This is a genomic window from Pantoea sp. EKM101V (genome assembly GCF_011800325.1).
GTDB lineage: Bacteria > Pseudomonadota > Gammaproteobacteria > Enterobacterales > Enterobacteriaceae > Pantoea > Pantoea anthophila.
The window spans coordinates 171,150-284,585 of sequence record NZ_JAALFP010000005.1 but is presented as its reverse complement, the minus strand read 5'-3'; the positions used below and the strand labels follow the sequence as shown (position 1 = coordinate 284,585).

103 protein-coding genes, 1 tRNA gene and 2 pseudogenes (2 of these 106 running past the window's edge) are annotated in these 113,436 nt (G+C 57.8%); 62 read left to right on the top strand and 44 right to left on the bottom strand.

What is annotated here, in order from left to right:
* A protein-coding gene (uvrA, locus tag HFD92_RS10790) for an excinuclease ABC subunit UvrA (protein WP_046101018.1) crosses the window boundary here: on the bottom strand, positions 1-40 show its start. It extends 2,789 nt beyond the left edge of the window; the window shows 40 of its 2,829 coding nt (coding positions 1-40); it begins with the start codon at positions 38-40; its stop codon lies beyond the left edge, outside the window.
* A gap of 224 nt (positions 41-264) precedes the next feature.
* On the opposite strand from uvrA, the gene ssb1 reads away from it, so the two are divergent.
* Positions 265-807 (top strand): single-stranded DNA-binding protein SSB1, encoded by a 543-nt coding sequence (gene ssb1 / locus HFD92_RS10785; RefSeq protein WP_009092599.1) that lies wholly within the window; start codon positions 265-267, stop codon positions 805-807.
* Positions 808-879: 72 nt separating this feature from the next.
* Here ssb1 and HFD92_RS10780 read toward each other — a convergent pair whose 3' ends face one another.
* On the bottom strand, positions 880-1,401 hold the full coding sequence (locus HFD92_RS10780; RefSeq protein ID WP_154928661.1) for an isochorismatase family protein: 522 nt from the start codon (positions 1,399-1,401) through the stop codon (positions 880-882).
* Positions 1,402-1,523: 122 nt separating this feature from the next.
* On the opposite strand from HFD92_RS10780, the gene HFD92_RS10775 reads away from it, so the two are divergent.
* Both HFD92_RS10775 and HFD92_RS10770 read left to right on the top strand, forming a co-directional pair.
* Positions 1,524-2,351, top strand: a complete 828-nt coding sequence (locus HFD92_RS10775; RefSeq protein ID WP_167428912.1) for an AraC family transcriptional regulator — start codon at positions 1,524-1,526, stop codon at positions 2,349-2,351.
* A 76-nt stretch (positions 2,352-2,427) separates the two neighbouring features.
* A complete protein-coding gene (locus tag HFD92_RS10770; protein WP_154928659.1) occupies positions 2,428-3,387 on the top strand; it encodes a DMT family transporter in 960 nt (319 codons plus the stop codon).
* A 924-nt stretch (positions 3,388-4,311) separates the two neighbouring features.
* Here the strand turns inward: HFD92_RS10770 and HFD92_RS10765 are convergent.
* Positions 4,312-4,707, bottom strand: coding sequence for a transposase (locus HFD92_RS10765; protein WP_009092595.1), 396 nt, complete (start codon positions 4,705-4,707; stop codon positions 4,312-4,314).
* Between the two features lie 525 nt (positions 4,708-5,232).
* On the opposite strand from HFD92_RS10765, the gene HFD92_RS10760 reads away from it, so the two are divergent.
* Together HFD92_RS10760 and HFD92_RS10755 are read left to right on the top strand one after the other, a co-directional pair.
* Positions 5,233-6,489, top strand: a complete 1,257-nt coding sequence (locus HFD92_RS10760; protein WP_033736443.1) for an oligosaccharide flippase family protein — start codon at positions 5,233-5,235, stop codon at positions 6,487-6,489.
* Between the two features lie 8 nt (positions 6,490-6,497).
* Positions 6,498-7,448, top strand: coding sequence for an ATP-grasp fold amidoligase family protein (locus HFD92_RS10755; RefSeq protein WP_033736441.1), 951 nt, complete (start codon positions 6,498-6,500; stop codon positions 7,446-7,448).
* A 72-nt stretch (positions 7,449-7,520) separates the two neighbouring features.
* Here the strand turns inward: HFD92_RS10755 and HFD92_RS10750 are convergent, their stop codons facing one another.
* Together HFD92_RS10750 and soxS are read right to left on the bottom strand one after the other, a co-directional pair.
* Positions 7,521-7,802, bottom strand: coding sequence for a YjcB family protein (locus HFD92_RS10750; protein ID WP_009092592.1), 282 nt, complete (start codon positions 7,800-7,802; stop codon positions 7,521-7,523).
* A 254-nt stretch (positions 7,803-8,056) separates the two neighbouring features.
* On the bottom strand, positions 8,057-8,482 hold the full coding sequence (soxS, locus tag HFD92_RS10745) for a superoxide response transcriptional regulator SoxS (protein ID WP_009092591.1): 426 nt from the start codon (positions 8,480-8,482) through the stop codon (positions 8,057-8,059).
* 100 nt (positions 8,483-8,582) lie between these two features.
* On the opposite strand from soxS, the gene soxR reads away from it, so the two are divergent.
* From soxR to HFD92_RS10725, 4 genes are all read left to right on the top strand, one after another.
* Complete coding sequence (gene soxR / locus HFD92_RS10740; protein ID WP_009092590.1) at positions 8,583-9,068, top strand: redox-sensitive transcriptional activator SoxR; 486 nt, start codon at positions 8,583-8,585, stop codon at positions 9,066-9,068.
* A 39-nt stretch (positions 9,069-9,107) separates the two neighbouring features.
* A complete protein-coding gene (locus tag HFD92_RS10735; RefSeq protein WP_167428935.1) occupies positions 9,108-9,773 on the top strand; it encodes a glutathione S-transferase family protein in 666 nt (221 codons plus the stop codon).
* A 358-nt stretch (positions 9,774-10,131) separates the two neighbouring features.
* Positions 10,132-11,481 carry an NCS2 family permease gene (locus HFD92_RS10730; RefSeq protein WP_058957003.1) on the top strand — a complete coding sequence of 450 codons (1,350 nt, stop codon included), beginning with the start codon at positions 10,132-10,134 and terminating at the stop codon, positions 11,479-11,481.
* 145 nt (positions 11,482-11,626) lie between these two features.
* A complete protein-coding gene (locus tag HFD92_RS10725) occupies positions 11,627-13,276 on the top strand; it encodes a Na+/H+ antiporter (RefSeq protein ID WP_009092586.1) in 1,650 nt (549 codons plus the stop codon).
* Positions 13,277-13,318: 42 nt separating this feature from the next.
* Here the strand turns inward: HFD92_RS10725 and HFD92_RS10720 are convergent, their stop codons facing one another.
* Entirely contained in the window at positions 13,319-14,221 is a 903-nt protein-coding gene (locus tag HFD92_RS10720; RefSeq protein WP_009092585.1) for a LysR family transcriptional regulator, read from the bottom strand.
* 102 nt (positions 14,222-14,323) lie between these two features.
* On the opposite strand from HFD92_RS10720, the gene HFD92_RS10715 reads away from it, so the two are divergent.
* The 3 genes from HFD92_RS10715 to HFD92_RS10705 all read left to right on the top strand — a co-directional run bounded on the left by HFD92_RS10715 (position 14,324) and on the right by HFD92_RS10705 (position 16,119).
* Entirely contained in the window at positions 14,324-14,749 is a 426-nt protein-coding gene (locus HFD92_RS10715; protein WP_046101023.1) for a CidA/LrgA family protein, read from the top strand.
* Positions 14,742-15,437: an LrgB family protein gene (locus HFD92_RS10710; RefSeq protein ID WP_046101024.1), complete on the top strand. Its 696-nt coding sequence runs from the start codon at positions 14,742-14,744 to the stop codon at positions 15,435-15,437. The genes HFD92_RS10715 and HFD92_RS10710 overlap by 8 nt, the downstream gene beginning before the upstream one ends.
* Before the next feature lie 136 nt (positions 15,438-15,573).
* Positions 15,574-16,119 (top strand): YfaZ family outer membrane protein, encoded by a 546-nt coding sequence (locus HFD92_RS10705; protein WP_009092582.1) that lies wholly within the window; start codon positions 15,574-15,576, stop codon positions 16,117-16,119.
* A gap of 78 nt (positions 16,120-16,197) precedes the next feature.
* Here HFD92_RS10705 and HFD92_RS10700 read toward each other — a convergent pair whose 3' ends face one another.
* The 3 genes from HFD92_RS10700 to acs form a co-directional block, all read right to left on the bottom strand.
* Positions 16,198-17,853: a cation acetate symporter gene (locus HFD92_RS10700; protein WP_009092581.1), complete on the bottom strand. Its 1,656-nt coding sequence runs from the start codon at positions 17,851-17,853 to the stop codon at positions 16,198-16,200.
* Positions 17,850-18,179, bottom strand: coding sequence for a DUF485 domain-containing protein (locus tag HFD92_RS10695; RefSeq protein WP_009092580.1), 330 nt, complete (start codon positions 18,177-18,179; stop codon positions 17,850-17,852). Before HFD92_RS10695 ends, HFD92_RS10700 begins: the two co-directional genes overlap by 4 nt.
* Positions 18,180-18,319: 140 nt before the next feature.
* Complete coding sequence (acs, locus tag HFD92_RS10690) at positions 18,320-20,275, bottom strand: acetate--CoA ligase (protein ID WP_167428911.1); 1,956 nt, start codon at positions 20,273-20,275, stop codon at positions 18,320-18,322.
* Between the two features lie 585 nt (positions 20,276-20,860).
* On the opposite strand from acs, the gene gltP reads away from it, so the two are divergent.
* The 4 genes from gltP to HFD92_RS10670 all read left to right on the top strand — a co-directional run bounded on the left by gltP (position 20,861) and on the right by HFD92_RS10670 (position 26,659).
* Positions 20,861-22,162: a glutamate/aspartate:proton symporter GltP gene (gene gltP / locus HFD92_RS10685; protein WP_009092578.1), complete on the top strand. Its 1,302-nt coding sequence runs from the start codon at positions 20,861-20,863 to the stop codon at positions 22,160-22,162.
* Positions 22,163-22,520: 358 nt separating this feature from the next.
* The gene (gene murQ / locus HFD92_RS10680; protein ID WP_167428910.1) at positions 22,521-23,432 is read left to right on the top strand and encodes an N-acetylmuramic acid 6-phosphate etherase; all 912 of its coding nucleotides are present in this window, start codon (positions 22,521-22,523) and stop codon (positions 23,430-23,432) included.
* The gene (murP, locus tag HFD92_RS10675; RefSeq protein WP_167428909.1) at positions 23,432-24,886 is read left to right on the top strand and encodes a PTS N-acetylmuramic acid transporter subunit IIBC; all 1,455 of its coding nucleotides are present in this window, start codon (positions 23,432-23,434) and stop codon (positions 24,884-24,886) included. The genes murQ and murP overlap by 1 nt, the downstream gene beginning before the upstream one ends.
* 228 nt (positions 24,887-25,114) lie before the next feature.
* Positions 25,115-26,659: a PAS domain-containing methyl-accepting chemotaxis protein gene (locus HFD92_RS10670; protein WP_111208675.1), complete on the top strand. Its 1,545-nt coding sequence runs from the start codon at positions 25,115-25,117 to the stop codon at positions 26,657-26,659.
* Here the strand turns inward: HFD92_RS10670 and HFD92_RS10665 are convergent.
* Positions 26,656-27,633 (bottom strand): AraC family transcriptional regulator, encoded by a 978-nt coding sequence (locus tag HFD92_RS10665; RefSeq protein WP_009092573.1) that lies wholly within the window; start codon positions 27,631-27,633, stop codon positions 26,656-26,658. The genes HFD92_RS10670 and HFD92_RS10665 overlap by 4 nt on opposite strands.
* Positions 27,634-27,737: 104 nt before the next feature.
* On the opposite strand from HFD92_RS10665, the gene HFD92_RS10660 reads away from it, so the two are divergent.
* The 5 genes and pseudogenes from HFD92_RS10660 (at position 27,738) to HFD92_RS10640 (ending at position 31,436) form a co-directional block, all read left to right on the top strand.
* Positions 27,738-28,925 carry an MFS transporter gene (locus HFD92_RS10660; RefSeq protein ID WP_167428908.1) on the top strand — a complete coding sequence of 396 codons (1,188 nt, stop codon included), beginning with the start codon at positions 27,738-27,740 and terminating at the stop codon, positions 28,923-28,925.
* A 212-nt stretch (positions 28,926-29,137) separates the two neighbouring features.
* Positions 29,138-29,347 carry a DUF1471 domain-containing protein gene (locus tag HFD92_RS10655; RefSeq protein WP_009092571.1) on the top strand — a complete coding sequence of 70 codons (210 nt, stop codon included), beginning with the start codon at positions 29,138-29,140 and terminating at the stop codon, positions 29,345-29,347.
* A gap of 199 nt (positions 29,348-29,546) precedes the next feature.
* Positions 29,547-30,599, top strand: coding sequence for a YncE family protein (locus HFD92_RS10650; protein ID WP_167428907.1), 1,053 nt, complete (start codon positions 29,547-29,549; stop codon positions 30,597-30,599).
* A gap of 196 nt (positions 30,600-30,795) precedes the next feature.
* A pseudogene (locus HFD92_RS10645) lies at positions 30,796-31,144 on the top strand (type II toxin-antitoxin system RelE/ParE family toxin).
* Positions 31,137-31,436, top strand: a complete 300-nt coding sequence (locus tag HFD92_RS10640) for a helix-turn-helix domain-containing protein (protein ID WP_009092569.1) — start codon at positions 31,137-31,139, stop codon at positions 31,434-31,436. The pseudogene HFD92_RS10645 and the gene HFD92_RS10640 overlap by 8 nt, the downstream one beginning before the upstream one ends.
* A gap of 55 nt (positions 31,437-31,491) precedes the next feature.
* Here HFD92_RS10640 and sbmA read toward each other — a convergent pair whose 3' ends face one another.
* Positions 31,492-32,733: a peptide antibiotic transporter SbmA gene (gene sbmA, locus HFD92_RS10635; protein ID WP_009092568.1), complete on the bottom strand. Its 1,242-nt coding sequence runs from the start codon at positions 32,731-32,733 to the stop codon at positions 31,492-31,494.
* A 276-nt stretch (positions 32,734-33,009) separates the two neighbouring features.
* Between sbmA and HFD92_RS10630 the strand changes: the two genes are divergently transcribed.
* From HFD92_RS10630 to HFD92_RS10620, 3 genes are read left to right on the top strand one after another with little or no spacing between them, the layout of a single operon-like run.
* Positions 33,010-33,744 carry a gluconate 2-dehydrogenase subunit 3 family protein gene (locus HFD92_RS10630; protein ID WP_167428906.1) on the top strand — a complete coding sequence of 245 codons (735 nt, stop codon included), beginning with the start codon at positions 33,010-33,012 and terminating at the stop codon, positions 33,742-33,744.
* 2 nt (positions 33,745-33,746) lie between these two features.
* Positions 33,747-35,531, top strand: coding sequence for a GMC family oxidoreductase (locus tag HFD92_RS10625; protein ID WP_009092566.1), 1,785 nt, complete (start codon positions 33,747-33,749; stop codon positions 35,529-35,531).
* A gap of 11 nt (positions 35,532-35,542) precedes the next feature.
* Positions 35,543-36,853 carry a cytochrome c gene (locus tag HFD92_RS10620; protein WP_058957011.1) on the top strand — a complete coding sequence of 437 codons (1,311 nt, stop codon included), beginning with the start codon at positions 35,543-35,545 and terminating at the stop codon, positions 36,851-36,853.
* Between the two features lie 42 nt (positions 36,854-36,895).
* Here HFD92_RS10620 and HFD92_RS10615 read toward each other — a convergent pair whose 3' ends face one another.
* Positions 36,896-38,305, bottom strand: a complete 1,410-nt coding sequence (locus HFD92_RS10615; RefSeq protein ID WP_111208682.1) for an MFS transporter — start codon at positions 38,303-38,305, stop codon at positions 36,896-36,898.
* A 227-nt stretch (positions 38,306-38,532) separates the two neighbouring features.
* Between HFD92_RS10615 and HFD92_RS10610 the strand changes: the two genes are divergently transcribed.
* Both HFD92_RS10610 and nadS read left to right on the top strand, forming a co-directional pair.
* Positions 38,533-38,865 carry a type II toxin-antitoxin system RelE/ParE family toxin gene (locus HFD92_RS10610; protein WP_111208669.1) on the top strand — a complete coding sequence of 111 codons (333 nt, stop codon included), beginning with the start codon at positions 38,533-38,535 and terminating at the stop codon, positions 38,863-38,865.
* Position 38,866: 1 nt separating this feature from the next.
* Positions 38,867-39,151 (top strand): NadS family protein, encoded by a 285-nt coding sequence (nadS, locus tag HFD92_RS10605; RefSeq protein WP_009092561.1) that lies wholly within the window; start codon positions 38,867-38,869, stop codon positions 39,149-39,151.
* 60 nt (positions 39,152-39,211) lie between these two features.
* Here the strand turns inward: nadS and abgT are convergent, their stop codons facing one another.
* The 3 genes from abgT to HFD92_RS10590 all read right to left on the bottom strand — a co-directional run bounded on the left by abgT (position 39,212) and on the right by HFD92_RS10590 (position 43,649).
* A complete protein-coding gene (abgT, locus tag HFD92_RS10600; RefSeq protein WP_111208668.1) occupies positions 39,212-40,729 on the bottom strand; it encodes a p-aminobenzoyl-glutamate transporter in 1,518 nt (505 codons plus the stop codon).
* 167 nt (positions 40,730-40,896) lie between these two features.
* The gene (locus HFD92_RS10595) at positions 40,897-42,339 is read right to left on the bottom strand and encodes a M20 family metallopeptidase (protein ID WP_111208667.1); all 1,443 of its coding nucleotides are present in this window, start codon (positions 42,337-42,339) and stop codon (positions 40,897-40,899) included.
* Entirely contained in the window at positions 42,336-43,649 is a 1,314-nt protein-coding gene (locus HFD92_RS10590; protein WP_167428905.1) for an amidohydrolase, read from the bottom strand. The genes HFD92_RS10595 and HFD92_RS10590 overlap by 4 nt, the downstream gene beginning before the upstream one ends.
* Positions 43,650-43,764: 115 nt before the next feature.
* On the opposite strand from HFD92_RS10590, the gene HFD92_RS10585 reads away from it, so the two are divergent.
* Positions 43,765-44,661, top strand: coding sequence for a LysR family transcriptional regulator (locus HFD92_RS10585; protein ID WP_009092555.1), 897 nt, complete (start codon positions 43,765-43,767; stop codon positions 44,659-44,661).
* Positions 44,662-44,734: 73 nt separating this feature from the next.
* A complete protein-coding gene (yjdN, locus tag HFD92_RS10580) occupies positions 44,735-45,172 on the top strand; it encodes a VOC family metalloprotein YjdN (RefSeq protein WP_009092553.1) in 438 nt (145 codons plus the stop codon).
* Positions 45,173-45,254: 82 nt separating this feature from the next.
* Here yjdN and HFD92_RS10575 read toward each other — a convergent pair whose 3' ends face one another.
* The 3 genes from HFD92_RS10575 to HFD92_RS10565 form a co-directional block, all read right to left on the bottom strand.
* Positions 45,255-46,121: a nucleoside-specific channel-forming protein Tsx gene (locus tag HFD92_RS10575; RefSeq protein ID WP_150028751.1), complete on the bottom strand. Its 867-nt coding sequence runs from the start codon at positions 46,119-46,121 to the stop codon at positions 45,255-45,257.
* 276 nt (positions 46,122-46,397) lie between these two features.
* On the bottom strand, positions 46,398-47,753 hold the full coding sequence (locus HFD92_RS10570) for a HAMP domain-containing sensor histidine kinase (protein ID WP_111208666.1): 1,356 nt from the start codon (positions 47,751-47,753) through the stop codon (positions 46,398-46,400).
* Entirely contained in the window at positions 47,750-48,409 is a 660-nt protein-coding gene (locus HFD92_RS10565; RefSeq protein WP_009092548.1) for a response regulator, read from the bottom strand. The genes HFD92_RS10570 and HFD92_RS10565 overlap by 4 nt, the downstream gene beginning before the upstream one ends.
* 488 nt (positions 48,410-48,897) lie before the next feature.
* Here HFD92_RS10565 and HFD92_RS10560 point away from each other — a divergent pair, with 488 nt between their 5' ends.
* From HFD92_RS10560 to HFD92_RS10545, 4 genes are all read left to right on the top strand, one after another.
* Positions 48,898-49,794 carry a hypothetical protein gene (locus tag HFD92_RS10560; RefSeq protein WP_111208665.1) on the top strand — a complete coding sequence of 299 codons (897 nt, stop codon included), beginning with the start codon at positions 48,898-48,900 and terminating at the stop codon, positions 49,792-49,794.
* 223 nt (positions 49,795-50,017) lie between these two features.
* Complete coding sequence (locus HFD92_RS10555) at positions 50,018-50,386, top strand: helix-turn-helix domain-containing protein (RefSeq protein WP_009092546.1); 369 nt, start codon at positions 50,018-50,020, stop codon at positions 50,384-50,386.
* A gap of 167 nt (positions 50,387-50,553) precedes the next feature.
* Entirely contained in the window at positions 50,554-51,450 is an 897-nt protein-coding gene (locus HFD92_RS10550; protein WP_167428904.1) for a LysR family transcriptional regulator, read from the top strand.
* Between the two features lie 110 nt (positions 51,451-51,560).
* Entirely contained in the window at positions 51,561-52,766 is a 1,206-nt protein-coding gene (locus HFD92_RS10545; RefSeq protein WP_111208663.1) for an MFS transporter, read from the top strand.
* A 55-nt stretch (positions 52,767-52,821) separates the two neighbouring features.
* Here the strand turns inward: HFD92_RS10545 and HFD92_RS10540 are convergent, their stop codons facing one another.
* Both HFD92_RS10540 and HFD92_RS10535 read right to left on the bottom strand, forming a co-directional pair.
* Positions 52,822-55,212 (bottom strand): glucose/quinate/shikimate family membrane-bound PQQ-dependent dehydrogenase, encoded by a 2,391-nt coding sequence (locus HFD92_RS10540; RefSeq protein WP_009092543.1) that lies wholly within the window; start codon positions 55,210-55,212, stop codon positions 52,822-52,824.
* Positions 55,213-55,488: 276 nt separating this feature from the next.
* Positions 55,489-56,088, bottom strand: a complete 600-nt coding sequence (locus HFD92_RS10535) for a hypothetical protein (protein WP_111208662.1) — start codon at positions 56,086-56,088, stop codon at positions 55,489-55,491.
* 399 nt (positions 56,089-56,487) lie between these two features.
* Here HFD92_RS10535 and HFD92_RS10530 point away from each other — a divergent pair, with 399 nt between their 5' ends.
* On the top strand, positions 56,488-57,729 hold the full coding sequence (locus HFD92_RS10530) for an MFS transporter (RefSeq protein WP_033736437.1): 1,242 nt from the start codon (positions 56,488-56,490) through the stop codon (positions 57,727-57,729).
* Positions 57,730-58,270: 541 nt separating this feature from the next.
* A complete protein-coding gene (locus HFD92_RS10525) occupies positions 58,271-58,912 on the top strand; it encodes a hypothetical protein (protein WP_111208661.1) in 642 nt (213 codons plus the stop codon).
* 485 nt (positions 58,913-59,397) lie between these two features.
* Here the strand turns inward: HFD92_RS10525 and HFD92_RS10520 are convergent, their stop codons facing one another.
* Entirely contained in the window at positions 59,398-60,555 is a 1,158-nt protein-coding gene (locus tag HFD92_RS10520; RefSeq protein WP_167428903.1) for a Gfo/Idh/MocA family protein, read from the bottom strand.
* A gap of 271 nt (positions 60,556-60,826) precedes the next feature.
* Between HFD92_RS10520 and HFD92_RS10515 the strand changes: the two genes are divergently transcribed.
* A complete protein-coding gene (locus HFD92_RS10515) occupies positions 60,827-61,720 on the top strand; it encodes a BadF/BadG/BcrA/BcrD ATPase family protein (protein WP_167428902.1) in 894 nt (297 codons plus the stop codon).
* 30 nt (positions 61,721-61,750) lie between these two features.
* A complete protein-coding gene (locus tag HFD92_RS10510) occupies positions 61,751-62,866 on the top strand; it encodes an ROK family transcriptional regulator (RefSeq protein ID WP_009092538.1) in 1,116 nt (371 codons plus the stop codon).
* Positions 62,867-62,922: 56 nt separating this feature from the next.
* Here HFD92_RS10510 and HFD92_RS10505 read toward each other — a convergent pair whose 3' ends face one another.
* Positions 62,923-64,014 carry an ABC transporter ATP-binding protein gene (locus tag HFD92_RS10505; RefSeq protein WP_167428901.1) on the bottom strand — a complete coding sequence of 364 codons (1,092 nt, stop codon included), beginning with the start codon at positions 64,012-64,014 and terminating at the stop codon, positions 62,923-62,925.
* Between the two features lie 12 nt (positions 64,015-64,026).
* On the bottom strand, positions 64,027-64,626 hold the full coding sequence (locus HFD92_RS10500; protein ID WP_046101048.1) for a GNAT family N-acetyltransferase: 600 nt from the start codon (positions 64,624-64,626) through the stop codon (positions 64,027-64,029).
* 550 nt (positions 64,627-65,176) lie between these two features.
* On the opposite strand from HFD92_RS10500, the gene HFD92_RS10495 reads away from it, so the two are divergent.
* From HFD92_RS10495 to HFD92_RS10480, 4 genes are all read left to right on the top strand, one after another.
* A complete protein-coding gene (locus tag HFD92_RS10495; protein ID WP_009092535.1) occupies positions 65,177-66,508 on the top strand; it encodes an extracellular solute-binding protein in 1,332 nt (443 codons plus the stop codon).
* 57 nt (positions 66,509-66,565) lie between these two features.
* Complete coding sequence (locus HFD92_RS10490) at positions 66,566-67,438, top strand: carbohydrate ABC transporter permease (protein WP_009092534.1); 873 nt, start codon at positions 66,566-66,568, stop codon at positions 67,436-67,438.
* Positions 67,438-68,253: a carbohydrate ABC transporter permease gene (locus tag HFD92_RS10485; RefSeq protein WP_009092533.1), complete on the top strand. Its 816-nt coding sequence runs from the start codon at positions 67,438-67,440 to the stop codon at positions 68,251-68,253. The genes HFD92_RS10490 and HFD92_RS10485 overlap by 1 nt, the downstream gene beginning before the upstream one ends.
* A 103-nt stretch (positions 68,254-68,356) precedes the next feature.
* Positions 68,357-69,688 carry a glycoside hydrolase family 28 protein gene (locus tag HFD92_RS10480; RefSeq protein ID WP_140922748.1) on the top strand — a complete coding sequence of 444 codons (1,332 nt, stop codon included), beginning with the start codon at positions 68,357-68,359 and terminating at the stop codon, positions 69,686-69,688.
* A 53-nt stretch (positions 69,689-69,741) separates the two neighbouring features.
* Here the strand turns inward: HFD92_RS10480 and HFD92_RS10475 are convergent, their stop codons facing one another.
* Positions 69,742-70,812, bottom strand: a complete 1,071-nt coding sequence (locus HFD92_RS10475) for a tartrate dehydrogenase (RefSeq protein WP_009092530.1) — start codon at positions 70,810-70,812, stop codon at positions 69,742-69,744.
* Between the two features lie 64 nt (positions 70,813-70,876).
* Between HFD92_RS10475 and HFD92_RS10470 the strand changes: the two genes are divergently transcribed.
* Positions 70,877-71,818 carry a LysR family transcriptional regulator gene (locus HFD92_RS10470; RefSeq protein WP_111208277.1) on the top strand — a complete coding sequence of 314 codons (942 nt, stop codon included), beginning with the start codon at positions 70,877-70,879 and terminating at the stop codon, positions 71,816-71,818.
* A gap of 29 nt (positions 71,819-71,847) precedes the next feature.
* Here the strand turns inward: HFD92_RS10470 and HFD92_RS10465 are convergent, their stop codons facing one another.
* The 3 genes from HFD92_RS10465 to HFD92_RS10455 all read right to left on the bottom strand — a co-directional run bounded on the left by HFD92_RS10465 (position 71,848) and on the right by HFD92_RS10455 (position 74,086).
* The gene (locus HFD92_RS10465) at positions 71,848-72,141 is read right to left on the bottom strand and encodes a DUF1330 domain-containing protein (protein ID WP_009092527.1); all 294 of its coding nucleotides are present in this window, start codon (positions 72,139-72,141) and stop codon (positions 71,848-71,850) included.
* 11 nt (positions 72,142-72,152) lie between these two features.
* Positions 72,153-73,016 (bottom strand): glutathione-dependent disulfide-bond oxidoreductase, encoded by an 864-nt coding sequence (yghU, locus tag HFD92_RS10460; protein WP_009092525.1) that lies wholly within the window; start codon positions 73,014-73,016, stop codon positions 72,153-72,155.
* A 191-nt stretch (positions 73,017-73,207) separates the two neighbouring features.
* Positions 73,208-74,086: a sugar phosphate isomerase/epimerase family protein gene (locus tag HFD92_RS10455; protein ID WP_009092524.1), complete on the bottom strand. Its 879-nt coding sequence runs from the start codon at positions 74,084-74,086 to the stop codon at positions 73,208-73,210.
* A gap of 260 nt (positions 74,087-74,346) precedes the next feature.
* Here HFD92_RS10455 and HFD92_RS10450 point away from each other — a divergent pair, with 260 nt between their 5' ends.
* The 3 genes from HFD92_RS10450 to HFD92_RS10440 all read left to right on the top strand — a co-directional run bounded on the left by HFD92_RS10450 (position 74,347) and on the right by HFD92_RS10440 (position 77,623).
* Positions 74,347-75,372, top strand: a complete 1,026-nt coding sequence (locus HFD92_RS10450) for a LacI family DNA-binding transcriptional regulator (protein WP_058957027.1) — start codon at positions 74,347-74,349, stop codon at positions 75,370-75,372.
* 150 nt (positions 75,373-75,522) lie between these two features.
* Positions 75,523-76,440, top strand: coding sequence for a TIM barrel protein (locus tag HFD92_RS10445; RefSeq protein ID WP_009092521.1), 918 nt, complete (start codon positions 75,523-75,525; stop codon positions 76,438-76,440).
* A gap of 10 nt (positions 76,441-76,450) precedes the next feature.
* Positions 76,451-77,623, top strand: coding sequence for a Gfo/Idh/MocA family protein (locus HFD92_RS10440; RefSeq protein WP_111208276.1), 1,173 nt, complete (start codon positions 76,451-76,453; stop codon positions 77,621-77,623).
* 12 nt (positions 77,624-77,635) lie between these two features.
* Here HFD92_RS10440 and HFD92_RS10435 read toward each other — a convergent pair whose 3' ends face one another.
* From HFD92_RS10435 to HFD92_RS10420, 4 genes are all read right to left on the bottom strand, one after another.
* Positions 77,636-78,367, bottom strand: a complete 732-nt coding sequence (locus HFD92_RS10435) for a class II aldolase and adducin N-terminal domain-containing protein (RefSeq protein WP_009092519.1) — start codon at positions 78,365-78,367, stop codon at positions 77,636-77,638.
* A 64-nt stretch (positions 78,368-78,431) separates the two neighbouring features.
* Positions 78,432-79,244, bottom strand: coding sequence for a transporter substrate-binding domain-containing protein (locus HFD92_RS10430; RefSeq protein ID WP_009092518.1), 813 nt, complete (start codon positions 79,242-79,244; stop codon positions 78,432-78,434).
* 19 nt (positions 79,245-79,263) lie between these two features.
* Positions 79,264-80,136 (bottom strand): phytanoyl-CoA dioxygenase family protein, encoded by an 873-nt coding sequence (locus HFD92_RS10425; RefSeq protein ID WP_111208275.1) that lies wholly within the window; start codon positions 80,134-80,136, stop codon positions 79,264-79,266.
* Positions 80,137-80,163: 27 nt separating this feature from the next.
* On the bottom strand, positions 80,164-81,687 hold the full coding sequence (locus HFD92_RS10420) for an amino acid ABC transporter permease/ATP-binding protein (RefSeq protein WP_167428900.1): 1,524 nt from the start codon (positions 81,685-81,687) through the stop codon (positions 80,164-80,166).
* Positions 81,688-82,150: 463 nt separating this feature from the next.
* Between HFD92_RS10420 and HFD92_RS10415 the strand changes: the two genes are divergently transcribed.
* The 5 genes and pseudogenes from HFD92_RS10415 (at position 82,151) to argE (ending at position 86,744) form a co-directional block, all read left to right on the top strand.
* Positions 82,151-83,068 (top strand): LysR substrate-binding domain-containing protein, encoded by a 918-nt coding sequence (locus HFD92_RS10415; protein ID WP_167428899.1) that lies wholly within the window; start codon positions 82,151-82,153, stop codon positions 83,066-83,068.
* Positions 83,069-83,210: 142 nt separating this feature from the next.
* Positions 83,211-84,476, top strand: a complete 1,266-nt coding sequence (locus tag HFD92_RS10410) for an NAD(P)/FAD-dependent oxidoreductase (RefSeq protein ID WP_167428898.1) — start codon at positions 83,211-83,213, stop codon at positions 84,474-84,476.
* 19 nt (positions 84,477-84,495) lie between these two features.
* Positions 84,496-84,930, top strand: a complete 435-nt coding sequence (locus HFD92_RS10405) for a RidA family protein (RefSeq protein ID WP_009092511.1) — start codon at positions 84,496-84,498, stop codon at positions 84,928-84,930.
* The gene (locus HFD92_RS10400) at positions 84,927-85,601 is read left to right on the top strand and encodes a DUF1028 domain-containing protein (protein ID WP_046101061.1); all 675 of its coding nucleotides are present in this window, start codon (positions 84,927-84,929) and stop codon (positions 85,599-85,601) included. The genes HFD92_RS10405 and HFD92_RS10400 overlap by 4 nt, the downstream gene beginning before the upstream one ends.
* A pseudogene (gene argE, locus HFD92_RS10395) lies at positions 85,594-86,744 on the top strand (acetylornithine deacetylase). Before HFD92_RS10400 ends, argE begins: the two are co-directional and overlap by 8 nt.
* 85 nt (positions 86,745-86,829) lie before the next feature.
* Here the strand turns inward: argE and HFD92_RS10390 are convergent.
* The 6 genes from HFD92_RS10390 to aspA all read right to left on the bottom strand — a co-directional run bounded on the left by HFD92_RS10390 (position 86,830) and on the right by aspA (position 92,567).
* Positions 86,830-86,905 (bottom strand) — tRNA-Phe (locus HFD92_RS10390).
* Positions 86,906-87,012: 107 nt separating this feature from the next.
* On the bottom strand, positions 87,013-87,588 hold the full coding sequence (locus tag HFD92_RS10385; protein ID WP_046101062.1) for a transcriptional regulator: 576 nt from the start codon (positions 87,586-87,588) through the stop codon (positions 87,013-87,015).
* A gap of 64 nt (positions 87,589-87,652) precedes the next feature.
* Positions 87,653-89,365, bottom strand: a complete 1,713-nt coding sequence (locus HFD92_RS10380) for a protein-disulfide reductase DsbD (RefSeq protein ID WP_111208271.1) — start codon at positions 89,363-89,365, stop codon at positions 87,653-87,655.
* Positions 89,341-89,655, bottom strand: coding sequence for a divalent cation tolerance protein CutA (gene cutA, locus HFD92_RS10375; protein ID WP_167428897.1), 315 nt, complete (start codon positions 89,653-89,655; stop codon positions 89,341-89,343). Before cutA ends, HFD92_RS10380 begins: the two co-directional genes overlap by 25 nt.
* 68 nt (positions 89,656-89,723) lie before the next feature.
* Positions 89,724-91,019, bottom strand: a complete 1,296-nt coding sequence (locus HFD92_RS10370; RefSeq protein WP_167428896.1) for an anaerobic C4-dicarboxylate transporter — start codon at positions 91,017-91,019, stop codon at positions 89,724-89,726.
* A 111-nt stretch (positions 91,020-91,130) separates the two neighbouring features.
* Positions 91,131-92,567 (bottom strand): aspartate ammonia-lyase, encoded by a 1,437-nt coding sequence (gene aspA / locus HFD92_RS10365; protein WP_009092504.1) that lies wholly within the window; start codon positions 92,565-92,567, stop codon positions 91,131-91,133.
* Between the two features lie 327 nt (positions 92,568-92,894).
* On the opposite strand from aspA, the gene HFD92_RS10360 reads away from it, so the two are divergent.
* The 4 genes from HFD92_RS10360 (at position 92,895) to HFD92_RS10345 (ending at position 96,244) form a co-directional block, all read left to right on the top strand.
* Positions 92,895-93,356, top strand: coding sequence for an FxsA family protein (locus tag HFD92_RS10360; RefSeq protein WP_181161912.1), 462 nt, complete (start codon positions 92,895-92,897; stop codon positions 93,354-93,356).
* Between the two features lie 228 nt (positions 93,357-93,584).
* Positions 93,585-93,878, top strand: coding sequence for a co-chaperone GroES (locus HFD92_RS10355; protein ID WP_009092502.1), 294 nt, complete (start codon positions 93,585-93,587; stop codon positions 93,876-93,878).
* 48 nt (positions 93,879-93,926) lie between these two features.
* The gene (groL, locus tag HFD92_RS10350; RefSeq protein WP_058957038.1) at positions 93,927-95,576 is read left to right on the top strand and encodes a chaperonin GroEL; all 1,650 of its coding nucleotides are present in this window, start codon (positions 93,927-93,929) and stop codon (positions 95,574-95,576) included.
* Positions 95,577-95,896: 320 nt separating this feature from the next.
* Positions 95,897-96,244 (top strand): DUF4156 domain-containing protein, encoded by a 348-nt coding sequence (locus tag HFD92_RS10345; protein ID WP_009092500.1) that lies wholly within the window; start codon positions 95,897-95,899, stop codon positions 96,242-96,244.
* A gap of 53 nt (positions 96,245-96,297) precedes the next feature.
* Here HFD92_RS10345 and epmB read toward each other — a convergent pair whose 3' ends face one another.
* Complete coding sequence (gene epmB / locus HFD92_RS10340) at positions 96,298-97,326, bottom strand: EF-P beta-lysylation protein EpmB (protein ID WP_009092497.1); 1,029 nt, start codon at positions 97,324-97,326, stop codon at positions 96,298-96,300.
* A gap of 43 nt (positions 97,327-97,369) precedes the next feature.
* Here epmB and efp point away from each other — a divergent pair, with 43 nt between their 5' ends.
* The 3 genes from efp to HFD92_RS10325 all read left to right on the top strand — a co-directional run bounded on the left by efp (position 97,370) and on the right by HFD92_RS10325 (position 98,355).
* Complete coding sequence (gene efp / locus HFD92_RS10335; RefSeq protein ID WP_009092495.1) at positions 97,370-97,936, top strand: elongation factor P; 567 nt, start codon at positions 97,370-97,372, stop codon at positions 97,934-97,936.
* A 51-nt stretch (positions 97,937-97,987) separates the two neighbouring features.
* A complete protein-coding gene (locus HFD92_RS10330) occupies positions 97,988-98,119 on the top strand; it encodes an entericidin A/B family lipoprotein (protein WP_009092493.1) in 132 nt (43 codons plus the stop codon).
* 101 nt (positions 98,120-98,220) lie between these two features.
* Positions 98,221-98,355, top strand: coding sequence for an entericidin A/B family lipoprotein (locus HFD92_RS10325; protein WP_003848302.1), 135 nt, complete (start codon positions 98,221-98,223; stop codon positions 98,353-98,355).
* Between the two features lie 54 nt (positions 98,356-98,409).
* Here the strand turns inward: HFD92_RS10325 and HFD92_RS10320 are convergent, their stop codons facing one another.
* A complete protein-coding gene (locus HFD92_RS10320) occupies positions 98,410-98,934 on the bottom strand; it encodes a lipocalin family protein (protein WP_111208268.1) in 525 nt (174 codons plus the stop codon).
* Positions 98,935-99,069: 135 nt separating this feature from the next.
* On the opposite strand from HFD92_RS10320, the gene epmA reads away from it, so the two are divergent.
* Positions 99,070-100,047 (top strand): elongation factor P--(R)-beta-lysine ligase, encoded by a 978-nt coding sequence (gene epmA, locus HFD92_RS10315; RefSeq protein WP_009092488.1) that lies wholly within the window; start codon positions 99,070-99,072, stop codon positions 100,045-100,047.
* A 151-nt stretch (positions 100,048-100,198) separates the two neighbouring features.
* Here epmA and degS read toward each other — a convergent pair whose 3' ends face one another.
* The 3 genes from degS to zapG all read right to left on the bottom strand — a co-directional run bounded on the left by degS (position 100,199) and on the right by zapG (position 103,233).
* Positions 100,199-101,260 carry an outer membrane-stress sensor serine endopeptidase DegS gene (degS, locus tag HFD92_RS10310; protein ID WP_167428895.1) on the bottom strand — a complete coding sequence of 354 codons (1,062 nt, stop codon included), beginning with the start codon at positions 101,258-101,260 and terminating at the stop codon, positions 100,199-100,201.
* 89 nt (positions 101,261-101,349) lie between these two features.
* Positions 101,350-102,723 carry a serine endoprotease DegQ gene (degQ, locus tag HFD92_RS10305; RefSeq protein ID WP_046101069.1) on the bottom strand — a complete coding sequence of 458 codons (1,374 nt, stop codon included), beginning with the start codon at positions 102,721-102,723 and terminating at the stop codon, positions 101,350-101,352.
* 108 nt (positions 102,724-102,831) lie between these two features.
* Positions 102,832-103,233 (bottom strand): Z-ring associated protein ZapG, encoded by a 402-nt coding sequence (gene zapG, locus HFD92_RS10300; RefSeq protein WP_009092485.1) that lies wholly within the window; start codon positions 103,231-103,233, stop codon positions 102,832-102,834.
* A gap of 178 nt (positions 103,234-103,411) precedes the next feature.
* On the opposite strand from zapG, the gene zapE reads away from it, so the two are divergent.
* From zapE to sspB, 5 genes are all read left to right on the top strand, one after another.
* Positions 103,412-104,539, top strand: coding sequence for a cell division protein ZapE (gene zapE / locus HFD92_RS10295; protein ID WP_009092484.1), 1,128 nt, complete (start codon positions 103,412-103,414; stop codon positions 104,537-104,539).
* Positions 104,540-104,766: 227 nt separating this feature from the next.
* Positions 104,767-105,195, top strand: a complete 429-nt coding sequence (gene rplM, locus HFD92_RS10290) for a 50S ribosomal protein L13 (protein WP_009092483.1) — start codon at positions 104,767-104,769, stop codon at positions 105,193-105,195.
* A 15-nt stretch (positions 105,196-105,210) separates the two neighbouring features.
* Complete coding sequence (gene rpsI, locus HFD92_RS10285; RefSeq protein WP_008925401.1) at positions 105,211-105,603, top strand: 30S ribosomal protein S9; 393 nt, start codon at positions 105,211-105,213, stop codon at positions 105,601-105,603.
* A 330-nt stretch (positions 105,604-105,933) separates the two neighbouring features.
* The gene (gene sspA / locus HFD92_RS10280) at positions 105,934-106,575 is read left to right on the top strand and encodes a stringent starvation protein SspA (RefSeq protein ID WP_009092481.1); all 642 of its coding nucleotides are present in this window, start codon (positions 105,934-105,936) and stop codon (positions 106,573-106,575) included.
* Positions 106,576-106,578: 3 nt separating this feature from the next.
* Entirely contained in the window at positions 106,579-107,064 is a 486-nt protein-coding gene (sspB, locus tag HFD92_RS10275; protein ID WP_009092479.1) for a ClpXP protease specificity-enhancing factor, read from the top strand.
* Between the two features lie 113 nt (positions 107,065-107,177).
* Here the strand turns inward: sspB and HFD92_RS10270 are convergent, their stop codons facing one another.
* Both HFD92_RS10270 and HFD92_RS10265 read right to left on the bottom strand, forming a co-directional pair.
* Positions 107,178-108,935, bottom strand: a complete 1,758-nt coding sequence (locus tag HFD92_RS10270; protein ID WP_167428894.1) for a sulfite reductase subunit alpha — start codon at positions 108,933-108,935, stop codon at positions 107,178-107,180.
* A gap of 181 nt (positions 108,936-109,116) precedes the next feature.
* Positions 109,117-113,436 carry the 3' portion of a glutamate synthase-related protein gene (locus HFD92_RS10265; protein WP_167428893.1) on the bottom strand. It continues 1,212 nt past the right edge of the window, so 4,320 of the gene's 5,532 nt are visible here — the last part of the coding sequence; its start codon lies off the right edge, out of view — the gene reads right to left on this strand; it ends in the stop codon at positions 109,117-109,119.

Genomic DNA, 113,436 nt, shown 5'->3' with positions numbered 1-113,436 from the left:
AATTATGGGTGCGGGCACCACGAACTTCGATCTTATCCATTCACCTTTCCCGGATTAGCAGCACTCACCGCGCCTTGCCGACACGGCCAGAATAAACGTGTCATTATGGCACAAAAAATAGACTGAATAAATATCCAGTACTCTGTGGTCCGGACGTGCGAAGGATTAAAACCGGAACGCGGCTCGAAAGTGGGAAACAGTGAGCAGGACGTGTTAGAATTGATGGATTAGACTGAATGCATTAACTCATCGGGAGACAGCAACATGGCCAGTCGTGGCGTTAACAAAGTGATTCTTGTCGGGAATCTGGGTCAGGATCCGGAAGTACGTTATATGCCAAATGGTGGCGCTGTTGCCAACATTACGCTGGCTACGTCGGAGAGCTGGCGTGATAAGCAGACCGGTGAAAACAAAGAGATCACCGAGTGGCACCGTGTGGTGCTGTTTGGCAAACTGGCTGAAGTCGCGGGTGAATATCTGCGTAAAGGCTCTCAGGTTTACATCGAAGGTCAGCTGCGCACCCGTAAATGGCAGGATCAGGGTGGCCAGGAACGTTACACCACCGAAGTCGTGGTTAACGTCGGCGGCACCATGCAGATGCTGGGCGGCCGTCAGCAGGGCGGTAATGCCGGTGCAGGCGCGCAGGGTGGTGGCAACAACAATGGCTGGGGCCAGCCGCAGCAGCCGCAGGGCAACAACAATCAGTTCAGCGGCGGCGCGCAGTCCCGTCCGCAGCAGCCGCAGAGTGCGCCTGCCAGCAACAACAACGAACCGCCAATGGATTTTGACGACGATATTCCGTTCTGATTCATCTGGCCTGACGCGTTTAAAAAGCCCGCTATGCGGGCTTTTTTTATGCGCGGTTCCGGCCGGCCGGGGCTATGACCATTCCGCCAGCACGGCATCCGTGCTCAGCACGCGCGGCACGTTGCCAGGGATCAGCAGCGAGGCCCACACCTCGTTGTGCTGATTAATCAGCGCTTCGGCCCCGACCCAGCGGCGATCGGCGGTGGTGTGCGCATCCGCCGCCACGGTTATCGCATAGCCCGCACTGGCCCCTGTTTTAATCGTGGTATCCAGACAGTAGTCGGTCGCACAGCCGCACACCACAAACGCCTCCACCTCCAGACGCTTTAACAGCGCGGCCAGCTCTGTCTGCCAGAAGCTGTCGCAGGCCGTTTTCGTCACGTAATGCGCGCCCGCAGGCTGAACCAGTTCCGGCAGCAGATCAAAGCTGGGGTTGCCCTCGCACATCGTGCCTTCACGATGCTGAATAAAGAGGACGATATCGGCACGCCCGGTCAGCCGGTTGATCCGGTCAACCCGGCCTGCTTTATCGAAACGTGGTGTGCTGAACACGCCGTTCTGCATATCAATGACGATGACGACTCGCTGTGCCATGCTGACTCCCTCAGAATGAGAAAAAAACAGTGTTACCTGCGGCGCGGCGGATAGCAATCTTTTGCATTTTCCCCCCGGTCGCAGGCATGCTAATCCGACATCGGATAAATAAGGAGAGAGAAGTGGAAGGTGTTCCGGCTGTTTTTCCCTGTGAAAAAGACCGCGCACAGTTTCAGCAACCGGCCGCGTTGCCCGGTGTGGAACTCTATCAGGCTCACATCTCCCGCTACGCTTTTGAACCCCATACCCATGAAGCCTTTGGCATTGGCACGATTGAGGCGGGTGCGCAGCGTTTTCGCTACCGCGGCACCGAATATACCGCGCCGGTGAACTCGCTGGTGACCATGAATCCGGATGAGCTGCATACCGGTGAGTCAGCCTGTGATGAGGGCTGGCGCTATCAGATGATCTACATTCAGCCGCAGCTGATGGATGAACTGACCGGCGATCGCGGCTGGTGGTTTAACGAGGCGCTGCTGACCGATCCGCGCATCGCGCAGCCGCTCTCCCGCACGCTGGCCGCACTCTGGCAGGCGGAGTCCGGACTGGCGCACCAGAGTCTGCTTTCCGAACTGCTGTTGCAGATTCGCCCGCTGGCGCGGATGTCGTCACCAGGCAGGCCCGAGGGAGGGCATCGCTTTGATCAGGTGCGTGATTTTCTGCGGGCAAATCTGGCGGAACCGGTGCGGCTGGAGGAGCTGGCGGCGCTGGCCTCGCTGTCGCCGTGGCACTTTTTACGCGCTTTCCGCCAGCACTATCACGTCACGCCGCATCAGATGCTGATGGCTTTCCGCCTCTATGATGCCAAACAGCGACTGGCACAGGGCGAAGCCGCTGCCAGTGTCGCAGCGGCCGTCGGGTTAACCGATCAGGCTCATCTGACCCGCGCCTTTGCTAACCGCTATGGCATTACGCCTGGCCGCTATCAGAAACAGGTGCGCCAGCCCTGACACAACCGCAATCTGCTACAAGCCTTCCTCCTTCACTCCCGCCACACTGTGAAAAAAAGCTATACGGGAAAAAGTCATGTTTGCTGGTGTTATGTTTGCCGTTACCGCGGGGCTGATGTGGGGGCTGATCTTTGTCGGGCCGCTGCTGGTGCCTGACTATCCTGGTGCACTGCAGTCGGCGGGACGTTATGTGGCGTTCGGGCTGATTGCGCTGCCGCTGGCCTGGCACGATCGCCGCCGACTGCGCCAGCTGGGGCGGGCCGACTGGCGCGAGGCAGTGAAACTCTCGCTGGTGGGTAACCTCTTCTATTATGCGTTTCTGGCCAATGCTATTCAGCGCACCGGCGCGCCGGTCTCCACCATGATTATCGGCACACTGCCGGTGGTGATCGCCGTTACCGCCAATCTCTGTTACGGCCATCTTGAAGGACGTCTGCCCTGGCGGCGGCTCTTTCCGGCGCTGGTGATGATGGCGGCCGGGTTGCTCTGCGTCAATGCGGCGGAGTTGCGGAGCCAGGGCGCAACGCTGGATCTTAGTCGTTACCTGACCGGCATCGTGCTGGCACTGCTGGCGGTGGTCTGCTGGACCTGGTATCCGCTGCGCAATGCCCGCTGGCTGCGCACTCATCCCGCACTGCGACCCTCGACCTGGGCGACGGCGCAGGGGCTGGTGACGCTGCCGATGGCGTTGACCCTGTATGCGCTGGTCAGCGTTCAGATCGCCTGGCAACAGCCTGATTTCCCGCTGCCGTTCGGGCCACATCCGTCACTCTTTATCTCTCTGATGCTGGCGATTGGCCTGCTCTGCTCCTGGCTCGGCAGCCTGTGCTGGAACGCAGCCAGCCAGCGTCTGCCCACGGTACTGATGGGGCCGCTGATTGTTTTTGAGATCCTGTTCGGTCTGTTATGGACTTTTCTCTGGCATCAACGCTGGCCACCTCTGCTCACCGTTATCGGCATTGCCTGTCTGATGGCTGGCGTGCTGTGGGCAATGCGTATCAAACCGCAGCCGCGGGTGGTTGCCCTCAGCGGATAACCCACACCGATCTCTGGAATAAACTGGCCGTGCGAAGCCCGCTTTGCCCGGCTTTTTAAGACAAAACCCTATCCCGATTTGTACTCTGTCCGACAGATTTTTGCCGCGAAATCGATTTCATGCGATGCGAAGGGGGAAAATCTCGTCGTGTTAACCCCTGCCATCCACCCCCGGTCAGCAAAAAAACGGCACTTTTCACCCGCTGAAGGCGGATCGTTTACCGCCGGGATGCAATTTCCTGCACAGATAGCGCCCATAAATCAGGAAAAAAAGCGCAGCATTATGGACGTTACGCTTTTCTCCGCCGCATTTTATTGGATTGTGACCCTGAGTTATGCCCGCTAAAAACCACTATTAACTTCATTCCACATTCAATGAGTAAGAAAATTCCGCCGCTGCGTTTTTAATTAAAGATTAATCTGTGGCATCAATGATGCGCAATGAAGAGAGTGAAAAGATAGCCACATAACGTTAGTGATAAGGAGCAATAAACTATTTATGCCGGATTAATCCTGGAGAAACTATTGCGGAAAAGGCACGCAAAGGAATTAAAGCGTAACCGCAAAAAGTTTGGGTTAGGGCCAGGATTAACTTAAAAGAAGTGTGATTATTTTTCGTTCTAAGTTTAAAGCGTCTTAATGTTATCCAGACGCTTTGGTAGTGGGGTTTAGCAGCACTTAACAAAAAAAGAGGAGGCCCAATCCCGCTAAAACGAGATTGGGAGGGGAAAAATCGGCGTAGAATGCGAGACTTTTGCTGTTGTGAATCAATTTTACCGCAAAAAAAGAAGCTTAGCCGTGAAGCCATTCATTAGTTATAAATGGAGCGGAAAGGGGTGCCGCAATTGTCCTGTTAAATGATCTTCATCTCTTCTGGTAAGAACAAATCTCAGCGTTAAGTCTGGTAAGCGCGGTAGCATGGGGGTTATCGGTTCTCCGTGCCTGACGGATAATGGTAAACGCTGCGGCTGATATCCAGCAGGCGGCAGCTGCGGCGGGTGCCGATGTCAAACGTGGTCTGCAGGAAGTCTACAGCCTGACGCTTTTCATTCGTGGTAAAGAAGTGCTTAAGCACGCTCTGCAGCATCTCTTTATCCGAGTTGAGGGTCTGCAGCTCGCGCGTCGCATTCTGCAGTTTTTCTTCCAGCTCCTTGATTTTTCTGCCTTCTTCCGAAGACAACCCAGAAAACTTCTTCTTCCAGCTGTAGAACGTGGCTTCAGAGATGCCTAACTCTTCACAAATCTCTCTGACTTTCACGCCCGATTCAGAAGCTTTAATGGCATTTGTGATTTGATCTTCGCTGTATCGTGACTTTCTCATAAATGCTCTTACCTTTCTTATCGATTAATGGATGAGAATGACTTTAATAATTTCTGGCACTGTTAGATTCTATTAATGCAGTATTAAAGTGCGCCAATGGAATAGCGAAGCCTAAATTAAGATATTTAGAATAAATATCATCATGGGATAAATCTTATTTTATTCTTATCCGCAGGCCGCGCCTTCCTGGAGGCGGATTTTTGTTATAAATTCATCGCATCCCGAATACGGAAAAATTAAACGTAAACCGGATATTTAGCCTGACCGACCCGAATAATAGGGGGGTTATGGCCGTTTAAGGTTGGGTTATTTTCAGCCTGAAATCGTTTCCATTTGAAGTGATTCGCGCCAGATATAATAAGAATTATCCTGAATTCACTCTCCGGATTATGATCAACTTCTCAATTTTCGGACCAGCCTGGTCTGAAGTCTTACATTTTCGCCAGGCCTACTGCGCGCTTATTAATTCGTTACAGGGATGTTGTACCGAAGCGGTTGTAGTTGAGTAATACTAAGGAAGAGTCGATGAAATTGAGCGTAATGTCTAATGCCGCCTGGATGATGTCTGAAAAGATCATCTCCGTATTTGGCGTCATTTTTGTGACGTCTTACGTGGCAAAATCCTTTGGCCCAACGGTGTTTGGCCAGATGGCGTTTTCAACCTCACTATTTGCAATGGTGCAAACCGTTGCCATCTTTGGCACCGAAACCATTCTGTTTAAGCGTGTCAGCAAAAATGCCTCAAAAGGCCTGCGTCTGATGAGCATCGCCCGGACGCTGCGGATGGTGTTGTTACTGGTCACTTCGGTGCCAGTCTTAATCTGGGTCTGGTACAACATGCAGGAAAATTTTCTGGCATTTGCACTGGCCTCATTTGTGGCGTCCGTTTTTGTCACCCAGGACACGTTCAGCGTCTACAACAATGCGCGGCTGGCCTCGCGCCTGAATACCGTTGCCAATGCGACAGGCATGCTGCTGAGTTTTGGCATCAGCTTTACCATCGCCTGGCTGCGCCTCAATCCGCTCTGGCTGACGCTCTCCATTGTGTCGGTGACCCTGGTGCCTTACCTGATTAAGCGTCACAACTTCTATCAGGATCATCAGGACCAGATGCCGCCGCGCGAAAAGCGTACCACCTATGTGCGTTATCTGATGTATGCCGGTCTGCCACTGGCCATCTCCAGCATCTTCATCTCTGTGCAGGTGAAAGCGGCGCAGATGTTTCTGGCAGGCACCGCGCCGGCGCGCGACCTCGGCCTGTTTGCAGCGGCGAATACCATTTCCGCCTCCTGGATTTTTATCCCGGTGGCGCTCATCACCTCCTGCTTCACTGAAATTTTCAGGGAGCGCGGCGAGGTCGCCATTAAGCTTGCCGCCCGGCTCAATGGCTATGTTATGGCGGTTTCACTGCTGATGCTGCTGATCATCTCGCTCTTCGGCGAGCGGATCATCATCGCGTTGTACGGGCCGGAATACACACAGTCAGGAAGTCTCATTACGTTGCTGTCGATAGCCACCAGCTTTTCGGCAATGGGGACCGTAGCCTATCGCTACATGGTTAAAGAGGGAGGATTCAATTACCTGCTGAGGAAAATCGTCTGTCTGATGGTCATCAGTTTGCCGCTCTCTTGGTGGTTGATCCAGGGTCACGGCATCATGGGGGCCGCGTGGAGCGTTTTCCTTTCAGAACTTTTGTCCCTGACCGTAATGAATTACTTCTTTAAAAACGGCGTCATTCAAAAGATTCAGGTTTCCTCACTCAACTACAAAACCTACAAATGAGGTCAGATATGCTCAAGTTGAAAGAAGAACTCAGAAGAAGTGTGCAGTATTTTATTAAGAAGATGCCCTGGGCTTATCAGGATCGCATCTACTACTTCCACAAGTTCAGAAAACTGCCCAATCTGCGTCAGCCAAAAGTGTTCAACGAGAAGGTGCTGTACCGTAAGTTTATCTTCGGCGATTACCAGAACTACGGTCGCCTGTCAGATAAGTACTCGGTGCGCGAATTCATTGCTGAGAAAATCGGTGATGAGTACCTGATCCCGCTGGTACACGAAACCACTGACCCGACCACGCTGAACAGCTTACCCTGCTGGAAGGGGACGGTGATTAAACCGAACCACGCCTCCAACATGGTAGAGATCCTGCTGGAAGAGCCGGATGCCCTGCGCAAGCAGCAGATCATTCATGACTGCTATCGCTGGCTGAAGACCGACTTCGCCAACGAAGCGCGTGAGATTCACTATCGCTACATCAAGCCACGTATTCTGGTGGAGAAGTACATTGGTGATGGCAAAAGCGCGCCGATCGATTACAAGTTCCATATGTTCAACAAGCGCGATGGTCGGTTTGAATATGTGCTGCAGGTGATCTACAACCGCTGCCAGCCGCTGCTGTCGATGAATTTCTACGTGAACAACCTCCAGGAGGCGTATCACAAGATTCGTGACACCGGGCTGGATGTCTCACCGATCATGCCGTCACTGGAACATGCGCTCGAACTGAGCAAGAAGCTGGCCAGTGATTTCGACTATGTGCGCGTGGACTGGTATATCCATGACGAGCGGATCTACTTTGGCGAGCTGACCTTCACCCCGGGTGCAGGACTGGTCACCGGACTGGATCGCGGTTTAAATCAGATGATGGGAGATATGTGGATTCAGGACCGCCGCGGAACGCAGAGCCCGGGCGTGACAGTGCAGGATGTGAATATCCCTGCCATGTTGAAGAAAATTTAAACACACAGCAATATAAAAAACCCCGCGCAGCGGGGTTTTTTATGCCTGTCGATTGGGGATTATCGCGATCGATCAGGGCATCGGCCAGTCAGCAGGGGCCTGGCTCATCACATCGATAAACGCATGCTTTGAGATTTCCAGGAAGTTATGCACGTTTTCCATGCTCAGGGTAATGCCCATCAGCCCCGTCACAAACCAGCAGGTCACACCTAAACCAATCCCGCCACACATAAATGCCATCACATGACGGCTATCCTGACGCAGTCGGGTTTTCAGGGTACTGGCAAAAAACATCAGAACTGCGCTCAGCAACTCCCAGCGCATAACAAGAAAACTGGCGGTTAACGTGGCCATCGGTGGACCTCAATATCAGTAAGGATTCCTGACAATTCGCGGACATCACCGGCGGCAGAAAAGCGTGTCAGGAGGGGCTTTTTCGCCGTCAAACCAGGTTCAAAGTGTGACTTGGGTCACATTATATCACCCGATTTTAAATTTTGAACAAAATTTGACTCTGGTATGGCAGCTGGAGCGGGGGAAAAATGAACGGCAGGGGAGGAAATGCGGGAAATTCAGTCAGATGCGCCTGTTGCAGGCGCATCTGCCGGTCAGCGAACCGGACAGCACTCACCGGTGGTGCGCTGGGTATAGCTGCCAATGCCGTCGTTGCAGCCAAAGCTCAGCAGGCGAGGGCGCTGAATCGCCTGACGTCGCATGGTATGCCGGTAGGCGGTTGGCGTCTGCGAAAACTGGCGGCGAAACACGCGGGAGAAGGTCTGCTGCGAGTCGTAGCCATATTGCATTGCGATATCAAAAACCGGGCGCTGTGTCTGCGACAGCGCTTCTGCTGCCAGGGTCAGGCGACGCTCACGAATATAGCCACCCAGCGTCTGTTTCGTCACGGTACGGAACATACGCTGCAGGTGCCATTTTGAATAACCCGATTTAGCGGCAACTTCATCGATCGACAGACTCTTGTCGAGGTTCTGGTCAATCCAGTGCGTCAGGGAATGAATGATCTCTTCTTGCATCATGGCCTCATCCTTCTGGTGCTTAATAAGTGATATAGGGAGTTTCGTCGTTTTGATAGAGAAGGAGTATAATTCCTCAAGTTAACTTGAGGTAAAGGGCCTGATGAAAAAAGAACGCAACTATCCCAAACCGGTGTTAACACCGGGTGAGGTGGCGCGCCGTAGTGGTGTGGCGGTGTCGGCACTGCACTTTTATGAAAGCAAAGGGCTGATTTTCAGCACCCGTAACAGCGGCAATCAGCGGCGATACAGTCGTGACGTGCTGCGACGCGTGGCGATTATCAAGATTGCTCAGCGCATCGGTATTCCGCTGGCGACGGTCAGCGACAGTCTCGATCACATCCCGGCTGACAAACGGATGTCGACACCGGAATGGGATGCGCTGACCCGGCACTGGCGCGAAGAGCTGGATAAGCGCATCGAAACCCTGACCCGCCTGCGCAACGATCTGGATGGATGTATCGGCTGCGGCTGCCTGTCGATGCGCGACTGCCCGCTGCGTAATCCCGGAGACCGGCTGGGCGAGCAGGGGTCGGGTGCGGTGCTGCTGGACCCGGAACAGGATGATAAACATCCGGATGTGGAGTGACGTCTATACTGAAGAGAGGTCAAAACACAGGGAATCATGATGATCACCGTTCACCATCTTGAGCAATCGCGCTCGCAACGCGTATTGTGGCTGCTGGAAGAGCTGGAAGTGCCGTACCAGATTAAACGCTATCAACGCGAACCGACGATGCTGGCCCCGGAGGCGCTGAAAAAGGTGCATCCGCTGGGGAAATCGCCGGTGATTACCGACGGCAACCGGGTTGTGGCCGAGTCGGGAGCCATCCTGGAATACCTGGAAGAGAACTACGATCACACCTTCCGGCTGAAAATCAGTGATGAGGCGTCACGTCTGCAGTGCCGCTACTGGCTGCACTATGCCGAGGGATCGCTGATGCCGCTGCTGGTGATGAAGCTGATCTTCGGGCAGATGGGCAAAGCCCCGGTGCCGTGGCTGCTGCGTCCGGTCGGGGCGGCATTCGGGAAAGGGGTGCAGAAGGCGTATCTGGATAAACAGCTAAAGCCGCACATGAAGATGATTGAACAGCATCTGGCAGCTAACCCCTGGTTTGCCGGTGAGCGCTTCTCCATAGCCGATGTCCAGATGAGCTTTCCGCTGCTGGCACTGGCGCAGCGCGCCGGGCTGGATCAGATGCCCGCCACCCGGAAATGGTTAGAGACCGTGCAGCAGCGCGCCGCCTGGCAGCGCGCGATCGCTCAGGGCGGCGAGCTTTCGCTGCCAGGCTGATCCTCTTTTTCGCCCGGCGAGCCGTCTCTCTTCACAGCTATGCCGGTGCCATGTCCGCCAGAAACCGCTTTAACTTCAATGCGTCAGCGCGTTGCACTGATCCCGGCTGCACGCTTTTTCGCCGCGAACCGCGGATCTTTATGCTGAACAATCTCCCTCTGACAGTTGAAACTGTGCCGCCAAACGCCGGATAATCGCCTGCCTTTTTATCCGGCCGCCTTGAGCGACCCACACTCTGCGGCAAGGTAAACGTTTGCCTGCCGGGTCCGTCCGGTCAGGGTTACCGTCTACCCGCTTATTCCAGGGACAGCGATGGCCGCAGAGCGATCCACACAACAAAAATTTTTGAGGCTCAATTATGTCAACTGAATCACGCCCGGCCAGTGGAAAACTGGACGCCTGGTTCTCGATCTCGGCGCGAGGCAGCAGCGTGCGTCAGGAAATTCTGGCCGGACTCACCACCTTTCTGGCGATGGTTTACTCCGTAATCGTCGTGCCGGGGATGCTGGGCAAAGCCGGTTTCTCCCCGACGGCCGTCTTTGTCGCCACCTGTCTGGTCGCCAGCTTTGGTTCTATCCTGATGGGCTTATGGGCCAATCTGCCGATGGCGATTGGCTGCGCGATCTCGTTAACCGCCTTTACCGCATTCAGCCTGGTGCTGGGTCAGCACATCAGCGTGCCGGTCGCGCTGGGTGCGGTGTTCCTGATGGGCCTGCTCTTTACGCTGATCTCCGTCACCGGTATCCGTGCGTGGATCCTGCGCAACCTGCCGATGGGGGTGGCGCACGGCACCGGCGTCGGAATTGGTCTGTTTCTGCTGCTGATTGCGGCGGATGGCGTGGGCCTGGTCGTTAAAAATCCGGCTCCCGGCCTGCCGGTCGCCCTGGGCCACTTCACCACCTTTCCGGTGATGATGACGCTGCTGGGTCTGGCGGCGATTATCGGGCTGGAGAAGCGCCGGGTGCCGGGCGGCATCCTGCTGACGATTATCGCTATTTCACTGCTGGGCCTGATCTTTGACCCGGCGGTGACGTATCACGGGCTGTTTGCGCTGCCTGACCTGCGTGATGCGCAGGGACAGTCGCTGCTGTTCAGCCTCGATATCATGGGTGCCCTGCAGCCGGTGGTGCTGCCGAGCGTGCTGGCACTGGTCATGACGGCGGTCTTTGATGCCACCGGCACCATTCGCGCCGTGGCCGGGCAAGCCAATCTGCTGGATAAGCAGGGGCAGATCATCAATGGCGGCCGTGCCCTGACCTCGGACTCTGTCAGTAGCCTGTTCGCCGGTCTGGTCGGCGCGTCGCCGGCGGCAGTCTATATCGAGTCGGCGGCGGGAACGGCGGCGGGCGGTAAAACGGGTCTGACCGCCATTGTGGTCGGCCTGCTGTTCCTGGCCATTCTGTTTATGTCGCCGCTGGCTTACCTGGTACCGGCATACGCCACGGCACCTGCCCTGATGTATGTGGGTCTGCTGATGCTGAGCAACGTGGCAAAAATCGACTTCGCTGATTTTGTCGATGCGATGTCGGGTCTGTTAACGGCGGTGATCATCGTGCTCACCTGCAACATCGTGACCGGCATCATGATTGGGTTTGCCAGCCTGGTAGTGGGCCGTCTCTTCGCGGGCGAGTGGCGCAGGCTCAACGTCGGCACCGTCGTGATTGCCGTTGCGCTGGTGGCGTTTTATGCCGGAGGCTGGGCGATCTGACTGCTGAACCGGACGTGTAACAACGCGTCCGGAATTTTTCACTTTTTTCCTCCTCGTCGCACGCGTAGCTGACACCCTTCATCGCCGTTTGTTTTACACTTTATCGCTTAACCAATGACTGAAAGAAACGACGCCTAAGGAAAGCATGGAAATCTTTTTTACTATTCTCATCATGACGCTGGTCGTGTCGCTCTCCGGCGTCGCGGCCCGCATTCTCCCTTTTCAGATCCCGTTACCCCTTGTCCAGATCGCCGCAGGTGCGCTGCTGGCCTGGCCGACGTTTGGTCTGCATGTCGACTTTGACCCGGAACTGTTTCTGGTGCTGTTCATCCCGCCGCTGCTGTTCGCGGATGGCTGGAAGACGCCGATCAGTGAGTTCCTGCATCACGGTCGTGAAATTATTGGCTTAGCGCTGGCGCTGGTGCTGATTACCGTAATTGGTATCGGCTATCTCATCTACTGGATGGTGCCAGGTATTCCGCTGATCCCCGCTTTTGCGCTGGCGGCGGTGCTGTCGCCCACCGACGCCGTGGCGCTCTCCGGCATCGTCGGCGAAGGCCGCATTCCCAAAAAAATTATGTCGATCGTGCAGGGTGAAGCACTGATGAACGACGCGTCGGGCCTGGTGTCGCTGAAGTTTGCCGTGGCTGTCGCCATGGGCACTATGGTCTTTACCTGGGGCGGCGCGAGCATCGAATTCCTGAAAGTCGCCGTCGGTGGTCTGGTGGCGGGTGTGGCGGTCTGCTGGCTCTACGGGAAATCGCTGCGCCTGCTCAGCCGCTGGAGCGGTGACGACCCGGCGACCCAGACCGTTCTGCTGCTGCTGCTGCCGTTCGCCTCTTACCTGATTGCCGAACATCTGGGTGTGTCAGGCATCCTGGCGGCCGTGGCGGCCGGTATGACCATCACCCGCTCCGGCATTATCCGTCAGGCTCCGCTGGCGATGCGTCTGCGCGCCAACAGCGTCTGGCAGATGCTGGAGTTTGTCTTTAACGGCATGGTCTTCCTGATGCTTGGCCTGCAGTTACCGGACATTCTGCAGACCTCGGTTGACCAGGCGCAGGCCGATCCTAACGTCGAACTCTGGATGCTGTTCGCTGATATCGCGCTGGTCTATCTGGCACTAATGCTGGTGCGTTTCGGCTGGCTGTGGATTATGCAGCGCTTCAGCAAACGCCTGCTGAAGAAGAAGCCGCTGGAGTTCTCCAACTATTCGCTGCGCGAACTGCTGATCGCCTCTTTTGCCGGTGTCCGCGGTGCGATTACCCTGGCGGGTGTGCTCTCTATTCCCCTGTTCCTGAGCAATGGCGAGCCCTTCCCGGCGCGCTATGAGCTGGTGTTTATTGCGACCGGGGTGATTCTGTTCTCGCTGCTGGTGGGCGTGGTGATCCTGCCGATTCTGCTGCGCGGCATCGATACCATCGACAAGGGTGCGCATCGCCGCGAACTGCAGAACGCCCGTGCCGTCATGGCCGGAGCCGCGATTGAGAGCCTGCACAAAATGGAAGAGCGGCTGGAGAAGGAGTCGGAAGAGAATATCGATCCGGAGCTGCTGAAAGAGGTGAGCCTGCGGGTGATCGGCAACTTACGTCGTCGCGCCGAAGGGAAGAACGACCTCGAACATGCGCTGTTCGCTGAAAACCTGGAGCGTCGCTTCCGCCTGACCGGGCTGCGCGCTGAACGCGCCGAGGTCTATCATCTGCGCGCCACTCAGCAGATCTCCAATGAGACGATGCAGAAATTACTGCACGACCTGGACCTGCTGGAAGCGCTGCTGATCGAAAAAGAGGAGTAATCCGCAACGGGCGCGTCTGCGATAACGCGGCGCGCCCGCCTGCTACACCGACAGACGCGGCGGCTGATCCGGCCAGTGCTCGCGACAGCACGCTATCCACGCCTGCGCACTGCGCGACAGATAACTGCCTTCCCGCCAGATCAGACCCAGACTCCATTTCAGCTCCGACTCCAGCGGCAGCCACAATAAAGAGTGCTTATCCAGCCGCTGACAGATCGGCTCCGGCAGAATCGCCAGCCCCATTTCCGCCTGCACCATCGCCGCCAGAAAGTCCCACTGGCCGCTGCGCACCGCTATCGTCGGCGTCAGACTGAGCCGCTGAAACGCCTGCATCAGCTGACGGTTCAGTGAAAACTCCTCGTTGAAAATCAGCAGCGGATGCTGCGCCAGTTCAGCCAGTCCAATCTGCTGGCGGCCAAGCCACGCCGGATGCCGGGGCAGCAGCACGCAGAGCGGATGGTGCATCAGGGGCAGGGTGTTCAGCGGCAGCCCGGCGTCAACCGGCAGGGCGGTCAGGGCGATGTCCAGAGTGCCCGCCAGTACCGCCTGCTGGACGGTCAGCCCGCCAAACTCCGAAATTTTCAGCGCCACACCCGGATAGCGGCGGCGAAACGCGGAGATCGATCCGGCTATCTGCATCCCGACCATCGGTGGAATGCCGAGCCGCAGCTCACCGGTTTTCAGCTCGTTGATGTCACCGATCTCCGCTTCCAGCTGATGAAACTCCTGCAGGATCGCCAGCCCGCGCTGATAGACCGCCTGTCCGCTGTCGGTAAGATGCAGGCGACGGCCATCACGCAGAAGCAGCGTACAGCCCAGCTCCTCCTCCAGCTGGCGCAGCATTTTGCTGATGGTCGGCTGCGTCACAAACAGCTTCTGTGCCGCTCGGGTAAAGCTCTGCTGACGAACCACTTCAGTAAAGTAACGCAGGGCGCGGACGTCCATAACTATTCCTTTCAGGCATGATTGCGATAATTTTAATTCATTTTTTTCACCTTCTGTCGCCGATTTATACTGGTGCTGTGAATTTAATCGGGAGAGAAGGGTATGGCGTTAGCACTCACACCACGCAGTCACCGCGCAGCGCAATGGCTGAGTCTGCCGCTGCAGCTGGGGTTCTATATCGGTCTGTTTATCGCCTGCGACCGGCTGGTAACGTGGCTGCATCTGCCGTTGCCTGCCAACATCGTCGGCATGCTACTGCTGCTGGCATTGATCGTGACGCGCGTCGTGCCGCTCAACTGGGTGAAAGCGGGGTCACGCTGGCTGCTGGCCGAGATGCTGCTGTTCTTCATTCCGGCCGTGGTTGCGGTGGTCAACTATGGCGATCTGCTGCGGGTCGACGGCTGGCGCATCTGCGTGGTGATCGGCGTCAGTACCCTGCTGGTGCTGGCTTCCACCGCCTGGGTCGTGGATCGGCTTTATCAGTATGAAGTCGCGCGCGCCGCGCGTAAGCAGGGCCCCCATGCGTGATATTCTGCTCAGCCTGCTCTGTGTGGCGGTGACCCTGCTGGTCTATGCGCTGAATAAACGGCTCTACCGGCGCTGGCGGACGCTGCTGCTGATGCCACTGGTCATGACGCCGCTGGTGCTGGTGGCGCTGCTGCTGCTGACGCACATCAGCTGGCAGGATTACATCGCTGAAAACCACTGGCTGCTGTGGCTGCTGGGGCCCGCCACGCTGGCCTTCGCCGTGCCGGTGTATGAGAACGTGGCGATTATTAAGCGTCACTGGCTGTCGCTGAGCGCGGGCGTCGTGACCGCCACGCTGGTGGCCGTCTGCAGTTCCGTCTGGCTGGCGCGGTTGCTGACGTTACCGGAGTCGATTCAGCGCAGCCTTGCCGTTCGCTCCATCACCACCCCCTTTGCGCTGGCCGCCGCGGGGCCGATTGGCGGACAGCCCGATCTGGTGGCGCTGTTTGTGGTGATCACCGGCGTGTTTGGCATGGCGGTGGGTGACGTCCTGTTTCTGCGCATTGCCATTAAACAGGGCGTAGCGAAAGGCGCGGGACTGGGCGCAGCATCGCACGGCGCCGGAACGGCACGTGCTTATCAGCTTGGGCAGCAGGAGGGCGTTGTCGCCAGCCTGGTGATGATGCTTTCTGGCGTGGTGACCGTGGTTCTGGCTCCGCTGATTGGACACCTGATGTGGACGATATAGTCTACACTGCTCTGCGCAGGCGACTCTCCTGACCGCGACACGTATTTTTACGTAAAGTTTTCCGGATAATGTTGTCTCCGTTTTTCAGGCTGTTAACCTTGCGGCCGAATTAATTGTCCTTTCATGGAGTGGAATCATGTTTAAGCAACTTGTTACCGGGAGCGCCCTCGGGCTGGTTTTACTGAGCGGTGCCGCTCAGGCAATCGAAGGCAGTGTTGATGTCAGTGAACACAACACCAACCTGAATCTGGGTCTGGGCACCACCACGCCGGGGCTGTTTCTGAAGGGTAACTGGCTGCGTAGCGACCATGACGGCAGCACCTACGGTGCCGGTCTGGGTTACAACGTCGATTTCGGGCCGCTGCGTCTGGCGCCGACCGCAAAAGCGATCTTCACCCATCCTGAAGATGGAAAAGATGGATTTGCGGTGGCGCTGGGTGGTGCCGCACACTACAGCCTGAACAGCATGTGGGGCCTGTATGGCGAATATTACTATGCGCCGGAGTCCTTCACCGATCAGCTCGACAGCTACCAGGAAGCGGCGGGCGGCCTGAGCTTCACGCCGGTCTCACTGCTTAACCTGCGCGTGGGTTATCAGTACATCGAGCTGAACAACAAAGATGGACGTAAAGATAACGTGCTGGTCGATGGTCCTTATGTCGGGGCTTCACTGCGTTTCTGATACGCGACATGAAAGAAAAGGGCGGCTGATTGAGCCGCCCTTTTTTTATGGCCTGTTTCTGCCCGTTTCAGAGGGCAATCAGTGCGCTTTACCCTGTTCAATACCGGTGCCGGTCTGCGAGCGAATGAACTGCGCCCGGAAGCGCGAACGCTCTTCTGCACCCTGCGGCGAATGGTCGGTAATCGAGAAGATCCAGATGCCTACAAAGGCCACGATCATCGAGAACAGCGCCGGATACTCATACGGGAAGATCGGTGTGGCGTTGCCCAGCACCTGCACCCACACCGTCGGGCCGAGGATCATCAGGATCACCGCGGTCAGCAGACCGAGCCAGCCGCCCACCATCGCGCCGCGCGTGGTGAGTTTTGACCAGTACATCGACAGCAGGATGATCGGGAAATTACAGCTGGCCGCAATAGAGAAGGCCAGCCCGACCATAAAGGCGATGTTCTGCTTCTCAAACAGAATACCCAGCGCAATCGCCACCACGCCCAGCGCCAGCACGGTGATTTTAGAGACCCGCAGTTCATCCTTTTCGCTGGCCTGACCTTTACGGTAAACGCTGGCATAGAGATCGTGCGACACCGCCGACGCGCCTGCCAGGGTTAAGCCCGCCACCACCGCCAGAATCGTGGCAAAAGCGACCGCAGAGATAAAGCCGAGGAAGGTGCTGCCGCCCACCGCATTCGCCAGGTGCACCGCCGCCATGTTGTTACCGCCTATCAGCGCACCCGCCGCATCTTTAAACGCCGGATTCGCGCCGACCAGCAGAATGGCCCCAAAGCCGATAATGAAGGTCAGGAAGTAGAAGTAACCCATGAAGCCGGTGGCCCAGAAGACGCTTTTCCGCGCCTCTTTGGCATCGGCCACGGTGAAGAAGCGCATCAGAATGTGTGGCAGGCCAGCCGTACCAAACATCAGTCCTAAGCCCAGTGACAGCGCCGAAATGGGATCTTTGACCAGTCCGCCAGGCTGCATAATCGCGGCGCCCTTAGGGTGGACCGCCATCGCTTCGGTGAACAGCGTATTAAAGCTGAAACCGGTCGCCTTCATGACCATCACCGCCATAAAGGTGGCGCCAAACAGCAGCAGCACCGCTTTGATGATCTGCACCCAGGTGGTGGCGAGCATGCCGCCAAACAGCACATACATCACCATCAGAATGCCGACCAGAATCACCGCCACATGGTAGTTAAGACCAAACAGCAGCTGGATCAGCTTCCCGGCCCCCACCATCTGCGCAATCAGGTAGAGCGCCACCACCACCAGCGAACCGCAGGCGGAGAGAATGCGGATCGGCATCTGCTTAAGACGATAGGAGGCGACATCCGCAAAGGTATAGCGACCCAGGTTGCGCAGCCGTTCGGCGATCAAAAACAGAATCATCGGCCAGCCGACCAGGAAGCCGAGCGAGTAGATCAGCCCGTCATAACCGGAGGTGTAAACCAGCGCCGATATACCCAGGAACGACGCCGCGGACATAAAGTCTCCCGCCATCGCCAGACCGTTCTGGAAGCCGGTGATGTTGCCGCCCGCGGTGTAGTAATCATTGCGTGAACGGGTTCGTCTGGAGGCCCAGTAAGTAATCCCCAGCGTGGCCCCGACGAAAATCATAAACATGATGATCGCCTGATAGTTGGTTGCCTGACGCTGCACGGCACCGGTTATCGCATCGGCGGCCAGCGCGGAGAAGGGCAGCATCAGGGCCAGCAGCCATAAGGTGAGTCGGGTCATGATTTCACCTCGCTGAGGATCGCTTTGGTTAAACGGTCAAACTCCCCGTTGGCGCGCCAGACATAGACGCCGGTCAGCAGAAAGGAGACCACAATCAGTCCGACACCAATCGGGATACCGCGGGTCACATTGGTGCCAGCGTGCAGCGGCGTACCGAGCCAGCCGGGCGCGAACGCAATCAGCAGAATAAAACCGACATAGAGCACCAGCATAATCAGCGACAGCAGCGTCGCGAACGCCTGGCGTTTACGGACTAGCTCATGAAAACGGGGATTACGTTCAATCTGTTGATTGATTGCATCCTGACTCGAAAGGGCGTCATTCATCACATTTTCTCCAGAGGTCTTGCAGGGGAGAACCTCGCGTCAGGACGCGGATTCAGCTGGTTATAATATTTGTGACTACCGAAACAGACTGCGTGGGGCGGGGGTGGCGGGAAGCGATCTTCCCGCCGGACAGCGTGCGCTTAAGGCATGTTGATGGACTGTTTCTCCTCAAGCAGTTTTTCTACGACGCCAGGATCGGCGAGCGTGGAGGTGTCACCCAGATTGCTGGTGTCGCCGGTGGCAATTTTGCGCAGAATACGGCGCATGATTTTGCCTGAGCGGGTTTTCGGCAGAGAGTCCGTCCAGTGCAGCACATCCGGCGTGGCTATCGGGCCGATCTCTTTGCGAACCCACTGGCGGACTTCGGTGTAAAGCTCCGGTGACGGCTCCTCGCCGTGATTCAGCGTGATATAGGCATAAATCGCCTGACCTTTGATGCTGTGCGGAATGCCCACCACCGCGGCTTCGGCAATTTTCGGGTGCGACACCAGCGCCGACTCAATTTCGGCAGTGCCGAGCCGGTGACCGGAGACATTGAGTACGTCATCAACGCGGCCGGTGATCCAGTAGTAGCCATCCTCATCGCGACGGGCACCGTCACCACTGAAGTAGGCATTTTTAAAGGTGGAGAAATAGGTCTGCTCGAAACGGTCGTGATCGCCAAAGAGCGTTCGCGCCTGTCCGGGCCAGGATTCCGTGATCACCAGATTGCCTTCGCAGGCACCTTCCTGAGGATGACCTTCGTTGTCTACCAGTGCGGGCTGCACCCCGAAGAACGGCCGGGTGGCGGAACCGGCTTTCAACTCGGTTGCACCCGGCAGCGGGGTAATCATGAAGCCGCCGGTTTCGGTCTGCCACCAGGTGTCCACAATCGGGCAGCGGCTGTTGCCGATTTTCTGGTAGTACCACTCCCAGGCTTCCGGGTTGATCGGCTCGCCGACCGAACCCATGATGCGCAGCGTGCTGCGGTCAGTGTTCGCTATCGCCTTATCGCCCTCCGCCATAAGCGCACGGATAGCCGTGGGCGCGGTGTAGAGCAGGGTCACTTTATGTTTATCGACCACTTCCGCCATGCGGCTCGGTGTGGGCCAGTTCGGCACCCCTTCAAACATCAGCGTGGTTGCGCCACAGGCCAGCGGGCCATAGACCAGATAGCTGTGGCCGGTGACCCAGCCGACATCGGCGGTGCACCAGTAGATATCATCCTGATGATAATCAAAGACAAACTTAAAGGTGGTCGCCGCATAGACCAGATAGCCGCCCGTGGTGTGCAGTACCCCTTTGGGTTTACCGGTGGAGCCGGAGGTATAGAGGATAAACAGCGGATCTTCTGCACCCACTTCGGCTGGGGAGTGGTTGGTGCTGGCGTTCTGCATCAGGTCATGCCACCACCGATCGCGGCCTTCCACCCAGCCCACCTCTTTACCGGTGCGCCGGAAGACCACCACGTTGTTCACGCTGGTGACGGCAGGATTTTTTAATGCGTCATCGACATTTTTCTTCAGCGGGATGCTGCGGCCGGCGCGGATCCCTTCATCTGCGGTGATCACCAGCGAGGCACTGGAGTCGACGATACGGCCCGCCACCGCCTCCGGTGAGAAGCCGCCAAAGATCACCGAGTGAACGGCCCCGATACGCGCACAGGCCAGCATCGCCACAGCCGCTTCCGGCACCATCGGCATATAGATCGCCACCACATCGCCTTTTTTCACCTCCAGCAGCTCCAGCACGTTGGCGAAGCGACAGACTTCAGCATGCAGCTGGCGGAAGGTCAGGGTTTTGCTCTCGCTGGCGTCGTCGCCTTCCCAGATAATGGCCGGGTGGTCGCCGCGCGTGGCGAGATGACGGTCAAGGCAGTTTGCCGCCAGGTTCAGCGTGCCATCTTCGTACCAGCGAATGCTGATGTTACCCGGTGCAAACGAGCAGTTTTTCACGGTGCTGTAGGGCTTAATCCAGTCAAGGATTTTGCCCTGTTCGCCCCAGAAACTGTCCGGGTCGTCGACAGAGTGCTGATACATCGCCTGATACTGTTCTGCTGTGATCAGGGCATTCGCTGCAATGTTCTCTGGAACAGGATGTTTGTGGTTTTGGCTCATGGCGGATCTCCTTGAAGATGTTAATGATATGTCAATCAATAGTTAATTGAAGCCTGCCCTGAGCCTTTGTTTCTTTTTTGCGCCACAGATCACGGGATATTTCTTCGCCGCCTGAGCGGGAGGCTATCCCGATATTTCTGCTGGATAAGCCGACGGGGATAAGGGCGACAGGCATGACCTTTTGACACTCACCCTGAATAAAAAGCAAGCAAACGCGCCGGGAGCCTTTTTAACCGCTCCTGCATAGCTATGCGTAAATTCATCGAAGTAATACTTTTCATAACAGCAGGTTAGGGTTTTTCAGCGTCAGCAGCACTTTATGCTACTCAGGTGGTGAACTTTTAATCGGATCCGCCAGGGGTTGCATTTACCACAGTGAAAATGGTACTTATCTCGCCCCTGTTCTGCAGGTATCAACTCAGACCGCGTCTGAAAATGGGTATGGGAATCGTCAGATTTTCATACGAGGCGCTGTTTCAAGACACCCTCTAATTTACCGGGCTTTTTGCTCACTCCCTGTGTGTATCGTCTTCTGCACCTTCGCAGCAGAGAAAAAACGGGTTTTGACTGAGGAAATGACACGTTATGAAAGGTTTTAAAATCAGCCTGGCCTGGCAGATTCTGACAGCCCTTGTGCTTGGTATCATTGTGGGCGCTGTGTTGCATAATCAGCCAGACAATCGTGAATGGTTAGTCACCAACATTCTCAGTCCGGCAGGCGATATCTTCATTCATCTCATCAAGATGATTGTGGTACCGATTGTGATTTCATCCCTGGTGGTCGGCATTGCCGGCGTAGGTGATGCAAAGAAGCTGGGACGCATCGGCGTCAAAACGATTCTCTACTTTGAAGTGATCACCACCCTTGCCATTGTGGTCGGTATTACGCTGGCCAACGTATTTCAACCCGGCACCGGCATCGATATGTCAACGCTGGCAACGGTGGACATCTCTAAATATGAAGCGACAACGGCAGAGGTGCAGGGCGGTCCGCACAGCCTGGTTGCCACCATTCTGTCGCTGATCCCGCAGAACATCTTCGCCTCGATGGTGAAGGGCGACATGCTGCCGATTATCTTTTTCTCGGTGCTGTTTGGCTTAGGCCTCTCGTCTCTGCCGTCAGAACAGCGCGATCCGCTGGTGAACCTGTTCCGTGGCATCTCTGAAACGATGTTTAAAGTCACGAACATGATCATGCGCTATGCGCCGGTAGGGGTGTTTGCGCTGATTGCGGTGACGATTGCCAACTTCGGCTTTGCCTCGCTCTGGCCGCTGGCCAAGCTGGTGCTGCTGGTTTACGTGGCGATTCTCTTCTTCGCCTTCGTGGTACTGGGTGGCGTGGCGCGTCTCTGCAAGCTGCGGATCACCACCCTGATGCGTATCCTGAAAGATGAGCTGATCCTCTCTTACTCCACCTCCAGTTCGGAAACCGTGCTGCCACGCATCATGGAGAAGATGGAAGCCTACGGCGCGCCGAAAGCGATCACCAGCTTTGTGGTGCCGACCGGCTACTCATTTAATCTCGATGGTTCAACGCTCTATCAGAGCATCGCGGCCATCTTTATCGCGCAGCTCTATGGCATTGACCTGTCACTGACCGACGAGATTGTGCTGGTGCTGACGCTGATGGTGACCTCGAAAGGGATCGCCGGCGTGCCGGGCGTGTCGTTCGTGGTGCTGCTGGCCACCCTGGGCAGCGTCGGCATTCCGCTGGAAGGCCTGGCGTTTATCGCTGGTGTTGACCGCATCATGGACATGGCGCGTACCGCGCTGAACGTGGTCGGTAACGCGCTGGCGGTGCTGGTGATTTCCCGCTGGGAAAACCAGTTCGATGCAGAACAGGCGAAGGCGTACGAACTGCAGCTGCGGACGCAGACCGCAGGCTGATCGTCGTCGTTCACGCAGAAAGGGCTCAACGAAAGTTGGGCCCTTTTTTTGTGTGGCTTAGTTCATACCGGGTCGATAGGGCAGATGTCCGGCTAAAACTTCTTTTCAAACAGCAGTAAAACAGCCTGAGGGAAGAAAATGTTCACCTGACGAGTAAAGCGTCCCACGCCAGGGACGGCGTGGGACGAGCGTTATGGATGACGAATGCGTCTTTACGATCAGGTGAACCTTTTCTGATCGGCTCCGGTTTGACAACGACGCCACTCACATCCAGTGAAAAAAGATCTCCCCCAGCGAATTAATCATTCTTTATAATGTTTTCCAGTTTGAATAATTTATTCCTTTTGCGGAGCCCGTCATGAAACTCGACCTTAGCCAGATGATTACCGAAGGCCGCAACCCGGCCAGCCAGAACATTGACGAACTCTCCACCGAAGCGATGCTGCGCGTCATTAATGATGAAGATAAAAAGGTCGCGCTGGCGGTTGAGGCTATCCTGCCGCAGATCGCTGCTGCCGTTGACGCCATCTGCGCCGCCTTCCGGGCCGGTGGACGACTGATCTACTGCGGCGCAGGCACCTCCGGACGGCTCGGTATTCTGGACGCCAGCGAATGCCCGCCCACCTTTGGCACCCCCCGCGAACAGGTTATCGGCCTGATCGCCGGTGGCCATACCGCCATCCTGCAGGCGGTTGAAAACGCCGAAGATAACCGGGAGCAGGGCGCGCAGGATCTGAAAGATATCCACTTCAGCCGCCACGATATCCTGGTCGGTATCGCCGCCAGCGGTCGCACACCCTACGTGCTGGGTGCGCTGGCTTACGCGAACGAACTTGGCGCGACCACCGTGGCGCTCACCTGTAATCCGGACAGCGCCATGGCACAGGTTGCCGCGATTGCGCTCACTCCGGTGGTCGGCCCGGAGATTGTCACCGGCTCTTCCCGCATGAAAGCGGGCACGGCGCAGAAACTGGTGCTCAACATGCTTACCACCGGCGCGATGATCCGCAGCGGAAAGGTCTACGGCAATCTCATGGTGGATGTGGAAGCCACGAATCAGAAGCTGGTGCAGCGCCAGGTCAACATCGTCATGCAGGCCACGGATTGCGATGACGCCACGGCCCGCGCTGCGCTCACCGCCTGCGGCGGACACTGCAAAACGGCCATCCTGATGGTGCTGGCCGGACTGAACGCCGATGAGGCAAAAGCGCTGCTCAGCCAGCATCAGGGCTTTATCCGTCAGGCTCTGCAGGCAGCGGGAGCACGCTGATGGCCAGCATCACCGTAGCACTGCTGCGCGATATCCTGCAGGCGGTCGGCGGGGCGCGCAATATCGCAGCCTGCGGCCACTGCATGACGCGGCTGCGGCTGACGCTCAATCAGGCCGGGCAGGCCGATCTGCCACGCCTGAAAAGCCTGCCGGGCGTGCTGGGCGTCATCGACAGCGAGGCGCAGCTTCAGATTGTCCTCGGTCCGGGGAAAGCGCAGACCGCCGCGGAAGGGATGCAGCGCCTGCTGTCACAGGAAGATATCTCGCCACCTCCGCGCCAGCAGACGGCGGATCTGGCACAGCGGGCGGCGGAGCAGAAGCAGCAGCTCAGGGCGAAACAGACCCACGGCGTTCACCAGTTTCTGTCGCGTTTTGCCACCATTTTTACCCCGCTGATTCCGGGCTTTATCGGCGCGGGCCTGCTGCTCGGTTTTGCCACGCTGATTGAGCAAAGCCTCCACCTTAATGCGCCCGGCGACCATGCGCCCTGGCTGCTGCACACCGTGGCGTACATGAAAGTGTTCGGCAAAGGGCTGTTCACCTTTCTCAGCATCCTGATTGGCTACAACGCGCAGAAAGCCTTTGGCGGCAGCGGCGTCAATGGTGCCATCATCGCCTCGCTGTTTGTGCTGGGCTATGTGCCCACTGCCACCACGGGTTACTACAGCGGGATGGAGAGCTTCTTTGGCCTCAGCATCGATCCGCGCGGCAACATTATCGGGGTATTGATGGCGACGATTATCGGGGCTTGGATTGAGAAACAGCTGCGCCGCATCATTCCCGATAACCTCGATATGATCCTCACTTCGCTGTTTACGCTGGTGATCACCGGCGCCATCACCTATCTGCTCATCATGCCGCTGGGCGGTGAACTGTTCAGAGGGATGTCCTGGCTGTTCATCCATCTCAACAATAATCCCTTTGGCTGTGCTCTGCTGGCCGGGCTGTTCCTGATTGCGGTGATGTTTGGCATCCATCAGGGCTTTATTCCGGTCTACTTTGCGCTGATGGAAAGCCAGGGCTTTAACTCCCTGTTTCCGATTCTGGCAATGGCGGGGGCCGGGCAGGTCGGTGCAGCACTGGCGCTGTGGTGCAAAGCGGAGAAGGGGGCGCTGCTGCGGGCGCAGATCAAAGGTGCCATTGTGCCGGGCCTGCTGGGTGTCGGTGAACCTCTGATCTACGGCGTCACCCTGCCGCGCCTTAAGCCCTTCATCACCGCCTGTGGGGGCGGAGCGCTGGGCGGTTTCTTTATCGGACTGGTGGCGTGGCTGGGATTACCGGTGGGGATGAATACGGTATTCGGGCCATCCGGTCTGGTCACGCTGCCGCTGATGACGTCCGGACAGGGGATCTTCGCCGGGATGGCGGTCTATCTGGCCGGGCTGATGGTCGCCTGGACCGGCGGGTTTCTGCTGACCTGGTGGTTCGGCACCCGAAATGTTGACCTCAGCTGACGGACTGCCGGAATTCTGAAATCCGGCTAACGGATGAATAATCGCCCAAAAATGTGAAAGCCGCTGCAAAGTGGCTTTTTTCGCGGCAGAAATTTAACGGAATCGCTAAAGAGAGTACAGACGCATGCCGAAAACATAAAAAAAGGTAATCGTTATCTCTCAGCCTGCCGTTTTCCCGCTGACAGTTAAGCTGTCACGGGCAGAAGGTCGGGTCTTCAAGGATTTTTGATGCGTAACAACCAGCCTGTCTCTCAGCGTGAATATCTGTTCGACGATCATGCGACACTGATGTCCACCACCGATCTCAACAGCCACATCACCTACGCCAACGACGCCTTCATCGAAGCGAGCGGATTCACCGCCGACGAGATTAACGGCCAGCCGCACAATATGGTGCGCCATCCCGACATGCCGCCGGAAGCCTTTGCTGACATGTGGGCGACGCTGAAGCAGGGCGAGCCCTGGACCGCGCTGGTCAAGAACCGACGTAAAAATGGCGATCACTACTGGGTGCGGGCCAATGCCATTCCGGTGGTGCGTGACGGCAAAGTGCAGGGTTATATGTCAGTGCGCACTAAACCCACCCCGGAAGAGGTGCGTCAGAGCGAAGCGCTCTATCAGGATTTTCGTGAAGGCCGCGCCAGAGGGCGACGTTTCCACAAAGGCCTGCTGGTGCGCAGCGGCTGGAGGCGTCCCGCCTCATTGCTGAAGACGCTGCCCCTGCGCTGGCGGATCCGCAGCACCCTGCTGGCGCTGCTGCCTCTGTCGGTGGCGGGTACCTGGGCGTTGGGGATGACACCGGCGGCCCTGGCCGGTTTTGCTGCCGGTATGGCCGCTCTGCTGACACTCAGCAGCCTCTGGCTGGAGCAGCAGATCTCCCGCCCGATCGAGCGGATGTGTCAGCAGGCCCTGCGCGTGGCGACCGGAGCCAGCCATCAGGTTGAGCAGATGGATCGCGTGGATGAGGTGGGCGTGACGCTGCGTGCCATCGGCCAGCTCGGCCTGATGTTCCGCTGGCTGGTGGATGATGTCAGCGGCCAGGCGATCAACGTCTTAAGCGCCAGCGACGCTATCGCCCGCAGCAATAACGAACTGAGTCGTCGCACCGAGCAGGCGGCCGCCAACGTGCAGCAGACAGCGGCCACCATGAACGAAATGACCGCGACGGTGAAGAGCAATACGGAAACCGCGCATGAGGTGAATACCCTTTCTGCCGACACCAGCAGTGCGGCGAGCAAAGGCGGCGAGGTGATGAGCGAGATGATGGAGATGATGGGCGAAATCGCCGACAGCTCGAAGCGAATCGCCAATATTACCAGCGTGATCGACGGTATTGCCTTCCAGACCAATATTCTGGCGCTGAACGCGGCCGTGGAAGCGGCTCGGGCCGGTGAACAGGGCAAAGGCTTTGCGGTGGTAGCGGGCGAGGTGCGCAGTCTGGCGCAGCGCAGCGCCAAAGCGGCCAGTGAGATAAAAATGCTGGTCGAGACCAGCGCTGGCCGGGTCAAATCGGGCAATGAACACGCCAGCGCGGCAGGCCGGACCATGCAGGATATCGTGTCGCAGGTGCAGAATGTCACGGCACTGATTGCCCAGATCAGTGCCGCCACCGCCGAGCAGGCCACCGCACTCAGTGAGGTGAGTTCAGCGGTGGAAGATCTTGATGACATTACCCATCAGAACGCCGCGCGCGTATCGGAAAGCGCCGAGGCGTCGGGCCGCATGACCCATCAGGCAAACCGTCTGGTGGAGGCGATCAGCGTATTCCGCTAAGCGGCAGATGAGGCGGTCAGCGCCTGCGTGCCTTCGCGTCCGGCCCGCAGCGCGCCTGGCGACTGACCGACGATGCGTTTAAAGGCGCGGCTGAACGCTGCAATCGAGCCGTAGCCGAGATGGTAAGCCACGGCTTCCACCGCTTCGCCATTGTTCACAATCCGCTGCACCGCCAGCCGCATCCGCAGTTCGGTCAGATAACGTAACGGCGTCATGCCGGTGGCGTTGAGAAAACGGCCGGCAAACACCGAACGCGAACAGCCCGCCACGCTGGCCAGCCGTGCGACCGTCCAGTTTTCGCCCGGCTCCCGGTGCATGGCGGCAATCGCCTGACTCAGCCGCGGATCGCGCATCGCCTGCACCAGCCCGCTCTGCTGGCCGCAGCCGTTCTCCACCCAGCCGCGCACAATCAGCGCGGCAACCACGTCGGCCAGACGCGACAGAATACCGGCAAATCCCGCCTGCCGGGTGCGCGACTCCCGTTCCATCGCCGCCAGGATCGGCTGAATCTCCGGATACTGCGACAGCAGGGTACTCACCAGCATCACATCCGGCATGGTATTGATCAGCGGCTGCATGCCGCCCAGTTCAAATGCCATACAGGCGCTGAACAGCAGCACGCTGTGCTCATCCTCACCGGCATCCTCCGGGGCGGCGATGGCGCAGACGCTGTCGCAGATCGGCTTGCTCGTCATATTTTTCACACACAGACACGCCACCTCCTCGCCGGAGATCAGGCTGTGCGGTTTACCGTGCGGCACCAGTAGCGCATCGCCGCTGTGAAGCGGAAACACCTCACCGGAGGCGCTGCGCACCAGCAGTGAGCCGCGGCCGACAAAGTGAAACTGCGCCCGGCCCGGTGCGTGATCGAAGCGCAGCCCGAACGGTGCGCTTACGGCGATACGCTGATAGTTGACGCCATAAAGGCGCATCCCCATCAACAGCTCGCTGGTCAGGTCTCCATAGTGGCTCATGCGATTCCAGACGAATTATCAAAAATGAAGGTGTAAGCATCATAGATCGTCCTGACGCCTCCCTCTATGCTCTCTCACACTTTTTTATCTTCCGGAGAAGCAGCATGAGTCTGACAACCGAAGTGGCTGATGAGGTTTCCTCGCCGACCCACCCCGCGTGGGGCGCGGTTTTTGCTATGGCGTTTGGGGTGTTCAGCCTGATTACCGCCGAATTTTTACCCGTGAGTCTGCTGACGCCCATGGCGCACAGCCTCGGCGTTTCAGAAGGGCAGGCGGGACAGACCGTCACCATTACCGCCCTGGTGGCGCTGTTTACCAGCCTGGTGACCGGCAGCGTCACGCGGCGTATCGACCGCCGCATCGTGATGCTGGTGTTCTCACTGCTCCTTATCGCCTCGGCGCTGATGGTGGCGTTTGCCGGCGATCTGACGGTGATATTGCTGGCGCGCGTGTTGCTGGGGATGGCGATAGGTGGCTTCTGGACCCTCTCAACCGCCATCACCATGCGTCTGGTGCCCGTCGATCAGGTGCCGCGGGCGCTCTCCATCGTCTTCAGCGGGATCTCGCTGGCGACGATTATCGCCACGCCGCTTGGCAGCTACCTCGGTGGCCTGGTGGGCTGGCGCAACATCTTTATGCTGACCGCCGGGCTGGGCGCGTTGGCGCTGCTGTGGCAGTTCTTTACCCTGCCCGCCATGCCGGCAGAGAACAAAGCCCGCAGCGGCGGCGTACTGACCCTGCTGCGGATCGGCGTGATGCGCTGGGGCATGCTGGCCGTGATCATGATGTTCACCGGCCACTTCGCCTTCTTTACCTATCTGCGCCCTTTCCTGGAAGGTGTGGCGCAGTTCAACCTTAATCAGCTGTCGCTGGCGCTGCTGGCCTTTGGTGTGGCGAACTTCTTTGGCACCTCGCTGGCCGGTTTTCTGGTGACCCGCAGCGTGTCGCTGACGCTGAGCGGGATGGCGCTGCTGATGAGCCTGACCGCGCTGCTGCTGGTGACTTTTGGCGGGGTCAGCTGGATAGTGGGAGTGGGCGTGGCGATCTGGGGCATGGCGTTTGGTTCGATGCCAACCGGCTGGTCAACCTGGATTTCGCGTGCGGTGCCGGATGATGCAGAATCGGGCGGTGGTCTGCTGGTCGCCACGATTCAGCTGGCGATAACTGTCGGCGCGGCGGCGGGCGGCTGGATGTTCGATCTGCGCGGCGCTGGCGGCGTATTTGTTGCCAGCGGGGTACTGATGCTGCTGGCTGCACTGACCATCTTCAGCCGGGTCCGGCACCACGGTTAATCTTCTGCAGGCAGCGGATTATGCTGCCTTTTCTTTCATGATCGGGTGATTAACCTTTTGAGCGATAACTGCACGATGCGTGCTTTTTATGTTCAGTTTTTCTGAAAGAGATAAGCAAAACCCTCCGCTTTTTCCTGATTAACTTCCGGACTATTATTTCTATCAACAAGGCAGCACGCCTTACCTGATAAAAATCAACCGAGGAATTGACCATGAAATCTATCAAAACTTTTGCAGCTGTTATCGCGCTTTCTGTTCTGCCATTCGCCAGCTTCGCGCAATCTGTGACCGCTATCGACTCTACGCTGGACGGTGCTGAAGCGAAAATTGCTGCGCAGGCTCAGGAAGCTGGTGCTTCATATAAAATCACTGAAGCTTACACCAACAACGGCGTGCACATGACCGCTGAACTGCTGAAATAATCTCTCTGCCCTCCCATGCTGACAGGACGCCTCCGGGCGTCCTGGCGGCGTTTCTGCGCGAATAATCCTGTCCCTTTCCTTCCGAAATAATTATTATTCTCAAAAACAAGATTCTCTCAGGCTGCTGGTCAGCTGTTTCTGGTTGCAATGTCGGGCTTTCATTTCACTGCGTCTGCGGTGAATTCACTCTGGAGAAGTTATGAAAGCGAATACCAATACGCGCCGGACGCTGCGTCCGCTGTTACTGGCTACGGCCCTGTTTTCTGCGTCAGGATGGCTGGCTGTGCAGGCAGAAGATCTGAATCAGGCGGTGGGCAAAGGGGTCTATGAACTGGCCGTCAGCCCGAAGGAGAAGGCGCTGTTCGTGGCGACAGCACAAAACAGCAGCGGCGAGGGCGGCACCGTGTTTCGTCTCGATCCCGCGACGCTGGCGGTGCAGAAGTCGATCGCCACGCCGCTGAAATCGTTTGGCGCGGCGCTCAACCCGCAAACGAACGTGCTCTATATCGGAAATACGCTTGACGGTTCAGTGACCGCGATTGATGCCAGCAGTGGCAACCTCCTCAACACGCGGGTGCTGGATGGCCGCAAGCGCAGCGAAACCGTGCGTCCGTTGCAGCCGCGTCAGGTGGCTGTGGATGTGAAAACTGACCGCGTCTATATCACCGGGCTGGGGCCGCAGAGCGTGGTCTGGGTCGTGGATGGCAGTTCGCTGAAACTGATCAGCACGATCCCGAACACCGGCAAAATGGGCACAGGCCTGGCAGTGGATTCAGCCGCGCAGAAGGTGTACGTCACCAATGCGGATGGCGAGCTGGTGACCATTAACGCCCGCACCAATGCCGTTGAGAAAAAACAGAAGATTGATGGCGATAAAGCGCACTTCTTCCTGAACATTGCGCTGGATACGCGCGGTCAGCGTGCCTTTCTGAGTGATTCAAAGCAGGCTCAGGTGCTGGTGGTTGATCTGCGCAGTCAGCAGGTCATACAGCGGATTGCCGTTCCGGAATCGCTGGCGGTGCTGTTCAATCCGGATCGCGATGAGCTTTATGTCACCCATCGCAAAGCGGGCGAGGTCAGCATCATCGACGCCCGCACTTATCAGGTTAAACGTACCGTAAAAACGCCGGCCCTGCCGAACAGTCTGGCGCTCTCAGCGGATGGCAACGTGCTTTATGTCAGCGTAAAGCAGCCAGGCTCGCGCAAGGCGCCGCCAGCGAATCCTGATAGCGTGATGCGCATTACTCTGTAAGGAACGCTCTCTGCGCGGGGAGGTAAACGGTTTTACCGCCGCGCTGTGTCACCGGAAAAGCCACTCTCACGGGTGGCTTTTTGTATTGAAAAGCACGCTTTTGGCCAGGACATGTCGCGGTTATGGGGCAACAGTTGCCCTTATAGCGAATAAGCTATAGTATGATTTATAGCTTATTCGCTATAAGGATGTTGCGATGTGGGATATCGATACAACCCATCTCTTTGACGAGTGGTTTGAGACCCAGACTGAGGCGCTGAAGGAGGATATGCTCGCCGCGATGATTATCCTTTCCGAGTATGGTCCTCAGTCAGGAAGGCGCTGATACGGTAGACGACTCTGACTTTCCAAATATGAAAGAATTAAGAGTGCAGCATCAGGGCAATCCGGTTCGAGCCTTCTTCGCGTTTGATCCTGCTCGCCGTGGCATTGTGTTATGTGCTGGCGATAAAACCGGGGTTAAAGAAAAAAGATTCTATAAAGAGATGATCAAACTGGCAGATGCTGAATTCCGCAAACACCTGAAAAGAGGGGAAAATGGCTAATTTAAAAGAGCTGATGGCAAAGCAAAGCCCGGAAAGTCGTGAGCGTATTGCCGAAAAAGTGGACGAAATGCGACAGGTTATTGCCCTGAACATGTTGCGGGAAGAACTTAACCTATCCCAGACAGAGATGGCGCGAGCCATGGGGGTGAAGCAGCCAACCATTGCCAGAATGGAGCAGGCTGACAACGATCCACGCCTTTCTACGCTGAAGCGTTACGTTACAGCTCTGGGAGGCGAGATAAGTATTGATGTCAGACTGCCGACAGGAAAAAGAATTGCTTTTGACCTTTGAATAAAAAAAGCCACTTGTCAGAGTGGCTTTTTCGCCTCAATAAAGCGCCTGTGCGCTACACATCCTCTGACGCTTCGCGCATCATCTCGTCGTGCGGCACATCATCCAGAATCTGCTCGAAGCTGCGCAGACGTTTGTAGATGGACATCAGTTCAATCAGCGTCGACCAGGAGGCGATCAGATACTGGAACGAGCCGCGCACCTGATCAAACACGTTGGTGATCTGGTTGAGTAAGCCCAGCGTGATGGTGCCCGCCACAATCGAGGGAAACAGCAGGAACAGACCAAACACGTTATCCACCTGCAGATAGAGAATGCGGGTGATGTTGAAGTAGAGATAGTGAAAGTAGAGACGGAAGTAGTTAACCCGCACCCGACTGAACAGCTCCTGCACCGTCTGTGGCCCGGCGCGATCGGCATTGTCTTCGCCGTAGACCAGCTCTTTACGGTAGGCGGCTTCGACCCGCTGGTTGCGGAACTCCAGCCCTGGCAGTTTAATCCCGACCAGCGCCAGTAAACCTGTACCAAACACCGACCAGAGCACCGCGGCAATCACCAGCGCGTAAGGGATATTACCGAGGAACGGGATATCTTTAACGTGATGGGAGAGCGCCACCAGTACCGGCAAAAATGCCACCAGCGTCATGATCGCCTGAATAAAACTGACGCCCCAGTTTTCCAGCGTGGTCGCAAAGCGCATGGTGTCTTCCTGAACACGCTGTGCGGCACCTTCAACATGGCGCAGCCGCTGCCAGTTGTGCATGTAGTAGTTATTCATGGCGGTACGCCAGCGGAAAACCCAGTGGCTGATAAAGAACGAATTGAGTACGCCAATCACCACCGCGATTAATGCGATGCCGAGAAAAGCCACAACCTGGTGGTAAAACTCAGCAATCTGCACCGATCCCGCTTTTGTCAGCGCTTTCTGGATCAGATCGTAAAACGGGCCATACCAGGCGTTGATGGCGACCCCGACCTGGACACCAAACCAGGTGACAAAGATGATCAGTGCCGATCCCCAGACTGACCAGCGTTGCCACGGATGCGAGTCGATCACCCGCCACGCCACGGCAAAAATGGCGACCATTATCCAGTAATAGAGATAGAACCAGATCTGACTCGCCGCGATAAAACGCGCTGCGGTCGTCGGCAGGGGCGCTTTGATGGCGGTTTCGAACATGGGCCACATGCCGGGCAACTGCTCAGCAAAACCAAACCAGGCAAAAATAGCGACTAAACTCCAGACGGCCGCTGAGCTGAAAAACAGCGCTGGCCGCGGAAAAAAAGACTTAAACATAGGCACTCCGCTGTTGTGTGTGGTCTTTTATAACGTTTTGGTTGCTTGCTGTCTGTAGTCTGTTGTTTCTGCTCATGACAGGACAGGGATGAATGTTAATGAAATTGTGCGGTTTTGTTTCGCGGAACTAAATCTTTGTGAATAGCAGTGTTACAATATGGCGGCTTGTTACCGGTAACAAGCCGGCATCAGGGCCGGTATCTGCTGATAAAAACCACTACAACGCAACCACCTATTTTTTCATACCGCCATCCAGCGCGGGAATGAGGCAATGTCATGTCAGAACAAAAAAAGGGTCATTCACGCAGGGATTTTTTGCTGAAGACAATCACCCTGGCGCCTGCAATGGCGGTAGGGTCCACAGCGATAGGTGCTCTCTCCCTGCCGCAGACCGCACAGGCGGCTGAAACGCCGGCTGCACCGCAGAAGGCGCGTGATTATCAGCCCTCCTGGTTTACCGCCGAAGAGTATGCCTTTATCACCGCCGCCGTGGCGCGCCTGATCCCCAGCGATGAACGCGGGCCTGGCGCAGTGGAAGCGGGCGTGCCGGAGTTCATCGACCGCCAGATGAATACTCCCTATGCCACCGGATCGAACTGGTATATGCAGGGGCCGTTTAATCCCGATCTGCCGAAAGAGCTGGGCTATCAGCTGCCGCTGGTGCCGCAGCAGATCTACCGTCTCGGTCTGGCCGATGCCGACCACTACAGCAAACAGCAGCACGGTAAGGTGTTCGCTCAGCTCAGCGCGGAGCAGCAGGATGCGCTATTGCAGGCGATGGAGAGTGGCAGCGCCGAATTCAGCCAGCTGCCCGCTAAAACCTTCTTTGCCTTTCTGCTGCAGAACACCCGCGAAGGCTTCTTCAGCGATCCTGTCCACGGCGGAAATCAGGGAATGGTCGGCTGGAAGCTGATCAACTTCCCTGGCGCACGCGCCGACTTTATGGACTGGGTAGAGCGCGGTGAACGTTATCCGTTCCCGTCAGTATCGATTCGCGGGGAGAGAAGTTAAGCATGGCAAACGAAATGAAAAAAGTGGATGCGGTGATTGTTGGCTTCGGCTGGGCCGGTGCCATCATGGCGAAAGAGCTGACCGAAGCGGGCCTGAATGTGCTGGCGCTGGAGCGTGGGCCGCATCGCGACACCTATCCCGACGGCTCTTATCCGCAGTCCATTGATGAGCTGACCTATAACATCCGCAAAAAGCTGTTCCAGGATCTCTCTAAAAGCACCGTGACCATCCGTCATGATGCTTCGCAGACGGCGGTGCCTTATCGTCAGCTGGCGGCATTCCTGCCCGGCACCGGCACCGGCGGCGCGGGTCTGCACTGGTCAGGCGTCCACTTCCGCGTGGATCCGATTGAACTGCGGATGCGCAGCCATTACGAAGAGCGTTACGGCAAGAATTTCATCCCGGAAGGCATGACGATTCAGGATTTTGGCGTCAGCTATGATGAGCTGGAGCCGTTCTTCGACAAGGCGGAAAAAGTCTTTGGCACCTCAGGCAGCGCCTGGAGTATCAAGGGCAAGGTGGTCGGCAAAGATAAAGGCGGTAACCCGTTTGCGCCCGATCGCTCAGATAACTTCCCGCTGCCCGCACAGAAGCGAACCTACTCGGCACAGCTGTTTGCGCAGGCGGCGGAGTCGGTCGGCTATCATCCTTACGATCTGCCTTCCGCCAACACCTCCGGGCCTTATACCAACACCTATGGCGCGCAGATGGGGCCGTGTAACTTCTGCGGATACTGCAGCGGCTACGCCTGCTACATGTATTCCAAAGCGTCACCTAACGTGAACATCCTGCCTGCACTGCGCCAGGAGCCAAAGTTTGAACTGCGTAACAACTCGTATGTCCTGCGGGTCAATCTCAGCGATGACAAAACGCGCGCAACCGGCGTGACCTATGTGGACGGGCAGGGGCGCGAGCAGGTGCAGCCCGCTGACCTGGTGATCCTCTCCGCCTTCCAGTTCCACAATGTGCATCTGATGCTGCTGTCAGGCATCGGCAAGCCTTACAACCCGATTACCAACGAAGGCACCGTCGGCCGTAACTTCGCCTATCAGAACCTCTCTACCCTGAAGGCGCTGTTTGATAAAAACACTACCACTAACCCGTTTATCGGCGCAGGTGGCGCGGGCGTTGCGGTTGATGATTTCAACGCCGATAACTTCGACCACGGACCGCTGGGCTTTGTGGGCGGGTCGCCATTCTGGGTCAACCAGGCGGGGACCAAGCCGATCTCCGGCATGCCAGTGCCTGCCGGTACGCCAGACTGGGGCAGTAAATGGAAAGCGGCAGTGGCGGATACTTACACCCATCACCTGTCGATGGATGCGCACGGCGCGCATCAGTCCTACCGCGCTAACTATCTCGATCTCGATCCCAACTACAAAGATGTTTATGGGCAGCCACTGCTGCGCATGACCTTTGACTGGCAGGAGAACGACATCAAAATGGCGCAGTTTATGGTCGGAAAAATGCGCAATATCGCGGAGGCGATGAATCCGAAGATGATTCTGGGCGGCGCGAAAAAGCCGGGCACCCATTTTGACTCCAGGGTTTATCAGACCACCCACATCAGTGGCGGTGCGATCATGGGCGACGATCCGAAAACCAGTGCGGTTAACCGCTATCTGCAAAGCTGGGACGTGCCGAATGTGTTTGTACCAGGTGCCTCTGCCTTCCCGCAGGGACTGGGCTACAACCCGACCGGCATGGTGGCGGCGCTGACCTACTGGTCAGCTAAAGCGATTCGCGAAAACTACCTGAAGAACCCCGGTCCACTGGTGCAGGCATAAGGAACATGGCGATGAAAAATGGCATTCTGGCCCTGATTCTGGGCACCCTGACCTTTGCCGCGCTGGCGGATGAGAGCCAGGACAATCTGGTTAAGCGGGGAGAGTATCTGGCGCGCGCCGGTGACTGTGTGGCCTGTCACACCAGCAAAGGCGGCGCGACCTTTGCCGGTGGTCTGCCGATGGCCACCCCGATTGGCACCATCTACTCCACCAACATTACCCCCGATCGCACGACCGGTATTGGTGAGTACAGCTACGACGACTTCCAGAAAGCGGTGCGTCATGGCGTGGCGAAAAATGGCGATACCCTCTATCCCGCCATGCCTTATCCCTCTTACGCGGTCGTCAGCGATGAGGATATGAAGGCGCTTTACGCCTACTTCATGCATGGCGTGACGGCGGTGAAGCAGCCAAATCGCGACAGCGACATTCCGTGGCCGCTGTCGATGCGCTGGCCGCTGGCGATCTGGCGCGGAATTTTTGCGCCCGATGTGAAAGCGTTCCAGCCTGCCGCTCAGGAAGATCCGGTGCTGGCGCGCGGTCGCTATCTGGTTGAGGGGCTGGGCCACTGCGGTGCCTGTCACACGCCGCGCAGTTTCACCATGCAGGAGAAGGTGCTGACCAACGCCGAAGGCAACGACTATCTGGCGGGCAGCAGCGCGCCGATTGACGGCTGGACGGCCAGCAACCTGCGTGGTGATAACCGCGATGGGCTGGGGCGCTGGAGCGAAGATGACCTGCGTCAGTTCCTGCGTTATGGCCGTAACGATCAGACTGCCGCGTTTGGTGGAATGACCGATGTGGTGGAACACAGCCTGCAGCACCTGAGTGAAGCCGATATCACCGCGATTGCGCGCTATCTGAAGTCACTGGGCGCGAAAGATCCGCATCAGGCGGCCTTCAGCGTGGATGATGCCACCGCCAAAGCACTCTGGCGCGGCGATGACAGCCAGACCGGCGCGGCGGCCTATGTCGACAGCTGTGCGGCATGCCATAAAACCGATGGCAGCGGCTATAAGCGTTTTTATCCGGCGCTGCGCGGCAACCCGGTGGTACTGGCGGACGATCCAACCTCGCTGATTCACATCGTGCTGGTGGGCGGGCAACTGCCTGGCGTGAACGGTGCGCCATCGACCATTACCATGCCGGCATTTGGCTGGCGGCTGAACGATCAGCAGGTTGCCGATGTGGTGAACTTCGTGCGTAACAGCTGGGGTAATAAGGCGTCAGAACCGGTGACCGCGAAACAGGTCGCGTCGCTGCGTAAAGATGAGAAGGATCGTCTGGGCAGTGCAGACATCCGGGTGCTGGAAGGCAAATAACCCGTAAAAAGGCCGCCATCATCAGGATGACGGCCTTTTCTTTTAAATATTCTCCAGATCGATCCCACGGGTTTTCGGCCCGTAAATCCCTACCGACAGCATCACCATCAGCATGCTCAGCACGATGAACGTAATCACACCCGGCGTGCCGGCGTATTGCAGGATCACCCCGATTAAAATACTGCTGAATACCGTAGAGAGGCGGCTGAAGGAGTAGCAGAAGCCGACTGCCCGCGCCCGGATGTGGGTCGGGAAAATCTCGGTCTGATAGGCGTGGAAGCTGAAAGTCAGCCAGGCGTTGGACCAGGTAATCAGGAAGCCGCAGAGGATGAGCAGAACCGGCTGCGTCTGGAAGGCGAACAGCGTGCCGAATACCACCGTCATCAGCGATGACAGAACAATCTGCCACTTATTCTCCAGCTTGTCGGCATAGCGGCTGCAGATCAGCGATCCCAGCGGATAGGCCAGCGTGATAAAGAAGGCATAGAGCAGGCTGTGTGTCACCGTGGCACCGCGGCCTGACAGCAGCGCAGGCAGCCAGTTACCAAAGCCAAAAAAGCCGATCGCCTGGAAAAAGTTCATCACCACCAGCATCAGGGTGCGCTGGCGATAAGCGGGAGCCCAGATCTCACGAAAGCGCCCGCGTTTGGGCAGCTGGGCAGCCGCGTCATCGGGCAGGATAGCGGGCCCGGCCGGAATGCCGCAGCGCTGCTCCATCAACGATAACACCTCATGTGCTGTCTGATAGTGCCCCTGCTGCGCAAGCCAGCGTGCCGATTCCGGCAGATTTCTGCGCACCAGCCAGATCACCAGTGAACAGAGCGCGCCTGCGATCACGACCCAGCGCCAGCCTTCCAGACCGAACACGGTCTGCGGCACCAGCCACCACGACATCAGCGCGACGGCAGGCACCGATAAAAACTGCACGAAAAAGGCGTAAGCAAAGGCCCGGCTGCGCAGGTGGCTCGGCACCCATTCCGACAGATAGGTATCAATGGTCACCAGCTCGACGCCCAGCCCGATCCCCACCAGAAAGCGGAACAGAATGATCATCTCCGCGCTCTGCTGAAAGGCCATCAGCAGGGAAAAGAGCCCATACCAGAGCAGCGCACACATAAAGGTCAGGCGGCGGCCAAATCGGTCAGCGTAGGGGGCCAGCAGGCTGGCACCGAAAAAGAGGCCGAGAAAGGTGGCTGACGCAAACGCAGCCTGATCGGAGAAGCCGAGCACGCCCGCCTCACCGGTGTGAAAGACGCCCGCCGCCAGCAGGCCGGTGCTGATATAGCCGGTTTCAAACAGGTCGTAAAGTTCAAAAAAGCCGCCCAGCGCCAGCAGGGTGATAAAGCGCCATAAGCCAGCGGACGCGGGCAGCGCATCAATGCGCCCGGCTACGCTGTTGCGGGCCGCCGATGACGCGTGCATCGGCGGCAGGCGGGTGGAGTGAGTGGTCATATCAGCGTCAACCTCAGGCAGTGTGGGAAACACCCGCAGGCGGTTATGCAGAACGTCAACCGTTAGCAGGCGAAGAAATAGCAGAATAATCAATTCATCTGCCGTTGCCGAGAGGGGCGTTGCTGACGATTTAGCAACATACGTTGCAGGTTTTGCCATCCGTGGGCTTTTTCATGAAGCAGGCTGGGTGTACTATGTACTCCTCATGGAAGAGGCAGGAGTGAGCGATGAGTCAGGCAATTGAGTTTATCGAAACCCCGATGTTTACCCGACAGATAAAGCAAATCGCCACGGATGAAGAGCTTCGGGAGCTTCAGAGGGAGCTTATCGAGTCACCGGAGAAAGGCGATCTTATTCAGAAAACCGGCGGACTGCGAAAAATCAGGATGGCGACGGGCAATCAGGGTAAAAGCAGCAGCGCAAGGGTAATTTACTTTCTGGCTACCGCTGACGTGATTTACCTGATCATGGCTTATCCAAAGAATCTCAAAGAGAACCTCACGGATGCGGAAAAATCCGTGCTGAAAAAGCTGACACAAAGACTGAAAGAGGAGATATGACATGAGTTTTTTTGATGAGCTGAAAGCATCGCTGGAAGAGGCGGTGGAGATAAAAAACGGTGTCAGAGAACCCGCCCGTGTTACCCATTACGCGCTGGCAGATGTGAAGGCTATCCGGGCGCAGCTTAACGTCTCCCAGAGTGAAATGGCGGCGGCACTGGGAACCAGCCTTGATACGATAAAGAGCTGGGAAAGCGGACGCCGCAATCCGACCGGACTGGCAGCTAAAGTGCTGGCGACTATCCAGAAGAATCCCGCCTTCTTTCAGGAACTGGCTGCGCACTGACATAACTGCAGTGCCGCAGAAAACGTGCCAGCGTTTTGGCTGTATCGCTGGCACGGTGCCTTAAGGCAGTTGCGGCCAGACACCCGGCCCAATTGGTAGTCCCAGCCAGTACCAGGCGACCAGCAGCGCGATCCAGCTGATAAAGAACACCAGCGGATAGGGGAAGATCAGCACATAGTAGGTGCCGAGCTGCGCATCCTTCTGGTATCGCTGCAAAAAGGCGAGGAACAGCGGCAGAAAGGGCGACATCGGTGCCAGCGGCAGTACCGCCGAGTCAGCGATGCGGAAAATCATCTGGGCAAAGGCGGGATGGAAGCCGAGCAACATAAACATCGGCACGAACACCGGCGCCAGAATCGACCAGATGGCTGAGCCGCTGGCGATAAACATGCAGAGAAATGCCGACAGAAACATCAGGCCGAGAAATGCGGGCGCGCCGCTGACGCCTGCGCTCTCCAGCACGTCGGTCAGTCCAATCGCCATGAATTTGCCCATGTTGCTCCAGTTAAAGAACGCCACGAACTGCGACAGCGGAAAGACCATCACGATAAAACCCGCCATGCCTTTCATCGGATCGACCAGCAACTGCGGGATATCATCCGGACGGCGGATCTGCCGGGTGGCGACACCGTAGGCAATCGCCACCACAAAGAAGAACAGAATAATGATCGGCACAATGCCCTGAATAAATGGCGAGGGGATAATGGCACCGCTGGCGGGATTGCGCAGCGGCGCATGTTCCGGCATGACCAGCAGCGCCATCACGGCGATGAACAGTAGCGCGGCGATCCCGGCGGCCCGCAGGCCGCGGTTCTCCAGCGGCGTCAGCGCCGCCAGCTTTTCGCCGTTGCCCTGCCACTGCGGCAGGCGCGGCTCAACAAATTTGTCGGTCAGCAATGCACCCACAATCGTCAGCACAATCACCGAGGTGGCCATAAAGAACCAGTTATCGATGACGCTGACATGCACCGTATCGCTGACCGCTTTAGCGGCTTCGGTGCTGATACCTGAAAGCAGTACATCGGTGGTGACGATCAGCAGGTTGGCGGTAAAACCCGAGGCGACACCGGCGATGGCGGCCAGCAGGCCCGCAACCGGATGACGGCCCACCGCCAGAAAGATCAGCGCACCCAGCGGCGGCATCACCACCAGCGCCGCGTCCGAGGAGATATGGCTGAAAAAGGCGATGAACAGCACCATGTAGCTGGCGTAACGGCGGCTGACGCGTGACGCCATCTTAACCATCAGCGACTGCAGCAGGCCGACCTTTTCCGCCAGCCCGGCACCAATGACCAGCGCCAGAATCGACCCCAGCGGTGTAAAGCTGCTGAAGTTTTTGATGATGTTGGGCAGGATCCACTGCAGACCCGCGACGCTCAGCAGGTTATTGACCCGGACGATTTCGCCATTACCGGGGTTCTTCACCGCCAGATCCAGCGCACTGATAATGGCGGTTGCGACCATCAGTACCACAATCAGATAGACAAACAGTAAAAACGGGTTAGGCACTTTATTGCCTGCGCGTTCGATCCAGCTGAAGAGCCGGCCAGGACTACGGTTCTCGGAGGTTGCTTCCATGGTATGGGTTCTCTTCTTGTCGTCTTGTGACCCCCTTATCGATGGCGGCGCGGACTGACGCCGGTCGCGACAGGCGACAGGCGGTGAGTTCAGTTCCGGCCCCGCAGAATCAGGGAAGTGTTTGCACTCTTTTTATTCTGGTCCGCGTCAGCGACGCGGCCGCTGGCTCATCCGGCCAGTTTTGTGGGTGTGATCCCCGCAGGGATCGGGCAGTGATAGGGCTGCCCGGCGCGTACCTTCTGAAATTCGGCCTGGCACTCCGCCAGCGCCTGCTCATCCTGCAGCAGCGTGGTCACCGTCGCCGCCATCACTTTGCCCGCCAGCAACATGCCCTTATGCGCGATCGTGGTGCGGCCCTGCGCCACCAGTTGCCAGGTGTGCAGCGGCGTGCCGAAGGTAAAGCAGGGCGCAAAACACTGTGCTGTCGGCGTGACCCAGCTGACATCGCCGACATCGGTGGAGCCATAGAGCAGGTCGCGGGTGACGGCATAGGGCGCGACCTGATCCATAAACAGCCTCTCCCCCAGTTGCTCAGCCCAGGCGTGACCGGCTTCGCCACCGATACGGGCGGCGTTCAGGCGGGCATTACGCAGATCGTCATCGGTCAGAGTGGCACGCAGTTCAGCCGCGAACGCGCGCTCTTCGTCGCTATAGTCCGGCAAACCAAAGTGATGCAAATAGCGCTCCATGACCGCTTCCAGGGCGCGATTAGGCACATAGTCAGAGCAGGCTTTGTCAAAACGCACGGTCAGGGTCGTGTCCGTCATCAGGGCGGCACCCCGGGCAATATTGATCACCCGCTGATAGATCGCCTGCGCCTGTGGCAGCGATGGCGCGCGGATCAGGTAGAGCACCTCCGCATCGGCCTGCACCACATTTGGCGAGACGCCGCCGCTGTTGGTGATGGCGTAGTGCAGACGTGCCTCCTGTTCGATGTGCTCGCGCAGAAAGTTGGCCCCGGTATTCATCAGCGTGACGGCATCCAGTGCGCTGCGGCCCAGATGGGGAGAGTTAGCGGCATGAGCCGCGACCCCTTTGAAGCTGAACGCGGCCTGAATATTGGCGAGCGTGCGCAAATTGAACATGCCGCTGAAACCTTCCGGATGCCAGGTCACGGCGGCATCCACATCGTCAAACAGGCCCTCACGCACCATAAAGGTCTTACCCGATCCCCCTTCTTCGCCAGGGCAGCCATAAAAACGCACGGTTCCGCCAGCGTGATGCTGCTCCATCCAGGCTTTAACCGCACAGGCCGCCGCCACGCCGGCGGTGCCGAGCAGGTTGTGGCCGCAGCCGTGTCCGTTGCCGTTCACCTCCAGCGGTTCTGGCCGGGCGCATCCGGCCTGCTGGCTGAGACCGGCCAGCGCATCAAACTCCCCGAGGATGGCGATCACCGGTTTGCCGCTGCCGGCGCTGGCGATAAAGGCGGTGTCAATGCCGCCCACGCCGCGCTCCACGATGAACCCGGTTTCGGCCAGCGCGTCGGCCAGCAGGGCCGAGGAGCGGGTTTCGGCAAAGCGGGTTTCCGGCGTATCCCAGATGGCGTCGCTGAGCGTGCTGAAACGGTGCTGATGGCGGTCGATATAGTCGGCAATAAAGGCTTCCATCATCGTGTTTCACCATACTGCGCCTGATTGAGCGCCAGCGTCGCCAGCAGCGTGATGGCGTCCGGCATGACCTGCTCATCAAAGTCGAATCGGGCATTATGGTGGCCCGCCGCCAGGTCACAGCCGAAAATGACGTATGAGGCCTGGCCGCCACGCTGCCTGACCCGCTCCATCATATAGGTCGCATCTTCTGATCCTGCCGCCTGCGCTTTGCGATCGACCACGGAATCAAAGATACCGAGCGCGTCTGCCTGCTGGTGAATGAAGTCGACCCACGGCTGCGTCGGGGTGCAGCTGCGCGCCGCACCCATCAGCGTCACCTGCTGCTCAACGCCATACATCGCCGCCGCACCGGCAATCACCCGCAGCGCCTGCTGATAAATATCGTCGTTAACCTGATTGGTGATGCCGCGGGTTTCGACCTTCAGCAGGGCGCAGTCGGCGACCACGTTGCGGCCGGTTCCGGCCTGCAGCACGCCGACATTCACCCGCGCCACGCCGCCGCTGTGCTGGGCCAGGCCATGCAGGGCCAGCGTCGCCTGAGCCGCCGCCAGCAGGGCATTGCGTCCCTCCTCCGGGCGGCCACCCGCATGGGCACCGACGCCGGTGAAGTGGACATCCAGCTTGGTGGTGGCGAGAAAGCTGTCGCTGCCGCACACCACTTCGCCCGCCGGCACGCCGGTGCCAATGTGAATCGCCGTGAAGCGATCCACATCATCGACCACGCCCGCCGCTACCATCGCTTTCGCGCCGCGTACACCCTCTTCAGCAGGCTGAAAAATCAGTTTGATAGTGCCGCTGAGCCGCTCTTTCATCGCCATCAGCACCGAGGCAAGCCCCAGCCCGATGGTGGTATGGCCATCATGCCCGCAGGCGTGCATCATGTCCGCATTGCAGGAGGCGAACCCTTCCCGCTGCGGCAGATGATCGCTGGCCTGGCTCTCATTGAGATCCAGTGCGTCCATATCCACGCGGAAGCCCATCACCGGGCCGGGACGGCCGGTTTCCAGCGTCGCCACGATGCCGCAGAATCCGCCGGAAAAGTGGCTGATCCACTGCGGCAGCGCGCCCTGTTGTAACGCCCGCGCCTCCTGCTGTTTCAGCACGGCGGCGTCGGGGAGGCCCATCCGCGCCTCTGCGTCGATCACCTGACGCCCCAGCTTTAGCTGATAACCGAGCTGATGCAGCTCTTCAGCGACCAGCGTGGCGGTGCGAAACTCCAGCCAGCCCGATTCGGCGTAGTGATGGAAGTCACGACGCCACTGCTGAAGCTGCGGCAGCCTTGCACTGACGTGGTCGGAAAGGGTTTTCATCGGCTCTGTCCTCGTTGTTGGTTTTTTATGCACTGCTTCGAATCTACACAATGGAATTGCCGGGCATAAGATGCGAATATCTTGTGACTGATAAACAACGGTTATCACAAAAGTTATGTCCGCTAATCTCAAACTTCATCAACTGCGTGCGTTTGTTGACGTGGCGCGGCAGGGCAGTATCCGTGCGGCAAGCCGTGTTTCGGGGCTGTCGCAACCGGCGCTGACCAAAGCGATTCAGGAACTGGAGCGTGAGCTGGGGGCAAAGCTGTTTATCCGCCGCCAGCAGGGCGTCGTGTTAACCGATATCGGTGATAACTTTTTCCGTCATGCCAGCCTGGTGCTGGCGGAGCTGCGGGTCGCCGAAGAGGATATCCAGCAGCGGCTGGGGCGGGGCGGGGGGCAGGTGAATATCGGCATCGGCAGCAGCGTGGCGCGTACCGTTATGCCGCAGGTGATCAACCAGTTTCATCGGGAATATCCGCTGGTCAAGGTGCGCATCGTCGAAGGCCAGCTGGTGTCAATGGTGCATGAGCTGCGTCAGGGAACGCTCGATTTCACCATCAATACTTATGACCAGAGTCATCTCGATCAGGAGCTGATGTATGAGCGGGTGATGGAGCGGGAATATAAGGTGGTGGTTCGCAAAGGCCATCCGCTGGAAAAAGCCCGTTCACTGGCGGCGTTGCAGCAGGCGGACTGGACCATGCCGACGCCGAAAGGCAGCTATTACCGCCTGTTGCACGACCTCTTTGGCGAGCGCGGCATGGCACCCAAAATTGTGGTGACCTGTGAAACCTTTATGGCCTGCACCAGCCTGGTGGCGCAAAGCGATTTCATCAGCATTCTGTCAGCCGATGTGATTGACGATCCGGTTCTGGGACGGTCGCTGGTGGCGCTGACGCTTGACGAACCCCTGCCGAAAGCGATTTTTTATCTGATTCAGCGCAAGGAGACCGCGCTGACGCCCATGAGCAGCTATATGGCGCAGCTGTTTCGCCGTTATTGCCAGTAAAATCAGCGAGTAAAGTCGATCGTCTACACTCTTAAGGTACTGTAAAAATCCAACCGACAATATAGAGGTGAAGATGCAAGTCAGTCCTTATCTGTTTCTCTATGGCCGTTGTGAAGAGGCTATCGACTTTTACCTGCAGGCGACCGGGGGCGAGTTGCTCGCGAAAATGAAGTTTGGCGATATGCCGGATCAGGGAGAGCAGGTTGGCGATCAGTCCGCAGCGCCGCAGCCACCCGAGAAGATCATGCATGCGCAACTGCGTATTGGCGACGGCGAGCTGATGCTCAGCGACGGTAACACCGATCAGCCACCGGCGTCGGAACATGCCGGTTATGCGGTCAGCCTTTCCACCACCGATGTCGAAGAGGGTAAAGCGTGGTTTGAAAAACTGTCGGCAGGCGGCAAGGTGACAACGGAGTGGCAGGAGACTTTCTGGTCGAACGGCTTCGCCATGTTTATCGATAAGTTCAACATTCCGTGGCGCATCAATGTGGAGAAGTCGCAGGATTAAGCGGCTGACGGACGTCGCAGGACGCGACGCCATACCAGCAGAAACACAGGGCGGCGACGCGATGAAGCGCCGCCGCTTTACATCAGAAGTTGTAACCCGCCACCAGGTAGTAACCCCAGCCGGTCGATTTCAGCTCAAACGGCCCGTTGCCGAAGTTCACTTCCTGACCATCTGCCCACTGTCCGCCGTTGTGGAAATAACGCGCCACCGCAGAGAAGTGCCAGTGATCGTAGCCCAGTGACAGAATGTGGCTGGAGGCGATGGAGTTGCTGGTGCGTGATGCGCCGCCTTTATCGCGCAGATCGGAACCCCAGTCGAAGTTAGTGAAGCCGACATAGCCCAGATTACCGCCCCACAGCGTCGTGATCGGGACGAAGTATTTCACTTTGAAGCGATAGCCATCCCAGCTGTTCTCGTTCGCCGCACCGTAGTTTTCCCACTGATATTTGGCATAGACGTTCAGCGACAGGCCGACATCGCTGTGCGTATCGATATCGGTACCGAGACCCATATACCAGGTGTTCTGGCGGCTGTCGCTGTTGCGGCCCATATCGTAGATGTAGTTGTTAGCAAAATACCACTCTTTGAACGGACCAAACGCCAGGCTGGTGCCGGTCAGCTTGTCGATCGAGAAGCGCGGCTCAATTTCCATGAACATCGGGGAACCGTGGTCGAATACGCCGTTGGCGTTGCTGTTGCCGACGCCGAAGAAATTAGGTACGTCGAGATAGCCGTAAAAGTCGAACCACTCTTTTTTCGCAAACGCTTCATATTCCAGATAGACGTCGTTGTTGAACTGCGGTCCGAAACGGGTGTGGTAGCTGCCTACCACGTTAACGCTCTGATGCCACCAGTCAGAGAGATACTGCGGATCGCTTTCTGCGGCCTGCGCAGCACCACTCAGTGAACATGCCAGCACGGCACCTGCTATCAACGTTTTATATTTCATTATCATCAGCCACATGCTTTTGACCGCCGCACAGCAGACGCAGTCAGAGAGAAATCGGTCCCTGGAGGGAATGAGGATGTCAGCAAAAAACAGCCGGTTGTTCAGCCCGCGTAGCGTGCCTGTAACAGATCGATAGAAAATAGATTTTGCTCACGTTTGTCAAAAAGTGTTGCATTACAATTCAGCTAAAATGTGATGCACTTCACAATTAAGACCATGATCGAACGGAACCAGGCAACCGTTTACGTTGTCTGGTTCGTGATCAAAAAGGCGGGATCAGGGAAAAGTGACGCGAACCTGCAAACCACAGATCGCACCCTGTGGGGTCAGACAGTTGGAAAGGGCGACGTGAATCTGATGTTTCTGAGCGACGTTACGCACGATGGATAATCCCAGCCCGCTGCCCTGGGCTTTCACGTCAGGCGAGCGGGTAAAACGATCAAACGCGCGCTCGATAAAGGATTCCGGCATGCCTGGCCCGTTATCGACAATATCGACCACCGTTTTGCCCGCGACCCGATGCAGCAGCACATCGACCAGACTCCCTTCCGGCGTGTGCAACATGGCGTTACCAATCAGGTTGTCAAACAGGCTGCGCAGCTCAGAACGACTGGCCTGCAGACGATACTGGGCAGAGCCGTTAAAGCCGATATCGATGCCGCGCTTGTCTGCCACCACCATCAGCTGCTCAATGCTCTCCTTGAGCAGATCTTCCAGGTCAATATGCTCGACGCTGGCGACCACACTCTGGTCATCCTGGCGCGACACATTGAGTAGCTGTGTGACCAGATGACGGGTGCGCGTGACGCCCGCTTCCAGCTGGCTGAACTGCCGGCTCGCTTCGCCCGGCTGGATATACTGCCGCAGATTCTCCAGCTGTAAGGTCACCGCCGTTACCGGGGTGCGCAGTTCATGGGCGGCGTCCTCCAGGAACTGACGCTGAGAGGACCAGGCCTCGCGCAGTTTACTCAGCAATGAATTATAGGCAGCCACCAGCGGCAGAATCTCATCCGGCAGCCCCTCCGGCGAGACGTTGTGCGGATGATGGGTCTCCTGCGCCGCGATCTGACGCGAAGCCACCTGCAGATCGCGGGTGATCTTGCGAACCACCAGCCAGATCACCAGCAGCGACAGCGGCATCATCAGGATCATCGGGATAATCGCCGCCAGCGCCCGCTTGACCATCGTGGACTTCATGTAGCTGAGGTTGTGCATGACCTGAATGGTTTTGATCGCGCTGCCGGGCAAACCGGGCCGGGTATAGATCCGCCATTCACAGTCGCCGCACTGGCCGACATGCACGTCGCGGTAACCCCGCTGGTTCTGTAACGGGGCCGCCAGCTCCGGCCAGGAGCTGGCACGCAGCTGTCCGCGGTCGTCCCACAGCTGAACCACAAACGCGCTTTTCGCTTTATCCGGCGCAATCAGCATCGGCATCAGGGCGGGCATCTGCTTATTGGTGGACCAGGCGTCCGCGATTTTTGCCAGCTGATCGTCCTTCATCGTGCCGACCATATCGCCGTAGCAGCTGAAGAAATACCAGGTGACGCCACCGATCATCAGCAGATGAATAATCAGCAGCGTAGAGAGCAGTTTATTACGCAGCGAGCGCATAAAGGTGAAGGGTTTCATATGGCCGGAACCCGCCAGCCCAGGCCACGCACGTTGCGGATCACGTCATTATCCAGCTTGCGGCGCATGCCGTGAATCAGGACATCCACCGCGTTGCTGCTGACTTCATCGCCCCAGCCATAGATGCGGTTTTCCAGCTGCTCGCGCGACAGAATGGCACCGGGCCGCTCCAGCAGGGCGTAGAGCAGGGCATACTCGCGCGCGGTCAGCTGCTCGCGCTGACCCTTATAGAGCACTTCGCGGGTCATCATATCCAGCTGAACATCCCCGCTGCCCAGCACCGAATCTGCCGCGCCGTGGCGGCGTCGGGTAATGGCGCGCATCCGGGCCATCACTTCCTGGAGGTCGAACGGTTTAAGCAGGTAGTCGTCAGCGCCGCTGTCGAGCCCCTGAATGCGCTGCGCCACCGTGTCGCGGGCAGTCAGAATCAGCACGGGCGTGGAGTCGCCGCGCCCGCGCGCCCGGCGCAGCACCTGTAACCCGTCATCGCGGGGTAAGCCGAGATCGAGCAGCACGCAGCTGTAGCCGCCTTCGCTCCAGGCATTGTGGGCAAAGACGCCATCGCGCACCCAGTCCACCGACCAGCCCGCGCCCTCCAGTGCCTGCTGCAGGTTTGCACCGATCATTTCATCATCTTCAACCAGTAACACGCGCATGGCTGATCTCCTCTGCAAAGATGGGAGAGAGTTTACTCATCAATTGTTAGGCCAGAATTATCCGCCTTCACACTTCCCGCTGTCGCCGCGCTGGCTGCGACTTACCGCCTGCCTGCAGCACGAACGATTCTGGCAGACCGCCGTCACTGATATGTTATCGAGGTGGCAGGGTACCTCACTATACTCATCGAGATACCCGTGATTGCATGCGTAAAGAGGGTGACGTATATTTGAGCAACAGATCAATGTCAGACATTTCATCGGTGGACAGTATGTCAGCTCTGGAAGTAAAAATCAGACATCAGCGCGAGTATCAGGAGCGTGTTGAAGCTGTCCGAAAAGGTCAGGCTCCGGGACGCATACTTGAAAAACGACCTCAGGGTATTGTGCCTGCAAAAGGTGGACGCAGCCTCGCATTTTTCTGACGTTATGCCCTGCTAAACGCAGCCATGCGATAAAATAAGCCCATCATACCGGTGGGTTTTTTTATGACATCACAGGCAATTCCTCCCGAAGAGCAACTTCTTAAACTCAATCGATATCTGATCGATAATGCGGAACAGCTCCCATCCCCGGTTATTACCGTTGGTGGTCAGGCTGTTATGTACTGGTATCTGACGTATCTGCATCTCTATCCTGAGCAGCCTGACATCACGTCCATAACTTCAATTGATGTCGACTATGTGACCCGAAAGGAAGGCGTTGATGTAATTGCAAAAATTTTCAACGTTTCAGCACAGGTTCAGGACATTTTTAATCCGCCATCGATCGCACTCCTCACCCTTATTGATAAAGATACAGGCAGGGTCAAGGAGGATGTCCAGGGTCAGTTCCTCAATGAGCAACTAAATGAGGCGAATATTGTGGATATTATCGATCGGCCCACAGGCTTTGATGCTGGAGATTTTGACGGTGATAAACTGATGTTAAATACAGAACCCTTTCTGGTTATGCCGGATCGACATGGTGCAGATATGAGCCATGAATATGTTCGGGTTCTGAATCCGATTGCCTGTATCCGTTCTCGCCTTTCAAATGCCACCGTTCCCGGCGGAAAAAACAGGCTGACTGAAGCTGACCGAATACGCGTGCTGGCTCTGCCTGCTTTCAACTTTTTGCTGGAGAAATTACAAACCCTTCCTTTCCGACAGGGAAGGCATTACGTTGACTACTTTGTCTCGTTTATCTGGCAGAGAGCATTCAGACGTTTTCAGGCACAGCACAAAATCCCCTTATATCGGATTGTTGAGCAACTGGCGGCAGAACTGCAACAGGAGCCTGGCGACGACATGCCATCCGGATTTTATCGGGAGGAGTTACCTCGAAAAGTGGATTTTCTGGCTAAGGAGTATCAGCGATACCTCAGACGCATTGAAGCCGGATAAGACTACTGGCCCCTCATTAGTGACTGCCTGAGAAAATAGCGCTTCTCTTCACCGTCATTTTCTGCGCCGGGTCTGCTGTCCCTTGCAAGCCAGCCCCCGCTGGCCGCACCCTCTCACCTCCATTTCAACCCTTGCTAATTCTGCGCTAATTTTCTGCTAATTAAGGGATAAATTTTAGCGGGTAGAGTGGTTCCACTGCACATCAGCTTGAACAGGAGGAACCATGAATCAGCGCGAGTTTATTCGGAGTCTGCTGGACTGGATAGAGAACAACTTAGGACACGATCTGCATCTGGATGAGGTGGCGCGCCGCTCAGGCTATTCGCGCTGGCATCTGCAACGCCTGTTTCGCCAGCACACCGGCTTTTCCCTGGCAGAATATATCCGTCAGCGTCGCCTGACGGAGTCGGCGCTCACGCTGCTGAGCAGCAACGAAGCGATTCTGCAGGTGGCGATGAACTACGGCTTTGATACCCAGCAGGCCTACACCCGGACCTTCAAAAATTATTTTATGGTGACGCCGGGCCAGTTGCGCCGCCAGCGTCGCGTCGAGCCGGATCGACTGCTGTTCCCGCTGGCGATGGCCAGCTGATGCCTGACAAGGCCTTTCCGTCACGGCAGGCAGACGGAAAGGTCACTCCGCGCACCACCCTCGCTTCGCCTGCTATCGCCCTGTTTTTTTTGCCTCCTCCCCACAGCCCCCCCGCCTGAACGTGCTAGTTTGTTGCCTGCATCCCCTTACTGTCGGAGTCGGGAAACATGGAAAATGGCGCGAATTTAACCGCCATGCTGGTATTCGCACGGGTGGTGGAGTTACAGAGTTTCAGCGAGGCCGCCCGCGCACTGGGCTGGTCCAAATCGCATGTCAGCCGGGAGATCGCCCGGCTGGAACTCAGGCTCGGTATCCGGCTGCTGCAGCGCACCACCCGGCGGCTGGCGCTGACCGAGCTGGGGCAGGCGTACTACCCCTATTGTGTCCGGATGCTGGCGGAAGCACAGCGCGCCGAGGCGTTCGTTCAGCAGCTGCATCAGCAGGCCGCCGGTCATGTCAGGCTGCAGGCGCCCGTCACGTTCGGCTGTCAGTGCGTAGTGCCTGTCGTTAATCGCTTTCTGCGCCGCCATCTGCATATCAACGTCGATCTCGATCTCACCGATCGCAGCCAGGATCAGCTGGACGATCAGGATGATCTGGCGATTGTGATCCGATCCCGGGCACCGCGTCAGGGCAATTTCCGGCTGCTGAGTGATATCGACTGGGGGCTCTATGCCGCGCCTGCTTATCTGGCACAGCGACCGGCCATCACTCACCCCGGGATGCTGCCGCGTCACGACCTTCTGCTGTTTCATGGTCCGGCCCACACCGCTGCGCTGCCGTTCCGCCGCGATAAGCAGCGGCTGGCGCTGGATGTACGCAGTCGCTTTCGCGCCAATAACAGCATGGCACTGCTGAATGCGGCCCTGGCCGGCAGCGGTATCGCCTATCTGCCCGCCTACATGGCGCAGGAGGCGGTCGGGCGGGGTGATATTCAGCAGCTGTTGCCGGAGTGGCAGATGGACCGTCTGCAAAGCTATCTGCTGCTGCACGACACCCCGGAAACGGCGTCGCCCGTCACGCTGCTGAGCGATGCGCTGGTTGCGGCGCTGAGCAAAGGCTGATTGTTGCCTGCTGACAACACTCATCGCCACAGAGTAACTATCGCGGCGTTACTGTTGTTAACCCGCCGCCCTGGTTAGCCTGTATCCCTGATCAATAAAGGGATATGGCTATGCAACACTCACCCGAAACGGCAGTGTTTCACCACTGGAAACGTAATTTAGCGGTCTGCGTCGTCGGATCTTTTACCACTATCGTGGCGATGACGCTGCTGCTGCCTTTTCTGCCGCTCTATGTTCAGCAGCTTGGCGTTGAGCAGCCCGCCGCCATTGCGCGCTGGTCCGGCCTGGCCTATGGGGCGACCTTTTTCAGTGCCGCGCTGACGGCACCACTGTGGGGCCGGCTGGCTGATCGTTACGGTCGCAAGCTGATGCTGATTCGGGCCAGCCTCGGCATGGCGATTGCGATGTCGCTGATTGGTATGGCGACGGCGCCGTGGCAGCTGGTGGCGCTGCGTCTGCTGGCGGGGCTGCTGGGTGGCTACGCGTCGGGGTCGACCATTCTGGTGGCGGCGCAGACGCCCAAAGCGCAGACAGGCTGGGCGCTGGGCGTCCTCTCCTCCGGCATTATGGCTGGCAACGTGGTTGGGCCGCTGCTGGGTGGCCTGCTGCCGCCGCTGATTGGCATCCGGCAGACCTTCTGGCTGACCGGCGCGGTGATTTTTCTCGCCTTCCTCGCCACCACCTTTTTACTCAGAGAGCAGCCGCGTGCCAGCGGCACCGCCCGCGATCGTCCTTCACCGATGCCGGCAGAGCTGCCGGTCAATCACCGCCTGGTGCGGCTGATGTGGCTTTCCGGCATGTTGCTGATTTTTGCCAGCATGTCGATTGAACCGATTATTACGCTCTACGTCGGCGACTTTGTTCAGGGTGAACATCAGATCACCCTGATGGCCGGGATCGTGATGTCCGCCGCCGCGCTGGGCACGGTGCTGGCAGCACCGCGGCTCGGTCGCCTGGCCGATCGCGTCGGACACTGGCGGGTTCTGACAGGGGGATTACTGCTGAGCGGCGTGCTGCTGATCCCGCAGGCGTTTATCACGGCGGCCTGGCAGCTGGTGCTGCTGCGCTTTCTGATGGGGATGGCGCTGGGCGGCCTGATGCCATGCATCACGGCGATTATCCGTCATAACGTACCGGGCTCGCAGGTCGGACGGATGCTCGGTTATTCCACTTCGGCACAATATGTGGGTCAGGTCAGCGGCCCGCTGTTCGGTGGAGTGGTCGGCGGGACGTTCGGGATGCGGCCGGTATTTCTGGCGACCTGCGCGGTGATGCTCTTCTGCGCATGGCTTAACTGGCGCGGAATGAAAAAGTAACGCGATCAAAAAAGGCGGACCGGAGTCCGCCTTTTGTTACTGACCGAAGCTGGAATTACTTCTGGTCTGGCAGTGCGTAGGCAATCACATAGTCGCCCAGCTTGGTACCAAACGAACCGTGACCGCCTGCTGCGATGACAACGTACTGCTTGCCATTCACTTCATAGGTCATCGGGGTGGCCTGGCCGCCTGCAGGCAGACGTGCCTGCCACAGCAGCTCGCCGGTGTCGGTGCTGAAAGCGCGCAGGTAGTTATCGGCGGTCGCACCAATGAAGAATACCTTACCTGCGGTGGTGATTGGACCACCCAGCATCGGCATACCCATTTTGAACGGCAGCGGAACCGGTGAGCTGTCACGAACGGTACCGATACGCTGTTTCCACACGACGTCGTTGGTCTTCAGATCCACCGCGGAGATGTAACCCCAGGCTGGCTGTTTGCATGGCAGACCAAACGGAGAGAGGAACGGATTCAGTTCGACGCCAAACGGCACGCCATACTGCGGCTGAATACCGGTTTCAGTCCCTGAACCACCCTCTGCGCCTTTCGGCGGCTCAATCGGGTTGCCCGGACCGCGTGGAACCAGTTTCGAGACAAACGGCAGCGCCATCGGGTTAGCAATCGCAATCTGACGATGTGGATCGACCGCGATACCGCCCCATTCGAACATACCCAGGTTGCCCGGGAACACCAGCGTACCCTGTTCAGATGGCGGCGTGAACGGACCTTCATAGCGCAGACGCTTGAAGATAACGCGGCATACCAGCTGGTCAAACATCGTCGCGCCCCACATATCCTTGTCCGTGAGGTTCTGTTTCGGACGGAAGGTCAGCTCAGAGTAGGGCTGCGTGGCGGCAACGTGGTCGCCTTTCGCGGCACCCTGTGGCACTGGCGTTTCTGGCGCCGGAACCACTGGCTTGCCGGTGCGGCGATCCAGAACGAAGATGTTACCGGTTTTAGCCGGTGCGTAGATCACCGGGACGGTGTTGCCATCTTTATCGGTGATGTCAGCCAGGGTCGGCTGCGACGGCAGATCCATATCCCACAGGTCGTGATGCACCGTCTGATAAGACCAGACCAGCTTACCGGTGGTGGCGTTCAGCGCCAGCACGCTGCTCGCGTAACGCTCCTGCTCTGGTGTGCGGTTACCGCCCCAGATATCCGGTGTGCTCACGCCCATTGGCAGGTAAACGGTATCCAGTTTCGGATCGTAAACCGCCGGTGCCCATGAGTTCGGTGAATTCAGGGTAAAGGTGTGTTCATCAGCCGGAATGGCATTCGGATCTTTAGCACCCGGATCAAATACCCACAGCAGTTTACCGGTATTCACATCAAAGCCACGAATCACGCCGGAAGGCTCGCGGGTTGAGTAGTTATCGGTGACTGCACCCGCCATGATGATGGTGGTGTTGGTAATGATCGGCGGTGAGGTCGGCTCATACTGACCCGGCGTGGTGACGGGCTGTTTGTGCTGCAGATCCAGCTCGCCGTTAACGCCAAATGTCGGGCAGCGTTCGCCGGTTTCGGCGTCCAGTGCAAACAGACGACCATCGTTAACCGGTAAATAGATACGACGTGAGCAGAGCGCAGGCTGGCTGTTTGCTGCATCAGCGGCTGCCGGCACTTCGTGGTAGGAGACGCCGCGGCAGGTCACGTGCTGGAAGGTCGGATTCACCTTCATGGCCGGATCAAACTTCCACTTCTGTTTACCTGTAGCCGCATCCAGCGCAAACAGGATCTGGTGTGGCGAACAGAGGTAAAGGGTGTCGCGGATTTTAATCGGGGTCACTTCGTCGGTGATTTCGCCCGGATCGTTAGGGGTTTTCATGTCGCCGGTCTGGAACTGCCAGGCAACCTGTAACTCTTTCACGTTCTCGTGGTTAATCTGCTTCAGCGGCGAGAAACGGGTTCCCTGCTGATCGCGCGCATAAGCGGGCCAGTCAGCATCCGGAATGTTGCTCAGCGGTGCAGCCTGCTGCGCATTGTCAGCGGTTTCCGGCACAGAACCGTTAATGACCTGCGGATCGTTGAATACCGCGTAGGCCAGCACGGCCGCACTGGCAATCAGCGCCACAGCCATGGTACCCAGTGCTGCTTTACTACCGGCGTTAACACTGCGATAGACAAACGGCAGGATCAGCCAGACACCAAAAATCACCAGCACATCGGTGCGTGGCGCCAGCGCCCAGAAGTCCGTCCCGACTTCCCACACGCCCCAGATCAGGGTGCCGATCAGCAGCAGCGCATAGAGAACCAGCGCGGTGCTTTTACGGCGGGAAAGCAGATAAGCGGTGATGAGCATAACCACACCGCCGAAAACGTAATACCAGGAACCACCAATAGCGGCTAACCAGCCACCGCCAATCAGCATAAACGCGCCCGTCAGTACTGCGAACAGTATCGTCAGGAAACGAATTACGCTAAACGATGAGGAGTTTTTCCCCATGATATCGACCTCGTTTTGTTGCCATAAAACATACGAAAACAACCAGATAGGCTGTTTCCAGTTATCAAGTACAAATGATTAAGGGTGTTCTTGAGAATCTCTTCCGCTAAGACAGACGCTCCCTTTGTGTTAAATGTTATAGCAAAATTAGATCAAGGTTTGATTTTTTTAGCTCAAAGCGCTTAACAAATGAAGTAACGCGACATTTTATGGGGGATTAATGGACGTTAAGCGCACCGCCGTGTGCCCTTAACGCCGGAGGGCAGGATTTGTGGTTCAGCAGCTAATCAGGTCGCCGTCCGAGCGTTGCTGTTGCCAGCCGCTAATATTTATCTCAGCAAACTGTTCAGCGCTTAAAGGCGGCGTATGACTTCGCACGATCACCTCGGCCCCTTTCTCACGGAATGTCGCCATGAAAAAAGGAAAGGTAAACTTTTCATAATTGTCATTAAAGAACGCTTCGGTTAAAACAATCCCGGAAAAAGGAAAGGATTCCAGCAGTCGCCAGTCTGCGCCGGGCGGAGCAAAATCATAAAGCCAGAAATCAAATTTCTCTGTTAATTCAAGCAGTGAGGCGTGGTGTGCGGCTAAACTGGTATAATTAATACCAATTCTGATTCGCCCATTCTGTAAATGAGAATAAGCATCCGGAACCGCAATCATTCCCTGCAGCCGAAAGTCTTCTACCGGAACAATCATTAATGCTGCTTCAGTAGCGATTTGATTGTGTAATGAAATAATGTTGTTCGTATTAAGTATATTGCGGCTGTCCTGATTTTGCTGAAGATATGGCACGCTATAGCAAATGCCCGTGACATTACGCGTAACGTGATGGATAGGTTCAGTAACATAAGGGTTATATAAACTGTTTTTCATTATCTCTTTGGCGTGCAATAAAAAAGGATTTATTGATAATCAATCATATAAACGGTCGCATTTTCCAAACGCGCGAATAAATATAGATCATCTGCTTAATCCAAATCATCCTTTTATTGTCGCGGAGCGTAAATAAACGCTTCGGCACAGAAGCAATAATTCCTTTGGCGTCTGATGATGACGTGGAATATATTCAATAGTCGGGACCAATAGGCTGGTAATAATCAGGAGAGATTTTTCAGGCCCGGCATGGACAGGAAGGCGATTTATCGCCGGGAGCAGCAGAGGGGAAACCATCGCGATTATACTTCATCCGCTCTGTTATCTGACGTTCCTCATCGACCGCACAAATAACACCGCGCAACGACGCGGGACGGCTCATCAAATTTGGGATAAGACATGGGATTTATGGCATCGGCAGCGGAAGAGCCGCTGTGGCGACATCGGGCATTCGTCGCCTTCTGGCTGGCACGAACCTGTTCATCGTTTGGTTTTCAGATGTTTTCGGTGGCGATCAGCTGGCAGATCTATGCGCTGACCGACAGCGCGATGGCGTTAGGGATGATCGGCTTAATGCAGTTTCTGCCGTCAGTGTTGCTGGCGCTGCCTGCAGGGCATCTGGCAGATCAGTATGACCGGCGGCGTATCGTGCTGTTCGGTCAGCTGGTGGAATTTGCTGCGCTGCTGGCATTAGTGGTGCTTACCTTATTCTCTACCGCCGATCGGGTTACGCTCTGGGGTCTGGTATTTATGATTGCGGTGGCGAAAGCGCTGGAGTGGCCTTCGATGTCCTCAATGCTGCCGTCGCTGGTGCCGCCCGCGATTCTGGCGCGGGCGATGGCGATGAACTCGGTGGGCGGCGAGGCGGCGGTTATCGTCGGACCGACGCTGGGCGGGCTGCTTTATGTCGCGGGACCGCATGTGGTGTATGGCGTGTCTGCGCTGTTTTATCTGATTTCGCTGACGCTGGTGAGTCTGCTGCGCTATGAGCGCCCGTTGCAGCCGCGCCTGCCGATGAACATGAAGAATCTGTTTGCCGGGATTCACTTTATCCGCGAACGCAAAGATGTGCTGGGCGTGATTTCGCTCGACCTCTTTGCCGTCCTGCTGGGTGGCGCGACCGCGCTGCTGCCCATTTTTGCCAAAGATATTCTGCATACCGGGCCGTGGGGATTGGGGATGCTGCGGGGCGCGCCCTCTGTGGGGGCGCTGCTGGTCGGCATCTGGCTGAGCCGGCATAAGCTGGATAAGCACGTCGGGATGATTATGTTTGGTTCGGTGGCGGGCTTTGGTGTTGCCACGCTGGTGTTCGCGCTCTCGACGCAGCTGTGGCTGTCGCTGCTTGCGCTGTGTGCGCTGGGCGGTTTCGATATGGTCAGTATGGTGATTCGCGGTGCGCTGGTGCAGCTGGATACGCCGGATGCGATGCGCGGGCGGGTGAATGCAGTGAACGCCATTTTCATCAATACGTCGAATCAACTGGGTGAGTTTGAGTCGGGAATGCTGGCAGCATGGATGGGCGCAGCCCCGGCGGCGGCGATTGGCGGGATCGGTACGCTGGTGGTGGTGGCCCTGTGGATGAAGTTGTTTCCGCATCTGCGGCGGCGGCAGAAGCTGGAGAATGAGGGGGATGCGGTCTGACCCAGGGCAGCTGTATGCGCTTGTGATGTCAGGAAGGTTATCGCTGATAAATTGAGCGCAGGCTTCAGGGAGCATATGTCCTCCGCAAAGACGCAAAAACGCCCTCCCTGGCAGGCTCAGCGCGGGCGATTACGCACCTCATCCATGAGGTGCTCCCGTAGACGGGCCAACGGCGTTGCGTTGTGCTAAAACGCTTCCGGCGTTTTTGTCCGTGGCCTACGATGCTTAGCTACAGGTATCTGATCCCTTCGTTTTTAGTGCATAAGGTGCCTAAACCTATCTGTACTCTCTGAGATTTTCTTGCTGCTTTCTGATACGAACGGCACCATTTTGAACATCTTTTAGTGTCGTAGTGCCGTGAAAATGAGTTCATAAAAAGTTGTCCTTTTCAAACGTAAATTCATTATGCTGCCATAGGTATGAATACAAATCAGGTCCACTAAAAACAATGCTTCATGTGCTTAAAAGATAAGTTTTCGTTTACTAAAAGTGGGTTTGCCTGATATTTTTCAGGCTGATATCACAGACGGTAGAAGAATGAATGGACGCAAAAACGCTTGCCGTATCGGTTGCTGATGGTATTGCTTCTCTTCCGATGGATTTTTATCTGGGTATAGAAAGAACTTTTCAGGACCTCAACCTGACAGATGGCGGAAGAAACATTCAGCGCCGTAACTTCGGTGATGATGAGAGGATGTATCGGGCTTTAAACAAGCTCTTTCGGAACAGAGCCATTTTGGGGCAGATCGCGGAGATGATAATCAAAGATTCTCTGTCCTATCTTCCAGACCCAGCCCTCAAAAAAATCACAGATAAACTCATCGGAGCTGCGGCTTCCCTGGGTTCAAGACAGTCAATGCAGCTGGCTATTACAGGATATCTTGGTTCAAAAGTTATCGGAGGAATGATGGCCAGCGTGATAACGAGGTTATCCCTACGATTGTGGACGGGCACCCTCGCGGGCGGCATAGTTCTGCAGGGAGTACTTTCACGTGCTTCTGCAGCTTCCCGGCGATTGAGCCATAAAAATCCTGCGCTATGGTCAAAGCTTTACATACTTGATTTTGAAATGCTTTACTTCCTTTTTGAAGAACCTTTAGCTAATTACATTGAGCTTGGTGAGACTCTTCGTAAAAACCCTCTGAAAACGGAGCAATTTCTGAGTGCAATCGAGAATCTTTAGAGTCATCAGAAAAGTCATTTCTGAGTTATCAGGGGCGGTTGTGATCAGCGCCGTAGTGCCGGGCATGTTCATTGCCATCTTTGCGAATGAAGGGATTATGCGCGTACTCGCCCCCTTGCTCGTTTTTCTCGCTGGACTGGTTCTTTACGGGTTAGCCTGGATGATTTCATCTAAAGAAGATCGGAAATAGGCCACGCAAAACGCCTGACCAGCAGGCAGCAGCGACTACCGCTCATCAACATGGGTTCAATCGTTGCTCTGCAGCCTGCGTGAGCAACACCCTGTCGATTTATTCTCATACCGGAAGAGGCCATTTAAAGGCGTTTTCGTGCGTCTGTTGCTGACATAAGGCGGCAGGCCTGAAGGGGAATAATGCCTGTCACCTGAGAAGTAACTGGCCCGGAGGCCAGTTCAGCAGAGTACCAGTCAGAGTGCCAGTAACAAGCCGGGGACGGCGGGGGCGGCCGCCCCTGAGGCTGGGGCCGTCAGGCCCCGGATTTTCCCAGGTTGGCGTCAAATGTCAGCCAGCTTTCACGCATGTCCACTACGCTGCGGGTTTTGCGTGCCTCATCGATTTTGATGGCGGTGAGGCCCGCTTCCAGCGCGTCCACCACTGAGACTTTCAGCGGTGTTCCCTGTTTAATATGTTTGACGATCTCTTCAGCCATCAGCGCATCCGCGCCGTAATGGCCATCATAAGCGTTGCCGCTGTAGGCGGTATCGACCTCTTTCTCACCGCTGCGGGCGTTGTGCACCCGGAAGTAGTTACGCACAAAGTCGCCTTCCGCCATGCCGTCAGTGCCCATGACGCAGAAACGGCGGAACTCATCCGGCACGTTCAGGTTGGCGTGGAAGGCGAGGGTGGCTCCCCCCTCATACTCAATCAGCGCGGTCTGGTAGTCGACAATGTCGGCATCGCTGTCGAAGACCGCATCTGTGCTGGACCAGCCGCTGGGTTTGACGTGATAGAGCTCAGAGTCAGGGGTGATCGCCCCCTGCGGGGCGTGAGCCGGGGTAAAGGATTTCCGGCCACCAAAGCTGGCGACGTGAGTCGGACGCCGCTGCAGCAGGCCCTGATAGAGATCGATGTCGTGGCAGCACTTCTCCAGAATATAGGGACCGGCATACTTCTCCAGCCGTCGCCAGTCGCGCTGGAAGAAGGCACCGTGATAAGGCTTGATGTGTTCGGTTGCCTCAATCGAGGTGATTTCGCCCAGCTGGCCCGCATCGCGCGCAGCCAGCAGATCGTGATAAAGCGGTGAATAGCGCAGCACCAGCCCGACCAGAATGCGCGCCTCGCCATACTGACGCACCAGCTTTGCCATCGCCATGGTCTGCTCTTCATTAATTACCACCGGCTTTTCGGTAAAGACGGTATAGCCTGCCGCCAGCGCCTGACCCACATGCTCCAGATGCAGAAAGTTGGGTGAACCCACCAGCACCACATCCATTCCGCCGTGAGCCAGTAGTTCGTCCACAGACGCAAAAGCCTGGCCGGGCGCGATACCAAAGCTGTGCAGATTCGGCAATCCGGCGGGGGCCGGATCGTAATAGCCCACGACGGAAAAGCTGTCGTCAGCCTTGCTGAACTCTTTCATGACGTGGGACAGACGAAAGCCGAGACCGATAATGCCTACTTTCATGGTAAACCCCTGCTCCTGAGATCGGATGATGCAAAGCCCGCCAGCGGTCGGGCGCGGCTGCTGATAATCTGACCACCAACTTATTACGGCAGAAAAAGTAATGTCAACATCGCGCTGCACGTTTTGCGGGGTGGGTTTTTGTTATATTTATGTAAATTAAGGAAAAATAGCCAGGATGTTTTTACCATATTTATTTGTTATTGCGATTTAAGTTTTTTTATCCTATCGTTCGCTCATTATGGCTATAACCCTTAATCAGGGAAGGAAGCGCGTGCAACCACACTATCTTCTTGGCATCGATGGCGGCGGAACGCAGTGTCGCGCGCGCTTAACCGATCGGCAGGGCCGCCTGCTGGCAGAAAGCACCGGGGGACCCGCCAACGTCTGGTCAGATTATGATGCGGCCCTGACCTGCGTCGGGCAGCTGACTGAACAGGTGTTCATCCAGGCGGGACTCACCGCAGAGGCGCTGGCGCAGACCGCGCTGGTGGCGGGGCTGGCGGGCGCTAACGTCGCCTCAGTGCAGGCGCGCCTCGCCAGCTGGCAGCCCGCCTGCGCGGCGTTGCAGGTGGTCAGCGATGTGGAGATCGCCTGCGCGGGCGCGCACGGTGGCGAGCCTGGGGCGGTCTTTATCATCGGCACCGGCAGTCAGGGCGCCGCCTGGGATGGCGAACGCTTTACGCTGCTTGGCGGCTGGGGCTTTGCCCTCTCCGATCAGGGATCGGGGGCGGAGCTGGGCCGTCGCGCGCTGCGTCTGGCGCTGCTGGCGCATGAGTCGATCATTCCGCACGGCTCCCTGACCCGCCAGCTGATGGCGCAGTTCGGCGACAGCCCGGAAACCATGCTGCTCTGGACGCGCACGGCGGTGCCTGCTGACTGGGCCCGCGTGGTGCCACAGATTTTTGCAGCCGCCGACGCGGGTGACTGCCACGCTCAGGAGCTGCTGCAACAGACCGCCGCCGATATCGGCCTGATGGTGCGACGCCTGATCGCCCTGAGCAGCGGGCCGGTGGCGCTGATGGGCGGCGTGGCCGCGCCGATTCAGCGCTGGCTGGATGAAGATATTCAGGCCCGGCTGGTGGTGCCGCAGGGCGATGCCCTGAGCGGGGCGCTGACCCTGGCGCAGCAGCTGACGCCTGCCGATTACCGATCTCAAGCGGGCTGAGCTGCCTCAGCCCGATAACCCGAGGAATCTATGACCGCTCCCAACGTAACCGCGCGCATTCTGCGGTTGATTGTCGAAAATGCGCCAATCAGCCAGTCAGATCTGAAAGTTCGCAGCGGACTGAGCATGTCGACCGTCTCACAGGCAACCAACCGCCTGCTGACGCAGGAGATTGTGCAGGAGCTGGGGCTGCGTCGCGTGTCGATGGGGCGGCCAAAAACCCTGCTGGGGCTCAACCCCGACCGCGCCAGCGTGATTGGGATTCAGCTCAATGCGGAACGCAACCTGATCGTCATGACCGATCTCAGCGGCAACCTGCTGGGCGAACAGCAGATGCCGAAAGGCACGCTGACGCCGCGCCAGCTTGGCGATGCGCTGGCGAAGTTTCTGCGCGGCGTGGAGGAGAAGCGGGTGGGGGCCATTGGCCTGGCGCTGTCGGGGCTGGTCGATGCTGAAAACGGCTACTGCATCCGCTCCAAGGTGCTGGGCTGGGATAACGTTCCGATTGCGCGCCTGCTTGAAGAGCGCTTCTCGCTGCCGGTCTTTATTGAAAACGACGCCAACGCCATGGCCATGGCCGCGCTGGTGTTTGGTCAGCTCGGCAATGCGCAGTCGGCGGTGATCGCCACCTACGGCAAAGGGATTGGCGCGGGGATCATCCTTAATCGTCAGCTCTATCGCGGTCGTCACGGCAAGGCGGGCGAAATTGGTAACGGGCTGGTGGGCGATGGTTCGCTGCGCCTGCTGGAAGATGTCGCCTCCTCGCGTGCCATTCTGCAGCGGGTGGCGGAGCAGGATGCGGAGGGCGTGACGCTGCAGGCGCTGGATCAGCGGCCCACGCCAGAGGTGCTGGCGGCGCTGGAAGAGGCGGGACGTGAACTGGGCATTTCGCTGGCGAACCTGTCGGTGGCCTACGATCCGGATGTGGTCTATCTGGCGATGGAGCCGCACATGGCATCACGCATTCTGCTCGATCACATCACCCAGAGTTTCCAGGCCTACCGGCTGAAACTGACGCCACAGATGACGCCGCTGCAGTTTCTGACGGAATCGAACCGGATGTGGGCGCTGGGCGCGGCGGGATTTGCCGTTAACCGCTTGCTCGATCTGCTGGCAGCCCAGGCTGACGAAGAGCCGGTCACCTGAGTTAACACTCGAATAAAAACGGGCGCTAAGCGCCCGTTTTTGTTTCCGCGCTTCTCCTAGCGCAGGCGCAGACCCTGCTCATCAAACAGCAGGCAGTGCGCGGCAGAGATGCCCAGTTCCACCTGCGCACCGAGATCGCGCGGGGTGGCCTCGCGCTCTTCCACCACCAGCATCTGTTCACGTCCGATATCCAGGTAGAGATAGTTGGTGTGACCCAGCATCTCGCCATAGGCCAGCTCGCCGTGAAAACGCAGGGCGTCCGGCGTCTGCGCGGCAGGCTGAAAATGCTCGGGACGGATACCCAGCGTGACGGTCTGGCCCTCGCGGCAGGCAGCCGCAAGGGACATGACCAGCCCCTCAATCTTCAGCTCCGGCACCCGCAGCTGCACTTCACCTTCACCTGTCGCGCTGATCTCGGCGCGCAGAAAGTTCATCTTCGGCGATCCGATAAACCCGGCGACAAACAGATTATCCGGGTCGTGATAGAGCGTCAGCGGCGCGCCGACCTGCTCAATCCGGCCCTGACGCAGCACCACGATGCGGTCAGCCAGGGTCATCGCCTCCAGCTGATCGTGGGTGACATAAATCATGGTGTTACCGAGTGAAGCGTGCAGGCGGGCGATCTCGATCCGCATCTGCAGACGCAGTTCGGCATCCAGGTTGGAGAGCGGTTCATCGAACAGGAAAATACGCGGATGACGAATAATGGCGCGGCCAATCGCCACGCGCTGCCGCTGTCCGCCAGAAAGCGCACGCGGCAGGCGGTCGAGCAGTTCCGTCAGGTGCAGCCGTGCTGCCGTCTGCGCAATAGCCTGGTTGATCTCCGCTTTCGACTTTTTCATGACCTCCAGCGGATAGGCCAGATTGCCGCGCACCGTCATGTTGGGGTAGAGCGCATAGGACTGAAACACCATCGCGATGCCGCGCTCGGTGGCGGGCTGCTGCGTCATATCCTGCCCCTCAATCAGCAGCTGACCGCTGCTGATCTCCTCCAGCCCGGCGATCATCCGTAATAGCGTCGATTTGCCGCAGCCGGAAGGGCCGACAAACACCACAAATTCGCCGCTGTTGATCGTCAGATCGATGCCATGAATGACATTGACGTGCTCATACGACTTCTTCACATTCTGCAAGCGCAGGCTGGTCATCGGCTACCTCACTCAGAGTAACTGGCCCATGTAGATGGCATTACTGCGCAGGATAGGGGTGAACCCCATACGCGTATAGAAGGCGCACACCTGCTCGTTCTGCAGGCTGACGCCAAGATGGACACCGCTGACCCCGGCGGCCCGCAGCGCCGCCAGCTCATGCTCAATCATCCGGCGACCCCAGCCCCCTTTCTGGGCGGCAGGCAGCAGGTTGATATGCAGATGCGCGGGCCAGCGGGTCACCAGCGTCTCCGCGGCCTGATCGGGCTGGCGGATGGCGTCGAGCACTTTACTGTCGAGCGGGGCGCTGGCGCTGCGGTCGCGATATTTCTCCTGAAGCTGCGGCCACCATTCGGCGTCGAGCTGGGCCTCAAACGCGCGGGTGTCAGGCACGGCCACAACGTAACCCTGCACCTCACCGTCACGCTCCAGCACAAAGGCGAAGTCAGGCGCAAACCGCGCGTAGGGCACGGCAAAACGCTGGCCGGGATAGTCGGGATCGGAGTAGAGCGCGCGGGCATCGCCACCGGCATCCGCTGTTTCCAGGCAGATACGGTAGAGCGCCGGGAAGTCCGCCGGCGTGGCCGGACGAATGACACCTTGATTCGCCATGGTGAAGTCTCATGAGTGAGTGAAACGGTCAGGGAGTAAACAGATCCACAGGATAAAGTTACGTTAATGAATGTGGACTTAGTTTTCAAGATAGAATAATTCCCTTATCGCACTAACGCTGACGGTTAAGCAATCTTTCACGGCGTCATGATGCACAACTGTGATCGCCAGCACGCCCGCAGGGCGGCGGCTGGCGGCAGATTCAGCGCCGGTAAAAAGAGAAAAGTGTGAGCGTGATAGGATTTTCGTATGGTTTATCAGGGTGTTATTTTGTCATTATAGCCTGGCGATCTCCTGCTGTGAAAAGCGCGCGGTGCACGCTGCCGCCGCGGTTAACAGGCGTCAGACCAGCGTGATGTGCTGATATTCACGCCAGGTTGCTGTTTATTTGCGCGCGCTCACAGCGTTGCAATTCCCGCGGCAGGTTGTTTGACTTTATTTTTTTATTAAAGTAAGTATGAATCAGTGCGTTTGTGTGCGGCTTCAGCCTGCAGGATGTCAGGCGGTGAGATGCAGGGATGCCGATTCTGGTCTGAAGAAGGTGAGCATAATGTCTGTTTCCTCCGTTCGTTCGTTCCGAATTCGCAATGTGGGTCGGCTGCTGGCAGCGGGCCTGCTGGCAGGCAGCGTCTCGCAGGCCGCCCACGCCGCCGTGACCCTTAATGAGTGGGATATCTACAACTATCCGCAGCAGACCGCCGCGGTGGATGAGGGGATCAAAGAGTTCTCTCAGCAGAATCCCGGCATTGTTATCAACCGCTCGGTGCACTCCTTTGAAGATACCCGCATCCCGCTTAAGCTGGCGCTGACCGCCGGTGACGGCCCGCAGATTGCGCAGGTCAACCAGGGCGGCGGGGATATGGGCTCGCTGGTTAAAGATAAGCTGCTGCTGCCGCTCGACAGCTACGCAGCCAGCTATGGCTGGACGACCCGTTTTCCGGACTCGATTCTGAAACGTAACCGCTGGTCAGACAGCGGTGAATTTGGCAGTGGCAAACTCTACGGCATCGCCAGCCTGGGGGAGATGGTCGGACTCTATTACAACAAAGCGCTGCTGGATAAAGCGGGCATTCCGGTGCCGAAAACGCTGGCAGAGCTGGAAAGCGCCATGGCGAAACTCAAATCGCAGGGCACCGCGCCGATGATGCTGGGGCTGCTGGACGGCAACATGGGCCAGCAGCTGCTCAGCACCCTGTGGCAGGCCCAGATCGAGAGCCGTGACCGCAAGACGCTGGATAACCTGATTTACGATGTGGGCGGCACCTTCAGGGACAGCAAGCTGGTCAACGCCGCCACCATGATGAAGAGCTGGACCGACAAAGGCTACTTCTTCCCCGGCTTCCAGGGCATTGGCCATGACGATGCCGCCACCCTGTTCCAGAACGGTCAGGCGGCGTTTCTGGTCAGTGGCACCTGGTACCTCGGCCAGTTCAAAGACAACAAAGATATTCACTTCGCGGCGATGCCTGCCGGTGAAGGTGTGAAGCAGCCGCTGATGGTGGGGGGCACCGATCTGGCGTTCTCCATCACCAGCACCGCCAAAGGCAAAGATCAGCAGGAGGGTGCGGCGAAGTTCATCAACTATATGGTCTCTGATGCCATGGCGAACCGCTGGCTGAAGGTCGGTTTCCTGCCCGCCAGCACCAACAAAGCGGCCACCATGCCGGCGGACAATCCGCTGCTGGCCGAAGCGTATCAGGTCTGGCTGACGCTCAATGAGTATGACGGTTTAGGTCATTACGTAGACTGGGCGACCCCGACCATGAATGCCGAGCTGAATCAGAATGTCCAGCTGCTGCTGGCGGGCCGTCAGACCGCCGATCAGATGGTGGTCAACTTTGATAACAACTATCAGCGTTACCTGAAAACCCTGAAACACTAAGCCGGAGGCCCGGCGAAGCGCCGGGCCTGAGCACTGTTCTGAGTCACGAGTAGGGTTATGTTGAATTTAAGCGGCTGGCGTAATTTTCTCTATGTGCTGCCTGCGGTGCTGGTCTATGCGGTATTTCTGCTCTTTCCGCTGCTGGCCTCGCTGGGCATCAGTTTTACCGAATGGGACGGCACCTCACTGCCGGTGTTCAGCGGCATCAGTAACTATATGCGGATGTTCAGCGATCCGGTGTTCTGGATTGCGCTGGGCAATAACGCCATCCTGATGCTGTTCTATACCCTGTTGCCTATCGGCGTTGGCCTGCTGCTGTGCAGTTTTCTCTATGAGACGCGCAACAACAAGGAACGCAGCGTCTTGCGCATTCTCTTTTTCCTGCCCTACATCATGCCGATGGCCGTGCTGGGGGTCGTGTGGCGCTGGCTCTATAACCCGGCGTTTGGCCCGATCGATCAGATACTGCGCGCCGTCGGCCTGCCGCAGCTGGCCCTGTCGTGGCTGGGCGATTTTACCTGGGCGCTGCCCGCGGTCGGTCTGGTCGCCACCTGGTACTTCTTCGGCTTCTGTCTGGTGCTGTTTATGGCGGGCCTGCAGCGTATGGACCCCTCCCTGCTGGAGGCGGCCGACCTGGATGGGTCGTCGCGCCGTCAGAAGTTTATGCGCATCACGCTGCCGGGTCTGCGACCCGAGCTGCGGATTGCCCTGCTGCTGACGGTGATCGCCAGCCTCAAAGCCTTCGACCTGGTCTATGTCATGACCCAGGGCGGGCCGGGCACCTCCACCATGGTCACCAACATCTTTATGTATAAGCAGGGCTTTGATCTGCACTACTTTGGCTATGCCTCGTCAGTGGCGGTGTTCAGCATGATCATTGTTCTGGGGATTAACTATCTGATCCATCTGGCCTTAAGGGAGCGTTACTGATGCGAAGCACGCCGGTCATTTCACGCGCGCTGATCTGGATCGTGGCGCTGATGACGATTCTGCCGTTTCTGATGGCGCTGATGACCTCATTCAAAACCCAGATGGAGCTGTTTCAGGGCGTCTTTACGCTGCCCGCCTCGCTTAATTTTAAAAATTACCTGACCGCGTGGCAGCAGGGACACTTCAGCGTCTACTTCCTTAACTCTGTGCTGGTGGTGATCCCGGTGGTGCTGTTCAGCGTGCTGCTGGGCATTCTGGCCGGATTTGGCTTTGCCTGGCTGAAGATCCCCGGCAAAAAGGTGATAGCCGCGATGCTGGCGCTGGGTATGGTGCTGCCGAGTGAGGCCTTTATCATTCCGCTCTATCACGAGCTGCGCTGGATGGGGCTGACCAACACCTATCTGGCGCTGATCCTGCCGCAGATTGCCCTGTCGCTGCCCTTTACCACGCTGATGATCGCCAGCGCCTTTCAGCAGGTGCCGAAAGAGCTGGTGGAGGCGGCGGTGATGGATGGCGCGTCGCGGGTCAAAATCCTGTGGGGCATTCTGGTGCCCGCTATCTGGCCGACCCTCTCCACGCTGGGGCTGCTGCTGTTTATCTGGACCTGGAATGAGTTCCTGATCCCGCTGATTCTGGTGAACAAAGATGAGCTGCGGACGCTGCCGATTGGCATGATGTTTTTCCAGAATAAAAATACCATCGACATTCCGGTGCTGATGGCGGGGGCGATGATTGTGATCATGCCGCTGATCCTGGTGTTCCTGATTTTCCAGCGCAAATTTATCAGCGGCGTGACGGAAGGGGCCGTGAAGTAATCTGTGACAGCCCGCACGAAACGGCGAACTGGCGGCCAGACAAAGGTTTTCTGCGCCGTTTCGTGCTGCAATTTTTCCTCCTCAAACCTGCGGGAGACGCACCATGCACCTTTCCCTTGCTGATTTTCATCCTGCCGCCGACGGCGAAACCCCGGACACCGCCGTGCTGCAGCGCGCCCTTGACCAGATTGCGGCGGCGGGCGGCGGCCGTCTGACACTGCCTGCCGGACGTTATCGCAGCGGCTGCCTGAATCTGCCCTCAGACATTGAGCTGCATCTCGACGCGGGTGCGGTGCTGATCGCCAGCCAGCAGCTGGCTGACTATCAGGCGGTGCAGGCGCTGAGCTGCGCGGAGAAATCCCACAACGTGCTGCTCTATGCGCTGGGCCAGCGCAATATCACCCTCAGCGGCACCGGCCGCATTGATGGTGAGGGTGACGCCTGGTTTGCCGCTGAGCGTGATGCACAGGGCTATCGCCTGCCGCACGCTGACCGGCCACGCCTGATTGTGTTTGAAGATTGTGAGCAGGTGACGCTGACCGGCTTTACGCTGGTGCAGGCACCGATGTGGACGGTCCATCTGGTGAGCTGCCGCCATGTGCATATCGATCACCTCACCATCGACAACGCCATGACGATGCCCAACACCGATGCGCTGGATATCGACAGCTGCGAAGCGGTGTTTGTCAGCAACAGCTATTTCAGCGCCGCCGACGATGCCATCTGTATCAAAACCACCCATAAACCCGCCGCACTGCGGCGGCCGGCGCGGCAGATTATGATCACCAACTGCCTGCTGCGCAGCTACAGCTGCGCCCTGAAGATTGGCACCGAAACCTGGGACGATGTGGAAGATGTCACGGTAACCGGCTGCACTATTTTTGATTCGAACCGGGGGATTGGCATTCTGTCGCGCGACGGCGGCGCCATGCGGCGTCTGCTGTTCAGTAATCTGACGTTTGCCTGTCACCACGCGCCGCCCTGTCACTGGGGCAAAGCCGATCCGCTGCATATTTCGGTACGCCGCCGCGATCCCGCCATCACACCCGGCGTCGTGGAGCAGGTGCAGTTCAGTACCATAACCGGCGTGGCCGAGGGGGCGATTAACCTGCATGCGGCAGAACCGGGCTGGATACGCGATGTGGTTATCAGCCAGATCCAGATGCAGCAGGCGGTGGCGTCATTGCCCCAGGGGCACTACGACATACGGCCGCCCTGCAACCCGGACGCCCCGACCGGCATGGGCCTGGATAACGCCTACCGGGTTGACCCGGCATCCGGTGAAGCATTTGGGGTTGAGCCCTATCCCGGCGGGCTGCCAGGGCTGTTTGCGCGCGGCGTAGAGAACCTGCACCTGCATAACCTGAACATCGTGCGGCCGGACCCCTTACCCGCAGGGTGGCATCCGGCGATGGTCGTCCGGCTACCGGAATAAGTGGCGCGGTGGTGAGAGGGCTGCCGCCGGGGGCGGGCGGCAGCGTGATTCACTTACAGTGCGGCGGCGATGGCCGCTCCCAGCTCTTCTGTACTGGCGCAGCCACCGAGGTCACGCGTCAGGTGCTCACCCGCCGCCAGCGTGCGTTCAATGGCGTCCAGAACCGCTTCGCCTGCCGCCTTGTAGCCGAGATGCTCCAGCATCATCGCACCGCACCAGATCTGGCCGATGGGATTGGCAATGCCTTTACCGGCGATGTCGGGCGCGGAGCCGTGAACCGGCTCAAACAGGCTGGGGAAGAGACCTTCCGGGTTGATGTTGGCGGAGGGGGCAATGCCGATGGTGCCGGTACAGGCCGGGCCAAGGTCAGAGAGGATATCGCCAAACAGGTTGCTGGCGACGACCACATCGAACCAGTCCGGGTGCAGCACGAAGTTGGCGGTGAGAATATCGATGTGATACTTATCGACGCGAACCTCCGGGAACTGGCCGGACATCGCGTCGACGCGGCTGTCCCAGTAAGGCATGGTGATGGCGATGCCGTTGGATTTGGTGGCCGAGGTCAGATGTTTCTTCGGCCGGCTCTGCGCCAGCTGATAGGCAAACTTCAGAATGCGATCGACGCCGGTGCGCGTCATCACCGTCTCCTGAATCACCACTTCCCGATCGGTGCCGGGGAACATGGTGCCCCCCACGCTGGAGTACTCGCCCTCGGTGTTTTCACGCACCACATAGAAGTCGATATCGCCCGGCTGGCGATTGGCCAGCGGCGCTTTGACGCCGGGCATCAGGCGCACCGGACGCAGGTTGACGTACTGGTCGAACTCGCGGCGGAACTGTAACAGCGACCCCCACAGGGAGACGTGGTCAGGCACCACCTCCGGCCAGCCGACGGCGCCAAAGTAGATGGCATCGAAGGTTTTCAGCTGCGGGAACCAGTCGTCAGGCAGCATTTTGCCGTGCTGCTGCCAGTACTCAGCGCTGGCGTAATCAAACCACTCCCAGCGCAGCGGAATGTTAAATTTTTCGGCGGCGGCATTCATCACGCGGACGCCTTCCGGCATCACTTCTTTACCGATACCGTCGCCGGGGATCACGGCAATACGATGGATTTTCTCAGTCACAGGGCACCTTTCCGGTTGATGTTCGAATTGTGACCGCAGTATAACTGTCGCTTCCGGGGAAATAATGAGTCTGAAACGCAAACCAGTGTTGAATAAAAGTAGAGAATCCCGCACCTCCACCGATGACCTGGCCTTCTTTGTTCGCCTGGCCGGGCTGGAGAGCCTGACCGCAGCGGCACGTGAGCTGGGCCTGTCGCTGGCGGCCGTCAGCAAACGTCTGAGCCAGCTGGAGCAGCGTCTGGGCGTGCAGCTGCTGCGCCGTACCACGCGACGGCTGGAGCTGACGCCGGAAGGCCACCGTTATCTGGCTGGTGCCCGCCCGCTGCTCGATCAGCTGGTGGCGCTGGAAGAGGCGGTCAGCGGTGAAACCGCTCAGCTGCGCGGCTCGCTGAATATCAACGCTTCATTCGGGTTTGGCCGTCGCCATATCGCGCCGTGCGTCTCCGCCTTTGCCGCGCTGCATCCGCAGCTTGCGCTGTCTCTACACCTCAGCAGCCAGCCGCTGAATTTTCTCGATGCGCACATCGATATCGATATTCGCGTCGGTGAGCCGCCCGACTCGCGGCTGGTGGCGCGTAAGCTGCGAACCAATCCGCGTATTCTCTGCTGTTCGCCCGCTTATGCTGCCCGGCACGGCCTGCCTGCGACGGTCAGCGAGCTGGCGGAACACAACTGCATTCTACTGCGTCAGCACGACAGCGATTTTACCCTGTGGCGACTGACCCGCGGTGAGCAGAGCATCAGCCAGAAGGTGCGCGGCAGCCTGATGACCAACGATGGCGAAGTGGCGATGCGGCTGGCGATGGATGGGCATGGCATTCTGCTGCGTTCCTGGTGGGATGCGCAGCACAGCCTCGCGGCGGGGGATCTGGTGCCGGTGTTGCCTGAATGGCAGGCACCCGATGGCGACATTTTTGCGGTCTGGCAGGCGCAGCGTCAGCTTCCGGCACGCGTGACGGCGTTCGTGGCGTTTCTGCAGCAGACGCTGCAGAAGGTGGAGGCGTAAAAAAGGCGGCATCGCTGCCGCCCTGCGTGTTATTTATCGATGCCCTGCACCAGCACCACGCGATAGTTCGCCCCTTTCAGACGGTGCGCTTTGGCAGCCTGATATTCCGGGCTGTCATACCAGGCGTGCGCCGCTTCGCGGGTCGGGAATTCCAGAATCACCACGCCTTCCGCTTCCGGACCTTCCAGCGTTTCCAGCGCGCCATAAAAGGCGAGCGGATTGATCGGATGATCGCCGCGTGCCTGGCCCGCTTTCTCAGAATAGGTGTTCATTTCGTCCTGGTTCAGGGTGTTATCACGAATAAATACGACGTATGCACTCACAGGTTAGCTCCTTACGCTTTTTTATCCTGGGTCTGGGTATCGAAGTCAGCAGCATCATGACGCTCATGCAGCTGATCGGCCGGGTCGCCCATGACACGATTGACCTTTCGGCCACGAATGACGGCGGGACGCTGCGCGATCTCTTTCGCCCAGCGCACCACATTTTTATAGGACTGCACATCCAGGAATTCCGCCGCGCCATACTGGTCATTCAGCACCATGTTGCCGTACCACGGCCAGGTGGCGATGTCAGCGATGGTGTAATCCTCACCGGCCAGATAGCGATGATCCGCCAGCTGGCGATCCAGCACGTCAAGCTGACGCTTCGCTTCCAGCGTGAAGCGGTTGATGGCGTACTCAATTTTTTCCGGCGCATAGTGATAGAAATGACCAAAACCGCCACCGAGATAAGGCGCAGAGCCCTGCAGCCAGAAGAGCCAGTTCAGGGTTTCTGTGCGGCCGGCAATATCTTTTGGCAGGAAGTAGCCATACTTTTCCGCCAGATAAAGCAGGATATTGCCCGACTCGAACACCCGCAGCGGCGGGGTGACGGAGTGATCGCTCAGCGCCGGGATTTTTGAGTTCGGATTCACGTCCACAAACCCGCTGGAGAACTGATCCCCGTCACCAATACGGATCAGCCAGGCATCATATTCTGCGTCGTTAACGTTCAGCGCCAGCAGCTCTTCCAGCAGGATCGTCACTTTCTGACCGTTCGGGGTGCCGAGTGAGTAGAGCTGTAAAGGGTGTTTACCGACCGGCAGCGCTTTTTCATGGGTAGGACCCGCGAACGGGCGATTGGTTTTCGCGCCGTTGCCTTTGGCTTCAGGATCCCAGTTCCAGACTGTTGCAGGCTGATATGCATTTTCCGACATAATAAACGTTCGCCTCGTGGTGTGATGTTTGTCTGGAGTGTAGCAGGTGCTGAAAAGGCGGTTTAACTCTGCTGGCTGCGTGAGGGCGCGCGGCAATCCGCTGATGTCTGGGCGATCGGGAAGATGAAAAAAGGAAAAACGGGGCGGGCATCGCCCCGGAGGATCACTGCCGGGCTGCATGGCTGCGGGGATCAGAGCAGTTCGCGCTCAATCCGTTCGCGGGTTTCAATGGCCTGAACCGACATCTTTTCCGGGTAGCCAAACAGCGAGGCCGCGATGATCGGCTCTCCGCCAACTTTGTAACGGCGTGTGGCAAAGCCAGTGTCGCGCAGGGTCTGGAAGAGGGTGTCGAAATCGACCTCACCTTCACCAACACCGACATGCTGATGAATAGTGGCGTCGACGCCTGGCGGATTGACGATGTAGCGGCAGTGGCGGGTGTGGTTCATGGTGTCGGCAATCAGCATATGGGAGAGATCGTCTCCGGCGTACTCCAGCATCGGTTTCACATCGCCTTTGCCTTTGTCATAGAAGAAGGTGTGCGGCGCACTGTAGATATACTTCACGTTATCGCTGCGGAACGACTTCACGATATCCACGGTTTCGTTGTTCTCTTCGCAGAAATCCCACGGATGCGCCTGAATTTCGACGCGTATTCCTTCACGTTCGAGGATCGGCAGCAGCTCCTCCATCGAGCGATAGAACATCTCTTCGCAGATTTCCGGCTCGTTTGGCGTGCCGGAGAGTTCGGTATTGATCACCGGTACTCCCATCTCAACCGCGATCTCAATCATCCGCTTCCAGTTCTTCACCGCCGCCTGACGACGCAGCTCATCCGGGCCGGACCAGCGATAGACGACGATAAACGAGGAGATCGCCAGGCCGGTCGCACGCAGCGCATTTTTATATTCGGTGATGATTTCGCGGCTGGCTTTGGGATGTTTATAAAACGGGTTGATCTGCGGATGCGGCGACTGTTCGATATATTGATATCCCCAGTCGGCGACCTGATGAACCATACGGGTGATGCCCAGCTCTTTAATCACATCCACATCAAAAGCGATTTTCATCTCTCTGCTCCGGCAAGGTTGAAGGAACGGTTCCTGAGTGAAGAGGACGCCTGTCTGCGCGCCGCTTTCGCACAAGCCTTTCACCGGTTTTAGCAAATGACTGTTTTAAAGAGAACGCAGAAAGAAACGGATGTTTCATTTTTGCGAAAGCGATCAACTTTGCGTGAGGTTTTCTATCAAATAAATGAGAGAAAAAGGGCGTGCCGGGATAGAGTATTATCGTCAGTCACCACAACAGAGCGTGAAGAGGGAGAAACAGGATGCCAAAAGTGACGATGACCGCCGTTGCACAGGCGGCGGGCGTGGGGGTAGCCACGGTGGATCGGGTGCTGAACCGTCGCGCACCGGTGCGCAGCGCCACAGAGCAGAAGGTGATGGCGGCCGCCAGATCGCTGGGCTATCAGCTGACACAGGCCCACAGCCAGCATATCGCGTCGCCCGCCGCGCAGGCGTTACGCTTTGGCTTTATCCTGCTGCCCGCGCGCTATTCGCTCTATCAGCAGCTGGGCGAGGCGCTGAAACAGCAGGCGGAACAGCAGCAGCCTGCGGGCAGTGAACCGGTCTTCTGCTGGCATGATATTCATGACGTGGAGGCGGTTGCCCGTTCAGTGCGGCAGCTGGCGCAGTGCTGCGACGTGATCGCGCTGGTGGCGCTGGATCATCCGCTGATTCGTCACGCGATTCAGGATGTTTCGCGGCTCGGCGTGCGGGTTTACGCCCTGTTCTCCGACTTCTCCGCCTGTGAACATGCAGGCTTTATCGGCATCGACAGCCAGAAGGCGGGACGCACTGCCGCCTGGATGGCCCGCCACCTGTTGCGCCGGCCAGGGTGCGTGGGCGTGCTGATCGGCGACCATCGCTTTACCTGTCAGGAGAGCAGCGAAATCAGTTTTCGCTCCTCCCTGCGCGAGTCGGGCATCAGCCAGCGCGTGCTGGAGCCGCTGAAAACGCACGAGACGGCAGAGGGGGGCTACCAGGCCACCCGGGCGCTGCTGGAGAGTCATGATGACCTGGTCATGATTTATGCCCCCTGCGGCGGCATTGAGGGCGTGGTGCAGGCGCTGCGTGAGAGCGGACGCACGCAGATTGACCTGGTGTGCCACGGCCCGCTGCCTGGCGACGAGCTGGCGCTGATTGACGGCACCATCACGCTGATGCTGCGCCATCGTATTGAGGCGATGGCCGAAGCGGTGGTCTCGGCCTGTCTGAACGGGCGGATGGAGCCGCGGGATCACTTTGCGCAGATTACCGTGCCCTTTGAGATCGTGACGCGGGAAAACCTGTAGAAAGAAGGTGTTAGCTTTTTAATGATAGAAAACTATCATAAAATGCGATTTTTAAAAGCGATCTCTATCAAAAAATGAAACTTTCATCGTTGTCTGAGATGAAACGTTTGTTTGATACTGCCGGCAGTTCTTACTGCAGAGGCAGACACGATGACCTTTCACATTGCTAATGCGCCCTGTAGCTGGGGCGTGGACGATCCCGCCAATCCCTGGCTGCCACCCTGGCAGAAAGTCCTGACCGAGGCCGCGCAGGCGGGCTATCCGGCCATCGAACTGGGGCCGTGGGGCTACCTGCCCACCGATCCGGCTGAGCTGACCCGGCAGCTCAATGCGCATCAGCTTTCGCTGGTGGCGGGCACGATCTTTGACGATCTGGTCAGTGAGGCCCATTTCCCCACCCTGGTGACGCTGACTCACAACCTCTGCCGCACGCTCGCCCGTGTCCCGACAGCAGCGAAAACCCCGGGAGCCAGCGCGCCCTATCTGGTGATTATCGACTTCGGCAATCCGGAACGGGCGAAATATGCCGGTCAGTCAGAGAAGGCCCCCCGGCTCTCCGCGGATGCGTGGCAGCGCATGATGCAGCACATCACCATTCTGAGCGACATTGCCTGGCGGGAGTATGGCGTACGGCCGGTGATCCATCCGCACGCGGGTGGCTGCATCGAATTCGCCGACGAGCTGGCGCAGCTGGTCAGGGATATTCCGCATCAGGTCGCGGGGCTGTGCCTGGATACCGGCCACCTCTGTTACGCCGGGATGGACCCGGTGGCGGCGCTGCAAAAGTACTGGACGCGCATCGACTATCTCCATTTTAAAGATGTGAATCTGCGGGTCTGGCAGGACGCCATCACGCGCGGAGTCGACTTCTTCACCGCCTGCGCGGAGGGCGTCATGTGCCCGCTGGGCCAGGGCGCAATCGACTATCCGGCCGTGCATGCGCTGCTGACGGAACGCCATTACCGCGGCTGGATCACCATTGAACAGGAGCGTGACCCACGCCATGCCGACACCAGCCTGCGCGATGTGAAAGCCAGCCTGGACTATCTCCGATCAACAGGATTCTGAGGGCAACAGCATGATTAACGGAAAAAAAGCGGCTAATCGCTCACTGCGCTGGGGGATGATCGGCGGCGGCGGCACCAGCCAGATCGGCTACATCCACCGTTCGGCGGCGCAGCGTGACGGTAACTTCACGCTGCTGGCGGGCGCCTTTGATATTGATGCCGGGCGCGGACGCGAGTTTGGTCAGGCGCTGGGCGTGGCGCCCGATCGCTGCTATCCCGATTACGCCAGCCTCTTCGCCGGCGAGGCTGCGCGGGAAGAGGGGATTGAAGCGGTGTCCATCGCCACGCCAAACAACACCCACTTTGCCATCTGTCGGGCAGCGCTGAATGCCGGACTGCATGTGGTGTGTGAGAAGCCGCTCTGTTTTACGGTCGACGAGGCCGATGAGCTGGAGCAGCTCAGCCGGGAGAAGCAGAAGATTATTGGCGTCACCTACGGCTACGCCGGACATCAGCTGATCCATCAGGCCAGAGAGATGATTGCGGCAGGGGCGCTGGGCGAGATTCGCATTGTGAACATGCAGTTTGCTCACGGTTTCCATAATGAGGCGGTGGAGCTGCAGAGTGAAAGTACCCGCTGGCGGGTAGACCCGCGTTTTGTCGGGCCGAGCTATGTATTAGGCGATCTGGCCACGCATCCGCTGTTTATCGCCGAAACCATGCTGCCACAGCTGAAGATGACGCGGCTGCTCTGTGCGCGCCAGAGCTTTGTCGCCTCACGCGCGCCGCTGGAGGATAACGCCTTTGTGATGATGGAGTATGACAACGGCGCGGTCGGCACGCTCTGGGCATCGGCGGTCAATGCCGGTTCCATGCACGGGCAGAAGATTCGCGTCGTTGGCGCGAAAGCCAGCCTGGAGTGGTGGGATGAGCAGCCCAACCAGCTGCGCTATGAAGTGCAGGGCGAGCCGGTGCGGATTCTGGAGCGTGGCATGGGCTATCTCACCCCGCGCGCGCTGGAAGAGGATCGCATCGGCGGCGGGCATCCGGAGGGACTGTTTGAGGCCTGGTCAAATCTCTATCGCCGCTTCGCGCTGGCGATGGACGCCACCGATCGCCGCGACACCGCTTTCCTGCAGGATTTCTGGTATCCCGATGTGCATGCCGGATTAACCGGCGTGCGCTGGGTCGCGCAGTGCGTGAAATCGGCAGAGGCGGGCGCGGTCTGGGTGCCGTGCGCGTGAGCGGCTGACAGGCTAGTCGAGCAGCGAGGGGTCGGCGGCGACCATCAGCGCTTTCATCTCCTCGAAATGCTGGCGTGAAAAGTCGGGTATCCCTTCCCAGGCACGCGCCGTCTTCTCCGCCACCGCGTCGCTGAGGATCTTCAGCGGCTGGCCGGTAGACCAGGCGGTCACGAGGATCTGACAGGCGCGCTCCAGCGTCCAGATATCGTCAAAGGCTTCGCCGATGTGTGCCGACGTGACCATCACGCCGTGATTGCCCATCAGCAGACGACTCTTGCCCGCCAGCAGACCCGCCAGCCGTGCACCTTCCTCGGCCGTGTCCGCCATGCCGCCGTACAGGGTGTCGATCGCCACACGGTTAAAGTAGCGGGCGGTATTCTGGTCGACCGGCGGGATATGTGGCTCAGCCAGGCAGGCGACGCTGGTGGTGTAAATCGGGTGGAGATGCAGCACCACGCGCGCCTCCGGCAGCCGCTGATGGATCTGACCGTGAATCGACCAGGCGGTGGCGTCCACGTCGTCGCGCTGCGCGCAGGCGGGGTCATCGGCGTTGAGCAGCAGCAGATCGCTGGCGCGGATGCGGGAAAAGTGCTTCCACTTCGGGTTAAGCAGAAACTGCCGGCCATCCGCAGAGACCGCCGCGCTGAAGTGATTTGCGACCGCCTCGTGCATGCCGAGATGCGCAATAATGCGAAAGGTCGCAGCAAGATCGATGCGGGTCTGTTCTTCAAATGAGAGCGCCATAAATCTCTCCTGATGGGGGTGAGAAAGGAAGGCGGGCGTCGGTTCGCTGACGCCCGCATCGGGATTACGGCGTCGGCATCAGGGTTTTAATATCCTCTGCGCTGGGTGCCTCAAAGTTATATTTCTTCAGCAGAGCGGCGTACTCCGGGGTTTTGCTGTACTTCTCCAGCCCGTCGATCAGCGCCTGCTTCACCTCATCGTTGCCTTTCTTCACGCCGAAACCGTTAAGCACCGGGTAGATCAGTGTTTCCGACGAGATCTGCACGCGGTTGCCCAGCTTCTGTACCACGCCGCGCGCGACGGCGGCGTCGGTGATCTGCGCTTCAACCGCATGCGAAAGCATCGCCTGGGTGGTCTGCGGATCGGTGGTGTATTCGCTGATGGCGATCGGCGGCTTGCCATTTTTCACGCAGTAGTCGGCTGAGAGCTTGTGCAGCTGCTGCAGCCAGGAGGTGGCACCCATTGAGCCAATTTTGTGACCACAAAATTCTTCCGGCGTTTTCGGCTGGTAGGCGGCCCCTTTCAGCGACAGGATCGCCTCACCGCTCTTGAGATAGGGGATCATATCGATCACCTTCAGACGCTCGGCGGTGATGTACATTGAGGAGTTGGTGATATCGAAACGGTTACCCTGCAGACCGGTAATCAGGTTGGGGAAGCGGGTGTCGAGGTTAACCGCCTGTCGGCCCATCACTTTTGCCAGCCCGTCGAGAAACTCGATGTCGAAGCCCGCCGGTTTATTGTTCTCAATGTACTCATAAGGGAAGAAGGTCATGTCAGAGCCGGCGATAATTTTTCCCGGCTGCTGGAACGCCGACGCGCTAAACGACCCCAGCGCGATGCTGGCGGCTAAAAAAGTCAGGGCAACAGATTTCATAAAGCCTCCGTGGTGGCGGTTACGCGCGGGCAGGATCGGTTCCGGCCTGCTGGACAAAAAAGGATGCGCCGCTCGGTTTCTGCGGCAGACGGAACTCATTAACGGTACTGCGCACCATGCCGCTCTCTTCGCCTGCGACCAGGGTGCCGGCATCCCGGCTTGGCAGCGGGTTTTCGCCAAAGGGCAGCGCATCTTCCGCCGCGTAGACGGCGATAAACAGCGTGCGCGGCACCCCGGTCTCGTTCGGGCTGGAGGCGTGCAGCAGGCGGGTATGCATAAAGCAGACCGAACCGGGCGGGCCGAAACAGGCCGCAGGCTGCGAACACGCCGCCCCGACCACGCTTTTATCGACCGCGCCGGTGAAACGGCCGTTTTGCCAGTGAGAGTAGAGCGGCCCTTTGTGGCTGCCCGGCACCACGTTCAGCGGACCGTTTTCCGGCGTCACTTCACTCACCATCAGCAGCGCGGTGACGATGTCGTCGTTGCTGTGCGGCGTAAAGAGAAAATCCTGATGCCACTCCACTTTGGTCGCGGTGTGCGGCAGCTTGGAGTTGATCTTACTGTGGTGAAAGCGTGCGCCCTGACTGCCGGTGAGCTGACCGGCGATCTGCGCCATACGCGACTGAAGCGCGGCGTGGCGATAGGCGGCGGAAATCTCCGTTGGCGAGCTGACGCGGCGCAGCGACGGATGGTCGGCGCGGTGATCCTCTTCCAGATCGAAACGCGCGCGGCCATCCAGCGTTTCGCCCCAGGCCGCCTGATGAGTGCGGCTCTCTTCCACCCAGCCATCAAAGTCCTGCTGCAGCGCGGCGATGTCGTCGGCGCTGAGGACATTCTCCACCACCAGAAAACCCTGCTGGTGATACTGCTCTACCTGCCACTGCTCGATCATGATTTTCCCCTCGTGCGGATAAATGGGTTAAGCCAGAGAAACATCCTTCAGAAAGGCTTCCACGCGCGGATGCTCTCCGCTGCGCATTGCCTGAGGCGCGTCATCACAGATCACACGCCCTTTTTCCATAAATACGATGCGGTCAGAGACCTTAAAGGCGAAGTTCATCTCGTGGGTCACGATCACCATCGTGATGCCTTCGTGCGCCAGGGTTTCGATCACCTGCAACACCTCATTGACCTTTTCCGGATCGAGCGCGGAGGTCGGCTCATCAAACAGCATGATCTGCGGGCGCATCATCAGGGCGCGGGCGATTGCCACGCGCTGCTGCTGGCCGCCGGAGAGCTGGTGCGGATATTTCCATGCGTGATCCAGCATGCCTACTTTGTGCAGCAGCTCGCAGGCGTGCTGTTTGAGTTCATCGCGCGAGGCCAGCCGGTGATAGCGCGGGGCCAGCATCAGGTTGTCGAGGACGCTGAGATGCGGGAACAGGTTAAAGCTCTGGAACACCATGCCGATGCTGAGGCGGTGCTCGGCATGCTCAATGAAGCGCGGCTTCTGCTCGCCCTGCTGGCTGAGATGGATAAAGGGCTGGCCGTTAATGCGGATTTCGCCATTATCGATCTGCTCCAGCCCGTTCAGCAGGCGGATCAGCGTGGTTTTGCCGGAGCCGGACGGTCCGATGACCGACACTACTTCACCCGGCTGGATTTGCAGGCTGACCGCCCCCAGCACCTCAACGTTGTTATAGGCTTTATGCAGCCGTGACGCCTGCAGCGCCGGGCCACTGCTCTGCGCCACCGGACGGGCGAGCGGGGTGGCCGCGCAACGCTGCGCCAGGGCATAGAGCGCGTCATCCACCTTGCCAGCCGGGCGGCGCTGGGTAACGTCGAGATAGCGCTCCAGCTGTTTCAGCAGAAAATCGAACACCGTGACAATCAGCACGTAGTAGCAGGCGACCGCCGCCATGGTTTCCATGACCAGGAAGTTCTGCGAATAGAGGCGCTGGCCGACCATCAGGATCTCGGTCAGGGAGATCACCGATACCAGCGAGCTGAGCTTCACGATGGCGATATATTCGTTTGCCAGCGCGGGCAGGGCGACGCGCACCGCCTGCGGAATAATAATGCGCCATTGGATACCGGCGAAGCGCAGCCCCAGGGCACGGGCGGCCTCACTCTGGCCTTTTGGAATAGAGAGCAGCCCGCCGCGGTGAATTTCAGCGATGTAGGCACTTTCGCTGAGCACCATGGCGATCAGGCCCGCCCAGAAGGGATCGCTGAGCAGGGCGGAGGTGCCCGGTGCGGCCTGCGGCAGGTTGTAGACAAAAATCAGCAGCACCAGCAGCGGCAGACTGCGGAACAGCCAGATATAGCCGCGAGCTGGCAGGCTGAACACCAGGCGGTTCGACTGCTTTGCCAGCGCGAGCACAAATCCCACGACGATACTGATGCCCCAGGTGAGTAAACTCAGTTTTATGACGGTCCAGCTCGCCAGCCAGAATTCGGCGTCGCTGAACAGGCTGAACATATAGTTCCAGTTAAAAGTCATGAGGCATTTCACTCGCTTAAATAACGCGAATTTCAGAAATAAAAATTCGCCGCTGTCGATTGATTGACACTATGGCGGCAGCGGCTAATTTGAGGCAATTAGTAAATTGCTGCCTTCAGACTTTAAAAAAACTATCCAGTAAAAAAAGAGGGCGCGAAACATACATGGCGCTGATTAATTTAAACAGGGAATCTTTTCTATACGGGAAATTCAATTGTCTCCTCTGTCTGCTCTGAAAAAGAGCAGCCCTGAGCCAAAATGAGGCAATAAAAAAATTAAGGCGTATGGGTGACAAAATAAAACCGCTTCCGGCCATGAAATATCAGTCACAAAGCGAATGAAGCGATCCGCGTCGCGTCCGGGGGCGCTGCCCGTTTACGGGGCGCAGGAGTGGCATGACCCTTGCAGCAGAAGAGAACCTGCCAGAAAGTGCGCCAGTCGAGCGCGCTAACAGAGATAATTTATGATGCGATTCACGCTGAAACAGCTTAAGTACTTCGTCACGGTGGTCGAAACCGAGAGCATCGCCGAAGCGTCACGCCAGCTGCATATCGCGCAGCCCTCTATCTCCATTGCCATTAAAAACCTCGAAGATACCTTTGACCAGCAGCTGTTTATCCGCCACCACGCTCAGGGCGTCTCTCTGACGCCGGGCGGTCGCCGTTTCTACGAGAAGGCGCGCGATCTGCTGCGCCTCTCCTATGAGTTTGAACAGAACTCGCGCGCCGAGCATCAACTGGTTTCCGGCACTATCGCCGTCGGCTGCTTTGAGTCGGCCGCGCCGCTCTATCTGCCCAGACTCATTGCCGGGTTTAAAAAAATCTATCCCGATATCACCATTGAACTCTATGACGGCGAGCAGCATGAGCTGATGCATGGGCTGCACCGCGGCCGTTTCGATCTGGCGTTTCTCTACGATCTCGATCTTGACCACTCCATCAAAAAAGAGCCGCTGAACGCGCCGCATCGCCCCTATGCGCTGCTGCCCGCCGCGCATCCGCTGGCGAGTCAGGCGACGGTGACGCTGCAGCAGCTGAGCCGCGAACCAATGATCCTGCTGGATGCGATTCCGAGCAAAAATTACTTTATCCGCATCTTTAAAGAGAAGGGCTACCATCCCGACGTCGCCTATAGCTCGCCGTCGATTGAGATGGTGCGCTGCATGGTGGGCCAGGGATTAGGTTTTTCCGTGCTGGTGACGCGCCCCTGTTCTGATATAACCTATGACGGGCAGCAATTAATTCATCTTGAGATAGAAGATGAGATGGCGGACTCGACGCTCATTATGGCTTACCTGCAAAATAATGAGCCAACCCGACCGGCGCAATTATTTATGGAGTATTGTCGTCGCGCCGAACTTTTTCCGGTTGCGGCGCGTTAATAATGCGCCTGGCGCGCAGCCTAATAAATTCCTATGCAGGTGTTAGCTTTATAATATTTTACCCGCTCTGTCGGCTCAAATAGTCTTGGAAACCTCTCCTATGGTGAATATATCAGCCGGCGGCTGGTTGAAGGACGCGGAAATGACAGAGATGAAAACAGAAATTGATACCCTGGTGATTGGCGCCGGGCAGGCGGGTGTCGCCATGAGCGAACACCTGAGCCGCCTCGACGTTCCGCATCTGGTGCTGGAGAAAAACCGTATCGCCGAGGCCTGGCGCAGCGGACGCTGGGATTCGCTGGTGGCCAACGGCCCCGCCTGGCACGATCGTTTTCCCGGTATGGCCTTTCCGGGATGCGAACCCGACAGCTTCGTCGCCAAAGAGAAGGTGGCGGACTACTTCGTCGCCTATGCAGAGAAGTTTCACGCGCCGATCCGCACCGGCGTCGAGGTGCTGCACGTGGCACGCAACAGCGGGCGCGCAGGCTTTACCGTGCGCACCTCGGAGGGCGTCATTGAAGCGCAGCGCATCGTCGCGGCCACCGGCCCCTTTCAGAAGCCGGTCATTCCGCCAGTCGCGCCGGAGAGCGACCGTCTGACACAGCTTCACTCGGCGGACTATCGCAATCCGCAGCAGCTGCCGGAGGGGGGCGTGCTGGTCATCGGGGCAGGCTCTTCCGGCGTGCAGATCGCCGATGAGCTGCAGCGCGCCGGAAAAACCGTCTACCTCTCCGTGGGTCCGCACGATCGTCCACCGCGCGCCTATCGTCAGCGCGACTTCTGCTGGTGGCTCGGCGTACTGGGCATGTGGGATGCGGCGGCCAGCCAGCCGGGCAAAGAGCACGTCACTATCGCGGTAAGCGGGGCGCGCGGCGGCCATACGGTGGATTTCCGCGCCCTGGCGCACCAGGGAGTGAATCTGGTGGGCATGACGCAGGCGTTCGACGGCGACATGGTGCGCTTTCAGCCCGACCTTGCGCAGAACATCGCGCGCGGCGACGCCAGCTATCTGGCGCTGCTGGATGCGGCGGATGCCTGGATTGCCCGCAACGGACTCGATCTGCCGGAAGAGCCGGAGGCGCGTCACTTTATGCCCGATCCCCACTGTGTGACTCATCCGCTCAGCGAACTCGACCTTGCCCGCGCGGGCGTGACCAGCCTCATCTGGGCGACCGGCTATGTGGCGGATTACAGCTGGCTGGCGGTCGACGCTTTCGATGAGAAAGGGAAACCGCAGCACCATCGTGGCGTATCCACCGAGCCGGGCGTCTACTTTCTCGGCCTGCCCTGGCTCTCCCGCCGCGGCTCTACCTTTATCTGGGGCGTGTGGCACGACGCAAAATATATCGCTGACCAGATTGCGATTCAGCGCCAGTACCAGCACTACCCGACCGCGTCGTCCTTATAAACCGAGCAGGAGAGCAATGATGCCAACCCATACCCGCATCCGCATGTTCAATACCAAAGAGACCTATCCCAACCAGGCGCTCGACAACGATCTCTGTCAGGCCGTGCGTGCAGGCAATACCGTTTATGTACGCGGCCAGGTCGGCACCGACTTCGACGGTAATCTGGTCGGGCTGGGGGAGCCTGGCGTGCAGGCGGCACAGGCGATGAAGAACGTGAAGCAGCTGCTGGAAGAGGCGGGCAGCGACCTGTCGCATATTGTGAAAACCACCACTTATATCACCGATCCGCGCTTCCGCGAGCCGGTCTATCTGGAAGTCGGTAAATGGCTGAAGGGCGTTTTCCCGATCTCGACCGGGCTGGTGGTTTCGGCGCTGGCGCAGCCGCAGTGGCTGATGGAGATCGACGTGATTGCGGTGATCCCGGATAACTGGCACGGCCAGGAGGCGCAATGACCCTTTCAATAAGTGCGCGTTGCGAAGAGAGCGGGCAGCTGGGCGTTGCCATCAGCTCCTCCAGCATTGCGGTCGGGGCACGCTGCCCCTGGCTGCAGGCGGGGACGGGGGCGGTCTCCAGCCAGAATATTACGCTGCCCGCACTGGGACAGCAGATTCTGGCGCAGCTGGAAGCGGGTGCCTCAGCGCAGGAGGCGCTGAGGCTGGCCCTGGCGGAGGATCGCTTCAGTGAGTATCGTCAGGTCACGGTAATCGATTCCGGCGGTGAGGTGGCCCACTTCAGCGGCAGCGAAACCCTGGGCGTCTGGAAGGTCGCGCAGGGAGAAAACTGCGTGGCGGCGGGCAATATGCTGGCCGACGGCGCGGTGATCGACGCGATGATTGCGGCCTTTCACGCCTCCTCCGGCGAGCTGACCAGCCGGCTGATCGCCGCACTGCAGGCGGGGATTGCGCGAGGCGGCGAGGCGGGGCCGGTACACTCTGCTGCCGTGAAGGTGGTGGATGACTACACCTGGCCGCTGGTGGATCTGCGGGTGGACTGGGCCGACGAGGATCCGGTCGGCGAGCTGTCACGCCTGTGGCTCGCCTACGAGCCGCAGATGGAGGCCTACGTGACGCGCGCCCTCGACCCGCGCGAGGCACCGGCCTACGGCGTGCCAGGCGATGAATAGCGCGCTGCGCGAGACGCTCTCGGCCCTGCTCGCCTTCGATACCACCAGCCGCGAATCGAACCTGGCGCTGATCGCCTTTATCCGTGACGCCCTGGCACAGCGCGGCATGACGGCTGAGCTTTTTTATAACGAGAGCGGAACGAAAGCTAACCTGTATGCACGACTGGGACCGGCGGGCGATGGCGGCGTGCTGCTGTCGGGGCACACCGACGTGGTGCCGGTCGAGGGTCAGCGCTGGACGGTTCCCCCCTTTGCACTGACGGAGCGCGACGGACGCTGCTATGGCCGCGGCAGCGCCGACATGAAAGGGTTCATCGCCTGCGTGCTCGTGTCGCTGGATCGCTTCCTGGCGCAGCCGCTGCGTATGCCGCTCCATCTGGCGTTTTCCTATGACGAAGAGGTGGGCTGCCTGGGCGTGCGTTCGCTGGTGGCGCACCTGCGAGCGTCGCCGGAGAGACCGGCGCTCTGCATTATCGGCGAACCGACGAATATGCAGCCGGTTTATGGTCATAAGGGGAAGGTGGCGATGCGCTGTCAGGTGCGAGGCCACGCCTGCCATTCCGCCTATGCGCCTTCCGGCGTCAACGCTATTGAGCAGGCGGCGAAGCTGATTAACCACATCACTCGCGTCGGTACGGCGCTGCAGCAGACGCAGGATGCGCGGTTCGATCCACCGTTCAGCACGCTGCAGGTCGGCACGATTCAGGGGGGACGGCGCTGAATATTGTGCCGCAGGATTGTCAGTTCGATTTTGAGCTGCGCACGCTGCCCACGGCCGATGCCGGGGCGGTGCTGGAGGATATTGCGGCCTTTGCGCGTCATCAGCTGCTGCCCGCTATGCGGGAGAAGGCACCCGAGAGCGATATTGCTTTTGAGCCGCTGGGTGCCTATCCCGGTCTGTTAACCGATCCACAGAGCGACTTCGCCCGCTGGCTGGCTGACTGGAGCGGCAGCGAGGCCTTCTCTACCGTGGCCTTTGGCACGGAAGGGGGGTTATTTAATGAGGTGGGGATCGCCACGCTGATTTGCGGGCCGGGCAGTATGGCACAGGGACATAAAGCGGATGAGTTTGTCGCGGTGGCGCAGCTTGAACGCTGCATGGCGATGCTGGGTCATCTCTGCGACTGGATGCGTGCGGCGTAATGGCATGTGGCGCGTGTATTGAACGTTCGATAACGGGTTCGCTCTGAAAAGCAAAAACCCAGCCATAGGCTGGGTTCTTTAAATATGGTGCCCGAACCCGGAATCGAACCAGGGACACGGGGATTTTCAATCCCCTGCTCTACCGACTGAGCTATTCGGGCAACGGGGCGCATTAAACCGTAAAGGCCGCAGGCCGTCAACGGCTTTCACTAAAAAACCCCGGAAAACGTGTCTGATTGCCTGCTTTTCAGTCAAAAGGGGTAAAACCTCAGGCCAGCGCCCCGTTTTTGCGGCACAGCGCGATGTTGTAAACATCTTCCGCCAGGCGCTGAGCGGTGGCGACATCCTGCACGTTGCGCTTCACCAGCAGCTTGCTCAGGCAGCCTTCAAGAATCAGCTCCATCTGGTCGGCGACCATGCTGGGGTTATCCAGACCCTGTTCCACCAGAATCTCATGGGTAAACTGCCAGGAGCCGCGTTTCTGCTGCTCGGCCAGCTGGTGAATGGGCTGATCGGGCTGCGGGTAGAAGCTGCAGGCGGCGATAAACAGGCAGCCCGGAAAACGCCCTTTGCTGACCTGTTCACTCAGGACTTCATAGCGTGCCATCAGTTTCTGATCTGCCGACAGCGACGCATCCAGCAGGATCTGGCGACGCCAGGTTTCAATCTGCTGCCCGTGATAGCGCAGCGCATCGTAGAGCAGGGCGTCGCGGTCGGGCCAGAACAGCCGGAGCTGCTCTGAAGGTAATCCGGAACCCGCCAGGTTTTCCAATGAGAGGGTGGCGGCGAGGCCGTTCTGTTCAAGCACATTCAATGCATGCTCGAGTATCTGTTCACGCTGCAAGTGACTCTCCTCTGGTATGCAGGCCCGGCTGTTTTACCGGGCAATGACCTGACTCCAGTGTTGTTTACGGGGTAAGTTTCTGCAAATGCGCGCGGAAATCAGCGGCATCCAGAAACCCGGTGATACGCGAACCGGGGATTTCCCGGCCCTGCGCATCAAAGAACAGAATTGTGGGTAAGCCCAGTACCTGAAGATGCTGTAACAGTGCGTTGTCGCGGGCGTTGTTGTCGGTGACGTTGGCCTGCATTAGCTGCACCTGACGCAGGCTATCGCGCACGGCGCGGTCACTGAAGGTATATTTTTCAAACTCTTTACAGGCGACGCACCAGTCAGCATAGAGATCGACCATCGTGATGCGACCGCGGGCCTGCTGCAGCGCACTGTCGAGCTGCTGCGGCGTCTGAAGGGTCTGGAACGGCAGGGGGGTTACCGCCTGCTGCGTGGCCGGATCGCCAAAGGCCCAGTCCTGCAAGGGTCGCGCACTGATCAGCGCAGCGGCCAGCATGACAATCTGCACGACGCGCCACTTTCCGCTGCTGGCACGCAGGCTGAGGCTGAACGCCCAGCCAAAGAACGCCACGCCAAGCAGACTCCAGAGCCGCCATCCCCAGGCCTCGCCCACGATGCGCTCCAGCAGGAACACCGGCAGCGCCAGGATGACAAACCCGAAGCCCTCCTTGACGGTCTGCATCCACGGGCCGCTTTTCGGCAGCAGGCGGTTACCAAACAGGGTCACGGCGATCAGTGGCAGCCCCATCCCGACGGCATAGAGCCACAGCGTACCGGCGCCGGCCCACAGATTTCCGCTCTGCGCGATGTAGAGCAGAATGGCGCTGAGCGGAGCCGTAGTGCAGGGCGAGCAGATCAATCCCGCCAGCGCTCCCATAAGGAAGACGCCGGGCAGCGATCCGCCCCGCTGGCGATTGCTCCACAGGGTCAGGCGGGTTTGCAGGCTGGCGGGCAGTTGCAGGGTAAACAGGCCAAACATGGAGAGAGCCAGCACGATAAACAGCAGCGAGAGCGTGATGAGCACCCAGGGATGCTGCAGGGCGGCCTGGAAACGCAGACCGGCTGCGGCGACCACCACGCCCAGCAGCGTGTAGGTCAGCGCCATCCCCTGCACGTAGACCATCGCCAGGGCAAACAGGCGTCCCAGCGAATAATGGCGCTGGCCGCCCAGGATAATGCCGGCGATCAGCGGGTACATCGGCAGCACGCAGGGCGTAAAGGCGACGCCGATGCCGATCAGCAACGCCCACAGTGGCGAAAAGGGTAGCGGACTGGCGGAGGCGGGCTGAACCTCAGCCTTAGCGCTGGCGGACGCTGGCGGGCTGTCTGCGGCTACCGCATTCAGCGGCACGGATCGCGTCTCCGGCGGGTAGCAGAAGCCGGCAGCCGCACAGCCCTGATAAGTCACGCTGAGCGTGGCACCCGGGCCTGCCTGTTGCAGCGTCACCGGCAGCGTCAGATCCTGCGGATAGATCTCACTCTTGCCGAAAAATTCATCTTCATGCGGCTCTCCGGCAGGCAGCGTCAGCGGTGCGAGGGTCGCATTCTTTGGCGTGATGTGAATCTGCTGGCGATAGAGGTAATAGCCTGACTTCACTTTCCAGTGCAGGTTGAGCTGCGCACCCTGCTGGTCGAAATCAAACGTAAAGGCCTGATTGACGGGCACAAAGCGGCCGGTCGCCGGACTGGAAAAGAGGGAAGCGTGCGCCTGCAGACAGACAAACAGCGTCAGCAGAAGCGTTATTAAGCGAGAGATGCGTGCAGCCATGACAAGTATTCACTGTCTCCATGTTGAACCGGCAGTGCCAGCAGTTCGGGCACGTCGTAAGGGTGCGCGGCTTTAAGCAGATCGCACAGTGCCTGCTGATGATCGCTGTCGCACTTCAGCAGCATCTGCACTTCACTGCTCTGCTCAATCCGGCCCTGCCAGCGATAGCAGGAGGTCGCGCCGGGCAGCAGGGTGACGCAGGCCGCCAGCCTGGCTTCCAGCGCCAGGGTCGCAAGCTGTTGCGCCGTGGCCTGATCGGGGGCAGTACAGAGGATAACGACGGCATTCATCCTGTGACTCCTGTGTGATGAAAAGAGCGCCGATGATAGCATGCTCCCTTCATAACACGATGGCACCGCTACAAGAGCAGTCCGCCAAAGATGAAGCCGGAAAGCACCGACAGCGCGATAGCGATAACGCCGGGAATGATAAAGGCGTGGTTGAACACAAACTTACCAATCCGGGTGGAGCCGGTATCGTCCATCTCAACGGCGGCCAGCAGTGTGGGGTAAGTGGGCAGCACAAACAGTGCCGATACCGCCGCAAAGGAAGCAATCGCGGTGAGCGGGGTGACGCCCAGCAGCAGGGCGGCCGGCATCAGTGCCTTGGTGGTCGCCGCCTGTGAGTAGAGCAGCATGGAGGCAAAGAAGAGCACCAGCGCCAGCATCCACGGATAGGTTTTCAGCGTGTCGCCCGCCAGCGTCTGAATCTCTGCCAGATGCGCTTTGACAAAGGTGTCGCCCAGCCAGGCGACACCCATCACACAGATACAGGCACTCATGCCGGACTTAAAGGTGCTGGCGCTGAGGATTTCGCTGGTGTCGAGTTTGCAGGTCAGGCTAATCAGCGTCGCGATGGTCAGCATAAACACCACAATCGCTTCGTTGCGTGGCAGCGGCGGATCGGCGATCAGCCCGGCGCTGGTGGCGGTGGCATAGAGCACCACGGCAATAATGCCCGTCAGAAACAGCAGCACCGAGCGTTTCGCCCCCGGCTTCGGCTGGTAGACGCTGGCACCTCGCAGGGTAACTTCCCTTTTGGCGAGACGCGCCTGATAAACCTCATCATCTTTAAGCTCTTTGCCGAGGAAGTTAGTGACCAGCGCGGCCAGGAAGAGGCCCACCATCGTGGCGGGGATCGCAATCGCCAGCAGCGTGATGTAGCTGACGCCGCGCGGTTCCAGCAGCGTGGCAAAAAAGACCACGGCGGCGGAGATGGGAGAGGCGGTAATCGCGATCTGCGACGCCACCACCGCAATCGACAGCGGACGGGAAGGGCGCACGCCCTGCTCTTTGGCCACTTCCGCGATCACCGGCAGCGTCGAGAAAGCGGTGTGACCGGTGCCTGCCAGCAGCGTCATCAGGTAGGTTACCAGCGGGGCCAGCAGCGTGACGTGGCGCGGATGTCGGCGCAGCAGGCGTTCCGCCAGGCTCACCAGATAGTCCATGCCGCCCGCCACCTGCATCGCCGCGATGGCGGCGATCACCGCCATGATGATCTCTATCACGTCGAACGGGATAGCGCCGGGTGCCATACCAAAGCCCAGCGTCAGGATCAGTACCCCCATCCCGCCGGCGAATCCGATACCAATGCCGCCAAGACGTGCGCCCAGCCAGATCGCCATCAGGACGACAAGCAGCTCAACCACAAACATGAATCACTCCTGCAAAGTTAACCGGTGAACTCCGGGAATGCTGTGTACCAAAAAAAAAGGCACACCATGTTGATCGCGGTGTGCCTTTGGTTAACCCGCGTGGGTTAAACCCTACTGCTCGTTTTCATCGGTGTAGCGTTTTGCTTTATAAACCGGATACATCAGGTTCTGCACCGAGAAGATATCGTCCAGCTCACTCTCCGTCAGCAGGCCGCGCTCCAGCACCACCTCACGCACACTTTTCCCGGTTTCGGCACAGATTTTGCCGACGATGTCGCCGTTGTGGTGGCCGATGTAGGGGTTGAGGTAGGTCACGATGCCAATTGAGTTGAAGACGTAGGCCTCGCACACCGCGCGGTTGGCGGTGATGCCGTTGACGCACTTCTCCAGCAGGTTGTAACAGGCGTTGGTCAGGATGCTGATCGACTCAAACAGCGCCTGGCCAATCACCGGCTCCATGACGTTAAGCTGCAGCTGACCCGCTTCAGAAGCCATGGTCACGGTGGTGTCGTTGCCAATCACCTTGAAGCAGACCTGGTTAACCACTTCCGGTACCACCGGGTTCACTTTGGCCGGCATGATGGAGGAGCCCGCCTGCAGCTCAGGCAGGTTGATTTCATTCAGGCCGGCGCGCGGACCCGAGGAGAGCAGGCGCAGGTCGTTACAGATTTTAGAGAGCTTCACCGCCAGGCGTTTCAGCGACGAGTGAACCATCACATAGGCACCGCAGTCGGAGGTCGCTTCAATCAGATCTTCCGCCGGAATGACCGGCAGGTTGCTGACTTCCGCCAGACGCTGCACGGCCAGATGCTGATAGCCATCCGGCGTGTTAAGACGGGTACCGATGGCGGTCGCGCCAAGGTTAACCTCCAGCAGCAGTTCGGCGGTGCGCAGAATGCTTTTGGTCTCTTCGTTCAGCAGCACGCTGAAGGCGTGAAACTCCTGCCCCAGAGTCATCGGCACCGCATCCTGCAGCTGGGTTCGGCCCATTTTCAGGATGGTCTGGAATTCATCGGCTTTGCGCTGGAAGCCTTCAGACAACTGGCTGATGCCATCAAGCAGTTTCAGCAGCGAACTGTAAACCGCGATGCGGAAACCGGTCGGGTAGGCGTCGTTGGTGGACTGGCACTTGTTTACATGGTCGTTGGGGTTGAGATACTGGTATTCCCCTTTCTGGTGGCCCATCAGCTCAAGACCGATGTTTGCCAGCACCTCATTGGTGTTCATGTTGACCGAGGTCCCGGCGCCGCCCTGATAGACATCCACGGGGAACTGATCCATACAGCGGCCCTTGTTCAGCACTTCGTCGCAGGCCTGAATGATGGTATCGGCAATGTTACGCGGGATGGTCTGCAGCTCTTTGTTAGCCATCGCTGCTGCTTTTTTTACCATCACCATACCGCGGACAAATTCAGGTATGTCACTGATTTTGCTGTTGCTGATATAAAAATTTTCAATCGCACGCAGAGTATGAACGCCATAATAGGCATCCGCCGGAACTTCGCGCATACCTAACAGGTCTTCTTCGATACGAATGTTGTTCGCCATGATAACCTTCTTGTTGTTGCCGCTAACCATCACAAAGGATGTGTTTATTTTGTCGTGGTGTGCCCGTGCCGACATATTATCCGTCTTCATAGAGGCGTGTGCGATCATATTCTGATGCCCGGGAAAAGCACGCATGCAGATCGCTAATGCTGCTGCCGGGTTAACGATATGTGAAGTTGGTTACAAAATTAACCCCGCAGGATAAATTTGACAGGATCGGTTGAAAAGGGCGGCGCGGGTGCCCATCTCTTTTCTTATCCTCCTCAGGATGAACGCTTTCTGCTGACCGGCACGCTGCCGTTCAGCCTCTACTTACAGGAGAGTACGGTGCGCTGGATACCGTTATTAGTCTTTTTTGTTCTGGCCTGGATTGAGATTTCACTGTTCATCCAGGTCGCGCACGTCATGGGCGTGCTGCTGACCATGCTGCTGGTGGTGTTCACCTCCTGCATCGGGGTCTCGTTGGTAAAAAATCAGGGCATGAAAAACTTCATGCTGATGCAGGAGAAGCTGGCGCGTAACGAAAGCCCGGCCACGGAGATGATCAAAAGCGTCTCGCTGATCATCGCCGGTTTCCTGCTGCTGCTGCCGGGCTTCTTTACCGATCTGCTGGGCCTGCTGCTGCTGCTGCCCCCGGTTCAGAAGCATCTCACGCTGAAGCTGATGCCCCATCTGCGCGTCTGGCGCGGGCCGGGAGCCGGACCGGACAGCGGCTACACGATGGACGGCGAGTTTGAGCGTAAAAACAGCGATCGCCTTGAGCATCACGACGATCACCAGGATCGTTAACCGCCATTGTCACCACTGAAAGCGCAACCTCCGGGTTGCGTTTTTTATTTGTGCCGTCGTCTGTTTAAAAAAGCATCACTTATGGCTTCCATAGAAAAAATTTGTTGTTAGCCCCCTTGAAAGCGGGTGGGGATGGCCCTATCTCACAGGTCACGAGGCCGGAAGCCATGCAGCCCGGTGTTCAACCCCAAAACTGAATGATTGGACTTCTCAAAGGAGAGCTATCACATGAAAATTCGTCCATTGCACGATCGCGTCATCGTCAAGCGTAAAGAAGTTGAAGCTAAATCAGCTGGCGGCATCGTGCTGACCGGTTCTGCAGCCGGTAAATCTACCCGTGGTGAAGTTCTGGCTGTCGGCAATGGCCGCATCCTTGAGAGTGGCGACGTTAAGCCGCTGGACGTGAAGGTTGGCGACGTGGTGATCTTCAACGAAGGTTACGGCGCTAAAACCGAAAAGATCGACAACGAAGAAGTGCTGATCATCTCTGAAAGCGACATTCTGGCGATTGTCGAAGCGTAATTTTTTCGCGTAACTCACTGAACGAAACGAATTTAAGGGACAATTGAAATGGCAGCTAAAGACGTAAAATTCGGTAATGACGCTCGCGTAAAAATGCTGCGTGGCGTGAACGTACTGGCAGATGCAGTAAAAGTTACCCTGGGCCCGAAAGGCCGTAACGTGGTTCTGGATAAATCTTTTGGTGCACCGACCATCACTAAAGATGGCGTGTCCGTTGCGCGTGAAATCGAACTGGAAGACAAGTTCGAGAACATGGGCGCGCAGATGGTGAAAGAAGTGGCCTCTAAAGCGAACGACGCTGCAGGCGACGGCACCACCACCGCGACCGTACTGGCGCAGGCTATCATCACCGAAGGTCTGAAAGCCGTTGCCGCGGGTATGAACCCGATGGACCTGAAGCGCGGTATCGACCAGGCCGTTGTGTCTGCCGTTGAGAAACTGAAAGCGCTGTCTGTACCTTGCTCAGACTCTAAAGCGATTGCGCAGGTAGGTACTATCTCTGCTAACTCCGATGAAACCGTGGGCCAGCTGATTGCTCAGGCGATGGAAAAAGTGGGTAAAGAAGGCGTGATCACCGTTGAAGAAGGCACCGGCCTGCAGGACGAGCTGGATGTGGTTGAAGGTATGCAGTTTGATCGCGGCTACCTGTCACCGTACTTCATCAACAAGCCAGAAACCGGTGCGGTTGAACTGGAATCGCCGTTCATCCTGCTGGCTGACAAGAAAATCTCTAACATCCGTGAAATGCTGCCCGTGCTGGAAGCCGTTGCGAAAGCCGGTAAACCTCTGCTGATCATCGCGGAAGATGTTGAAGGTGAAGCCCTGGCAACGCTGGTGGTCAACACCATGCGCGGCATCGTTAAAGTGGCTGCGGTTAAAGCACCAGGCTTCGGCGACCGTCGTAAAGCCATGCTGCAGGATATCGCTATCCTGACCGGCGGTACCGTCATCTCTGAAGAGATCGGTATGGAGCTGGAAAAAGCTGCGCTGGAAGATCTGGGTCAGGCAAAACGTGTTGTGATCAACAAAGACACCACCACCATCATCGACGGTGTGGGTGAAGAGAACACCATTCAGGGCCGTGTTACCCAGATTCGTCAGCAGATCGAAGAAGCGACCTCTGACTACGACAAAGAAAAACTGCAGGAGCGCGTCGCGAAACTGGCAGGCGGCGTAGCCGTTCTGAAAGTGGGCGCAGCCACTGAAGTTGAAATGAAAGAGAAGAAAGCGCGCGTTGAAGATGCGCTGCACGCAACCCGTGCTGCTGTCGAAGAAGGCGTGGTTGCAGGTGGTGGTGTGGCGCTGGTTCGCGTTGCAGCACAGCTGTCAGAGCTGCGTGGTCAGAACGAAGACCAGAACGTCGGTATCAAAGTTGCGCTGCGCGCGATGGAAGCACCACTGCGTCAGATCGTCTCTAACGCCGGTGAAGAGCCTTCTGTTGTGGCGAACAACGTGAAAGCGGGCGACGGTAACTACGGTTACAACGCGCAGACTGAAGAGTACGGCAACATGATCGACTTCGGTATCCTGGACCCAACCAAAGTGACCCGTTCTGCGCTGCAGTACGCGGCCTCTGTTGCGGGTCTGATGATCACTACCGAGTGCATGGTCACTGACCTGCCAAAAGGCGACGCACCTGATTTAGGCGCAGGCGCTGGCGGTATGGGTGGCATGGGCGGTATGGGCGGCATGATGTAATTGCCGTTGACTGCCTGAGTCACAAAAGAACCCCCGACCGGAAACGGCCGGGGGTTTTTCTTTTGGGCAGGAAAATAGTATAAGTAGTGGCGCAATCGTACGTCTTTCCTCCTGATATTTCCCGTTGTCTGCACGCTGTCTGCAGTTGTCCGGCTGAATTCACTGATGTTCAGTTCATTCTTCAGGCAGGCAGCGTCGCCGAGATGTAACATGAAATATTGAGGGGATATAACGGGATTAAGGCAATGAATGTGCAGAAAAAAGTGCTTTTTTTCTGCTACGCTGCCACCCGACTCTGATGATAATAAATGGGGATTACAATGCGGATTAACCTCTTGCCCGGACTGACGGCTGGCGTGTTATTGCTGGCGGGCTGCAGCAGCTCTACGCAACTCTCTTCAGCAGGCGAGCGCGTGACGTTTACCGATCAGCAGCCTGCCAGTTCCTGCCAGCTTCTGGGCAACCTTACCGGCTCACAGAGCAACTGGCTGAGCGGTGCAGGCGGCGAAACCAGCGCACTGCGCGGTGCAGCCAATGACCTGCGCAATCGCGCCGCGGAGATGGGCGGCAACGTGATTTATGGTGCCACCAGCCCGACACAGAATCTGCTGTCTGCGTTTGCGCCTCTGGACAGCAAAATGACCGGTCAGGTCTACAAGTGCCCATAATGTGGCATGGGTAGTACAGCGAATCTCAGCGGCCAGCCTTGTGCTGGCCGTTTTTATTCCTGACGCAGCTGTAAATCCAGCGGCGTTTTACTCGGCTCTCCGCCAATTTCCCGCGCCAGTTTCGGCACCAGATAGCCGGAAACCTGTGACAGTAACGCCCGCACCAGCTGGCGCGCCTCATCGTCAGACACAAAGAAATGTGCGGCACCCTGCACCTTATCCAGCACATGCAGATAGTAGGGCAGAATGCCCGCATCAAACAGGGCATTGCTCAGGGTGGCCAGCGTCTGCGCATTATCGTTCACGCCCCGTAGCAGCACACTCTGATTCAGCAGGGTGACACCGGCCCGCTTCAGGCTGCTCATCGCCTCACGCAGCGCATCATCAATCTCCTGCGCATGGTTGATGTGCGTCACCATTACCACCTGCAGGCGGGTCGCGCGAAGCATCTCACAGAGCTGATCGGTAATGCGTGCCGGAATCACTACCGGTAAACGACTGTGGATGCGCAACCGCTTCAGGTGCGGGATCTTTTCCAGCGCGGCAATCAGCCACGCGAGTTCATGATCTTTCGCCATTAATGGATCGCCGCCGGAGAAGATAATCTCATCCAGTTCCGGATGATCGGCGATATAGTCCAGCGCCGCCTGCCAGCTTCGCTTATTACCGGGATTATCCTGATAGGGGAAGTGACGGCGGAAGCAGTAGCGGCAGTTGACCGCACAGCCGCCTTTGACCAGCAATAACGCCCGGTTGCGGTATTTATGCAGCAGTCCGGGCACCGCGTTACTTTGTTCATCGAGCGGATCGGTGCTATAACCAGGCGTATCGATGAATTCCTGACGCTGCGTCAGAACCTGAAGCAGCAACGGGTCGTGCGCATCGCCTTTTTTCATCCGGCTGATGAAGGCATGCGGAACGCGCAGAGCGAAAAGCCGCCGCGCATCCGCGCCAGCGGCCAGCTCAGGATGCTGTTCCAGGGCTAAAATACGCAGTAATTCATCAGGTTCAGTGACAACATCAGCAAGTTGCTGCAACCAATCTTCTCTGGAAGGTATTTTTAGGGTTACAATGTGTGCCATTTTTTTGGCTTAGTACCAGTATCAATTTTCGTAGAGGGCCTTCATGGCGACTTATTCTAGCAACGATTTCCGTCCCGGTCTTAAAATCATGTTCGAAGGCGAGCCGTATGCCATCGAATCCAGTGAGTTCGTTAAACCGGGTAAAGGTCAGGCATTCGCACGCGTTAAAATGCGTCGCCTGCTGACGGGTTCTCGCGTTGAGAAAACTTTCAAATCCACCGACTCCGCCGAAGGCGCAGACGTAATGGATACCAACCTGAGCTACCTGTACAACGACGGTGAGTTCTACCACTTCATGCACCAGGAAAGCTTTGAGCAGTTCCCGGTTGAAGAGAAGACTGTGGGCGAAGCAGCGAAATGGCTGCAGGACAACGCAGAATGTATCGTTACGCTGTGGAACGGTCGTCCTATCGCTGTTCAGCCGCCGAACTTTATCGAAGCTGAAATCGTGGAAACCGATCCAGGCCTGAAAGGTGACACTGCCGGTACCGGCGGTAAACCTGCCAAGCTCTCTACCGGCGCGGTTGTAAAAGTGCCACTGTTCGTTCAGGAAGGCGAAGTGGTGAAAGTTGACACCCGCTCTGGCGAATACGTGTCACGCGTGAAGTAAGATTCGCAGGCGCATCTCCGGATGCGCCTTTTTCTTGTCTGAGAGAAAAAAATGAAAAAGCTGGCAAAATTAATCGCATTCGCGTTGCTGGTCTCCTCTGCATTAAGTGCCTGCAACACATTCCACGGTTTTGGCGAAGATGTCTCCCACTTAGGTGGTGCCATTTCGCGTGCGGCAAAATGACCTTAACGGCTTCTCCTTTTTAAAGTTCCGCGGCAGCATCCGCCGGAAATCCGGCTATGCTTAAAGCGCTGTACTTTACATCCATCAAAAAGGACATTGTCATGTTAAAGAAAAGTATTGCCGCGATCTTCTCTGTACTGGTGCTCTCTTCACTGCTGACGGCTTGCAACACTACGCGTGGCGTGGGTGAAGACGTCGAAGCGGGTGGCCAGGCGATTCAGAACAGCACGAAGTAACCTGTTATTACAGCCGGTACGAAAACGGTTTTGTACCGGCTTATTCCCTCTGCACTATTTCTGTTTCACCCAGATTAACTCATCAACCGGGAAGCCATCACGGCGCGCCTGATCAACCAGTTTCTCTTTGACGCCCGGCTCCAGCTGCGGTGTGCGCGACAGTATCCACAGGTAGTGGCGATTCGGGCCACACACCAGAGCATAGCGGTAGTCGGGATCCAGGGCGATAACGTTGTAGCCGCCGTAGAAGGGGCCAAAGAACGAGACTTTCAGGGCGGCGCGCTGCGGCTCACCGGTGAAGTAGGCCTTACCGACGCTCTCCTGCCAGCGCTGTTTTTTCACGTTATAGCCACGATTGATCACTTTCAGGCCGCCATCTTCACGCGGGCTGTAGTTAGCCGTGACCTGCTCCAGACCGCGTTCAAACGGATGATTGAGGCGGGCAATCTCATACCACTGACCGAGATAGCGCTGGCTGTCAAAGTTCTCAACAACCGTGACGTTTTTAGGTGGCGTGGTGCTACAGGCAACGGAGAGAAAAGCGCTGAGGCTGGCGACAAGGGTTTTCCATAAAGACATAGCGGGATTCCTTTGTGATTTAACTGCTTAAGTATAGAAGCCGAAGCGCTGTTTTTGGCATCGCCGGCATGAGATTGTTTGCCGCAGGCATTGCAGGTAGACTTCCACCCCTTATTTGTATCAGGAGTCATCACCATGAGCGAAACGGCAAGCTGGCAACCAAGCGCATCCATCGCCAATTTGTTAAAACGCGCCGCGATTTTAGCGGAAGTGCGTCGTTTCTTTGCCGATCGTGGCGTACTGGAAGTGGATACGCCAGCGATGAGCCAGGCCACTATTACCGATATCCATCTGGTGCCTTTCCAGACGCGTTTTGTCGGGCCTGGTGCGTCGCAGGGGCGCGATCTCTGGCTGATGACCAGCCCGGAATATCATATGAAACGCCTGCTGGCAGCGGGCAGTGGTCCGATCTATCAGATGGGGCGCAGTTTCCGCAATGAAGAGGCGGGACGTCATCATAATCCGGAATTCACCATGCTGGAGTGGTACCGGCCGCACTACGACATGTACCGCCTGATGAATGAGGTGGACGATCTGCTGCAGCAGGTGCTGGAGTGTGACAGCGCAGAGTCGCTCTCCTATCAGCAGGCCTTTATCCGCCACCTGGATCTGGATCCGCTGTCGGCAGATAAAGCGCAGCTGCGTGAAGCGGCAGAGAAGCTGGGCGAAGGCGAGCTGGCGCGTGCAGAAGAGGATCGCGATACGCTGCTGATGCTGCTGTTTATGCTGGGCGTGGAGCCGAAGATTGGCCAGGACAAACCCTGCTTCGTTTATCATTTCCCGGCCAGTCAGGCGGCACTGGCGGAGATCAGCACCGAAGATCACCGCGTAGCTGAACGTTTTGAGGTCTATTACAAAGGCATTGAGCTGGCGAACGGTTTCCGTGAGCTGACCGACAGCCGCGAGCAGCGTCAGCGGTTTGAGCAGGATAACCGTCGCCGTGCGGCGCGCGGTCTGCCGGTCCATCCTATTGATACTTATCTGCTGGATGCGCTGGCGCACGGTATGCCCGCCTGTTCCGGGGTCGCGCTGGGTATCGATCGGCTGATTATGCTGGCGTTAAAAGCAGAGTCACTGAGTGAGGTGATCGCCTTTCCGGTTGATCGCTGCTAGTCCGTGGCTCACAGACGATGACGGAGCAGAGGGGAAGGGGTGGCCCGGATGAAGAGCAAAGCGTCCGAGCCAGGATGGCGAGGCCGACCGCCAGGGATGGCGGCCTTCTTTGCGATCAGCCGGGCCACCCCTGACCGGGCACCTGTTTCAGCTAACCACTGTTATCAGGAAATTCCTGAATGGTGATCGGCAGCGTCAGTTTCTGATCGTTGCGCAGCACCTGCACATCAATCACGGAACCGGGACGAATCTCTGCCACCTGATCCATGGTCTCCTGCGCCGAGATGGCTGGCTTACCGTTTACGCTGAGCAGTACATCGTTGGCCTGAATCCCGGCCTTGTCTGCCGGTCCATCCGGCGTCACCACGCTGACGATAATGCCCTGAACCCGATCCAGATTGCTGCCCTGTCCATGCAGCGGCGGCAGCTCACGACCGGTAATACCGATGTAGCCGCGGATCACCCGACCATCACGAATCAGCTTATCCATGATCTTCGAGGCTAAAACGGTGGGGATGGCGAAACCAATGCCTTCCGGCGTTTCGCCATCGTTACTTTTATCAAAGGTCAGGGTGTTGATGCCCATCAGCTCGCCAAGCGAGTTAATCAGCGCACCACCGGAGTTACCCTGATTGATCGACGCATCGGTCTGCAGGAAGTTCTGGCGGCCTGATGAACTCAGTCCAACCCGGCCCGTGGCGCTGATAATGCCCTGCGTCACCGTCTGCCCCAGGTTATAGGGGTTGCCTATCGCCATCACGACATCACCGATATGCGCCTGGCGATTGGGATTGATCGGGATGACAGGCAGGCCGGAGGCGGTGATCTTCAGCACGGCCAGATCGGTCATGCCGTCGGAACCGACCAGCGTGGCCTCAAAGAAGCGGCCATCCTGCAATGCCACGATAATCTGATCGGCATTATTGATGACGTGCTTGTTGGTCAGGATGTAGCCTTTGGCATTCATAATCACCCCCGAGCCCAGGGTGGTGATGCCACGGTTATTGTTGCCGTGGGCGCTCCGGTTATAAACGTTTACAACGGCAGGCACGGCGCGGCGCACCCCCTGATTGAAGCTGAAGGGCGTTTCGTCGTTGATATCGTCGTGGTTATAGAGGGCGTCGCTGCCCATACGCAGTGCAGGCAGTGCTGCGAGCAGAATACCCGCCACAATCAGGCCCAGCACTACGGCACGCAAAAGTTTAAGAAACATGGTGTTAAATCACGCCAGGGGAGATCGCTGGGCAGAATAACATGAGAGCGGCGGACACACACGCGCTTGTGTCCGCCATAATGCGAGGTTTATCTCAACAACAGATAGATACTTTCATCGCCGCGCACCACGTTCAGTGCCAGAACCGGCGGTTTGCCTTCCAGTATCTTGCGCATCTCAGCCAGGGTCTGAACCCGGTTGCGGTTTACGCCGATGATCACATCATCTTTCTGCAGGCCAACCTGTTCAGCCGGTGTCCCTTTTTCGATGGTGTCCACCTTCACGCCTTTGTCGCCGGTTTTGGTCTGTCCATCACTCAGGGTGGCTCCCTGCAGGGCCGGAGACATCAGCTGGGCGCTGGCGGTGGTCTGAGCGCTCTGCTCCAGCGTAACGGTGACCGTCACCGGTTTGCCTTCGCGCAGCAGGCCAAGCTTAACCTGTTCGCCTGGTGGGGTCGTGCCTACCTTTACCCGCAACTCAGCGAAGCTGGTAATCGGCTTGTCGTTGATTGAGGTAATGATGTCGCCGGACTTGATGCCCGCCTTCTGTGCGGCAGACTGCGGTAACACTTCCGAAACGAAGGCGCCGCGCTGCGCGTCGACATTGAATGCCTTCGCCATATCGGCCGTCATTTCGGTGCCTTTAATACCCAGCTGACCGCGCTTCACTTCGCCAAATTTAATCAGCTGCTGCGCGAGGTTCATCGCCATATCACTCGGGATAGCAAAGCCGATGCCGATATTGCCGCCGCTGGAGGCCAGAATGGCGGTGTTGATCCCAATCAGCTCGCCGTTCAGGTTGACCAGCGCACCGCCGGAGTTGCCGCGGTTAATCGCGGCATCGGTCTGAATAAAGTTTTCCAGCCCCTCCAGGTTAAGGCCGCTGCGGCCCAGCGCAGAGATGATACCGGAGGTCGCCGTCTGGCCCAGACCAAACGGGTTCCCGATTGCGACCGCAAAATCACCCACTTTCAGCTGGTCGGAGTCCGCCACTTTAATCTGCGTGAGGTTTTTCGCGCCCTGGATCTGAATCAGGGCGATATCGGTCTGCTCATCATGACCGATCAGTTTGGCTTCATACTCGCTGCCGTCGCCAAGCTGCACGTTGATTTTGTCGGCACCGTTCACCACATGATTGTTGGTCAGCACGTAGCCTTTCGCGGCATCAATGATCACGCCCGAGCCCAGCCCTTCAAACGGCTGTGGCTGATTATTCCCGCCAGGCATCTGACCGAAAAAACGTTTCAGAGGCTCAGGGATATCCTGAGCCTGTTCGCCGGAATCGGTGCCTTCCACGTGAACGCTGACCACGGCAGGCAACACTTTTTCCAGCATCGGTGCCAGACTCGGCAGCGGCTGGCCCGCAATTTGTGCTGGCAGCGTTGCCATCGCGTCTGGCGCGGCGGCAAGGCTCATCCCGATACTCAAGGCTAATGCGCTAAACAGGCGTGCTTGTTTTTTCATTGCTACAACGCTCTCGCTGCAAAGTGGGAGGATTTAATGAGTGTGACAGTCGTTTGTGGTCAGGGTTCGCAAAAACAGCGGGCGCAGACAGGCTGCGCCCCAAAAAGATTAGTCGCGGGCAGGGCGCTCGCCACGCAGTAAACCGGATGCGCCTTCAGAGTAGTCGCGCGGCATCTGCACCGGCACCTGATCGTTGTCAGCTTCCGCTTCAGTCAGCTGATAGGCAAAAGGATTCTGCTGACCCGGCAGATTCGGCAGCAGATCGTTAGAGCCTTTCGCCATGTGCTGATAAAGCTGACGATAGTCACGCGCCATGTTGTCCAGCAGCTCGGCGCTCTGTGCAAAGTGGTTAGTCAGCTCTTCGCGGTAATCGGCCAGCTCGGCCTTCGATTTTTCCAGTTCATACTGCATGCTGCGCTGCTCACGCAGCTTTTTGTTGCCGAAACGCATGGCGACTGCGCCGACAATAATACCTACCACTAAACCAATTAGCCCGTATTCCCAGGTCATAATGACTCCCGTGTTTTTTCCATTGTTTCGTAGGGCGTTGCACCATTTCAATAATAGTCACTATACCCGTTAATCTTATGGATGTGGAACTCCGGAGCAGCATGGCTTAGTGTAGAACGGCCTTTTTTTCAGCAACCGTGGTATGAATCAGACACTATTCAGGGACTTTGAAACAACAATGCAAACCTCATCTCCGCTTGCACGTTATGAGCAGGCGCTGTCTCAGGGCGAATTCAGGCCCGATGACGTACAACGTGAAGCGATTACCCGTTTAGACGCCCTGCAGCAGGCGCTGGTTGCCCGGCAACAGGCTGCCGCGCCCGCCTCATCCGGCCTGCTGGGTCGCCTGTCGAAATTGATCGGTAAAGAGAAAAATGCGACGCCCCAGCCTGTTCGCGGGCTCTACATGTGGGGCGGCGTCGGGCGCGGCAAAACCTGGGTCATGGATCTCTTTTTTCAGTCTATTCCTGGCGAACGCAAACTGCGCCTGCACTTCCACCGTTTCATGCTGCGGGTGCATGAAGAACTGACGCAACTGCAGGGGCAGAGCGACCCGCTGCTGATTATCGCGGACAAATTCAAAGCGGAAACCGACATCCTCTGTTTCGATGAATTTTTTGTCTCCGATATCACCGACGCGATGCTGCTGGGCACGCTGATGGAAGCGCTGTTTGAGCGCGGCATCGCCCTGGTGGCAACCTCGAACATTCCGCCGGATGACCTCTACCGCAATGGCCTGCAGCGCGCGCGTTTTCTGCCGGCTATTGAGCAGATAAAACGGCACTGTGATGTGATGAATGTGGATGCCGGCATCGACTACCGGCTGCGGACACTGACCTCGGCGCATCTGTGGAACTATCCACTCAACGAGGCCACCCACACGGAGATGGCGCGCATGTTTAAGGCGCTGTCTGGCAGCCAGCCGGAGGAGGCGCCGGTGCTGGAGATCAACCATCGCCAGATGCCGACGCTGGGCGTCAGCGACGGCGTGCTGGCCATCAACTTCACGACGCTGTGCGGGGAAGGGCGCAGCCAGCATGACTACATCGCGCTTTCCCGCCGTTTTCACAGCGTGCTGCTCTATGACGTGCCGGTAATGATCTACAAAACCGAAGATCAGGCGCGCCGTTTCCTGGCCCTGGTTGACGAATTTTATGAGCGTCACGTGAAGCTGGTCGTGGCCGCAGAAACCTCGCTGACCGAGATCTATCAGGGGACGCGGCTGAAGTTTGAATACCAGCGCTGTTTATCGCGGCTTCAGGAGATGCAGAGCGAAGAGTATCTGCGCCTGCCGCATCTGCCGTGAGAATAATCAGGATAAATACCGAAATAGGGTTCGATTTTTGCAATCGACTTCTCTATAATCTTGCGACCCCACGTTACAGCAAAGGATTTTTTTCCCAAATCCTCTGTGTTCCAGTAACTCTATCCGAAGGGGTGGCTTGCTGGTCAAAATGGTCGTGTGAGCCTCATTCGTTTACTTAAGCGTTTGGGATTTCACCAACGTGTAACTTAATTTGGGTAAGCTTTTCGATGAAAACTTTTACAGCTAAACCAGAAACCGTCCAACGTGACTGGTTTGTAGTTGACGCAACGGGCAAAACTTTGGGTCGCCTGGCGACTGAACTGGCGCGCCGTCTGCGTGGTAAGCATAAAGCGGAATACACTCCGCACGTTGATACGGGTGATTACATCATCGTTCTGAACGCAGAAAAAATTGCTGTTACCGGCAACAAGCGTACTGACAAGATCTACTATCACCACACCGGCCACATCGGTGGTATCAAACAGGCGACCTTTGAAGAGATGATTGCTCGCCGTCCTGAGCGTGTGATTGAGATCGCGGTTAAAGGCATGCTGCCGAAGGGCCCGCTGGGTCGTGCTATGTACCGTAAGCTGAAAGTTTACGCAGGCAACGAGCACACCCATGCGGCACAGCAACCGCAAGTTCTTGACATTTAATCGGGATTAAAGGCAATGGCTGAAACTCAAAACTACGGCACTGGTCGCCGCAAAAGCTCTACCGCTCGCGTATTCATTAAGCCGGGTAGCGGTAACATCGTAATTAACCAACGTTCTCTGGAACAGTACTTCGGTCGCGAAACTGCCCGCATGGTCGTTCGTCAGCCGCTGGAACTGCTGGATCTGGTTGGTAAATTCGATCTGTACGTCACTGTTAAAGGTGGCGGTATTTCTGGTCAGGCTGGTGCGATCCGTCACGGTATCACCCGCGCTCTGATGGAATACGACGAATCACTGCGTGGCGAGCTGCGTAAAGCTGGCTTCGTAACGCGTGACGCGCGTCAGGTTGAACGTAAGAAAGTCGGCCTGCGTAAAGCACGTCGTCGTCCTCAGTTCTCCAAGCGTTAATTGTTTGCAGCTCCGGCTGCGGCAATTGGCTCAAAAAACCCGCTTCGGCGGGTTTTTTATTTTCTGCCTTCCCGTCTGATAACGGTGAAAACCGTAAGCCCGCGCTCAATTTACCTGCAAAGATTCATTCCACGCCCACAAGCAGCCTAAAATCTGGTAAACTCTGTGTCACTTTGCGCCCGCAGGCCGGTGCGTTATGCGCCTTCCCGCTGTCGGGGCGTCAGTTTTACGGCGCAGCTGACCAGGTTGCGTGCGAGTTCGACAAGCAAGTGAGTCGCCGTGTGGTTGGCTATTCGCAGTATCTTTTTGTGAACAAACTTGGAGGTTTTCATGGCTGTCGCTGCCAACAAACGTTCGGTAATGACGCTGTTTTCTGGTCCTACTGACATTTTCAGCCATCAGGTACGTATCGTTCTGGCGGAGAAGGGTGTCAGCGTAGAGATCGAGCAGGTCGAAATGGATAACCTGCCGCAGGATCTGATTGACCTCAATCCGTATCGCACGGTACCGACACTGGTAGATCGTGAGCTGACGCTGTATGAATCCCGCATCATCATGGAATATTTAGATGAGCGCTTCCCGCATCCGCCACTGATGCCGGTTTATCCGGTTGCCCGTGGTGACAGCCGCCTGATGATGCACCGCATCGAGCAGGACTGGTACAGCCTGATGAGGAAGGTTGAGAACAGCAGCGGTCAGGAAGCCGAAGCCGCACGCAAACAGCTGCGTGAAGAGCTGCTGGCGATCGCGCCGCTGTTTGGCCGCACGCCTTACTTCATGAGCGAAGAGTTCAGCCTGGTGGATTGCTACCTGGCACCGCTGTTATGGCGTCTGCCTTCAATGGGCATCGATTTGATCGGCTCTGGTTCAAAAGAGCTGAAAGGTTACATGAACCGCGTATTTGAGCGTGACTCTTTCCTCGCTTCATTAACTGAAGCTGAACGTGAAATGCGCCTGCAAGCACGGGCTTAACGTATGGAAATGTCGCAACTTACTGCACGTCGTCCCTATCTGCTGCGCGCCTTCTATGACTGGTTGCTCGACAACCAGCTGACGCCGCATCTGGTGGTCGACATCAATCAGCCAGGTGTACAGGTGCCGCTGGAGTACGCGCGTGATGGTCAGATTGTCCTGAACATCGCGCCCCGTGCTGTCGGTAACCTCGATCTGGCGAATGACCAGGTGTCGTTTAACGCCCGCTTTGGGGGTGTTCCTCGTCAGGTTAACGTGCCGATGGCGGCAATTCTGGCAATCTATGCCCGGGAAAACGGTGCCGGAACGATGTTTGAACCGGAACCGGCTTACGAGCTGGATATTCAGGAGGCGTCAGAAGGTCAGGAAGAGACCATGATGTCTGTGATTGATGGCGATCGTCCCGACGATGCCAGCGATGATGAGACACCGCCTGATGACGATCCACCGCCGCGGGGCGGACGACCTTCACTGCGCGTCGTGAAATAACCGCAGCATTCTTAAAACAGATACCCGCCTCTCCGGCGGGTATTTTTTTGCCTGTCAACCATAAAAAAATCCGGCTGCCTGCGCAAACCGGATTTTTTATCACACCTTCGCTATCAATAGACGTCGCGCAGGTAACGCTTCTCTTTCTTCAGCTGGTCGACATAGTCCGCTGCGCGCTCGCTGGAGAGGCCACCGAACTGGCGAACCACTTCATACAGCGCATTATCCACATCCTTCGCCATGCGTGATGCATCACCGCAGACATAGAAGTAAGCGCCTTCCTGCAGCCAGGCATAGAGTTCTGCACCCTGCTCAAGCATCCGGCTCTGCACGTAGATCTTCTTCTCCTGATCGCGGGAGAACGCCAGGTCAAGCCGCGTCAGCAAGCCATTATCCCGCCAGGCGAGCAGTTCATCCTGATAGATAAAGTCATGTTCCTGATGCTGATCGCCGAAGAACAGCCAGTTTTTGCCCTGCGCGCCGGTTGCCTGACGCTCCTGCAGGAAAGCCCGGAAGGGCGCGATGCCGGTGCCAGGCCCCACCATGATCAGCGGAGCGCTGTTATTGGCTGGGACGCGGAACGCTTTGTTCGGCGAAATAAAGATGGCTGGCTTTTCGCCACGACGTACGCGCTCAGCCAGGTAGGTTGAGCAGACGCCACCACGATTACGGCCGCCGCTGTGATAACGCACTGAGGCAACGGTCAGGTGCACCTGATTCGGATGGGCTTTAGAGCTGGATGAAATTGAGTAAGCGCGATGCTGCAGCGGACGCAGCAGGGCAACAAACTCAGGCACCGCCAGCGTGCGCGTCAGGTCAAGCTGCAGCAGGTCAAGGCTATCTTTGCCCCACAGCCAGACACCCAGCGCATCTTTGTCATCGTGCTGTAACACATGACGCAGTTCCTGGTTGGTGGTGTTCTGCCCGACCCATTCGATGAGCTTGCGCGACGGTTCAGAGATCTCAAACTGGTAGGTCAGCAGGTCGCCGAGGCTGCGGTCAAAGCCGGGCACCGGCGTCTCGTAGTCGGCATTAAGCTGGGTCAGCAGCAGGCCGACCAGCGATGGCTCGTTGACCGGAATGACGCCGAGCGCATCACCCGCTTCATACTTCAGGCCGCTGTCGGTCAGGTCAAACTCAAAATGTCGGATATCTTTGGCAGACTGCTCGCCAGAGAGGCGCTTGTTGGTGATTAGCGCCGCGGCGTAAGGGTTCGATTTGTTGCTGCCCGGGATGACCGGTGCTTCAGGCGCGCTCTCCAGCACGGTGCCGCTGCTGCCTGCGCTGGCCGCAAACTGAGGCATGGAGCTGTTCAGCCACTCGCTGGATGGCTCTTCATAGTCGATATCGCAGTCGATGCGATCCACCACGCGTTTTGCTCCCAGCTGCTCAAGGCGCATATCGATGAACTTGCCTGCCTGACAGAAGCCGTCATAGCCGGTATCACCGATTGCCAGCACGGCAAAATGCATCTGCTCCAGGCGCGGTGCGGTACTGGCAGAGATCGCATCCCAGAAGAGCTGCGCGTTATCCGGCATCTCGCCTTCGCCGTAGGTTGAGGTGACGATCAGCACATGGCGCATGGTGGCAAAGACGTCGAGGTCGACATCGCCCAGCGCCTGAACCACCGGCACCAGCCCTTTAGCACGCGCCGATTTCGCGGCGGTCTGCGCCAGCGCTTCGGCATTGCCAGTCTGTGAGCCGTAGAGAATGTGCAGTTGCGTGGTCGCGGCTGCGCCTGTGCCCGCAGCGGGTTGCTGCTTGTCTTCTAATACCAGCAGACGGGAGTGAAGACCCGCGAGAAAGCCAGCCAGCCAGTATTTCTGATCGCCATTAAAAGGTGCATCTTCTGGAATATAAGGAATTTTCATGGGTACTTTTACTCAATCCCGTTCTTCCCCGTCATCAGTAACGCTGGCCGGTTTAAGCAGTTCCGCTTTCCCGCACCGCGGTGTGCGGCTGGGGAGAGCGGTTCTGCATCTGTCCGGTACAACGACGACTCCGGGCAATGATCAATGAATAACATTCAGTTCAGCCTGAACAGTGTGACTGTCAGGAGAGTTTGCCCACCGCCGCGGCGATTTCAGGCAAGGCCGCACGTGCAAACAGCTCTTCAAAATCAGGCAGATGGCCCAGCACTTCCCGGTTACAGGCATCCTGATACATGATCCAGCCATAGGTGGCCAGGCTGTCCATGGAGCGGATGTTGCGCTGCGTCAGCGCCGCTTTGTAATCTGACATGCGTTTGGAACCAATCAGACTGGCCAGTTCGTCATCGTTATACGCTTCGATGGCGGAACGGGCATGGCGCTGCAGTTTGCTGATCAGCGAAAAGTCCTCCGTCATCAGCAGATTACGCACGGCTTTTTCTACCGCCGGATCTTCAACCGGTGTCCCTTTCGGTAATTTACTCAGGGCCAGCTGCTGAGCAAAGCTCAGAACGGTGTAGTTGTTAAGCAGAACAAACATCTCCAGCGTATCGGTCGCGCCGTAGGCGGGTACCGCACCGTCAGCAATCGTCTTGCCCTGACGCCAGGCCGCTTTGAACTTCGCAACCTGATGGCCGGCCAGCGCGGTCGACAGCTCTTCGAGCAGATCTTTGCGGCTTCTGGCTTTCAGGATCTCTCCGCCATCCTGATAGAGCAGCAGCGAGCGCGGCATCACATACACAAAGTGATGACACTCCGTTTCCCAGTTCTCCAGCAGCCAGGCAGCACGCGGTGAATTTGTGGCCTCCAGATGCCAGTTCAGCATGGTCAGCACGGCCTGCTTATGCACCTGCGCCATCTCATCCTGATCGGCAATCGAGCCGAAGCGTACTGAATCACCGGCTGCATGGCTGGCGAGTGTTCCATACGGGTCATACTGATAGGCGAAGCCGCCGCTCATGCCGTTACCAAAGCCTTTACCGAAGGTGCCCAGGTTGAGGATGGCACCATTGGTCATATATTCGCAGCAAAAATCCCCTACGCCTTCGACCACGGCTGTGGCACCGGAGTTACGCACCGCGAAGCGGTCACCGGCCTGGCCCTGCACGAACAGGCGTCCACCGGTCGCGCCAAACAGCGCAAAGTTACCGATCAGCACGTTACCATCGCCATCCTGCGCGCCGCCGCCCGGCGACATGATAAACAGCTCTCCGCCACACTGTCCCTTGCCGACGCCGTCGTTACAGGTGCCGTAGTGGGTCAGCTGCATGCCATCGTTGCAGAAGGCGCCAAATGACTGACCGGCTGAACCGGTGGTTGAAATTTTTACGGTCGCAGGGGCCAGATAATGGCGACCGCGGTCATCGCTCAGAACCGCAGGCATCGCCTGCAGCTGCGCCGCACTCAGCTGATGGTTCAGCATGCGTTCAATGTCGATCGCCAGCTGGCCCCCCACACTTTTGTTGCGGTTGTTCAGCACGATGCCGTTGCCCAGTGCGACGTCGGTATTGCCCTGATCGACCAGCGCTGATTTCAGCTGCTCAACCCAGCCATCATCCAGCTCAAAATCTTTCTCCAGATAGACCGGTTTTTCGATCTTCAGCTCCGGCACCACGGTGAGCATGGCGCGTAAGTCGAGCTTGCCCACTTCCAGCGGGTGATCCATCAGGTGCAGCAGGTCGGCCCGGCCGCGCGCTTCACGCAGGGAATGCAGGCCCATACGCGCCAGGATCTCACGCACTTCATGGGCGACGTTGAGGAAATACTGCGCCAGCTGACGCGGATCGCCATCAAAGGCTTCGGCGTTGGTCGTCAGGCCCGCCGGGCATTTGACGTTACAGTTTTTCGCCATCACGCACTTCAGCATCATCAGCGCAGTGGTACCGAATTCGAAGCTGTCGCCGCCCAGCAGCGCGGATTTCACCACGTCGCTGCCGGTCTGCTGCGCGCCCGAGCAGCGCAGCTGCACTTTCTCACGCAGGCCGTTGGCGCAGAGCGCCTGATGAACTTCAGCGATGCCGATTTCCGCCACGCGTCCGGTGTATTTCAGGCTGGTTACCGACGCAGCGCCGGTACCGCCGGTGTTACCCGCCACGTTAATGACGTCTGCGCCCGCTTTGGCCACGCCGACCGCGATGGTGCCGATCCCTTCTGAGGAGACCAGTTTGACGATCACGCGCACCCGCGCGGCTTTACAGTCGTGGATCAGCTGCGCCAGATCTTCGATGGAATAGGTGTCGTGATGCGGCGGCGGCGAGACCAGCTCGACGCCTGGCGTACCGCCACGCGCTGCCGCAATCTCAACCGTGACTTTCGCCGCCGGTAGCTGGCCGCCTTCGCCAGGCTTCGCACCCTGACCAATCTTGATTTCCAGCTCTTCCAGCATCGGGTCCGCCAGATAGGCAGCCCAGACGCCAAAACGGCCGGACGCCAGCTGCTTGATGCGTGAGGCACGGATTGTGCCGTGACGGGAGTAGTGCTCGCCGCCTTCACCGCAGTTACTCATGCCGCCGACCATGTTGGTGCCGTGCGCCACCGCTTCATGCGCGGGGGCGACCAGCGCACCGTGACTCATCGCACCAGAGGCAAAGGTGCGGGTGATTTCGCACGCCGGCTGCACGTCGCTCAGTGGCAGGGAGGGCAGAGTGGTGAAAATACGTGACAGGTAGTCTGCCGCTTTACCGTAAGCGGTTATTTTCAGACCGCCGGTCACCACCTCGCTGCTCTCGATATCGTCGCCGAAGCGGAACTTCAGGGCGTTAGAGAGATTCTGCAGGCGCTCGTTCTCTGGCTTCAGGCCTTCGATCGCATCGGTCAGACGCAGCATAAAGTGATTCAGGCTGCCATCCACCGCTTCACACACCAGACCACGAATGGCAAAGCCGTTGTTGGTCAGTGAGTAGCGTCCCAGTTTGCGGCGGAACTCCGCTTCGCTGTCGATATGGGTCAGATCGGCCGGGAATGTCAGGATGTCACGCAGGGCCGCCGGGCGACGCTTACGCTCCTCATACATCAGGCTGGAGAACTGACGATAGTCGGCCGTGATCGCGAAGTTGTTGATCACCTCATCCGGAATACGCTCGAAGCTGCTGTCTTTAAAGGTTTCTGGCTTGATACCAAAAGCGTTATCCAGTTTTGCCAGCGTCATCAGACGGATAAAGTTATCCTCTTCGCGCGCTTTATCAGCGAAGCGAATCGGCTCTTCGGTCATATCGATAAAGGTGCGTACGGCAATCGTGCCGTAGGAGTGACCGGCACCCTCTGCGCGCTCTTTAAACAGACCCAGCAACGGTACGTCCGATTCACCCTGAATCTTCAGTGCACTCTGGTGCCAGTCAACGGCCATCTGCGCGATAGCCGCGAAGCCTGCGCCACCCACCGGCGTTTTGATATTCGGGAAGTACTTTTTCAGCACCGGGTCATCGGTGTTGAGGAAGTTAGGCTCAAAGAACTCGCCGCTGCTGTAGCTTTCTACGGTACAGAGGCCCACTTTGCCCATGGTTTTCATCAGGGCTTTTTCCGCGGCTTTGGCATAGCGCTTAAAGGCTTTATTGCCTTCTTCACCCTCACCAAATTTCTCCTCTGCGCGCATCTGTACGCCCAGCGGATAGATTGCTGATGCGCCGAAGCCCAGCGTCGCGGCAATGTGGTGCGAGGAGATGCTCTGGCCGCTTTCCACCACCAGTGACACATCAAGGCGCAGACCTTCCTGCACCAGACGCTGGTTGATGGCGGAAACCACCAGCAGCATCGGGATCGCGGCGTGCTTCGAGGAGATATGGCGGTCGGTCAGAACGGCGATGCCGCCCTGCGTCCGGGCAAAATCCACCACCTGCTGCGCCAGGTCATCAATCGCTTTTTCCAGGGCGTTCGCGTTAGCGGTCGTGCTCAGCAGATCTTTGCCGATGACCGGCTCATAGAGCATCTCGAAGCGGGCGTAAGGGGCAACGGTCTGCTCACGCAAACGCAGCATATCGAGATGGCTGAGAATCGGTGTCGGCACCACAATCTGACGGCCTTTGCTGCGGCCCAGGTGCGGTTTCGCCCCCAGCGCCACACGCAGCGTCATGCCATCCACTTCGCGGATAGAGTCCAGCGGCGGGTTGGTAACCTGAGCAAAGCGCTGAGAGAAGTAGTGCGCCATGCCGCCTTCATGATCGGATAAGCCGTTGATGGCGTTGCCGTAACCCATTGCGGAGATCTTCTCTGCGCCGGTGTTAAGCATCGGGTCCATCATGAACTTGAAGCTTTCCTGGTTATAGTAGTAGGCGACAAAGCGCTGATAGGTTTTCAGATCGCCGCGATAGCGCAGCGGTGAACCCTGTTGCTCAGCCGGGATCTCTGGCAGATCGTCCAGGCCGACGCGCGCTTCACGCAGCAGGGCGGAGTAATCTTTCTCTGCGGCCAGTTTTTCCAGCGCCTGCAGCGTGGTGTAGCTGCGTTT

What these genes read in the sequence shown, in the direction of transcription:
- murP (WP_167428909.1), top strand. Translation starts at nt 23,432, where the DNA reads ATGGCCAGCATCACCGTAGCACTGCTGCGCGATATCCTGCAGGCGGTC.
- sspA (WP_009092481.1), top strand. Translation starts at nt 105,934, where the DNA reads ATGGCTGTCGCTGCCAACAAACGTTCGGTAATGACGCTGTTTTCTGGT.
- HFD92_RS10610 (WP_111208669.1), top strand. Translation starts at nt 38,533, where the DNA reads ATGAGTCAGGCAATTGAGTTTATCGAAACCCCGATGTTTACCCGACAG.
- HFD92_RS10435 (WP_009092519.1), bottom strand. Translation starts at nt 78,367, where the DNA reads ATGGCGCTCTCATTTGAAGAACAGACCCGCATCGATCTTGCTGCGACC.
- HFD92_RS10400 (WP_046101061.1), top strand. Translation starts at nt 84,927, where the DNA reads ATGACCCTTTCAATAAGTGCGCGTTGCGAAGAGAGCGGGCAGCTGGGC.
- HFD92_RS10525 (WP_111208661.1), top strand. Translation starts at nt 58,271, where the DNA reads ATGGACGCAAAAACGCTTGCCGTATCGGTTGCTGATGGTATTGCTTCT.
- HFD92_RS10590 (WP_167428905.1), bottom strand. Translation starts at nt 43,649, where the DNA reads ATGAAAACCCTTTCCGACCACGTCAGTGCAAGGCTGCCGCAGCTTCAG.
- yjdN (WP_009092553.1), top strand. Translation starts at nt 44,735, where the DNA reads ATGCAAGTCAGTCCTTATCTGTTTCTCTATGGCCGTTGTGAAGAGGCT.
- epmA (WP_009092488.1), top strand. Translation starts at nt 99,070, where the DNA reads ATGAGCGAAACGGCAAGCTGGCAACCAAGCGCATCCATCGCCAATTTG.
- HFD92_RS10325 (WP_003848302.1), top strand. Translation starts at nt 98,221, where the DNA reads ATGTTAAAGAAAAGTATTGCCGCGATCTTCTCTGTACTGGTGCTCTCT.
- HFD92_RS10710 (WP_046101024.1), top strand. Translation starts at nt 14,742, where the DNA reads ATGCGTGATATTCTGCTCAGCCTGCTCTGTGTGGCGGTGACCCTGCTG.
- HFD92_RS10670 (WP_111208675.1), top strand. Translation starts at nt 25,115, where the DNA reads ATGCGTAACAACCAGCCTGTCTCTCAGCGTGAATATCTGTTCGACGAT.
- HFD92_RS10730 (WP_058957003.1), top strand. Translation starts at nt 10,132, where the DNA reads ATGTCAACTGAATCACGCCCGGCCAGTGGAAAACTGGACGCCTGGTTC.
- HFD92_RS10430 (WP_009092518.1), bottom strand. Translation starts at nt 79,244, where the DNA reads ATGAAATCTGTTGCCCTGACTTTTTTAGCCGCCAGCATCGCGCTGGGG.
- HFD92_RS10370 (WP_167428896.1), bottom strand. Translation starts at nt 91,019, where the DNA reads ATGTTTGTGGTTGAGCTGCTTGTCGTCCTGATGGCGATCTGGCTGGGC.
- HFD92_RS10625 (WP_009092566.1), top strand. Translation starts at nt 33,747, where the DNA reads ATGGCAAACGAAATGAAAAAAGTGGATGCGGTGATTGTTGGCTTCGGC.
- HFD92_RS10655 (WP_009092571.1), top strand. Translation starts at nt 29,138, where the DNA reads ATGAAATCTATCAAAACTTTTGCAGCTGTTATCGCGCTTTCTGTTCTG.
- HFD92_RS10755 (WP_033736441.1), top strand. Translation starts at nt 6,498, where the DNA reads ATGCTCAAGTTGAAAGAAGAACTCAGAAGAAGTGTGCAGTATTTTATT.
- HFD92_RS10540 (WP_009092543.1), bottom strand. Translation starts at nt 55,212, where the DNA reads ATGGGGAAAAACTCCTCATCGTTTAGCGTAATTCGTTTCCTGACGATA.
- HFD92_RS10530 (WP_033736437.1), top strand. Translation starts at nt 56,488, where the DNA reads ATGGGATTTATGGCATCGGCAGCGGAAGAGCCGCTGTGGCGACATCGG.
- HFD92_RS10585 (WP_009092555.1), top strand. Translation starts at nt 43,765, where the DNA reads ATGTCCGCTAATCTCAAACTTCATCAACTGCGTGCGTTTGTTGACGTG.
- aspA (WP_009092504.1), bottom strand. Translation starts at nt 92,567, where the DNA reads ATGGCGAACAACATTCGTATCGAAGAAGACCTGTTAGGTATGCGCGAA.
- HFD92_RS10485 (WP_009092533.1), top strand. Translation starts at nt 67,438, where the DNA reads ATGCGAAGCACGCCGGTCATTTCACGCGCGCTGATCTGGATCGTGGCG.
- epmB (WP_009092497.1), bottom strand. Translation starts at nt 97,326, where the DNA reads ATGGCACACATTGTAACCCTAAAAATACCTTCCAGAGAAGATTGGTTG.
- HFD92_RS10510 (WP_009092538.1), top strand. Translation starts at nt 61,751, where the DNA reads ATGACCGCTCCCAACGTAACCGCGCGCATTCTGCGGTTGATTGTCGAA.
- groL (WP_058957038.1), top strand. Translation starts at nt 93,927, where the DNA reads ATGGCAGCTAAAGACGTAAAATTCGGTAATGACGCTCGCGTAAAAATG.
- HFD92_RS10470 (WP_111208277.1), top strand. Translation starts at nt 70,877, where the DNA reads ATGAGTCTGAAACGCAAACCAGTGTTGAATAAAAGTAGAGAATCCCGC.
- HFD92_RS10620 (WP_058957011.1), top strand. Translation starts at nt 35,543, where the DNA reads ATGAAAAATGGCATTCTGGCCCTGATTCTGGGCACCCTGACCTTTGCC.
- HFD92_RS10330 (WP_009092493.1), top strand. Translation starts at nt 97,988, where the DNA reads ATGAAAAAGCTGGCAAAATTAATCGCATTCGCGTTGCTGGTCTCCTCT.
- HFD92_RS10715 (WP_046101023.1), top strand. Translation starts at nt 14,324, where the DNA reads ATGGCGTTAGCACTCACACCACGCAGTCACCGCGCAGCGCAATGGCTG.
- HFD92_RS10495 (WP_009092535.1), top strand. Translation starts at nt 65,177, where the DNA reads ATGTCTGTTTCCTCCGTTCGTTCGTTCCGAATTCGCAATGTGGGTCGG.
- HFD92_RS10380 (WP_111208271.1), bottom strand. Translation starts at nt 89,365, where the DNA reads ATGGCTGCACGCATCTCTCGCTTAATAACGCTTCTGCTGACGCTGTTT.
- soxR (WP_009092590.1), top strand. Translation starts at nt 8,583, where the DNA reads ATGAAAAAAGAACGCAACTATCCCAAACCGGTGTTAACACCGGGTGAG.
- HFD92_RS10595 (WP_111208667.1), bottom strand. Translation starts at nt 42,339, where the DNA reads ATGATGGAAGCCTTTATTGCCGACTATATCGACCGCCATCAGCACCGT.
- HFD92_RS10425 (WP_111208275.1), bottom strand. Translation starts at nt 80,136, where the DNA reads ATGATCGAGCAGTGGCAGGTAGAGCAGTATCACCAGCAGGGTTTTCTG.
- HFD92_RS10450 (WP_058957027.1), top strand. Translation starts at nt 74,347, where the DNA reads ATGCCAAAAGTGACGATGACCGCCGTTGCACAGGCGGCGGGCGTGGGG.
- HFD92_RS10565 (WP_009092548.1), bottom strand. Translation starts at nt 48,409, where the DNA reads ATGCGCGTGTTACTGGTTGAAGATGATGAAATGATCGGTGCAAACCTG.
- zapE (WP_009092484.1), top strand. Translation starts at nt 103,412, where the DNA reads ATGCAAACCTCATCTCCGCTTGCACGTTATGAGCAGGCGCTGTCTCAG.
- HFD92_RS10345 (WP_009092500.1), top strand. Translation starts at nt 95,897, where the DNA reads ATGCGGATTAACCTCTTGCCCGGACTGACGGCTGGCGTGTTATTGCTG.
- HFD92_RS10520 (WP_167428903.1), bottom strand. Translation starts at nt 60,555, where the DNA reads ATGAAAGTAGGCATTATCGGTCTCGGCTTTCGTCTGTCCCACGTCATG.
- HFD92_RS10700 (WP_009092581.1), bottom strand. Translation starts at nt 17,853, where the DNA reads ATGACCCGACTCACCTTATGGCTGCTGGCCCTGATGCTGCCCTTCTCC.
- efp (WP_009092495.1), top strand. Translation starts at nt 97,370, where the DNA reads ATGGCGACTTATTCTAGCAACGATTTCCGTCCCGGTCTTAAAATCATG.
- abgT (WP_111208668.1), bottom strand. Translation starts at nt 40,729, where the DNA reads ATGGAAGCAACCTCCGAGAACCGTAGTCCTGGCCGGCTCTTCAGCTGG.
- HFD92_RS10665 (WP_009092573.1), bottom strand. Translation starts at nt 27,633, where the DNA reads ATGAGCCACTATGGAGACCTGACCAGCGAGCTGTTGATGGGGATGCGC.
- HFD92_RS10270 (WP_167428894.1), bottom strand. Translation starts at nt 108,935, where the DNA reads ATGAAAATTCCTTATATTCCAGAAGATGCACCTTTTAATGGCGATCAG.
- yghU (WP_009092525.1), bottom strand. Translation starts at nt 73,016, where the DNA reads ATGTCGGAAAATGCATATCAGCCTGCAACAGTCTGGAACTGGGATCCT.
- HFD92_RS10560 (WP_111208665.1), top strand. Translation starts at nt 48,898, where the DNA reads ATGACATCACAGGCAATTCCTCCCGAAGAGCAACTTCTTAAACTCAAT.
- sspB (WP_009092479.1), top strand. Translation starts at nt 106,579, where the DNA reads ATGGAAATGTCGCAACTTACTGCACGTCGTCCCTATCTGCTGCGCGCC.
- HFD92_RS10405 (WP_009092511.1), top strand. Translation starts at nt 84,496, where the DNA reads ATGCCAACCCATACCCGCATCCGCATGTTCAATACCAAAGAGACCTAT.
- HFD92_RS10705 (WP_009092582.1), top strand. Translation starts at nt 15,574, where the DNA reads ATGTTTAAGCAACTTGTTACCGGGAGCGCCCTCGGGCTGGTTTTACTG.
- HFD92_RS10480 (WP_140922748.1), top strand. Translation starts at nt 68,357, where the DNA reads ATGCACCTTTCCCTTGCTGATTTTCATCCTGCCGCCGACGGCGAAACC.
- rpsI (WP_008925401.1), top strand. Translation starts at nt 105,211, where the DNA reads ATGGCTGAAACTCAAAACTACGGCACTGGTCGCCGCAAAAGCTCTACC.
- HFD92_RS10725 (WP_009092586.1), top strand. Translation starts at nt 11,627, where the DNA reads ATGGAAATCTTTTTTACTATTCTCATCATGACGCTGGTCGTGTCGCTC.
- HFD92_RS10770 (WP_154928659.1), top strand. Translation starts at nt 2,428, where the DNA reads ATGTTTGCTGGTGTTATGTTTGCCGTTACCGCGGGGCTGATGTGGGGG.
- HFD92_RS10455 (WP_009092524.1), bottom strand. Translation starts at nt 74,086, where the DNA reads ATGAAAATCGCTTTTGATGTGGATGTGATTAAAGAGCTGGGCATCACC.
- ssb1 (WP_009092599.1), top strand. Translation starts at nt 265, where the DNA reads ATGGCCAGTCGTGGCGTTAACAAAGTGATTCTTGTCGGGAATCTGGGT.
- HFD92_RS10555 (WP_009092546.1), top strand. Translation starts at nt 50,018, where the DNA reads ATGAATCAGCGCGAGTTTATTCGGAGTCTGCTGGACTGGATAGAGAAC.
- HFD92_RS10570 (WP_111208666.1), bottom strand. Translation starts at nt 47,753, where the DNA reads ATGAAACCCTTCACCTTTATGCGCTCGCTGCGTAATAAACTGCTCTCT.
- HFD92_RS10575 (WP_150028751.1), bottom strand. Translation starts at nt 46,121, where the DNA reads ATGAAATATAAAACGTTGATAGCAGGTGCCGTGCTGGCATGTTCACTG.
- HFD92_RS10640 (WP_009092569.1), top strand. Translation starts at nt 31,137, where the DNA reads ATGGCTAATTTAAAAGAGCTGATGGCAAAGCAAAGCCCGGAAAGTCGT.
- HFD92_RS10780 (WP_154928661.1), bottom strand. Translation starts at nt 1,401, where the DNA reads ATGGCACAGCGAGTCGTCATCGTCATTGATATGCAGAACGGCGTGTTC.
- HFD92_RS10410 (WP_167428898.1), top strand. Translation starts at nt 83,211, where the DNA reads ATGACAGAGATGAAAACAGAAATTGATACCCTGGTGATTGGCGCCGGG.
- HFD92_RS10415 (WP_167428899.1), top strand. Translation starts at nt 82,151, where the DNA reads ATGATGCGATTCACGCTGAAACAGCTTAAGTACTTCGTCACGGTGGTC.
- HFD92_RS10550 (WP_167428904.1), top strand. Translation starts at nt 50,554, where the DNA reads ATGGAAAATGGCGCGAATTTAACCGCCATGCTGGTATTCGCACGGGTG.
- HFD92_RS10760 (WP_033736443.1), top strand. Translation starts at nt 5,233, where the DNA reads ATGAAATTGAGCGTAATGTCTAATGCCGCCTGGATGATGTCTGAAAAG.
- HFD92_RS10505 (WP_167428901.1), bottom strand. Translation starts at nt 64,014, where the DNA reads ATGACCAGCCTGCGCTTGCAGAATGTGAAGAAGTCGTATGAGCACGTC.
- rplM (WP_009092483.1), top strand. Translation starts at nt 104,767, where the DNA reads ATGAAAACTTTTACAGCTAAACCAGAAACCGTCCAACGTGACTGGTTT.
- HFD92_RS10615 (WP_111208682.1), bottom strand. Translation starts at nt 38,305, where the DNA reads ATGACCACTCACTCCACCCGCCTGCCGCCGATGCACGCGTCATCGGCG.
- HFD92_RS10545 (WP_111208663.1), top strand. Translation starts at nt 51,561, where the DNA reads ATGCAACACTCACCCGAAACGGCAGTGTTTCACCACTGGAAACGTAAT.
- HFD92_RS10445 (WP_009092521.1), top strand. Translation starts at nt 75,523, where the DNA reads ATGACCTTTCACATTGCTAATGCGCCCTGTAGCTGGGGCGTGGACGAT.
- HFD92_RS10420 (WP_167428900.1), bottom strand. Translation starts at nt 81,687, where the DNA reads ATGACTTTTAACTGGAACTATATGTTCAGCCTGTTCAGCGACGCCGAA.
- HFD92_RS10720 (WP_009092585.1), bottom strand. Translation starts at nt 14,221, where the DNA reads ATGGACGTCCGCGCCCTGCGTTACTTTACTGAAGTGGTTCGTCAGCAG.
- HFD92_RS10765 (WP_009092595.1), bottom strand. Translation starts at nt 4,707, where the DNA reads ATGAGAAAGTCACGATACAGCGAAGATCAAATCACAAATGCCATTAAA.
- acs (WP_167428911.1), bottom strand. Translation starts at nt 20,275, where the DNA reads ATGAGCCAAAACCACAAACATCCTGTTCCAGAGAACATTGCAGCGAAT.
- HFD92_RS10440 (WP_111208276.1), top strand. Translation starts at nt 76,451, where the DNA reads ATGATTAACGGAAAAAAAGCGGCTAATCGCTCACTGCGCTGGGGGATG.
- HFD92_RS10500 (WP_046101048.1), bottom strand. Translation starts at nt 64,626, where the DNA reads ATGGCGAATCAAGGTGTCATTCGTCCGGCCACGCCGGCGGACTTCCCG.
- degS (WP_167428895.1), bottom strand. Translation starts at nt 101,260, where the DNA reads ATGTTTCTTAAACTTTTGCGTGCCGTAGTGCTGGGCCTGATTGTGGCG.
- HFD92_RS10660 (WP_167428908.1), top strand. Translation starts at nt 27,738, where the DNA reads ATGAGTCTGACAACCGAAGTGGCTGATGAGGTTTCCTCGCCGACCCAC.
- HFD92_RS10320 (WP_111208268.1), bottom strand. Translation starts at nt 98,934, where the DNA reads ATGTCTTTATGGAAAACCCTTGTCGCCAGCCTCAGCGCTTTTCTCTCC.
- cutA (WP_167428897.1), bottom strand. Translation starts at nt 89,655, where the DNA reads ATGAATGCCGTCGTTATCCTCTGTACTGCCCCCGATCAGGCCACGGCG.
- HFD92_RS10355 (WP_009092502.1), top strand. Translation starts at nt 93,585, where the DNA reads ATGAAAATTCGTCCATTGCACGATCGCGTCATCGTCAAGCGTAAAGAA.
- HFD92_RS10535 (WP_111208662.1), bottom strand. Translation starts at nt 56,088, where the DNA reads ATGAAAAACAGTTTATATAACCCTTATGTTACTGAACCTATCCATCAC.
- HFD92_RS10490 (WP_009092534.1), top strand. Translation starts at nt 66,566, where the DNA reads ATGTTGAATTTAAGCGGCTGGCGTAATTTTCTCTATGTGCTGCCTGCG.
- HFD92_RS10630 (WP_167428906.1), top strand. Translation starts at nt 33,010, where the DNA reads ATGTCAGAACAAAAAAAGGGTCATTCACGCAGGGATTTTTTGCTGAAG.
- murQ (WP_167428910.1), top strand. Translation starts at nt 22,521, where the DNA reads ATGAAACTCGACCTTAGCCAGATGATTACCGAAGGCCGCAACCCGGCC.
- gltP (WP_009092578.1), top strand. Translation starts at nt 20,861, where the DNA reads ATGAAAGGTTTTAAAATCAGCCTGGCCTGGCAGATTCTGACAGCCCTT.
- nadS (WP_009092561.1), top strand. Translation starts at nt 38,867, where the DNA reads ATGAGTTTTTTTGATGAGCTGAAAGCATCGCTGGAAGAGGCGGTGGAG.
- sbmA (WP_009092568.1), bottom strand. Translation starts at nt 32,733, where the DNA reads ATGTTTAAGTCTTTTTTTCCGCGGCCAGCGCTGTTTTTCAGCTCAGCG.
- HFD92_RS10735 (WP_167428935.1), top strand. Translation starts at nt 9,108, where the DNA reads ATGATCACCGTTCACCATCTTGAGCAATCGCGCTCGCAACGCGTATTG.
- HFD92_RS10650 (WP_167428907.1), top strand. Translation starts at nt 29,547, where the DNA reads ATGAAAGCGAATACCAATACGCGCCGGACGCTGCGTCCGCTGTTACTG.
- HFD92_RS10750 (WP_009092592.1), bottom strand. Translation starts at nt 7,802, where the DNA reads ATGGCCACGTTAACCGCCAGTTTTCTTGTTATGCGCTGGGAGTTGCTG.
- HFD92_RS10695 (WP_009092580.1), bottom strand. Translation starts at nt 18,179, where the DNA reads ATGAATGACGCCCTTTCGAGTCAGGATGCAATCAATCAACAGATTGAA.
- zapG (WP_009092485.1), bottom strand. Translation starts at nt 103,233, where the DNA reads ATGACCTGGGAATACGGGCTAATTGGTTTAGTGGTAGGTATTATTGTC.
- degQ (WP_046101069.1), bottom strand. Translation starts at nt 102,723, where the DNA reads ATGAAAAAACAAGCACGCCTGTTTAGCGCATTAGCCTTGAGTATCGGG.
- soxS (WP_009092591.1), bottom strand. Translation starts at nt 8,482, where the DNA reads ATGATGCAAGAAGAGATCATTCATTCCCTGACGCACTGGATTGACCAG.